The following is a 98,252-nucleotide window of genomic DNA, read 5'->3' on the forward strand; positions in this document are numbered from 1 at the left end:
GTCAACAGTCAACAGTCAACAGTCAACAGTCAACAGTCAACAGTCAACAGTCAACAGTCAACAGTCAACAGTCAACAGTCAACAGTCAACAGTCAACAGTCAACAGTCAACACATAACACATAAATTATGTTTTTTATATAAATTATCATCTTATCATAAGAATCACAAACTCGAAGAAAATAATTTCCTGGGGTATTGTGATGTTTTTTGATATTCTTTACAATATAACAATATATCCAATAGAATTTATTATAGAAATATTATTTTATTTATTTAATAACGTATTTAAATCAAATTATGGTGTAAGTTTATTTTTACTTAGTTTATGTATAAATTTTTTATCCTTACCTTTATATAATATAGCAGAATCTTGGCAAGCTAAAGAAAGAACTATTCAAGATAAAATGAAGCCAATGATAGATAATATCAAGGCAGTATATAAAGGAGATCAAAGATATTTATTAATAAGAGCTTGTCAAAGGATAAATGGATACAAAACAATATATGCTTTTAGAGGTACTTTAGGACTTTTAATACAAATACCATTTTTTATGGCAGCTTATAATTTTGTGCATAGTTTATCTGGTTTGAATGGAGTTCCTTTCTTATTTATAAAAGATTTATCTAAACCAGATGCTTTAATTCATGTCGGAAATATTAGTATAAATTTACTTCCATTTGTAATGACTTTATTTAGTTTATTGGCTGGTTTTGTTTATTCTAAAAAGTTAAAGTTTAAAGAAAGTTTGCCTTTATATATTGTATCATTGATATTTTTAGTATTGCTATATAATTCACCTTCAGGGCTTTTATTTTATTGGACTATTAACTGTTTATTTTCTTTAATTAAGAATATTATAATGGAGTATAAATTATATAATATATTTGTGATTAATAGGTATAAGATACTAAAAGGTTATAATATATTTTTTATAATAATTACAGTATTATTTATATTACTTATTTCATTGGCTGGAATAGAAAGGAAAGCATATTTATCAGATTTTAATTTTCTTTTTATAAAAGATAATAATTATTTATATTCAGCTAAAGTTAAATATTACAGCAAAATTTTTAAAAGCAGCGATATATTTGAATTTAATGGTAATGTTAAGAAACTTACAAAACATATAAAAAGAATAGAATTTAATGGACCTAATACAAAAAATGCTATTTTAGAATTAGATTCTGATATAAATAATATAAAAGAAAATGTGGATATATATTATAATTTAAAACCTAAATCATATTCTATTAACATATATACATTTTTATTAATATTGACTTTTATAATAAATATAGGATATATCTATAAATATATTTTTAATGATAAAAATATTAATGATTTTTTTATTATTTATAGAGATAAATTGTTATTTTTATCTTGTTTATTAATATTTTTGCTTTCAGGATTATTTATTCCTACATCTTTGATAGGAGCTTCTCCTCAGGAATTTTCTAATCCGTTTTATTTGATATTAAATAACTTATCTATGAGTTTTGGATTATTTTTATTTTATCCTTTATTTATATATTTATTGTTTTCAGAAAAAATTAAAAATTATCTGACATTATTATCGGTGTTTGCAGTTTTTACTGTGTTAATAAATGTATTTATATTAACGGGAAATTATTTGAATATCAATGCAGATTTAATATTTGATGATAGTATGTTGCTTATATCATCTTTTAAAGATATATTATTGATGATAATATTAATACTATTATCTAGTATGCTAGTTATTTTTATCTTAAAAAAGAAAAAAAACTTTATACTTATAAATATTTATTCTATAATATTAATAGTATTTATATTTATATCAGTATTTAACGTTTATACAATTATTAAATCTCATAAAAATATTGTAAAAAATAATGCTTTATATAACAATAATGAAGATATAAAAATATTTAATTTATCTAAAACAGGTGAAAATATATTTGTTTTTATATTAGATAGAGCAATAAACTCTTATTGGACAGATGCTTTAGAAAGATATCCTAAATATAAAGAAAAATTAGACGGATTTATTATTTATCCAAATACAGTATCATTTTCTGATTTTACAACAACTATAGCTTCTTTACTTGGAGGATATGATTATTTACCTTATGAATTAAGTACAAACGCTAATTACAGTATTAAAGATAAGCATAATGAAGCTCTTTTGATGCTGCCTTTATCATTAGAAAAATATGGATATAAAACATCTATATTAGAACCAGTATATGCTAATTTTAAAAATATTCCTGATTTAAGTATTTTTCAAAATTACACAAATATAAACGCTTATAATAATATTATTATTGATAATTATAGCATTTCTAATTATTTAAATAATAATAATCTTGATATTAGTTATTCGGATATTAATGAACATAATAAAGTAAATCAAAAATATAGATTTATAAGGTTTTCCATATTTAAAATGCTACCTATAAATTTGAGATATGATTTTTATAGAAATGGAAGTTGGTTTAATTTTGATGATTTTATTGTTAATTCTAGTATATATACTTATGCTATTTTATCAAATACTAAAAATTTTATTAATATAAAAGAAGAAGGAAATTATTATAATATACTTCATAATATGCTGACACATGAACCTATGTTTGTTTCTTCAGACTATTTACCTTATTCAAAAGTGAAAAACATTAAAGATGAAGATTTATTATTTTATAAAAATGAAGTTAGTGTAAGACATTTTTATGCTAATGTAGCATCTATGAATATCTTAATTGAATTTATACAATATCTAAAGGAAAATAATGTATATGATAATACCAAAATTATACTTGTTTCAGATCATGGAAGAGATGTTAATACAACAGTATTTGAAGATAAATTGAAATTTGTTTCTTGGTATAATGCTTTATTAATTTATAAAGATTTTAATAGCAGAGGAAACATACAAATAGATACAAACTTTATGACTATAGCTGATGTGCCATATATTGCTGTAAAGCATATACCAAATATAAAAAACATATTTAACAATAATATTATAACTAATAGCTATAAAACAAATGGTATTGATATAATACAATTAAATAGCTTTGACATTACCAAACAATTTTACAATCGTTATAATTTTAATGTATTTTATAATGTTAGAGATAATATATTTGATATAAATAATTGGAAAAAATTTGAAATAGATTGGGAAACTAAAGAATCCAAAGAAATAGAATTAAAATAAATAAAGTAAGTATATAAACTGTCGATAATATTTCAGAATAAGTGTAACTAAACATAACTATTGAAATTTATCGTTAATTATATATAATACTTATTCAAATTAATTGAAATTTTACAAATAATGGATTTTTACTAAATGTCAAATAAGAAATTTAATTTAAAAATAGCTACATTAGCATCTTGGGTATTATTATTTTTTGCTTGGATTTTCTTTTATGCAGTAACCCAAACTCCTACTCCAGTTTTTTGGGCAGTATTAGCATTGACTTCTATAATAACTATTACTACATTAATAGTAGATAGAAAACAGATAGTATCTTTTTTAAAGATGCGATTCGTACATAAAGCTTTTTTTGGAATATTATCATTAATAATAATTCTTGCTATACTTGTAGGATTATATATTATAAGTATAAATTTCCCTATAAGATTTGACTTGACACAAAATAAATCATACACAGTATCTCAGCAAACTATGGATGTTTTATCAAGAATAGATAGTCCTCTTTCTATAGTGGTATTGAGATCGCCTAGTACAGATCCAACTTCAGCAGATTGGAGAGCTGATTTATTATTAGAACAATATAAAAGAATAAATAAACATATAAGTGTTGAATATATTAACCCTATAGAAAAACCTTCCGCTAAAAGTAAATATCAAATGACTCAAGTTGGAGAAATAGTATTTACTTATGGGCAAGGAAAACAAGTAAGAGTATACAGAAAAGATTTAACAACTCAGTCAAAAGTAACTTCTGATCCTTTATTTGTTGGAGAGGAAAAATTTACACAATCTATATATACTTTGCTTGATACAGAATCTTATACTGTATATTTCACAGTAGGACATGGTGAAAGACAAATACAAGACAGAGGCGGTGAAGGTTTATCTTATGTTAAAACTTATTTAGAAAATGAAAATTATAAAGTAAAAGAATTGAATATAATACTTGAAAATATTCCAACAGATGCATCATTAATAGTAATAGCTGCACCTGTGGAAACATTCAGCGATTTTGAAATAGACAAATTAAATAATTATGTAAAAACAGGCGGAAAACTTCTTGTTTTATATGATAGCTTTATGGATAGAAGTAAATTTAACAGCAATTTAGGAAACTTCTTATCTGATTGGGGATTTAAAACTAAAAATGACTATATAATAGATACTGCTTCAAGCGTAGTTATACCTGTTAATATAGTACCTCAATATACTTCTCACCCAATAACTCAAACATTAAAAGAAGGAAATGTGTTTGCTTGTTTGGTTGTTGCAAGAAGTATATTAAGCGGTGAAAATAAATACAATGGAAGTTTTGAAAATATAATTACAACTACACCTCAAGGTTACGGAAAAGAAGAAGCTACTTTCGATTTATCAAGAGCTAGATTCAATCCTAGAACAGATGTACCAGGACCTGTTCCTTTGGCTATAAGCGGTACTTATGAAATAGAAGGAAGAAAAGACCCTGCAAGAATTGTAGTATTTGGAGATGCTACATTTGCTTTGAATGCATACATCAATCCTGAACAAGGTCAGTCTGTAGATATTGCTTTTGCTGGAAATAAAGACTTATTTATGAATACTGTTGCTTATCTATTAGAAGCAAGACAGAAAATCACAATAAGACCTAAAGAAGCAAGCATTAAAAACCTTACTCTTACAACAACTCAAACTAATTTTATTAGATATGTTGCTCAAATAGGTTTACCTTGTTTATTCGGTATACTTGGTATATTAATATGGTTCTTAAGAAGAAGATAATTATTACAATAAGAGATTGCATAAGTTAATATAATATGAATAATATCAAAAATCTATACAAAAAATATTCATATTATATCAACTATGCTTTATTAGTTTTTATAAATGGCATTGCCAGCGTATTAAATTATGTATCTTCTATATATGTAAATAGAAGTTTATCAATATCTGATTTTGCCCACTATAATGGTATAATCAATATATATTCAATAATAGTTTTAACAGTTTCAAGTTTCAGTTATTATATTATGCATCATTATAAAGATGATGAAGATGCTAAAAGTTATTGGGCTTATGGCTACATTATAGCTTTTATAATATCTTTATTGTATATATTATCAATACCATTAATAGATATACTCTTTAATATAAAAAGCTACTCTTCACTTTTTATAATATCTATTGGAATATTCGCAACAATTTTAGGTATAGTTTCTCAATCCATATTAAAAATAAATAATTATATAGCCTATGATTATACAGCGAGTTTAATAGCAATATTTATAGCTAAAATTTTATTATTAGCTTATTTCATTATCACAGGATTAACATTATTCAAATCTATAATAACAGTTACTTTATTCTGCGTTCTTTATTTAATAATAAATTTAATAGAATTAAAAAAAGTAAATCTCCCCTACTTTATACCATTAAATAAAATAAAATTATATTTATCTAAACAAAATTTATCAGTATTTTTAAATTATATAATACATATTGTAATAATAAATTTTATATTCAATTGGATATCATTAAGCGATGTATTAATGGCAAACAGATATTTGGATAAAACAAGTGCAGGCTACTACTCTACTATATCATTAATAATAAAAATGTTTTTCTATATAGGTACTCCTGTTGCATCAGTTATGTTTTCTTATATTTTAATAGCTAAAAAGGATAATAATAAAAATAAAGAAAGAAAGATAGTTTATTATTCTATTGCTCTTTTTGTATTCGCATCTATTTGTCTGTCAGCATTTTTGATTATATTTGCAAAACAAATAGTATTAATACAATTTACAAATAGATATGAAGCCATTATTCCATTGATTCCACAGGCTGTAATATTTGGATTTTCCTTAGGCTTTACAGTTATTGCCTTCAATTACGGACTTGCTTATAAACTATTTGCACCATTTTATGGATACTTGATTATATTTGCTTATGTATATTTCTCATTAAGAAACGGACTTAGAACATTTGAAAATTTTATGTTCATAATGAAAATATTTTTTATAGCATTACTTATATATAATATATTAATCATATTAATACATAGAATAATATTAAGAACTAATGAAAAACTAAAATAAAAATAGTAATTTAAAAATATTATAAAGCTAGTTATAAAAATTATTTTTAGAATCTGCCGCCTTTGTCAGAAATCAACTTCGTTATTTTACTATTATTTTTAGTTATTGCATAATATAATGCTGTGTTTCCATCTTTATCTTTAGCATTAAGATCAGCTCCAGCTTCTATAAATAACTCAGCTACTTCTGTATCTACATTAAATGTCAAAGGAGTAAAATCTTTTAAATATAATCCATCTGTCTTGAATGATACTTTTGTATTTACATCAGATTTTTTTTCTATAAGCATTTTTGATAAATCTGTTTTCTCACGTTGTATAGCATGTATTAAAGCTGTAAATCCAGAATTGTCTTTTATATTAACATTAGCACCTTTTTCTATTAGTATTTCTGATATTTCATATCGCTTATAAAGAATAGATAAGATTAAAGGTGTAGCACCGCTTTCTTTCTCTTTTCTATTGAGATCAGCACCTTTTTCTATTAACAGCTTTGCAATTTCATCTTGCTCATAAATAATAGATAAAATCAAAGGTGTAGCACCATCTACAATATCTAAATTTACATTAGCTTTTTTATTATTTAAAAAAGCTAAAACTTTTTCTTTATTACCATTCACTATATATGATACAAATTCTTTTTCATCTTTACTAAGCTCTGGATACAAAGTATTAAAACTAAATAAAGTACACAATACTGCCATTAATACAATTTTTCTCATATAAACCTCTTTTAAAATATTTTACAAAAAAGATATGTTAATTATATTATTTTGTCAAGTATATACTTCATTAGGGTATATAATTTCACGATGCTAACATTTAATTATTTAGTTTATTTTATGTATATTAGAAATATTTATATATTTAACTTTTTAATGATTTACAAATAAAAAATCTCTATCAGCTTTAACTAATAAATATTTTAACACTACATATTCTTTATTATTTAGCACCTTTGGTTATAAGTAACTCTTCTATTTTAGTATTGTTTTTTTCTTTCGCATAATATAATGCAGTTTTTCCGCTTTTATCTTTAGCATTGATATCAGCTCCGGATTCTATCAATAACTTAACTATTTCAGAATTATCAGTAAAAATAAACCATATTAAAGGTGTAATATTTTCTAATTTTATATTTTCTCCAGCATCTTGAAAAGAGAATTTAATATTAATGTCTGCACTAGAATTTATTAATGATTGAGCTACTTCTTTATTTTCATTAAGTATTAAAGGAGTAACATTTTTCATATATACTCCATTTTCATTTAATGATACTTTTGTATTTACATCAGCTTTTTTTTCTATAAGTATTTTTGATACTTTTGTTCTATTATAAATTATAGAATATATTAAAGCTGTGAATCCTGAATTGTCTTTGATATTAAGATTTGCACCTTTTTCTATAAGCATTTTTGCTATTTCATCTTGCTTAAAAATAATAGAAAATATTAATGGTGTCGCACTATTTTTTATTATAGCATTTATATTAATTTTTTTATTATCTATAAAATTTGAAACTTCTTCAATATCACCAGATGCTATATACGATAAAAATAGGGCTTCATTTTCAGAGTTTGCCGGATACAGAGCATTAAAACTAAATAAAGTATACAATACTGCCATTAATACAATTTTTTTCATATAAACCTCTTTTTTTAAAATATTTTAATATATATATTATTATTTTCTCAATTTTATATTTATTAGTTATTATTTAGGCAATACAGAATTTATATTTAATTACTATATTGCCTACACTATTGAATTATATAACAACTAATAAAAATTATTTATGAACTTTTTAAAGTGATAAATAAGTAGTTGTCAGCTAGCTATCTTTCAGCAAGTTTATCGCTATAAATAATAATAGATTATTAATTAGCATTTTTTGCTATAAGTAACTCTTCTATTTTAGTATTGTTTTTTTCTTTTGCATAATCTAATGCTGTTTTTCCGCTTTTATCTTTAGCATTGATATCAGCTCCGGATTCTATCAATAACTCAGCTATTTCAGTATTATCATTCAAAATAAACCACATTAAAGGTGTAGCATTTTCTAATTTTATATCTTGTCCAGGATATTTTGCAGTCAATTTTATATTAATATCAGCACCAGCACTTATTAATGATTGAGCTACTTCTTTATCTTCATTAAGTATTAAAGGAGTAAAATTTTTCATATATATTCCATTTTCATTTAATGAAAGCTTTATATTTACATCAGCTTTTTTTTCTATAAGCATTTTTGATACTTCTGTTCTATTTTTCATTATAGAATGTATTAAAGCTGTAAATCCTGACTTATCTTTGATATTAAGATTTGCACCTTTTTCTATAAGCATTTTTGCTATTTTATCTTGCTTATAAACAATAGATAATATTAATGGTGTCATACCATCATCTAATTTGGCATTTATATTGATTTTTTTATCATCTATATAATTTGAAACTTCTTCAATATTACCAGATCCTATATACAAGAAGAACTGTGCTTCTGTTTCTTCGTTTGCCGGATACAAAGCATTAAAACTAAATAAAGTATACAATACTGCCATTAATACAATTTTTTTCATATAAACCTCTTTTGTAAAAATATTTTATAATAAAAAATATATATATTAATTATATTATTTTGTCAATATGAATATTTTAAAATAAAGAATAAAGAGAATCATCATATATTTTAACTTCATAATATTGTGAATTATTACACTATTAATATGCCTTTTTAGATGAATATAGTTGAATAATTAATGAAAAATAAATATTTTTTACATGATTATAATGTTATTGATAAAATAAAAGCTGATAACCAAAATAATCAGTCATCAGCTAATTTATTCAATCATATAGTAAAATTATTTACTATTATGATTTCTTTCTCTTTAAATCGATTTGTCTTTGAATTTCTTTTAAGTTTTTAACATATATGGTATTAGTTCTTATATCTATTTTACCTGTTTTTACCAATGTATTTAAAACTTTTTGTACATCAACTACTTTTACACCGCACCAATTTGCTATATCATTTATAGTGGCATTTAGTTCCTGAGGTTCATAATAATGATCTCTAGGTATATTTTGAAGCTCTGCCAAAAGTAAAAGACAGTCATATACTCTCAAGTCAGTTTCATTTAATTGAAGTATTAAAAGTCTTCTTTTAGCATCAAATATTCTTTTAGCAAAAGTTTTTGAAAGTTTCAAAGCCATAACTGTATTATTAGCCAATATGCTTTGGAAGTTTTCTTTTCTCAACTCTAAAAGCACAGTAGGTTCATTTGCTATAGCCGATGCACTTCTTGTAGTATCTTCTAATATAGCCATTTCACCGAAAAACTCACCAGCATAAACTATGTCTAATAATTTTTCAACATCTTTTATAACTTTTGTAATTTTTACTGAACCGCTTTGAACTAAATAGAATTTATCACCTTTTTCATATTCCAGAAATATAACATCATCAGTATTATATTTTTTTGTATGAGAACTTAAATTATTATCCATATTTGTTCCTTAATTTCTTTTTATATTACAGTCTTGAAATACTTGCATTTGCTTCCTTTGAAAAATTATCCATAGGAGGCATTGAAATAACTTTTTGATAATATGCTTTTGCTTTAGTTTTATTTCCGCTGCCCTCACAGCTTTTAGCTAAAAATAGTATAGCCTCTTTAACATTTTGAGATTTAGGATATTTTTTTATTGCTGACAACAATACAGTAGAAGCATTATCATATTTGTTTATATTATAATAACATTTGCCCATATAAAATATAGAATTCTCAGCAATAGCAGTATCAGGACTTTTAATTAAATTATTGAATGCTTTTAATGAGTTAACATAATCATTATTATTATATAACTCAACAGCCTTATTGTATGCAGGGTCATTAATTGCTGCTTTAGCCTGAGTTTTTGAAGCTGAAGCAGGAGCATTTGAAACAGGAGGTGCTATATCACTATCATCTGTGATATCTAATTCTTCTTTACATTCTTCGATTTTCTCTTTTACAGTATTATAAAATGCGGAATCTTCATCTGCATATTGTATATATCTTTTATAAGCATATAGAGCATTTCTATACTTTTTATTCTTGAAGTAGAATTCCCCTATTCCATATAATCCCTCTAAAGGATCCTGTCCTTCTTCGCTTATATCATTTTCAACAAGTTCTCTTACTCTTTTATTTATTCTTCTAAGCTGATTTGAAAATACCTTAAGCATTTTTATGATTATAGGTTTATTTTTTTCAATCAAACTTTCAAATTCTTCATAAGTAATGATAATAACAACACAATCTGTTAAGCACTGAACCGTATCTTCCTGCGGATAAGTACCAAGTATACTTTTTACCCCAAAAAACTCGCCTATATTAATAAGTTCCCTAGTTTCATAACCTGTTTCTTCTGATAAAAAGATACTTTGAGCCTGACCTTGTTTCAAGATATAAACTCTGTCTGAGGTGTCGCCTGTAAAATATACTATAGAACCTGCTTTATATACTCTTGTTTGCATTAACTTTTTTCCTCAACTAATAATTTAATTATATCTAAAGTTTTTTAGAATAAAAAAAGATTATTTTATTTTTTTATTCTATCACTTATAATACTTTTTTCAAGTTATTTTTTTCATTTTCTTAGTTTATTTATCATATCTACAGTTTCAATATCAATATCTTCAGACCTTGTATTTAGATCATCTATTATAATTGTAATTTCTTCATCTTGCATATTCTGACCGAATTTGGCTTTTGCTGTGAGATTTTCAATTTTTATAACGCCTATAAGCATATTATTTTGTGCATAATCAAACATCTTATTGTCTATAGACAGATTATAATTATTAGGTTCGTATTTTTTTACTATTTCATATAAAATTTCTTTTCTTCTTGATATATCATCTATAGTTTCAAATTTACCTTCTATAAAAACAGAAAAGAAAAACTGTGTCGGTATCATTTTACCATTTAAAAATTCAGACGGTATATATGAATATGGTTTTGAAGCACTAAAAGAAACTTTAGGATTATTCTTTAGAATTTCATATTTCCTACCTGCCATAGCTCCATGAAAATATATTTCGTTATTTTTATAGCAGAAACTTATAGGAACAGCATAAGGTATATCATCAGGCAAAGCCATAACACCAAATTCTATACTATTAAGCATACTGTATATTTCTTCTTTATCTTCAAATATAAAATCTTTTCTTCTCATATACCAATGTATAACCTTTCTAATTATAAATTATAACTGTAGACTAAATCAATAAATTTTATTATAATATATATAACGGTTTATTATATTTTTTCTTTATAATTTAATTAATATAAATACATTTGGAGTTCGTTTAATATGAAAATAGCTGTTTCTCAATTAGAGATAATACCATCTATGCCTTGCGATAATACTGTAAGAATAATAAGTTTTATAAGCAAAGCTAAAAAAGAAAATGCTGATATAGTAATATTTCCGGAATTATGCGTTTCAGGTTATATGATTGGGGATATGTTTGAAAGCGAAGGATTCATAAAAGAATGTGAGGAACTTGGAGAAGAAATAATAAAATCTTCAAATGGAATATATGTTATTTTTGGAAATATTGCATCTGATAAGAATAAAAAGAATTTCGATGGAAGAATAAGAAAATATAATGCTATGTTTGTAGCTAAAGACGGTAAATTAATACATAATAATACAACTGAATACCCTTTTATAATAAAATCATTACTACCCAATTATAAAGAATTTGAAGATCCAAGACATTTTTTCAGCTTAAAAGACTTGGCTTTTGAGAATAATGCTGATATAAAAGATTATTTAAAACCTTTAGAAATAGAATGTAATGGAGAAAAGATAAAATTAGGACTTACTATATGTGAGGATGCATGGAGTAAGAATTATACATTTTCTCCTATGGATATTATAAATTCTAACAAAGATGTAGATTTATTTATCAATATATCAAGTTCACCATATACTTTAGTTAAAGATGCTAAAAGACATAGTATGTATGGAGAAATTGCAAGTAAACATAATACTCCACTTGTATATATTAATAATGTAGGAATACAAAATAATGGAAAAACAGTGTATACATTTGACGGCAGAAGTTCTGTTTATGATAATAAAGGTAATTTACTATTAACAGGAAAAAGATATGAAGAAGATTTGTATTTTATTGATATAGATGTAAAAAATAAAGAATTTGGAAAAACTATAGAGATAAAAGAAGAAAATGAATATAAATTGATATATGAAACTGTTATTTATGGAATAAGAAAATTTATGAAATCTATAGGAATAAACAAGGTTGTTATAGGCGTATCTGGAGGTATTGATTCTGCATTATCATCTGCAATGTATGTAAATGCCATTGGAAAAGATAATGTTTTACTTGTTAATATGCCTAGTAAGTTCAATTCTGATACAACTAAAAACCTTGCAAAGACTTTATCTGATAATTTAGGCTGTGCTTATATGGTAGTACCTATACAGGAATCTGTAGATTATACTGTAAAACAATTAGAAACCTCCCCTATTATAAAAGACGGTAAGGAAGATCACCTAAAATTATCATCATTTGTTATAGAGAATATACAGGCAAGAGATAGGTCATCAAGAGTATTATCCGCTATAGCTGCTAGTTTCGGCGGTGTATTTACATGCAATGCCAATAAAACAGAAACTATGGTTGGATATTCAACTATGTATGGAGATGGTGCAGGATTTTTTGCTTGTTTGGCTGATTTATGGAAATATCAGATATACGGACTTGCTAATTATGTTAACAGAGAAGTATTTAAAAAGGAAATTATTCCTGAAGGCACTATAAACATTGTACCTAGTGCTGAACTTTCAACTGCTCAGGCTGTAGATGAAGGTAAAGGCGATCCTATAAAATATGATTATCATGATTATTTATTCAAATTTTTAATGGAATCTTGGAACAGAGCTATATTAGAAGATATACTAGAACTCTATATAGAAGGAAATTTGGAAGAAAAAATAGGATGTCAAAAAGGAACATTAAAAAAATATTTTAAAAGCGGTGCTGAATTTGTAGATGATTTAGAAAGATGGTGGAAACAGTACATGGGAATGGGTATATCTAAAAGAATACAAGCTCCTCCAATACTTGCAGTAAGCAGAAGAAGTTTTGGATTCGGAAATAGAGAGTCGCAAAATAGAATATATTATACTGCAAAATACTTGAATTTGAAAAATAAAATTTTTGAAATTAATTAAAAAAACTTTAATTAAATATATTTTTACTGTAAAATTATAGTGTAATAAAAATTTTACTTGCAAAAAGCAATAATAAATGTTATATTTATAACGTGATATATAATTTTTTTAGAATGTTGGGAAATTATAAAAAGTGGCAGCAACTATTATAGACAATAATATAAGGCAGGATATCCTTGACTATTCTGCAATATTGGAAACAACTGTAAAGGATATTAACTCTTTCCTTGAAGAAGTTGGAAGAGTATATAGCTTTATAGGTGAAAAATTTCCTATGATTGAACAGGAAATGAAAAATGAAAACGAAAAAGCTAATAAGCTGCTTTCATATTTTACCAATAAAGAAAAAGGAGAAAAAAACTTCTCTAATGATTTAGATGAAAACCAAGAAGATTTTTTTAGATCCTTTGATAGAATGCAAAGTTTTATATCACAAGACAATGAACTTTCTGATTCCTTAGTAGAAGACGTTGGCAGAACAAGTAATATTATGGATTCCATAGAGCAAATTAGGATGCTTGCTGACCAAATTAAAGTTTATTCATTGAATGCCATTATCATATCTTCTAAATATGGTGCCGGCGGTAAAGCTTTTGGAGAAATATCCAAAAATATAATCAAAATGTCTGAAACATCAAATGAACAGGCAGATCAAATGAATAGAATCGGTAAGGAATTATTTGTAAGGTTCGAGTCATTTAAAACTGAAATATTAAAAACAAATGAATTGCAAAGACAGAATTTTACAATTATGAGAGAGCAGCTCGATAAAGAGCATAATAACATGGTTAATTCCTTTGCAGTATTCTCTAATATAATATCAGATATAATATCAAGAGTTGATAATACTTATGATTTTATATTTGAAGTAATGATGGTTCTTCCTCGTGAGGATATAGTAAGACAGCAGACAGAACATATAATAGAGTCTATGAATTCGATAGTTTATGAAAATAGAAATTTCATTGAATTTTATGGAAAAGAAGTAGAAACTATGGATGCTGCCGATCTTGAAAAAGAAGAAAATCAAAGTTTGGAGCATAAACTTCTTGACTTACTTACTTTTGATGATGTTGTTTTAACTTTAATAATAGAAAACTTTAAATCAATACATGAGGAAATTGACCTTACAAACTCAGATATTTATAAAAGTTTGAAAGGTTTAAAAGATGCTTTAACAGATATTACATTAGATAGAACTACTATAGTTGAATATATGATTGGAGGCGAAAGCGGTAAATCAGAGTTTCCTTTCACAGTTTCAGAGTCTTTGTTTAATGAGTATATGGGTTTCATTAAACTTTATTTGGAAAACTTCAAATTGTTTTTAACTAATAAATATAGAATATCCGACAGCAATATAGCTATCATAGACTCAATAGAAGAATTGGAAAGTATGTTCTTAGAAACAAAAAATATTGCTAAAACATTTAACTCTATTAACTTTTTAGCTAAAATAGAACTTGAAAAGAATAGTGATATATTTAATAATTCACAAACTTTCTCTATAGAAAGTGTTGAATCAATAGCTACTAACATTACAGAAACAGTAGATGGATGTTTAGAGCAGTTCCATAATATTAAATCAGCTATTTTCAGTTCAATTAATAAATTTAAATCTAATATTAATCAGCAGTCAAGCGAGCATTCTTTTATAGAATCTATGACAGACAGTGTAAGTAAACGTTTAGATGAATCAAAATATATCATTAATAATAACATAAAAAGATTAGATAGTTATGCTGATGAATTATTTGGACTTATAGACAAAACCCTAATAGATTTAAGTTCATTAAGTACATTGCTTACAAAGATTAATGAAATAATAGAAATCTTTAACAGTATGAGAAATGTTATAAGAGATAAGAAAAATGAATATTATAATTTATTAGGTATAGAAAATTGGAAAATAGAAAGTGATAAATATTTGGATATAGTTAATTCTTATACAATAAAGAAAGAAAGAGCTATTGCTAATAGTATTTTATCTGGAGAAGATGCGCCTAATGTCGATATAAGTATAGATGTAGGTGCTGACAGCGGCGATTTTACTATGTTTTAATAAAAGTAATGGAGGTATTTATTTATGTCAGTTATAGAGATAAATGATAATCTTAATATAAGAACTATGAGTAAATATTTTAAGAATGTCATAAAAAGTGCTAATTATAACGAAGATATGACTGTAAAATTTAATTGTGAGGGTGATGCCCATGTAGATTTAGCAGGACTTCAAATACTGTATGCTATGAAAAAAGAACTTGCTAAAAATCAAAAAAACCTTATAGTAGAAGGTATGGATAATTTGTTTGTAGAATATTTAAATATAATTAATGATAAAAATAATTAATGATTAAGAGGTTAAATCTATGGCTAAAACAATACTAATTGTAGACGATTCTAATACAGCTAGAGCATCTGTTGAATATACTTTGAAGAAAGGCAGCTATACTGTAGTGTCTGCAGATGATGGTACTACAGGATTAGAGGTTCTTGGTAAAACACCAAATGTTGATATGATAATAACAGACCTTAACATGCCAAAAATGGACGGTATAGAGTTTATTAAGCATGTAAGAAAAGTAGATCAGCATAAATATACCCCTATTCTAATGCTTACAACAGAATCTCAAGATGAGAAAAAAATGGAGGGTAAAGCTGCAGGTGCTAGTGGTTGGCTAGTAAAGCCATTTAACCCGACTCAGCTTTTAGATGTAGTAAAACGTTTTTTAAATTGATTTCTAACCATCTTATTTTATATAATAAGGATTTTATAAAGGTAGAGGTGCTATATGTTTGATAGTGATGAATTTATTTCGATATTCCTAAGTGAAGCCAATGAAATTGTAGAAGGTCTTGAAAACGATCTTGTTTTGTTGGAAGATAATAAAAGTGATGAAGATCTTTTAAATAAAATATTTAGAAGTGCTCACACTCTTAAATCTTCAGCAGGTACAGTTGGCTTTACAACTATGAGTGAGTTAAACCACGTTGCTGAAAACTTATTAGAAAAAGTTAGAAGCGGTAAGTTGGATGTTACTCCTCAAATGATTACAGTATTATTAGAGTTCTTAGATACTGTAAAATTAATGCTGCAAAATATTGTAGATGGTAAAAGTGAAACTGAAGGTGTTACTAATATAGATTCACTAAAAGCTAAAATAAAAGCTATAGCTGACGGTAATGATGTAAGTACTGCAGCAGCTGCACCAAAAGCATCTCCTGAACCCAAAAAAGAAGAGCCTAAGAAAGAAGAGGCTAAAGCAACAGAAACTAAACCTGAAGAGAAAAAGGAAGATACAAAAGCTGAATCATCTTCTGCTTCAGGAGGAGAAAATTCATTCCATATCGAAATGGGATTTAAAGCTACTATTTTTGATAATGGTATAGACCCTCTTATGTTCTTGAACGACCTTAGAGCTATAGGTACTATTAGCAACTTGAAAATAGAATGTAATAGCTTACCTACTATCTTAAATCTTGAAGATCCTTATGTTTGTTATACTCAGTTCTCTTTAGATTTTGAAACTAATGCTCCTGAAGAACAAGTTCAGAATATTTTCTTATTTGTAATAGATGATAATGATATTAATATTATAAATACTAAAGCTGAAATAAAAGATGATGAGGAAGCAAATAAAGCTCCTGAAGCTAAAGAAGAACAGCCAGCAAAAGAAGAAGCTAAAGAAGAAACTGCTTCTAAACCTGAAGAAAAGCCTGCAGAAACAGCTGCAGCTGCTAGTAAACCTGCTGCTGCTCCTAAAACTGGCACAAAAGTTCAGGCGCCTTCAACAGTAAGGGTTGATACAAGAAAATTAGACAGCTTAATGAACTTAATCGGAGAGCTTGTTATAGCACAGTCAAGAATAATGCAGCTTACTCAAAGTTTGGATATAGATAATGGACTTAAAGAAGCTGTAAGTTCAATGGATAGAACTTCCAGACAAATACAAGAAGAAGTTATGAATATCCGAATGATGCCTATTGGTCCTATATTTACTCAGTTCCATAGATATGTTAGGGACTTGAATTTAGAATTAAACAAAGAAGTAAAACTAGTTCTTAAAGGTGAAACTACAGAAATAGATAAAAATATGTTAGAGCAGTTATCTGACCCTCTTAAACATATTATAAGAAACTCTATGGACCATGGTATAGAGAAAACAAAAGAAGAAAGAATAGCAAGAGGTAAGCCTGAATATGGTACAATAACAATGTCTGCTGCTCACCAAGAAGGACATGTTGTTATAGAAGTATCAGATGATGGTAATGGATTGAATAAAGAAAAAATCTTTAATAAAGCCGTTGAAAAAGGACTCCTTTCAAAAGATGGCAAATATTCTGATATAGAAATATACAGAACTATTTTCTCTCCTGGTCTTTCTACTGCTGAAAAAATAACTGACATATCAGGAAGAGGTGTTGGTATGGATGTTGTTAGAGCTAACGTAGAAAAGATGAAAGGTAAAATAGAAATTAAATCTGCTGAAGGTCAAGGCAGTACATTTATAATTAAATTACCTTTAACATTGGCTATTATTGAAGGTATTACTTTTGCTTTAGGTAAGCAAATATACATAATGCCTTTGATTTCAATTATAGAGCAAATAAAAGTAAAAAATGAACAGGTAAAACCTTTTGAAGGCAAAGGTGAAATGATAAAAATCAGAGATGAGTATTTACCTTTGATTAGATTGCATAAAGTATTTGAAATAGATACGCAAGTTGAAAATATAGACGATGGTATAGTTGTAGTTGTTGAAGCTGGATATAGAAAATGTGCTATATTTGTTGATGAGCTTTTGGATCAGCAGCAAGTAGTTATTAAATCTTTAGATTCAGCATTCAGTAAACATGCAGGAATAGCCGGAGGTACTATACTTGGAGACGGAAGAATAGCCCTTATTATAGATATACAAGGACTAGTTAATATGTCTTTACAAGGAAAAATCAATAACGGCGTTAAATAAAGGATTGTAATATGTTAGATAATCAAAAAATAAATGCAGCTAATATACCTCAGGTTGGAGGTACATCTTTAGAACATGATGAAAACATTTCTATTGAACCTAGTCAGCAATTTTTAGTGTTTAAAATCGATAATGAAGAATATGCTCTTGATGTATTGAGTATTGAAGGTATTGTAGGTGTAACTAATATAACTCCTGTTCCTGGAAGCCCTAAATTTATGAGAGGTCTTATGAATTTAAGAGGCAATATTCTTCATATCGTTGATATAAGAATAAGATTCGGTTTAGATAGAAGAGATGATCATTCTATTGAAGATGATGTTATTATAGTTATATCTACTACTAATAGAAAATTTGGTATATTGGCAGATATGGTAAGTGATGTTATTACAGTTTATGAAAGCCAGATGACAGAAACTCCTATTGATAATATGAGAGGACTTCAAATTTCTAATGTTATTAGATTGGAAAATAAGATTATTATGGTTCTTCCTATAGAAGAAATCATAAAATCTAATGAAACTACCAATCAAACAGTATAATATCATTGAGGTATAAAAATGGAAGATATGAATGAGCATATGCCGGCTCTGAGTGATGCTGAGTTTAATGAATTAGTTAAAATTATTTATGACAAAACTAGAATACAAATGACTAGCCATAAAAGGGCTCTAGTAACCTCTAGATTAAGTAAGAGATTAAGGGCCTTAAAAATGGACTCTTTTAGGGAGTATATAGATTTTGTTAAGAATGCTAAAGATGAAGAATTAACTAATTTTGTTAATGCTGTTACCACAAACAAAACTGACTTTTTCAGGGAAAATAAGCATTTTGAGTATATGAAGAGCACATTTCTTCCAGATTGGGAAAAGAATTTTAAAGCCGGCAAAGTAAAAAATCTTAGAATATGGTCTGCAGCATGTTCAACTGGAGAAGAACCCTACACTATTCAAATGACTTTGCATGAATATTTTGGTGCTAATTATGATAAATATGATATAAAGGTTTTAGCCAGCGATATAGATACAAATGTATTGGCACATGGCAGAGCTGGTATTTATAAAGAAGAATCTGTTGAACCAATACAAGAAAATATATTAAGAAAATATTTTTTGAAAGGTACAGGTGATAAAGAAGGATTATACAAAGTTAAAGATATTTTGAAAAAGAATCTATTTTTTAGACAATTAAATTTCAAAGATGAAGATTTTGATATTCATACACAATTCGATTTGATATTTTGCAGGAATGTTATTATTTATTTTGATAAAGAATTCCAAAAGGAATTATTTAATAAATTTCATAGATATTTGAAAGAAGACAGTTTAGTATTTATAGGACATTCAGAAACATTGTTTGGAGTGTCAGATAAATTTAAATATGTAGCAAGCAATATTTATAAAAAGATTTAACTAGGGGTGTATAATAATGATTGATTTTCCAGCAGCGGCCAATAGCAATTTTAAGAGAATCACAATATATATAGGTGGTTATTATGCTTCAAAAGAACCTGCTGTAATAAAAACAGTTCTAGGCAGTTGTATATCTGTATGCCTGTTTGAGAATAAATTAAAATTCGGAGGTATGAATCACTTTATGCTTCCTGAAATGAGAGAATGGGAAAATCCGGCTGAAGATTATAATAATACTAGATACGGTGTTTTTGCAATGGAGGTTCTTATAAACGAAATCATTAAATTAGGCGGTAAAAAAGAAAACCTCACAGCCAAAATATTCGGAGGCGGACATGTACTCTCAGGTATGACTAGCAATATTCTTCAAGTACCTGATAAGAACATACAATTTGCTAAAAAATTTTTGGCAGATGAAAAAATACCTATAGTAAGTGAGGATATAGGAGGTTCTTGGCCTAGAAAAGTATTCTTCTTCAATACCGAAAATAGAGTGCTTATGAAAAAACTAGAAGGTAAAACTAAAGAGTTCTCAGCTGAACAGGAAATTAAATATTCTAAAAATTTACAGCATAAACTTGAAGAAAAATCAGACATTACTTTGTTTTAATATATTAATAATTAAGGATTTTATATGGCTACAAAAATTAAAGTATTAGCTATTGATGATAGCGCATTAATAAGACAGTTGCTTACTAAAATTGTAAACTCAGACCCTGCATTAGAAATGGTAGGAACTGCAGCAAATCCAATTTTAGCTGAAAATAAGGTCAAAAATCTTAAACCTGACATTATTACGTTAGATATTGAAATGCCGGAAATGGATGGTATTACATATCTCAAAAAGCTTATGCTTAACAACCCTATTCCTGTAATAATGTTTAGTTCTCTTTTGGATAAACATAGAGAATTAGCTTTAGATGCTTTAAATATTGGAGCTTTTGATTATGTTATAAAACCTTCTGCAAATGTTAGAGATGGTGTAGAAGAATTAGCTACAGATTTAGTTGAAAAAATTAAAAATGCTTATGCAAACAGAGCTAAGTTTTATAGAAAACATGGTGTTACAGTTCCAACAGAACCTGTTGCAGCTACAGAAAGAAGTTCTATTAGCTTAGAAGCACCAAAAACAGCTGGATTCAAAGTTTATCAAAAAAATACTGCAGATATCATACTTCCTCTTACTCCTTCAAGAGAAACTCCTATGGATAAAATCATTCTTATAGGTTCTTCAACAGGAGGTACAGAGGCTTTAATAGAATGTCTTAAAAATGTTACTCCTTCTGCTCCTCCTATAGTTATTGCTCAGCATATGCCTGAACACTTTACTACTTCATTTGCTAAAAGATTAAATAGTATTCTTAAAATAGATGTATTTGAATCTGAAGACGGTATGAGTGTTGGAAGAGGACAAGCTGTATTAGCAAGAGGTGCTAAGCATACTATGATTAAAGTTAGAGGCGGTAAATATTACATAGAAGTAAGAGATGGTGAGCCTGTTACAAGACATAAACCTTCTGTAGATGTACTTTTCAGAAGCGGTGCCGTTTATGCTAAAAACAAAGCTATCGGAATAATACTTACAGGTATGGGTGATGACGGTGCTAATGGTATGAAAGAAATGAAAGATGCAGGTGCTTACAATATCGCTCAAAATGAAGAAACTTGTACAGTTTTCGGAATGCCTAGAGAAGCAATCGCAAGAGGCGGTGTTGATGAGGTTTTACCATTAGATAAAATACTTGCTGCTGCTCTAAAAAGAGTATAAAATGGATAATAATATAGATTTATATGAATATATAAATAGATGGGTAAGCGGATTTAAAGCTTACCCATATTATAAAATAGAAAAAAAATTGGATTTCATATCCAAATTAATATCTTCTCATAAGCAGTTCAATAATATTTCTATTATTCCTACTGGTTCAAAAAGAAATAGAACAGATATAAACTATATGGAATATTTAAATGTATTTTTAATATTAGATGATACAACTAATACAGCTGATACTAGAAAATTTAAATCTTCTATTTTAGAATTAATTAAAAATAATGATTTATATTCAAATAAGGTTAATGTTACATCGTCATCTTTAATTTTAGAATACGAAAGTGAAAAAATTGTATTAATACCTTCATTCAAAAATTTAGATAATAATGTAGAGGGTGCTTTAGTTACAAATAATAATGAAAAAAATGAAATTTTCTATCCTAAACTAGATAATAGGAATTTTGATAAAAAAGAACATGATTGTGGGGCTAATTTTATCAATTTAATAAAATTATTTAAGAATTTATTCTTGGCTTTTTCTGCCGAAATTAAATACATTAATGAATTAACTCCTGCTATAACAGAAGCACTTATTTGGAATTTACCAAATGAATATTTTCAATTCAAAGATTATACTGATGCTATATTAAAAGCTCTTGACTATATTTATCAAAGAATAGCTAGTGATGATTATATGTCTCTTTCTGAAATCAATGATATAAAAGTACTATTTTCATCTAGAAATAATATGGACAGGAAAGAATTATTAAAAGCATTGTACAAATTAAAACAATTTATACATGAAAATATATAAAATTCTAATTTTTTTCTCATAACTTCTAATAGTAATATTGAATTAATTTAAAGTAATGATATAATAGTTCTAATTTTTTATAATAAATTTCTTAGGGAGAAATATATAAAATGAAAAAAATACCAGAAATTTTTGGTAGTATGGTTTTTAATGATAATGTAATGAAGGATAAACTTCCTAAAGACATTTATAAAAAACTCATAAAAACCATAAAAAATGGAGAGCGTTTAAATTTAGAAGTTGCCAATGTAGTAGCTCATGCTATGAAAGAATGGGCTATAGAAAAAGGTGCTACTCATTTTACCCATTGGTTTCAGCCTATGACAGGAATAACAGCTGAGAAACATACAAGCTTTATTACTCAAACCGATGACGGTTCCATCCGTATGGAATTCACAGGTAAAGAATTAGTTCAGGGTGAGCCTGATGCTTCTAGTTTCCCTTCAGGAGGGCTTAGAGCTACATTTGAAGCTAGAGGATACACCGCTTGGGATCCTACATCTTATGCTTTCATAAAAGATGATACATTATGCATTCCTAGTGCCTTTTGTTCGTATAGCGGAGAATCTTTAGACAAGAAGACTCCCCTACTTCGTTCTATGGAAGTTATAGAAAAAGAAGCAAAAAGAATATTGAAATTATTCGGCTATAATGATGTCAATAGAGTATTTACTACTGTAGGTGCTGAACAAGAATATTTCTTAATAGACAGAGATCTATATTTACAAAGACCTGATTTAAGATATTGTAAAAGAACATTGTTTGGTGCTTGTCCTCCTAAAGGTCAGGAATTAGAGGATCATTATTTCGGGGCTATTAAACCTAGAGTTCTTGCTTTTATGAAAGAACTTGATCATGAGCTTTGGAAACTTGGAATAGTTGCTAAAACAGAACATAATGAAGCTGCTCCAGGACAATATGAATTGGCTCCTGAATTTACAGTTACAAATATGGCTACAGATCAGAACCAGATCACTATGGAGCTTATGAAAGTAATAGCTGAAAAACATAATTTGGCATGCATACTTCATGAAAAACCTTTTACAGGAGTAAATGGAAGCGGTAAACATAATAACTGGTCTATCGCTACAGATACAGGATTAAACTTGCTAGATCCGGGAGATAATCCTTCTAAAAATAAAAGATTTTTATTGTTTTTAGTTGCTATACTAAAAGCAGTTGATGAATATCAGGATCTTTTAAGAATAACTACTGCTAGTGCTAGTAATGATCATAGACTCGGTGCTGCTGAGGCTCCTCCTGCTATTATATCTATATTTCTTGGAGATGATATTACAGAGATACTTGAATCTTTGGAAAGCTCTAAAAAATATAAAGGAAAAGAAAAAGTTGAAATGGAAATGGGGGTTAATTCTTTAGCAAGATTAACTAAAGATACAACTGATAGAAATAGAACTTCTCCTTTGGCATTTACTGGAAATAAATTTGAATTTAGAATGGTTGGATCAAGTCTTTCTGTATCAGGTCCTAATATTATTTTAAATACTATAGTAGCTGAAGCATTATCACAGTTTGCTGATATTTTAGAAAAATCTGATAACTTAGAAAAAGATATCGATGAGTTAATAAGAGAAACTTTCAAAAAACATAAAAGAATAGTATATAATGGAAACAACTATTCTAATGAATGGGTTAAAGAAGCAGAAAAGAGAGGTTTATTTAATTTAAAAACTACTCCTGAAGCATTGCCTCATTTCATATCTAAAAAGAATATTGAAGTATTAACTAAACATAAAGTTTTAACAGAAGCAGAAATACATTCAAGATATGAAATAAGTATGGAAGAGTATGTTAAAGAAATTAATATAGAGACCTTAACATTAATAGATATGGTGCATAAACAAATACTTCCATACTCAATAGAATATGTTGGCGAGCTTGCAAATACAGCTGATAAAAAAAGAAATTTAAAATTAAAATTTGATGTTGAAAAAAAGTTAATTAATAAACTCAATGATTTAATCAAAGATCTTGATTCTAAATTAGAAAAATTAGAAGGATATACTGCAGAAGCTAAGAAAATTAATGATATAGCTAAATCAGCAAAATTCTCAAGAGATAAAATATTTGCTTGTTTAGAAGATATGAGAGTTACAATAGATGAGTTAGAAAGAACAGTATCAAAAAAATATTGGAAACTTCCAACTTACGGTGATATGCTATACAGTTTATCATAAAGTAAAATATAACAAAGGGCATAGATTATATAATTTATGCCCTTTTATTTTTTTACTTATTTTATTTATTTTCTTCATTTTTTTCATTCATAATATATAAAGAATAGTTTAAATGCTCTATAAGTTCATCATTAAATTTTTTGGGTGATATTATCTTGAAAGAACTAAGCCAAGGACTTACAAATATTCTAAACTCTGTAAATGATGAAAAATCAAAATTAACTATTATAGAACCGTCTTCTAATTCTTTTTTTATTTTTTGATTGAATCCATAATCTCTATTCTTAAAATAGTGAGAGACATCTGAATTAAAATGAATAGTAGTTTTTATTAATTCATTATCACTCCAATATATACTTCTTTTCTTCTCTATTAATTTTATTAATTTTTCTCTGTATTCAATTCTATTTTTATGTTCCTTGTCATATTCTTCTTTTTCTTTATTACTATTGAACTTTAATTTTTGTATTATTTCTATGTTAGATATATTGCTTATAGAATAAGTTTTTATCTTTTGATGTTTATGATCATAAGCAACTAAATACCATATACCCTGAAAATAATAAATGAGGTACGCTATGGCTTTAACTTTATAATTTATATTGCTGCTTTGAATATAATAATCAAACCTAATATCATTCAAATCTTTAACACATGAAAGTAATTTTTCTATATTTTCACTATCACCGGATATATTATTTATATCATTATTTGAAATTACAATAACATCATAATACTCATTGTCCACATTTTGAGGTAATAATTTTGATATTGTTGAATGAGGTATAAGAGATAAATTTGAACTTATCTTTTTCATAAATACAGAAAATAGTATATCCACATTATTTTTTAGATTATCATTATCAAAAATAAGTCCCTTTTTTAATTTTTTTAAATCTTCTTTTTTTGTGGTATATCTGTCATTTTCTAAAATCAAATCTATTTGTAAATATTTCTCTATCTCTTCTATATCTCTTTGGAATGTTCTTAAAGACATATGATTAGAATTCATAAGTTTATTTTTATCTATAAATCCGTCTAATATCAATGAAGTATACAATCCAAACAATCTCTCAAATTTCTTTTTATCTGACATACTATATCCTTTTATTAAAATACACTATGAACAAATTCTTTAACAGCATTACCATTAATATTAAACTGCTCATTATTTATAGTGAAATATCCGTCTAATATGCCTTTGGTAGTTTCCATATCTATTTTACTAAATCCGCCAAAAGACTCATATAGATAATTTCCTGTAACTGTAAATACAAAACTAAAGCCTTCTTCTTTAGAATAATAATCTATAACATCTTTATATTCATGCGATTCAAAGTTTTTATATACATACCATTTATTTTTAAATAAGAATTTAATAATTCTTGAATTCTGTGATTCAGGCTTAGAGTCATAAATAAATACTGGAATTGGCTCTGTAGTATAAGAAGTATAAACTAAAGCAGCTGTTATATTATGAGCATATCTTGAAGGATTTCTTCCTACTGTATTAACCGCTATGACTGAACTTGTATCAGTTATAGCATTTTCACTTCCAGGAACAACTAAATATCCGCTTGGAAGTCCATAATAAAATGCTGTATATAATGCCCTATTATATTTCCAATTTACCATAGAAGCTGTGAAATTAGTAAATTTAAATGAAAACTCTGCATCAATCAAATTCTCTATAGAGGATTTGATATTTATTTTAGTATTATAAAAGTTTGGAATTTCTATGCTAAATTCACCAACATTTTTTCTAAATTGAGCCCTTACAAAATTATCATAAAAATCTAAAAAATCTTTTTCATTTTCTTTTATGATAAAAGATTGAGAATCACCATCAAATATATTAAAAGCATAATATGAGAAATACCTTTTTAATCCATATTTATAAAGTTTCCAAAATATTATATGATTATCATGAAACAAGTATAAATATAAATTTTCTACCATATCATCATTTATATGAATAGATTTTGGAATACTAGTAAAATCTCCAGTGTAGTAAATACCATTATTATTAGTAATAGAAACAGCATTGGCATCAAGTACAGGAGTATCACTTCTCATATATGCTTTTGAAGGTATTACTCTATAATTAATATGTGTAAATATAAGTATGAATAATAAAATAAATAAAGCTGCAGCTATAAGAACAATGTATTTTCTTATATAGCTTGAAGAATATTCATAATAATTATCATTTGCTATAAGCTTCTTTTTTATACGCATAATGTTTCTTCTGTTGCATTATCCTTTATATTATCATTATTTTCCAAACTCTTTTTAATATCAGCCTGCACTTCTTCTTCAGTTCTTTTTTCTATAGATGTATCTAATAATTTACTCAAAGCAAATAATGCTACTTCTATTTCATCATCTTGCGGTCTTCTAGTAGTTATTTTTTGAAGAGCTAAACCCGGAAGTATAGCAAGTCTCATAAGAGGGAAATTATAAAATTTAAATCCTAATTTCAATATTTCATAAGATATCCCTGAAACTATAGGAAGTAAAATTATATTAATAGCCAATACAGTTAAATTTCCAACTATTTTAGGCGGAGTATAAGAAGCATATATATATGTATATACAAAATAACTTGTAAACATATAAAGCAATATAGAAACTGTTAATACTAAAAACATAAATGTAGTACCGCATCTAGGGTGTATAGTTGTATAATCTCTAATGTTTCCTGTATCAGGATCAAGCCCATGTTCATAAGCATTAACAACCATATGCTCTGCTCCATGATATTCAAATACTCTTTTTATATCTTTAAAGAATGATATTATAAGAAGATATAAAACAAATATAGATAATTTTATGCAGCCTCTTACTAAATTAAATACAACAAAATTACTTTTCTCATCTATGCCAATAAGTGTAGTTATAAAATAAGGTAAAGCTATGAAAAGTCCCACAGCAAATGCCAAAGACACTAACATACTTAAAGTCATAGCTATATTTTCACTTTTTTCGGATTTAGGTTTATTGTCCTTTTTATTGTTTTCTTCTTCAAGGCCTGCAGTATTAGCAGAAAACACCAAAGTTTTATAGCCTAATCTCATCATATCTACAAAATTTACAACACCTCTGATAAAAGGCATTTTACTTAATTTGTTTTTATTTTCAGGAATGGCAGCCTTAATAAAATCTATTTGCTTATCAGGCTTTCTAACAGCTACAACATAATGACTTTTATTTCTAAGCATTATACCTTCTATAACAGCCTGACCGCCTACTCCTTCTTTGATTCTATTTTCATCTAATTGTTTACTCAAATTATACACCTCATCTATTTTAAAGTTAAAGTAAGATATATAATATACTAAATACAATATTCTTTCAAGCATAAAAAAAACTTGAATTTGTAAAAAAAATTTATATATTATATGATATGAAGTCCTTACCGATATTAATTATTAATTTTATAATTCTTGCTTTTATTTCATGCAAAAGCACAACTCCTCAAATGAAAGAAGTACAAGAAAAAGCACCAGTAAAAAAAGAAGAACAAGTACCAAAAGCAATAACTTTAAAAGATAGAGCCGGATATTATAAAAGTAAAAGTCCATATTTCACATTTGATGCTGATTTAAAAGAAAATGGATATGCTTATGTAGTATTGAAAGGCTGGATGGTTTATAGGGGCTATGTAAAAGTTGGAGACCCAGCATCTGAAGCTACAAAGTTTAGATTAGATATTGATAATATTACTTATGTCATATTAGAGTTTAAAGATTTAAACAATGCAAAAGCATCAGTAGTATTAAAAGAAGTAGTACAGCAAGTGCTGCCAATGAGTAAAGTACAAAAATAAATGCTATTAAAAGAATCCTTCGCTTTTAGCATCTTTGCTCATAAGTTCAGTTAAAGTATCTTGTATATTCGCATTATTAAAAAGTATATTGTATATAGCTTCTGTTATTGGCATATAAATATTATTCTTTTGAGCATATTCATAAGCTGCAGTAGTAGCATATACTCCTTCAGCAACCTGACCATGACTTTCAGCTATTACATCTTGATATTTTTTGCCCTTAGCGAGTTCTCTGCCTAGTCTATTATTTCTGCTTAGTCCGCTTGAACATGTAACTATTAAATCACCTATTCCAGAAAGTCCGTACATAGTGTCTATTCTAGCACCTTTACTCAATGCAAATCTCACTATCTCATGCAATCCTCTTGTTATAAGAGCCGCTTTTGTATTGTCTCCAAGTTTAAGCCCATCAACTATACCGCCTGCAATGGCTATTATATTTTTTAAAGCCCCGCCTATCTCAACACCTTTTTGATCAGTAGAGTTATATATTCTAAATTTAGGAGGTACTGTCAATGTATCTCTTACATATTCAGAAACACCTTTCTCCCCTCCCACAACAACTGCAGTAGGTACTCCTTTTGCAGCCTCTTCAGCATGAGAAGGTCCTGAAAGTGTTAATATAGATAAATCTCCTGATATTATGCTTCTTGCAACTTCGCTCATAGTTTTTCCTGTTTTTCTATCAAGCCCCTTAGTTGCAGATACTAATATTTGATCATTACTTATATAAGGCTCTATATTTGTGCATGCTTCAGCAAATGCAAATGATGGAGTTACTATTATTACTATCTCACTATCATTTACTGCATCACCTATATCCATAGTAAATTGTATGTTTCTATTTAATTCTATGTTTTCCAAATAATTATCATTTCTATATGAAGTGCTTAATAATTTATAACTGTCTTCACTATGTACCCATACTTTAACATTATGTTTTTCTGAAAATATATTTGCAAGGGCAAGTCCCCATCCGCCAGCACCTATGACTCCAACATTTATCATAATATACCCCATAATCCATTGTTTTTTAATATAGTATACACAAAAAATAACTATTATCAATACAAAATTGTAAAAATATTATGTAAACTCTTTATTTAAATGACTTTTCAAGTAAAATACATATATTATTAAGTAAATCTTCTTTATTTATCTTATTATTATCCTTAACCCAGCAGAATATTACAGAAACTAAAGCACCTGAAAAGAATTGAGAAGTTATTTTTGTATTTTCAATATTATCTTCTTTCATAGTTTCACCTAAATAGTCTATAAATATTTTGTGCAATGATGAAACGAATAAAATAGTATTATTATGATCTATTAATGATACATCGAAATATTGTTTATTATCATCAAAGTAATTAATAACCTTTTCTAATATTTTTCTATAATTTTTTTTGAAATCATATATTGAATTATCTTTCTTTAATTCTTTTATAATATCTTGTTTAATATCTTCTATAATTGCATTTAGTAATTCTTCTTTATTATTGAAATGATCATAAAATGTAACTCTATTTATCATAGCATGCTCGCATATTTCTGTTACACTTATGTCTTTTAATGAATTAGTTTTTAAAAGTTCTAGGAGTGATTCTTTTAATAATTTTTCAGTTTTTAATATTCTTAAATCTTTTTTGTTATTTTTCATAAATAATTCAAAATATTAGAAAATATATTTTATTTAAACAATATTACAATAAAAATAAAGTTTGTCAAAGAAAAATTATTTTTTAATCTTGATATATTGTGTATTACACAGTATAATATACTAAACAATATATAAAGGATTTAATATTGAACTATGATGATATAGTATCAAATTTGATGCAGGAACTAAGACGCGGAACTTTAATAATAGCAGTTCTAAGTCAATTAAAAAAAGAAGAATACGGATACAATTTGATTACTAAATTAAAAAAAAACGGCATCACTGTTGAAGCTAATACTTTATACCCTCTTTTGAGAAGATTAGAAAATCAGGGTCTTTTAAAAAGTGAATGGAATACCAAAGAGGATAAACCAAGAAAATATTATTCTATAACAAAAGACGGAAAAGAAGTTTTAAAAAAAGCTGTTCATCATTGGAAGGAATTTTCATCTAATGTTAATAAAATAATAGATGAATAAATTTTTTAATATATAGGAGTTTATATGATTGAAAATAAAGAAAATAAAAAGGCAGAAGATATTATTGAAAGATATATTTATACCGTTACAAAATCAATGCCCGATAAAATAAAAGAAGATGTTTCAAATGAAATAAGAACTCTTATTGATGATATAATAAAAGAAAGATTTTCAAACTCAGAGTATAAACTAAACGATATAAAAAATATTTTAATGGAAATTGGAAATCCTTATGAACTTGCATACAAATATGATACTGATTACAATAAATGTTTGATAGGATATCCATATTATATATATTATAAACTTGTATTAAAAATTGTATTATCTTCAACATTGCTTGGAATAGTAGTTTCATCAATAATTAATATATTTATAAATAATGAGGCTTTAAATTTTATTAATATAGCAAGTAATATTTTTACAGCATTGTTATTAGCATTTTCATTTGTAACATTAATATTCATATTTATTTCAAATAAGAATATAGATATTTCCAATATTACAATAGATTTTGATAATCTTCCAAAGCCTTCAAATAAAAAAAGGAATTTATATAATTCAATTATTAAAATATCAGCAGCAATTATATTTTTATTGCTTTTATTTTTATCTCCAAGTATTTTTTCAATAAAAATAAATAATGAATATTTTGCATTCTTTAATATAGACATTATAAAAGATACTTTTTTATTTCCTTTAATATTCATTTTAATGCTCATATCAAGAGAAATTATCAAAATGTTTTCAAATACATACAATAAAAAAACAGTTACTTTGTTTATTATTATTGATATAGTATCAGCTATTGCATCATCATTATGGCTATTATCATACAATGTAATTAATATTAATTTTATAAATGCATTAACAAAATTAGAATCAGCAAATTCTCTAGCTTTTAATATATTTAATAATTTTCAGTTGTTTTGTTTAATCTGTATATTATTTGCTTTAATTCTTGATAGCATATATGTTTTATTAAAATTAAAAAATAACCTTGCATATAAAGTCTAATATATGCAAGGTGTGATAATAAAAATTTATATGAAGGACAAATCTGCAATTATTTATTATTATATAACACTATAGATTCATAAGGTCTCAACTTTAAAGTATTATCAAGTACTGCCTCATCATAATTTGAAAGAAGGAATTTTGAACTCTTTATATCAAAATCAATATTACTTAAATTTATAGTACATTCATTACCGTAAAAATTATTTATTACTAAAAGTTTTTCATTATTATATTCTCTTATAAAAGCGAATACATTTTGATCGTCTTTTAATATAGGTATAGTTTTACCTTCTGAAATAACTTTATAATCTTTTCTTAATTTGATTAATTTTTTATAATGATTAAATATAGAGTTTTCATCATTAATATTATTTTCTGAATTAATCTCTTTATAATTAGAAATCACTTCTATCCATGGCTTAGCATTTGAAAATCCTGCATTCTCTTTGTCATTCCATTGCATAGGAGTTCTTGAATTATCTCTTGATCTACTTTGAAGTATTTTATATATTTCTTTTTCTTCTATACCATTATTTTTAAGTATATTGAAATAGTTTATTGACTCAACATCTTTGTACTGATTAATATTATTAAAATAAGCATTAGTCATACCTATTTCTTCGCCTTGATAAATATAAGGAGTACCTCTCAAACAATGCATAACTGTAGCAAGCATTTTAGCAGATTCTTTATGGTATTTTTTGTCATCTCCAAATCTTGATACTATTCTAGGCTGATCATGATTGCACCAAAATAAAGCTGACCATGCATTATTATCCTGCATTCCTTCCTGCCAAGAGAATAAAATATTTTTTAACTCTTGAAAATCAAAATCCATTAACTGCCATTTATCATTATTTTTATAATCAACTTTCAAATGATGAAAGCTAAATACCATACTAAGTTCATTTTCTTTTTCACCGGAATATTTAATGCAGTTTTCTATGCTTGTTGATGACATCTCGCCTACTGTGATAGCATTATCATATTTTCCAAAAGTATTTTTATTTAACTCTTTTAAATATTTATGTATATTGTGTCCATCAGTATAGAAACGTCTTCCGTCGCCTTCAAAATCATCTTCAAAAACTTCAGGCTTTGATATAAGATTTATAACATCAAATCTGAATCCATAAACTCCTTTTTTTATCCAGAAGTTAACTATATCAAAAATTTCTTTTCTTACTTCTTCATTATCCCAATTCAAATCGGCCTGACTAACATCGAACAGATGCAAATAATACTCATCAAATTTTTCTACATACTGCCAAGCGTTGCCTCCGAATTTAGATACCCAATTTGTAGGAGGTTCTTTTTTTCCGTTAACTACTCTGCCCTTTTTGAATATATAATAATTTTTATATTTTTCTTCTCCATTCATAGCCTTCTTAAACCATTCATGCTCTGTGGAAGTATGATTGAATACCATATCAAACATTATATCTATATTTCTTTTTTTGGCTTCTTTTATAAGTTCTTCAACATCTTCCATAGTTCCATAAGAAGGATCAACATTATAATAGTCAGCAACATCGTATCCATTATCTTTTTGAGGAGAAACGAAGAAAGGTGTACTCCAAATAATATCTACTCCTAAATTTTGTAGATAGTCTAATTTTGATATTATTCCTTTTATATCTCCAAATCCATCATTGTTGCTGTCCATAAAAGATTTTGGATATATTTGATAAACAACTTTATTTTTAAAATTCATAATTCATTCCTGTTTTAATTAGATTTATAATAAATTCTTGAGTTATACCTAAACAACTACATTTTGTCAATTTTGACATTTTTGCAGATGTATTATCAACTTTTTTGTTGTTCTTTTTTTATTGTTCTTTTTCCCGCCGCAAAAAGAACAATACGAAGTACGCCTGTGGCGAAAGTGCATGTATAAAATTAGTACTAAATAATACTAATCTTGTTTTACATGTAAGATAAAACATTAAATTTAGGCTAAAATATAGCCTTTTTGCTTCTTTGTGGCAACAAAAGAAGTGGGGGTTCGGGGGCTAGTCCCCGAAAATAATAAAAACATAAAAACTATTTTTTGACAAACTATAGTTATTTATGTATATAGTAAAAATTTTTAAGTTATAACGGCAGCTAATTAACATAATATTTAACTGCCGTGTATATAATAAAATCCTATAAATATTTACCCCGCTTTGTTATTTTATTTCTATAATTTTTCCTTCGCCGTTTTTTATTATAGTATTTTCCTTTAATAAATTAATTTTAGTTCCATCTGTAAATACAACAGGAGATACTAGAGATTTTCCATGATTTTTTACGTATTCTAAATCAACCTTAGCTATTTTGTCTCCTTTTTTTATTTTATCTCCCACTTTTACAAAAGATTCAAAACCTTCTCCATTAAGCTCTACAGTATCCATACCTATATGAATAAGTATTTCATTTCCGTTTGCAGTTTCTATACCATAGGCATGTTTTGTAGGGAAAACAGCTATTACTTCACCATCGCAAGGAGAAGTTACCATACCATCAGCTAATTCTATTGCAAAACCTTCACCCATAGCACCGCTTGAAAATGCCTCGTCTGCTATATCTGATAATTTATAAAGTTTTCCATTCATAGGTGAAACAAAATTATCATCATCTAAAGTTATCGCTTCTGCAGTTGATGTATTATCTGAAACAGTTTCTGTATTATCAGTTAAATCTTCTGGTTTTAATTTTTTCTTTCCTACTATGAGAGTTAATACTAATGGTATAGCTATAGCAAAAATCATAGCAACAGCAAACATTAACATATGCTTTGGCTGTATTGAAAGTATTCCCGGTATTCCGCCAATACCAATAGATGTAGCCATAACCTTAGAACCAACTGATATAATTGCAGCCACAGAAGAACCTATCAAACCGCATATAAATGGAAAACCATATTTTAAATTTACACCGAATAATGCAGGCTCTGTAACTCCTAAATAACATGATATAAATGCCGGTATATTTATTTGTTTAGCTTTATTATTTCTTTTCTGAAGTATAGACATAGCAACTACTGCAGAACCTTGAGCTATATTTGATAAAGCTATCATAGGCCATAGCATAGTACCGCCAAACTGACTCATAAGCTGCAAGTCAATAGCATTAGACATGTGATGAAGTCCTGTTATTACTAAAGGAGCATAGAAGAATCCAAATACACCAGCAAATAAAACTCCAAATTTTGATGTTAAGCCAGTATATACAACATAAGAAACAGCCTCACCTATTTTCCAACCTATAGGACCGACAACTGCATGTGCTATTATAACTGTTGGTATTAATGAAGCAAAAGGTATTATAACCATAGAAACATATTCAGGTACAATCTTCCTCCAAAACTTCTCTAAATAAACTAAAATAAATCCTGCCATTATAGCCGGTATAACTTGTGCCTGATAACCAACCATAGGCATTTTAAATATTCCGAAATCATAAAATTTAGAATCAACAGTACCAACCAAATAAGCATTAACAAGCTGAGGAGAAACCAATGTTATACCTAAAACAATACCTAATATTTGAGTAGTGCCCATTTTTCTAGTAATAGACCATGTGATACCTACAGGAAGGAAATGGAAAATTGCTTCACCTATTAACCATAAAAAATCATTTGTTCCAGCCCAGAACTGAGATATTTGAGTTAAGCTCTTTGTACCCTCTTCAAAAAATTTTATATCCGATATTACGCTTCTAAAACCTAATATAAAACCTCCGCATATAATTGCAGGAATAAGTGGTGAAAATATTTCGGCTATGTTAGACATTAAACGCTGCAAGAATGTTTGATTGCCTTTTGCTGATTCTTTTACAGCATCTTTACTTACTCCCTCTATTCCTGAAATCTTAACAAATTCATTATAATATTCTGAAACTTCATTACCTATTATAACTTGAAATTGTCCTGATTGAGTAAAAGTACCTTTAGTAGATTTTAAATTTTCAATAGCTTTAATATCTGCTTTTTTAGTATCTACCAAAACAAAACGCATTCTTGTAACACAATGAGTTATTGCTTTAACATTTTCTTTACCGCCAACATATTTTAATAATAAGGTGGCGTCTTCAGTGAATTTTCCCATAATATGCCTCCATAGCTTTTATATATTTCTATTATCATTAACTTGTACGTACATATTAACATATACGTACAAGTTTGTCAATTATCTTTTTATGATTTTTTATTAATTTTAATTATTGATAAATACTTATAGTAAGATTATAATTACATTATAGCGAGGTATTATAATTATGGGATTATTTAATTATTTGGCTTATAAAATTCTTGGAAATATATTCTACAGTGATTCACTTAAAGGAAAAATTGGAGAATTGGAAGTAGATAATGCTTTAAATCCATTATTTTTTGGTAAAGCAGAACATAGACAAATAAATAATTTAGTAATAATTGATGATAATGGAAAAAGCCATCAAATAGATCATATAGAAATAAGATCAAATGGTATATTTTGTATAGAAACTAAAAATTACAGCGGGCTTATATTTGGAAGTGAAAAAGATCAAAAATGGACTCAATGTTTAAGACATGGTAAAAAGAACTATTTTTATAACCCAATAAAGCAAAATAAATCTCATATATTTCATTTAAAAAGATTATTGGATAACAAATATAATGTTTATTCATTAATTGTATTTACTCAAAATAATGCTGATAAAATAAATATAAATAATGTAATTAATTTATACGATTTAAAAAATTATTTAAATAATTTTAATGAAGGAAATAATTATACTATTGATGAAATGAATTATATTTATGATAAACTAATATCAAATCACAATAATATTTCAAATTCACAACATATAAAAAATATAAATGATACTAAAGAAGAAATAAGCAATGGTATATGTCCGAGATGCAAAGGAAAATTAATTTTAAGAGAAGGTAAATACGGACAATTTTATGGATGCAGTAATTATCCAAATTGTAAATTTACGATAAAAAAATAATAGCAGTAAATTAATTATCTTCTTGCAAAATCTCTGAATTTAAATTTATCCGGTCTATGTCTTGCTGAAGTTATTTGAAAAACTCTGGTATCTGATAAAAAAGTCCTAGATTCTACATTTATTATCATATCATAATCTTTTAAATCTAAAAGTTTCTTATCATTATTATTTATTTTTTCACATGATATTTCTCTTTCAGCATATGATATTTTTAACTGAAGATTTTTTTCTATATGCTCGTATAAAGAGTCTTTTAAAATATTTTCATCTATAAACGGTATAATAGATGCATTGATAAAGTCTATATCAAGTATAATATTTTCTCCGTCTATATTTCTTATTCTCTCTATGGCCCATACTTTATCATCATCATTTAATTTCAATGCTTTTTTTACTAATGCATCAGGTTTTATGCATTCACATCTATGCACTATAGTTTCTACTTTTTTACCATACATTTTTGAAGCAACTTCTTTAAAACTGAATATTCCTCCAAATTCAAAATTATATATATTGGAATTAATAACTATAGAACCTTTGCCTTTATGTTTTTGAATGCATCCATTATTAGATAATAGCTGCAATGACTTTCTTATAGTATCCCTTGAGGCATCATATTCTTTCATCAAATCATATTCGCTTGGAAGTATATCTCCCTTCTTATAGTATCCAAATCTTATTTTATCCAGCAAACTATTATAAATTTCTTCGTATTTCGATGCCATATTAACCTCTTAATTGATTTAAAGATTATAATATAAAAAATTATGTTTGTAAATATATCTTTTTCATAGTCTTAATTTACAAAAAAATAAAAATGTAGTTTATCATACAATAGTAATTTTTTTGTACTTGATAAAAAAGTCAAAAATAATAGAATAGATACAATATTTATTTTAGGTGAATAAAAGTGTTGAGGAAATTGATATATATTATTTTTTTACATTCAGTTTTTTTTAATTTTTTTATTTTTGCACAAACTAACAATACAAATACTATAATACTTCCTTATACTCAGTATATGGAAAGAATAAAATTATTAATACCAGAAATGAAATTGACAGCTTCTCAAGAAAGTAATGCGGCAAACAATTTAACAAAGGCAAAAAGCTCCGGAGATGTTAAATTTGATTTGCAGGCTGGTGCTATAGGAAAGCAAAGCCATTTTGATGAATATAGTTTTTTACCAACATCAGATTTTAATTATAATGGTTTTAGAATAGGTGCAGGTTTCAGCGGACTTATACCCTACTCTGGAACTAGATGGTCTGTAGAAATTAAGCATGACAGTTTTTTCGGCGATTTTAATACTGGAGATATTTCATTACCGGTTGATACGCCTCTAGGTACAATAAATGGAAAACTTCCAAATTTAAGTACTAATAATTTTAAATATTATTATCCAAGTATTAAAATACAAATTGCACAGCCTATACTAAGAGATTTTTTTGGTAAATTAGACAGATACCCTATAAAGGATGCAGAATATCAGCTTACTATAGCAAAATTAAAAAGAATAATAGATGATAACAGCGTATTAACATCCTATCAGAAAATTTATTATCAATGGATAATGGCTAGAAAATTAATAGCTTTATATAATGAAATGATAAGAGAAGCAAGAAGTTTTGAAAATCAAGTATACAGAAGATATACAAGCGGTGTTATAGATAATGATTCATATCAAAATGCAAAAAGACAAACATTAAAATATATAGAAGCAAGAGATAAATCAGAATTAATGCTGAAAAAAGTTATGAGAAATATTCAATTCTTTATACCTGAAGAAAATATACAGCCTAATGAAGATGATTGGAATCAAACATTAGAAACTTCTATAAATTCCAAAATAGATATAGTACCATTTTTAGAAAGTGCTCAAGGACAAATGGCCTATCAATTAAAATTAAGAAGTGAATATGCTATTTCAGTAATGAAGAATAATGCATTGCCTGATTTATCTATAGTAGGAAGTGTATCATTATCAAGTTTAGACGACAGCGGATATTTTAAGTCTTTTTCTACTATGACAAATGTTGATTATTTTGTAGGTCTTATGTTCTCCTACCCTATAGGCGGAAGAGATGCTAAAGCAAAAATGGAAGATGCTTATGCAGCTTTGAATGCTGTTACTGCTGATTTTGATAGAGTTAATAGAGATTTCGATGTGCAGATAGGTACTTATTATGATGAGTTTGAAACATACAAAAAAATGCTAGAAAATAAAAAATTAGAAGTTAATACAATAGTATCAAGAATAAATACACAAAATGCCAAATTCAGACAAGGACGACTCCCTATAGATGAAATAATAAATGCAAGGCTTGATTTAGCACAGGCAAGAGCAGAACTTCTTAATTTGCAGTATTTAATAATAACTACTGTTATGGATTATAATTCTCTAGTACTGCTTAATAATTAATATTTTTTATTGGAATTGAATATGGATAAAATAATAGAACTATTTGCAAAAAACAGATTATTAGTTAATGTTATTATTTTGGTTACTTTAGCTGTCGGAATATACTCTTATCTTAATATAAAGAAAGAAGCTTTTCCATCAACTAACTTCGATGTTATGATAGTTCAGGTTATATATCCGGGTGCTTCTCCGGAAGACGTTGAGCAATATGCAATGATTCCATTAGAAGATGAACTGCAAACTATAGCAGGTATTGATGAGTTTTATTCTATAATAATAGAAAACGCCGGAATACTTACTATAAGAATAGATATGAATCTTAAAGACTCAAGACCTGTAAAAGATGAAATATTTAGACGTCTTCAAAATGCTCCTAATGTATCGAAAGATGTTTCAGAAATAAAGATTTTTGAAGCTAATGCAAACAGACTTCCTATATACAATTTAGGTATAAGATTCAAAAAAGGAATGGAAGGAAGTGAAAAAGAACTTTATGATATATCCAAAAAATTTGAAAAAGAATTAAAATATGTAGATGGAGTTGCAAATATTGAAGTATATGGAAGAACAGATCCTGAAATTCAAATACTAGCAGATCCTAATAAATTAAATGAGTACTATACTTCATTAACAGAAATAGTACAGGCATTGTCTTTAAGAAATATACGGTCTACAAGCGGAAGTATGAAGCCTGATGAAAATGCTGATTTAGAAGAAAAAAATAAACTTCTTGTAACTACAGGACAATTTCAAGATCCATTGTCTATTACAAATGTTATTATACGTTCTATATTCAATGGTCAGCCAATAAGAATCGGAGATGTGGCAAGAGTTGAAGAATTATTTGTTGATAAAAGCGTATATATGAGAGTTAATAGTCAGCATGGATATTCAATAAACATTATAAAAAAAGAAGATGCTGATATATTAAAAACTATAGACAATGTTAATAAATATTTTGATAATAACAAAGCATCTATACCTAATAATATAGAAATAGTACCTATGGCTGATAACTCAAGAACAATTAATGATTTGCTTAATGCCGTTTCTTCAAATATTATAACAGGATTCATAATCATATTTGTAATACTTATAATATTTTTAGATTTCAAAAGTGCAATATTTACTTCGCTTGGAATGCTTATAGTTATTTCCGTTTCTCTTATTTATATGACATACTCTGGAATAACTTTCAATATAATTTCTTTAGGCGGTATTATAACGGTTTTAGGTATGATAGTTGATAACTCAATAGTAGTTTCAGAAAACATTTTTAATTATCATCAAAGGGGAATAAAAGGACTTGATGCCACAAAAAGTGCTGTAGGCGAAGTGTTTATGCCTATGCTTGTTTCTACTCTCACAACCGTTGCATCTTTTGCACCTATAATATTTGTTACTGGAACTATGGGAAGATTAATCAATCAATATCCTAGAGTTGTAATAGTAGCTTTGATTGTAAGTATATTTCAGGCAGTACTTCTTTTGCCTAATAACTTAATTACTAAAGAAGAACTTACAGGAGAGCATAAAAGAAAAAGATTTAATTTCAAAAATCCTCTTGATTTCGACAAAGATAAATTATTCGATAAATTAAAAATACCTTTTATTAAATTTTTAAGATTTACATTAAAATTTAGATATATTGTATTAATATTTTTTGTAGTTACGTTACTCATCACTTTAGCAATAGCAAAAGTAATATTTGCAAAATTTACTTTAGTTTATGATACTAGTGCTGATGTTATAGTTGTTAATATGGATACAGGAGTTGGAAGTTCTTTATATAAAACAGAAAAATATCTTCAGCAGGTAGAAAATATTATTTATGAAACTGTAAACACTAATGATATAATAGCAGTATACAGCCTATTAGGAAAGCAATTAGATAAAAACACTGTGGAAGTGTCCGAAGAAATGGATAATCTTGCCGGTATTATGATATATTTAGTTCCTGCCAATAACAGGAAAAAAATAGCTTATGATATAGCAGATGATTTAAATCTAGCTATAGAAAAAAGCGGCATAAAAAAAGAATTGGCATTAATCACAGTAAATACTAAACTTCCAATAAACCCTGGTAAAGCAGTTGATATAAAAATAATAGGCAATGATACTGCTATAGTTAAAGAAGTAAAAGATAAAATGAAAGAGCATCTTTTAAGTTTAAATGGAATAATAAACTACGATGATGATGATAAAATCGGACAGGAAGAATTAAGAATAATATTTGATTATGACAGAATGGGAGAACTAGGTGTTAATGTTGCTTATGCTGCAAGAGAATTGAGAGCGGCTTATGCTGGAATAGTCGCTACTTCAATTCAGCAGTTTGAAAATAAATTAGACTTCAGAGTAAGATTAGATAAAAAATATACTTATGATACAAATGTACTTAATAATCTTTACATACCAAATACATATAACAGACTTATACAATTAAAAGATATAGCACATATATATATTACAAACAATCAATCAAGCATAAGACATTATAACGGTAAAAAATCTATAACGATGACAGCGGATATTGAACAGGGAAAAAATACTGCCATACAAGTAACTTATGCAATGCAGGATTATTTTAATTCTATATCAAAAGAATACCCTAATATAAGTGTAGAGTTTGCAGGAGAGGTAAAAGAAACTAGAGGCTCTATAATAGGTATTGCTTGGGGATATGTTGTTGCTATAATTGCAATATATGTAATACTTCTTCTTCAATTTAATAAATTTGTTCAGCCTTTCATGATTTTGGGTATAATACCATTTGGAATAATAGGAGTTATACTTGGATTTGCAGCACATAGAATGCCTATGTCATTTGTTGGTGCTGTTGGTATAGTTGGGCTTGCAGGTGTAGTTGTAAATAATGGTATTATAATGGTGGACTTGATAAACAGAATACTTGAACAAGGAAACATACATGCAAAAGAAGATGTACTTAATGCGGTAGTAGAAGGTGCAGGCGACAGATTCAGAGCAATATTTCTAACAACAGTTACTACAATATTCGGACTTCTTCCAACTGTTTATGGTATAGGCGGAAGTGCTGATTTGATAGTACCTATGGTTATGGCTATGGCTTATGGGCTTTTATTCGCTGCCCTTTTGACATTGATACTGTTGCCTTCTCTATTCATGATATCAGCGGATTTGAAACTTATTAAAATAAATTATAAAAACTGATTGAATATTTATAGTTTTATAGTATATACCTAAACAATTATATTTTGTCAAAATAATTTTTTCTAATTTAAAATATTTGCATGGCTTTGCCCTTACGAAGTACACAGAGTGCAGCCACCCACTTCTTTTGTTGACACAAAGAAGCTTATATCCTCGACAAGCTCGGATACGCTTCACGAAAGGCTATATTGAGCTTAAATTTAATAAATTATTTTACATGTAATACAATTTTAGTATGATTTAACACTAATTTTATACTTGCACTTTTTGCAACTTTTTGCGGCGGGAAAAAGTTGAATAAAAAAATTGATAAAATATAGTTGTTTAGGCATATACAATTAAAAAATGAGTTCGCTCACATTAATACAAAATGTAATTAAAAAATTATTAATATTATTTAATACTCTAGTAAATTGCTATTAAGTATTGCACCGAGTTCATATCTGTTATTATCGCTGTTGTAATTATATATATAAAATGTTAAATAATCATATTTATAATCAGCCATTTTTTGTCCTACATATAAAAGTCCATTAGCAGGTATTGAACTTAATATATGAACTTCTTCTAAATTTCTATATTTTACTATATCATCAAAAATCTCATCTATCTTTTTAGTAAATAAATAATAACATCTTTTATTTACCAAACTTTTATGAGAATACTCTTCTAATATAACTTGATGTGTTATTGTGATGATATTGCTGTATGAATAATCGAATCCTTTATTAAGAATAAGATTTTTATCATCTTTATAAACTTGTTCTATATCATTAATATTTGATTGTCCTGATAATATTATCCCTATTGGGTGATTAATATTATCTATTCTCATAACATTTGATTTGCTTTCTACAAAACTCTTTAATTCAGGCTCATCTATCTCTATATCTTTAATGAATCTTTTGGCTTTGGGAGAAAAACAAAATTATATCCGTATTTCTCTAATATATAAGCAATAGAAACAAGTATGCTGTTAGGAGCTATTGCATAAAGCACTATTGGATAATCTTTAGTTATATTTTTTTCTTTAAACTTTGATAATATAATATTTTTTAATTTCTTTATAACATTATCTATTTTATTTTCTTTTTCATTTTTGTATTCTTTATATTCTTTATCTAAATCTATTTCCAAATCAATAGGAGGCATTTCTCCAAAGTTCTGAGCATTTCCTCTTATAGAATGAAATATTTTTACTCTTTTAATATTATCATCTTCAGTCATATAATCAAAAATTTTATTATTATCTTTCATGCTTTACTCTCTATACATGTTTTATAAATTAATCAAAATAAACTATTTACAAATAATATAAAAAAATATATATTATAGAAACATTTTCGTAATAATTTTAACATAAAATAGAATAAATTGATATTGGAGATAAAATGAAAATATTAGGTATAGACACTTCATGCGACGATACTTCTGCTGCTATAGTTGAGGACGGAAAAAATGTACTTTCTTCAGTATTAAGCTCATCAATAGATGCACATAAAGAATTTCAAGGAGTAGTTCCTGAAATTGCTGCAAGAAAACATTTGGAAGCAATACTCTATGTAATAGATAAAGCATTAAAAGATGCAAATACCACTTTAGATGATATAGATTTATTTGCAGTTACCAACAGACCAGGACTCTTAGGCTCTTTGCTTGTTGGAGTGGCAAGTGCAAAATCATTGGCATTTTCTTTAAACAAGCCGTTATTAGCTTTGGATCATATAGCCGCACATATTTATTCGCCTCATCTTACAAATGATATAGAGTTTCCTTATATAGCATTGGTTGTATCTGGAGGACATACTATAATAACAGAAGTGCATGATTACGGTGAGTATAAAGTTGTAGGCACTACTTTAGATGATGCTGTGGGCGAAGCTTATGATAAAGTTTCAAAGTTTTTAAATCTAGGATATCCTGGCGGTCCTATAATAGATAGATTAGCTAAAGAAGGAAACAAAGAAGCAATAAAGTATCCTATTGTATTATTAAACGGCATAGATGAATTTAACTTCTCATACAGCGGACTTAAAACTGCATGCGTTTATTCTACAAAAAAATATCTTAAAGAAGGATATGAAGCAACTAATGAAAATATAGCTGCTGCATTTCAAATAAGTGCAATAGAGCCTTTATATATTAAAACTTTGAAATATGCTGAAAAAAGCGGTATTAAAAGAGTTACATTATCCGGAGGAGTGGCATGCAATAGTTATTTGAGAGAGAGATTTGGAAACTCTAAAGACTTTGAATGTTATCTGCCTGCTTTAAAATACACAACAGATAATGCTGCTATGGTTGCAGGGCTTGCTTATCATATGAAAGATAAACAGGATTTTGCTGATTATAATTTAGATTGTTTCTCAAGAGTTTTGAATAAAAAATATAATAAAAACAAAAGTGCAAAATAAAATTATAATTAACTAGAATTTATTTACTAGCTTTATTATAAAATAGACTTGTTTCAAAACTTATTTATAAATAATTTTTTAAGTTTGTCAACTGATTCACTTTATGTAGAATTATCAACTTTTTTGCTGCACATTCTCTGCAAGCTTCGCCAAAGTTGCTGCCGACACCACAGGTTGACTTTGTCGTCATGCTTTGGAAAACGCAATTACTAGAACTTTATATTTTAATGATGTTTATTAAATGTATGATATATACTAAAAATTTTTAACTTTGTCAAAATTAGTTTTTATATTGCTATTATTTTCGGGGGCTAGCCCCCGACCCCCAGTTCTTTTGTTGACACAAAGAACCTATATCCTCGACAGGCTCGGATACGCTTCGCGAAAGACTGCATTTTTAACCTAAATTTTAGGTATTACCATACATTTAATATATATTGTAATAATATAAGGTTTTAGCACTTGCGTTTTTTGCAACTTTTTTGTGCGACAAAAAAGTTGATAATACATTTACAAAATATAAAAATTGACAAAATATAGTTGTTTAGTTATACACTGATTATACTAATAATTATATAACTAATTTTATAAATAAGTTTTGAAACAAGTCTAATAATTAAAATTTATGCAATAAAAAAGAATGATAACTAATTATTCTATAATCAATTATCATTCTTTTATTTTATTTAATTAAATTATATTCCAAATCTTTTCATTATAACATCAATATTTCTTAGATAGTATGCATAGTCAAAGCAGTCATCAATTTCCTGAGAGCTTAAATATTTTGTAATATCCTCATCTTTGTGAACATTCTCTCTAAAGTCTTCGTTATTGAGCCATCTTTTCATTGCATTTCTTTGTACCCATCTGTAAGCATTATCTCTGTCAATGCCTTTATTAACTAAGCTTATCAAAATTCTTTGGCTGAAAATTAAACCGCCTGTCTTTTCAATATTAGCTTTCATAGCTTCAGGATAAATTAAAAGCTTATCTACTATATCAATGAATTTGTTAATAGCATAATCAACTGCAATTGTAGAATCTGGAAGTATAACTCTCTCTACTGATGAATGGCTTATATCTCTTTCATGCCAAAGCGTAATGTCTTCCATAGAAGCTAATGCATTACCTCTTACTATTCTTGCTAAACCTGATATTCTTTCGCAAGTGATAGGGTTTCTTTTATGAGGCATAGCAGATGAACCTTTTTGCTTTTCACTGAAATATTCTTCTGCTTCTCTTATATCTGTTCTTTGAAGGTTTCTAATCTCTGTAGCAAATTTCTCTAATGAACTAGCAACTATTGCTAAAGTAGTAAGATACTGTGCATGTCTGTCTCTTTGTATTATTTGAGTAGAAACTTTATCAGCTTCTATACCTAATTTTTTACAAACTATTTCTTCTATTCTAGGATCAATATTACTGTAAGTACCAACGGCACCGGAAAGCTTACCAACCGAAACCTGTTTTTTAGCCTCCTCTACCCTTTTAATATTTCTTTCGTTCTCATCATACCATAAAATAAATTTAAGTCCTAATGTCATAGGCTCTGCATGTATACCATGAGTACGTCCTATACAAGGAGTATATTTATGTTCTTTAGCTCTTCTTAATAATACTTCTGATAATCTTTTTAAATCATCCAATATAATTTCAGCAGATCTTTTCATCATAACAGCTAATGCAGTATCTTTTACATCGCTTGAAGTTAAGCCTTTATGTATATATTGTCCGCCCTCGCCTACATTTTCCTGAACAGCAGTTACAAATGATATAATATCATGATTAGTTTCTTTTTCTATTTCAGCAATTCTCTCTACTGTGAAAGTTGCTTTTTCTTTAATATTCTTTACTGCCTCTGCAGGAATCTCTCCTATTTCAGCCATAGCCTCACAAGCAGCAATCTCAACATCAAGCATAACCTGAAACTCATTTTGCAAGCTCCAAAGTTCGCCCATCTCTTTTCTAGTATATCTCTTTATCATAGATTATTATCCTTAATATAAAATATTGAATTATTATAGACAGAATTATAAATTATTTCAATTATTTTTTAATAGTTGTAATTTATAAAAAAAGAATTAAAATTATTGCATTAAAAATATATTTTTAATATACGGAGCAATTAAAAATGAAAATTTATGATTTAAGAAGTGATACCATTACAAAACCAAGCGATGAAATGCGTAAGGCAATATATAATGCTGAATGCGGTGATGATGTATACATGGAAGATACAACCGCAAATAAATTACAAGAAATGGCAGCTGAAATTACTGGAAAAGAAAAAGCGATATTCGTTTCAAGCGGTACTATGGGTAATTTAATACCTATGATGATATTAGGAAAAAAAACTAGACAAGTTCTTTTAGAAGAAGAATCCCATATAATACATTATGAACTTGGAGGAGTTTCATCTTTGGCAGGAATAATACCATTTCCTGTAAAAGCTGAAAGAGGAATATTAACTAAAGATATTATAAAAAATTATTTAAATGAACAGCCTTATTATATGTCATCTGTTAATATAGTGGAAGTAGAAAATACTCATAACAGACATGGCGGTTCTGTTTATCCTATAGAAGTATTGAAAGAATTACATGACTTCACTAAATCAAAAAATGTTCATCTTCATATGGATGGTGCAAGAGTTTTTAATGCATCTATAGCTAGTAAAGTATCTGTTAAAGAAATAGCTTCAAATACTGATTCAATAACTTTCTGTTTATCTAAAGGCTTGGGTGCTCCGATGGGTGCTATGATATGTTCTAATAAAGATTTCATTGACGAAGCATTTAGAATAAGAAAATTAATAGGCGGAGGAATGAGACAAATAGGACTTATGGCTGCTGCCGGAATATATGCTTTAGAAAATAATATACCTTCATTAGAAGAAGATCATCAAAAAGCAAAAAAAATAGCAAATGCAATACTTGAATCAGGAATAGGAACTCTTAATTTAGAAAATGTAGAAACTAATATAGTTATAGCCGATACTAAAAAATTATCAACAGAAATATTATCAAAACTTTCAGAAAAAGGTATTAAAGCAAGTTCTTTCGGAGATTATAAAATAAGATTTGTAACTCATAGAGATATAAGTATGGATAAAGTAGATAAAGTTTGCGAAATAATAAAAGGTTTAAAAATATAATTAATCAATAAATTATAGGCTCATCACTAATTAATTAAATTGTTATATTTTTAATTGAGTTTATATAAAAAAGAGTATGCTGAATGTAAAAGCATACTCTTTTTTATTTTATTTATTTAAAATTTTTATCCAATTTGAAATACTCTAATTCAGATGTCAAATTAGTTGTTCCATTAACAACATCTTTTCCAAGTAATGAACTATCATTAACTAATTCAGCATTTTCCTGAGTAATTTTATTTAACTCATTCATAGCAGTATTGATTTGTTTAACACTTTCCTCTTCTTCAGATGTAGCCTCATATATATGAATCAATATATCAGCAACTTCTTTAGCAGAATTTTCTATTTCTACAAGTATATCCAAAGATTTTCTTACAGACTCATCTCCAATCTCTATTTTAGAAACAGTATTTTCTATAATGCTTGTAATATTTCCAGCAGCTTCATTAACATTTTGTGCTAAACTTCTTATTTCTGAAGCAACAACAGCAAATCCTCTTCCTTGATCACCAGCACGTGCAGCTTCAACTGCCGCATTTAATGCTAATATATTAGTTTGAAAAGCTATTGATTGTATTAATTTTGTAATATTTGATATTTCTTTACTAGACTCTGAAATTTCAATCATATTATGGGATATTTCATTAACAGCAGCTACTCCATTCTGTGTAGATTCTGTAACCCTAGAACTCATATTCTTAGCATCATAAGAATTTTTAGAAGTACTTGAAATAGCTGTGAGTAAATTTTCTATAGAACTTGTTATCTCTTCAACAGCTGCCGCCTGAGAAGATGTTCTATCTGATAAATTATCTATACCTCTTGATATCTTTTCAGAAGAATCATTAATTAATGATATATTTTGTTTTAATTCGGAAACAATAGTATACATTATATGCTGCATATCATTAATAGAATTAGCCAAAGTACCTGAAACATCTTTTCTTTTTAAATCTCTTTCTTCAAATTGACTGTCGAATCTTCCGTCCTGCATTAATGTCATTATTGTAATGGCATGATATAAATTATTTGATAACGGTATTACTATTCTAGCAACTAAAAGAAATTCTAACACTATAAGTAAGAATATGCATAAAAAGAAACTTAACATTAAAAATCTGAATTGAGAATAAAATATATCGGCACTTCCTTTGAACACCAGTATCCAAGGAGCATTATCTGTCTTTTTAATAGAATACCATTCATTACCTATTATATCTAAATCCCCTATATGAGATGATAAATTATTTTTAAAATCAGCAAATATAGGATATGTAAATAAATTATTAGTTTCATTTAGTATATAATCTTTATTATCATGTGTCATGAAAATACCATTATCAGAAACTATATAAATTTCATCTTCAAAATTTTTCTTTAAACTTTCAGTTATGGTACTTATATTAGCAAAATCTATTGCACATACACCTTTTAAACTGCCATTAGTATAAACTGCCTTTCCAAATGTAATAGTAAGTTTATTAACAGCAAAATCTATATAAGGATCACTAATCATTATATTATTAGTAGCTACAGAATCTTTATACCAATCTCTAGAAGTTTGATCATAAGTACGCGGATAAACTTCCAAAGTATTCATAAAAACCCCGCCTTGAGGATATGGAGTGCTATTTCCAAAATATACATTCAAATAACCTTCATTAAGTTTCTGAACATTAGTAATAAAATTACCAAATTCCTCCCAATTAGGATTAGATGATAAATATGCATCCATAACATAAATAGTATTTTTTAATTCTTCAACATATCCTTCTGTTCTAGTTTTTGCCTCTAATGCTTGAAGATTCTTTTCTCTTAAAAATCTAGATTTATATAAAGGCTTATAAAAAATATATATAACAACGAATAACAACAGAAGAAATATTATGAAAGGAGCTAAAAATTTGATCATTAATTTATTTTTCATAATGACAACCTTTATAGAAATTTAGTATATATTTTAAATATACTAAATTATGTGCCTAAAGTCAAAAATAATGATAATTTTTTGTACAAAATTCTACAATTTTAAAGATTTGATATTACTCTTATATTTTCTCCATAAGACCATATGTTATTATTATCACTATAATCGATAAATATTGATTTTGGAGAAATGAGCATTTTTAATGCGAAAATAGAAAAAGAACATATATTATTTATATTGGGTAAACTACCCTCTAATATATTTGCTCTAAGCATTTCATTATTTACAGGAACTTTATAATTACTGTAATTAGATTCTATTATATTTAATCCTGATTTTTCTATAAATTTTATGAGATTATCCTTATTAAAATTTACAATATGCTCAGTAGATAAATATCTCATAAGCATTTCATAACTGCATTGATCTTTCATAGGAGAATTAGGCACTTCAATATATAAATATCCATTAGGTTTAAGCATATTTTTAATTTTTAATAATATTTCAGATGGATTTTTAAAATGCTCTATAACATGCGAAAGCATTATTATATCATATTTATCTTCACTTTCTAAAAAATTAGGTTTTAAATCAATATTATATTTATTTTTTGCATAAAGTCTGGCATTATCATTGAGTTCATAACCGTAAACATCACATCCATATTTTTTAAATATGCTCAATAATAAACCATCAAAAGCACCTATTTCACATACTTTTTTATTTTTACAGTCAATATACTTATTTACAAAATTAAACTGTGATAAGCTTCTAGCATAACGCATTTTGCTTTTAGCTTTTTCAAATAATTTATTTTTTATATTATTATGATATTCATTCTTATACAGAAGATATATTTCTTCATCAGTGGGCTGATCTATAAAATAAAGCCCGCAATTACTGCATTGATAAACCTTTTTGTGATTCTTCCATATATTTTTTATAATACCGATTTCAGTATAATTATTACTTCCGCAAACCTCACATATCATAAAAATATACTCTATTATTACTATTATTCAAAAGAAAGCTCAATTCCGCATTTAGGACATTTAGTCATATCTTCTGTAATGCTAGATCCGCAGTTAGGACATTCATAAACTTCTATCTCTTCAACAACCTCTTCGGAAGTAGTTTCATATTCATCATCAGAAGCCTCCACAACCTCAACAACATCTTTCATCACAAGCATTAAATTATCAACAACATCTTTTTCAAGATTAGTTTTTTCCATAACCTCTTCTACAGACATATTGTATAATTCTTCTATAGAGTTAATATTATTATCTATGAGAGTTTTTATAATTGCTTCATCAATACCCTGTAAAGAATATAAGTTACTTTCAAATACTTCTGCTGTTTCTAATTCTTCATCAGCAGCTTGAACTTCTTCTGCAGTATCTGAGAATATTTGATTCAAAGGAACTATATCTTTTAATAATTCAGGATTTTCTTTAATATCTGTTTCTGTTTTTATATCAAAATAATATCCTGTAAGCTGAGAAGCCAATTTTACATTATAACCGCTTTTACCCAAAGCAAGAGAAAGCTGTTCATCAGGTATAATAATCATAGCTTCTTTCTTTTCAGGGTCTGTAATGATAATTCTTATAGGCTTAGCTGGAGTTATAGCTTCTGCAATATACTCTCTTATATCTTTGGACCATTTTACAACATCTATCTTTTCACCTTCTATTTCTTTAATTATAGACTGTATACGAATACCTTTTTGACCTATACAAGCACCTATAGGATCAACTTCAGGCTTATTAGATGCAACTGCAACTTTTATTTTTAATCCTGGCTGTCTTACTACATTTTTAATTTCTATAGTACCGTCAGCAATTTCAGGTATTTCTAATTCAAAAAGTTTCTTTATGAAATCAGGTTTTGTTCTAGTAAGCAATATTTTTGTATGAACATCTTTACCTTTTTCATCTTTACCGCCCTGAACTTTATATATATAAGCTCTTATTCTATCTCCAACAGTATAATGTTCTCTAGGAGATTGGTCTTTCTTCTGTAATTCTCCTTCTGTCTTTCCTAAATTTATATAGATAGTTCCTCTATGTTCTCTTTGGAAATATCCGTTTACAAGCTGATTTTCTCTTCTTTTGAATTCATTATATATAAGATTTTTTTCTAATTCAGAAATTTTTTGTAAAAATGCAGTTCTTGCTACTGTACTTTCTATTCTTCCGAATGCTTCTACCTGATCAACAAGTATTAAAACTTCATCACCCAAATTAATATCCTGATCTAATTTCTTAGCCTCTTCTAAAGATATTTCTTTATTCTTATTTCTAACTTCTTCTACAACACTAGCACCCTTGTATACAGTAGGATTATTTTTATTGTCAAAATGAATATGAAATTTTATATCATCACCATATTTCTTCTTTAAAGCTAATTCCATAGTGGATGCTATTACTTCTTTTAAAAGCTCCACACTAATATCTTTTTCATCAGAAAGCTGCTGTAAATAAGTTCCAACATTTTCAAACATTTTGACTTCTCCATTTTTTATTTTTTATTAAACATGTTTATAGTATATAAATATTAACAATTTAATCTTGCTTTTATGATATCTTTTTTTAATATTTTTATATTTTTTTCATTAATAACATTATCTTCATCGGTTACAGTTATTATAATGTAATCATCTTCAGACTTTTTAAGCATTGCATAAGCAGTAATAAATTCTTCACCGCTTCTATATTTTATTTTTATAGGCATATCTTCAAATAATTCATATCTGTCATTGAATTTCCACCTAAATCCGGCAGAAGAAACAGTTATAGTATAATCTCCCTCATCATAACCATTAGCCTTTATACAATCCTGAATCTTTCTAGTAGTTTCTATACAATGAGTATGAGATACACTTTCTTTTTTCTTAAAAATAACAGCATATACTTTTTTATTATCAGAAATAGCTCTTACTTTCAAATCAAGCAAATATATATTATTTTTCTCTAAAACATCTTTTATACCATTAAACAATAAAGCTTCATCTATTATATTATTATCTATTTTTTTATTTGATTTTTCTTTATTTTTTAATTTCTTTTTCTTAGGCTCTCTGCCATATTCTTTTTGTTTTTGAGGTTTAGTTTTATTATTATTCATACAAATGCTGTTTTTTATTATTTTCCTAAATATAAAAAAAGAGTGTCAGTTTTTGCTGCCAAAAACCAACGCCCTTCATTACAAATATTTTCGGAAGTAATTATATTTTACCCTACTAATGATTTTTGTCAAGTATTTTAATAAAATTTATTATTATGTTAATATTAATTAATTGACTTTTATTATTTTCTATTTTATTATAAAGAAAATAAACTATGAATAGAATTATTAAATAATTGGTAGAAGATGGTATTTTATATATTAACAATTATATTCTTCTTGTATGTAGTATCTATAGCTATAAAAATGCTGCTTGAAAACAGACCTCCATATTCATTTATAGCTTGGCTTACAGTTTTAGTATTTTTGCCTTATATTGGTGTAATATTTTATATATTTCTTGGAATGGATTGGAAGAAATCAAAAAAGAAAATTTCTGCTAAACTTCCAGAGGATATGATAAAAAATTATTTTTCTTCATTGCTTAAAGAACAAATAAAAATACTTGATAATATGCAGGGTAATTATGGGAAGCATATAAATTTGGTTAAGCTTGCAATAAAAAGCGGATACTCCCCTATTACAGTTCAAAATGAAGTTTATGTATTTGATGAAGGCGACAAACTGTTTGATGCTATAATTCAGGATTTAAAATTAGCAGAAAAAACTATACATATGGAATATTTTATATGGAGAAGCGATAAGCTTGGTAATAGAATAAAAGATGTACTTATAAATAAAGCAAAACAAGGCGTTGAAATAAGGCTTATTTTTGACGGTGTAGGATCATTAAAAAGAATAAGCAGAAAATACAGAAAAGAACTAAAAGCAAATGGAATAAAATTTTTATATTATCATGACCCTTTTTCTATATTATGGACTAGATTTGTAAATTATAGAAATCACAGAAAAATAGTTGTAGTTGATGGTGTTGTAGCATATATGGGCGGAATGAATATGGGGCAGGAATATATAGATGGAGGAAAACGATTTAATTCTTGGAAAGATGTTCATATGAGAATAGTTGGGGATTCATGCAATCTTATACAGAATGTTTTCGTATGCGATTGGTATAATGCCGGAGGAAGAGATTTAGAAATTTTTAATATTGAAGAAAATAAACATAAACATTTCAAAAAAATAAAATATGCTGATAAAAATTTAAACGAAGAAAAAGTGTCAATTATAAGAAAAGATTTATTTCCGCAGTCTTTCACAGATAAATTTCTGCCTGTTCAGATAATAACTTCAGGTGCCGACTCTAAATGGGATAGCATACAAAAAGTATATTCTAAAATGATAGAAGAAGCTAAAGAAAGTATTTATATAGAAAGTCCTTACTTTGTACCTGATGACGGATTTTTAAGAACTTTAGAAAATGCTGCATTATCCGAAGTAAATGTAAACCTTATGATAACAGGAAATCCTGATAAATTGGTCGCATGGTGGGTAGCTCAAACATATTTTGAAACTTTGCTCAATGCTGGCGTAAACATATATTTATATGAAAAAGGTTTCTTGCACAGTAAATTCTGCGTAATGGACGGAAGAATAGTATCATGCGGTACTTGCAACATGGATATAAGAAGCTTTTATTTACATTACGAAATGAATGCTGTTATATATGATATTGATATAGCTAAAAAATTTGAAGATATATTTAAAAAAGATATGCTCGATTCTCATAAAATAACTATAGAGGAATATTCTAAACAGCCTATGCTTGTAAGACTTAGAAATTCGGCTTGCAGAATTATAGCTCCTGTTTTATAATATGGCATATTTTTTATACGGTAAATAATTATGATGAAGAAAATAAAAATATCTGAATTAGATAATCAAGCCCTTTTAGATTTGGGGCTTTCAAAGGAAAGACATATTCTTTTTGTGGATGATATAGGTATAAAGAAAGATAATATACCAGCTTTGAATGAACTTCTAAAAACTAGACAAGATTTCTTTATTAATTTATCATCAGAAAAGAATGAAAGTAATAAAAATTATATAAGCGGTAATGATCTGCTTACAGCTTTGCCTGAAATGAGAAATCTTATATATCATGCATCGCTAAAGTATCCTTTAAAAAATATTTCTATATTTGCCAAACTTATCAATTTGAGAAGTTTACATTTATACGGCGACTTACCTAAAGATATGGAATTAAAGCCTCTTGATAATATAGAAAATTTGGAAAGTGTTTATATAGAAAATGGACTTACATTAAGACAAGATGTTTATTTATCTATGAAAAGCACAATAAGAGAAATAGGTGCCGGAACATTTAGAATGGAATCTTTTGATAAGAATCCTAATCTAAAAAAAATAGCTGTTCTCACAGGAGTTTCTCATGAAGAAGAAATTCCTAAAAAACTTCCTGAACTAGAAGAACTTTATATTGAAAAAGGAAAAAATATAAGATCATTTAATTTTCTATCAGAAATGAAAACACTTAAAACTTTGGAATTAAATAATATACCTTCTCTAAAAGAAATTCCTGATTTAAGTAATTTAGAAAATTTAACAAAAGTTATTTTAACTAATCTAAGAAATCTTGAGAATATGGATGCAATATTAAATCACCCTAGAATAAGAACTTTAATATTAGAAAATATAAAATGCTTTAATATAGATATGCTTTCAAAAGAAACAGCTCCAAGATTAAAATATATATCAGTTGTCAGCGATGATAAAAATTGGGATAAAAGAACAAAAAAGTTACTAGAAGAAAAAGGATACAAGGACTATAATGAAGATTAGTATCTTGGAATTCGATATACAAAAAGACAAGTATAAAAACCTAGAAATAATAAATAATCATTTAAAAAATATAAGTACTAAAGAAAAATCTGATTTGATAATACTTCCTGAATTATCTTCTAATGGTTATTTATTTGAAAATAGAGATGAATTAAGTAAAACAGCTGAAAATATAAAAGACGGTATATTTATAAATGGTATATCTGAAATTTCAAAAGAATATAATACTTCTATAATAGCAGGATTTGCTGAAAAGTTTGAAGATAAAATTTATAATTCTGCTGTGATAATAGATAAAGGAAATATTAAAGGCATATACAGAAAAATACATTTATCCGATTTTTAAAAGAAATTCTTTGACTCTGGAGATATAAATAATGCTGATTTAATATTCAATATAAACGGCATTAATATATCAGTACAAATATGTTTTGATTTATGGTTCAATGAAATATCAAGAAAACAAATATTAAATGGAAGCAATTTGATATGCGTACTTGCTAATTTCGGTTCTAATACTACTTTTGAAATAGCTAGAATAAGAGCAATAGAAAATTTAACTCCTCTAGTATTATGCAATCGCATAGGTATAGAAAAAAATTCAATTATGGAAGCATCTTTCATAGGCAAAAGTTTTATATGCGATGAAACAGGAAAATTACTCACAAATATAAACGAAAATCAAAACAATAAGATAATAAAAGCTGAAATAGAAATAAAAAACAAAAGACAAAATATAATATGTTCTGATTTTATGGAAGAAATAAAAAGGCATTATACAATTTAAATAATGAGCCTGATTTACATAACCAAGCCCATTATTTATATACAATATATTATACCAAAACCCTTCTTACTAATTTATTATCATCGTTTTTGCCGCCTATAGGTATATTTGAAGCAGGTACGGCTCTTTCCCTTCCCCAATCTCTTATATACTCTATTTTTTCAGGGCTAGTCTTTGAAAGCGGAATAACATTTTTAAGTGCATTTATAATAAGCTCACTTGTAAACTTAAGATCATCATTTGCAATAACCCTATACGCTACATCTCTAATTGATGATTCTAAATCTGCACCGGTAAAGCCGTCAGTTATTTCAATAAGTTCTTTTAATGTATTTTCATCTACAGAAGAATTCAAATATTTTTTTAAATACAAATTAATAATATCTTTTCTCTCCTCTTCTGAAGGCAAATCTATAAAGAATAATTCATCAAATCTTCCTCTTCTTAAAAGCTCTGAAGGAAGTTCGGATACATCATTTGCAGTTGCAACAACGAATACCATCTTTTTGCATTCCTGCATCCAAAATAAAAACTGACCTATCATTCTAGTTGTAACGCCTGAAGAATCAGAACCGCCGCCTGAAAGTCCCTTCTCTATTTCATCTATCCATAAAACACATGGGGAAACTCTTTCAGCAGTTTGAAAAGCTTCTTTAAGCTGCTGCTCACTCTGACCAACATACTGTCCCTGAACAGTGGCAAAATCTAATCTATAAAGAGGTAAATTCCAATACGAAGCAACCGCCTTAGCAGAAAGAGATTTTCCGCATCCAGGTACTCCTACTAATAATATTCCTCTAGGCGGATTTAATCCTCTTTTTGTTAATTCATCTCTCTTTTCTGATACCTGAAGCTTCTTCTTATCATTAAGCCAATTCTTTAATCCTCCAAGTCCTCCTACATCTGCTATATCAGATGATACTTCTATTTTTTCAAGACCGTTTATATCTGAAAATAATTTATCTTTTGCAAATTTTAATTCAAGCAAATCAGCTTTCTTTATATGTCTGCTTGCTATCAAAGAAACTATTACATTCTGTATTTCTACTTTAGTAATACCTGTAAGAGTTAAAGCAGCTTCTCTATAATCATTTTCGTCCCAATCAACTTTTATGCTATTTTTATAAGGTTCTATATTTTCTGCTATAATATCATAAACCTCATCTTCTGAAGGCAAATCCAAATCTAAACTCATACCCAATCTCTGTAAATTAGACCATACAGTATCCTGAGTAATAACTATAATAGAAGCACCTTTTTCTTCTGCTAAATTTACTATATCAAAAATATATCTTGCAGTAGTTGTATCTGCATCCAATTCTGAAACATCTGTAAAAATAAAAGTTAAATTAGCCTTTAAATTTATTTGTTCAGCTATAAAATCTAAAGCTCCTATAACTGTTTTATCATCATTAACAGATTTTTCTGTAACTATATCATACATACCTTTTGATAATGTATGAACATAAAAAGGCAATGAAAGATCCTTAGCTGTTTCTCTCAAAATATCTAATGCTCTTTGTCTTTCTATTGTATAAAAAGGAATAAAAGGTATTCTAGCAAGGGAATATCTTTTTAATTTTTCTTTACATTCTTTATAATTCATATTATACTCCTAAATCATTTACTCTAGTACTCTTTATTATCTTCTTTAAAAATCCTGTTCTATCTGAAGCAGCGGAATCTTCTAAACTCTGCTGTACTGTATCAGCTGAACTTTTTATAAACTCTACAAATTTATCAGAATACTCCTTAGACACATTCAATATAGACTGTGCTTTAACTATCTTCAAAAGAAAAGTATATTCTCTTTTTAAATTGTTTAATGCAGGAGATAAAATATCAATATTTGTTGTTTTACCTGTAATAGAGTCAAATTTTTCATCTGCTTTTTTCATTCTATACTCTATAGTTTCTTGCAGCTTTGTGAATAATCTCTCATAATTTCCAGATTCTATAACACCATTATTTATTGCTTCAAGTATTTCAGTATCTGAAGGAGATGAACTTTTTAATGTATCTAAAATTTTAGTCCATTCAAAATATGTTTTTGGAGCTTTTATCATAATATATTCCTTAAATTATTTTCTTCTTACCCTTTTTATAGGTACAGCCGGAGGCATCAAATCCCATTTAGGAAAACTTTCAGACATATCATTATAAGAATTAAGAAGACTTGCCCTAGGCTGTATTATAATCTGATCATTTACAGAATTTTCTTCTTCTGTTTCTTCTTCCTCGTCATCTTCTTCGTCGTCATAGTCATCATCTTCGTCATAGTCATCATCATCGTCTTCGCTATCTTCCACATCTTCATCATCTGAATCATTATCATATTCTTCATCTTCTAAATTTTCAGCATCATTTACATCATCATAGTTATCAGTATTTTCAGACTCCTCTTGATTTTCATCTTTATCATCAATAGGTTCTAAACCATCAACTTTTTCATTGTCATCTAAAATAATCATAAACAATCCTTAATATAAATTACACATTTAAAAACTTTAATTTGTTAATGTTGCAGAAGATATACTATTCAAGAAATCTATAACCCTATTATAATCGCTGTCCTTCTCTGCATAAAAACTTCTGTAATCCACAACTTCAGCCAAAATACCTCTTAAAACCGTAAGAGATTTTTCTAAATATTCATCATATTCTCTATTGATCTTATTTATACTATCTTTATAATCCTTGTTTAATTTATATATCTTATATCCTGCCAATCCTAGTACAACAACAGATGCTATTATATGTAAATTGCTTAGTAAGAATGCAGCTATAACAGCTATAACACCTACTGTAATAGAAGCTGGAATCCATTTTTTCTTGCTGAGTTCGTATGTTCTCTCTCTATTAATATGTTCTGTTAAAGACTGAACGAGTTCTTCTTCATTTGATCCGTCCTGAGTAACACCATGCCAATCTTTTATTCTTATATCTATATTTGTTGGCACTTCTGCTCTGCTTTTAGCTGTTAAATCTGTATATGCATCTATAATCCAATCTTTAGATAAAGACACAGCAAGTTTCTGTGTGGCTACGAGAGCCCCTGTAGCCTCAGGAAACAATGCTATATTTGTAAGATGTTCTGAAAAATCACTGTATTCTTCATAAGCCTGAAACTCAGAATCAAATCTTTCTTCTGCAGTTTCTGTATCTCCCTCTTCTTCTACAATAAGTTCATTTTTTCTTAATAGTGCTCTTTTAGGTAATTCTTCATTATCATAATTATTTACTAAATTATCTAATATCTCATCTATTTTATCTGATATCATAGCTACATTTTTTACTTCGGCATTAAAGATATCATAAAAATAATCATATATATCCTCATGACTATATGCCCAATTAATTACTTCTTTAAGTTTAGGCCAAGTTTCGCTATACTCCTGCAAAAGAGGATATTCTTTATCATCTAAATCAACTATTTGATCATATAAAGCATTGCTCCATTGTTCTCTTTGATTCTCTATAAATCCGCTTTTACTTGAAAGTTCATCTATCCAAAAAGCAATTTTCTCAGAGCATAAACCTTTAGCATCAGGACCAAATAAACCGCTCGCAAATGCATCTAAAACAACAACTATTCTTCTCTCCATCTTTGACGGATCCTGCATAGAAAAATATCTGTCAAGCCAAGTTAAAGCACCATTGAATTTTCCTGCCCTTCTGCTAATCAAACAGAAAAGCAAACTTGTTTTTTCATCATCTCTTCTAATTGCTTCTTTCAGAGCTTTTTCAGCCAATTCTCTATCATCAGATATCCAAGCAGAAAGAGCTATCAATGCAGGAGCAAGCCAATACCTAGGAGCTTTCATCATAAGTTCCTCAGTAGCATTTGCCATAGTTTCTTTTCTTACAATACCCACATCATTAGCATTTAATATTCCAACAGTATGCCTTCTCACTTCATCATAATATCCGAAATTTTCTTCTATTTCCTGCTTCAATATCATTATGCTTTGTTTAGCATCTGCCAAAGCAGCTATTCTTCTTGACTCTCCTACAAATTCTTCAAACTCATCTCTTAAATTTATAAATTCAGAATAAAAATTATCAACTTTTCCATCAACCTGAATAACTCTATCATCAACATTATTAACAATAGAAGAGATATGATATACCCTCTCAGATATAGCCGCCAAATTAGCTTCTATAGCGGAAAGATTAGCTCTTGAGACTAAACGATCATTAGACATGAATAAACACCTCCCATAATAATTATTTTGATATTACTGCTGTTGAACCATCACTCATAACAGCAATCATGAACTTTTCATAAACTTCTATAAATTCGTATTGAGGATGCTGACATAAAGACCTTGCAGATTCAAAACCATTAGGTAATTTTTGATTGCTTTTATAATGTTCTATTATCATGATACCTGAAATATCTAAAGTATGAACATCATAAGTATCCCCTAAATAACATTTACCTAATACACCGATTAAATTAGATGCTACAAAAATAGAAGAAACATCAGCAAATTCTTCCTTTATTGTACTGAGCAATTCCTCTTTTTGTTTTTGAGACATCATTACATCTCCAGCATCCAAAGCTTTTATAGCTTCCATATACTTATCAGATCTCTTTTTTCTAAGTTTCTCTCTCAATACTTTCTCATCAACTTTTAATCCATTCTTTTTTGAGGTGCTTACATTAGTTTCAATTTTTTGGGATTGTGTTGTATTAAAAATCGGTTTAGGCATAAAAATACTCAACTTTTTTTTATTATAATATAATATCATGATATATAATTATGTCAATAATATTTTAAAAAAAATAATTATAATTAATTTAAAAATACGGTTTTTAAATTAATTATAATTTAAAAAACATACTTATCATGTTAAAATAAATATAAGCGTTACAAAAAAAATATTTTTTAAAAAAACAGTACATTATACATGATTTTAGGTATATAATAATAAAAAAAACAACATTTTCAAATATTAGAATTTTGATACATTTCAATCATTTATAGTATATTCAACGCTTTTCGAGAGAATTTAACTAGAGATTATTTTTCATATACTACATAATCAACTTTTTTTTATTGTATTATAATAACATAATATGTAATTATGTCAATAATATTTTAAAAAAATAAAGTATTATCAATTATTTGATAATACTTTATTAACTTCAACAAATTATTATAATTTGAAATAACTTACAACATCTATCAATTTCTGAGCTTCACTGCTTAAAGTTATGCTGGCTTCTTTTGACTGTTCAACCAAGCTAGCATTTTCCTGCGTGCTTGCATCCATTCTCAATACTGCCTGATTAACCTGATCAACACCGCTTTGCTGTTCAACTGCTGTTGTAGAAATATCCTGCATTATATTAGCTGTATTTTCTATTTTATCTTTAATATCAATAAATATCTCCTGAGATTTTCTTGCTGCTTCTGTTGCCACTCTTATTTTCTCATCTGAATCGGCTATTAAAGAAGTAATATCTTTAACAGATGTTTGAGTATTCTGTGCCAAAGTTCTAACTTCAGAAGCTACAACAGAGAAACCTCTGCCCTGCTCTCCTGCACGTGCTGCTTCAACTGATGCATTTAATGCTAATATATTAGTTTGAAAAGCAATATCTTCTATTAATTTTGTTATATTAGTTATTTTTCTGCTTGCTTCATAAACATCTTCCATACTTCTTGTTGTACTGTCTATTATGAGTCCTGCTTCTTCTACAGACTTTTTAGAATCATTCATCATATTATTTCCTATAACAGATTTTTCTGCAGAATTTTTTATTGTAGAAGCCATTTGCTCCATAGAACTAGCAGTTTGCTCTAATGATGATGATTGAGATTGAGTTCTTAAAGCTAAATCGTTATTTCCGCTTGCTAATTCTTTTGATGTCAATTCTATATTATTAGAAGAATCAATTATATTGCTTACTATATTTTTTAATTTTTCTATAGTATTATTAAATCCATTAGCTATTATTCCAAATTCATGATTTTGATATTTGTTAGTCAAAAATTTAGTTGGTGCTGATACAGTTAAATCGCCGTTTCCAAGTCTATTCAAATCGCTTGCTATTCTTGATAATACTCTTGATATATTTTTATTAACATAAACTATAACTATAAATGATGTAATAATAAGAAGTAATAAACTCAAAACTATAGTTATTTTTATTAAAGTATTTTTATTAGCAAAAAATTCACTGTCAAGCATAGTAACACACATTATCCAATCTATATTTTCAAGTCTTGAAAAAGCCATTATTTTTTTACCTTCATCTTCATAATGTAAAGCACCTTTTCTTTGTGAGGCTGCAGCAGATAATGCATTTTTAGAGCCTATAGATATAGTATTAACTTTTTTAACTTCTTTATGTGCCACTCTTCTTCCTTCTTCATTAACAATATATATATTACCTGTTTTTCCTATAGTAATTTCAGAAAAATATTTTTGAACAAAAGAATCCCATCTTAATTCAGCATATAAAACTCCGGCAGGTCTTGCATTAGTATCAAATACTCCAGCCAAAACCCCTATAACATAGTTTCCTGTAACTGATGATAAATAAATCTCATCTTCAATAGCATATTTATAATTATTGTTTTGAAGCTCTTTCCATATAGTTTTTTGACTTATAGTATTCAAATGTTCATTAGAAGCAGTATCTAAAACAACTTTTCCATTTAAATCTATTAAAGCAAAAGCTGAGAAATGAGATTCTAATTCTTTTAGAAGTTCTTTAAATTCACCGTTTGCTATAGATAATGTATATTGATTAGGATTTTCAAAATAATCTAAAAATTCAGATTCTTTTGATATAACAGAAGTCAAATCTGCCTGATCTTCAATCCATATAGAAACTAAATCTCTATATCCGTCAGCGGTTTCCATAAATCCGCTTATAGCAGTTCTCTCCATAAATATTGCCGAAGCAGATATTATTACTATCATAAGAACTAAAAGCATTATAGCTACAGAGGATATAATAGTAAAAGGCATTTTAAATTTCAAAGTTTGCATAAATTTCATAAATAATAACCCCCATATATAACTCAATTATTATAATAATAGTATATGATATTTTTTTGAAAAAGTCTATATTTTTGTAAATAATTTTTACTAAAATCTTTAAAAATCCTCTATTTTTTTACATATTAAGTAAATATTTAGTAAATTTATAATATTATTGTAAATATTTTTTGTTTTTTATTTTTTGTATTTTTCTTTGACAAAATTAATATAATTGTATATCATAAGAGTATTATTAAAATTAAGGATTTAATATGTATAATATCAGCCAATTAAAAGACTTTTTAAAAGAAAAAAAGATGGATGAAAAATTTTCTTCTATTTACGGAAATGATGCATATAGTATATCTGAAGCATATAACAGATTAAGCGATACTATAAAACATTTTGAAAGTATAGAAAAGACTCAGGAAATATATGTGTTCAGTGCTTCAGGAAGAACAGAACTTTCAGGTAATCATACAGACCATAATAATGGATGCGTATTAACAGCTTCTATAAATTTAGATAAGTTGGCAGTGGTGTCAAAAAGAGATGATAATAAAATAGTTGTTTATACTGATTATTCTAATACTCCTGACATTATAGATATTAATGACTTGAATATAAATAAAGATGAGTACGGAAAATCTAATGCCTTAACAAGAGGTGTTTGCGCAGGAATAAAAAACAAAGGATACAATATAGGCGGATGTACAGTAACTTTAAATAATAAAGTACTTATAGGAAGCGGATTAAGCAGTTCAGCTAGCTTTGAATCTTTGATTGGCGAAATACAGGATGCCCTATACAATGAAGATAAAATAAGCAAAGTTGATATAGCAAAAATTGGGCAGTATGCTGAAAATATTTATTTTGGAAAGCCTTGCGGACTTATGGATCAAATGGGATGCTCTGTAGGCGGTATTATGTCTATAGACTTCAAAGATAATGATAACCCTATAATAGAAAAAGTTGAATATGATTTTGAAAGCAAAGGCTATGCTCTTATGATAGTTGATGCTAAAGGAGATCATAGCGGACTTACAAATGAATATGCTGCTATAAGAGAAGAAATGAATGCTGTTGCAAATTATTTCGGGAAAAAAGTATGCAGAGAGATAACTAAAAAAGAATTGATTGATAATGCTTCTAAATTAAGATCTGAAATTGGAGACAGAGCTATAATGAGAGCTTATCACTTTTTAGAGGAAAATGAAAGAGTTATTAATCAAATAAATGCACTTAAAAAAGATGATATAAATACATATATAAAACTTATGAATGAATCAGGACTTTCAAGCTTTATGTATTTACAAAACTGCTATTCTGTTACAAGTTCAAAAAATATGGGAGTAGCTTTAGGACTTACTCTAACAAAAGACTTCTTAAAAGATGAAGGTGCTTGCCGTGTACATGGAGGCGGATTTGCTGGAACTATACAGGCTTTAATACCTGTAAATAAAGTTGAAGAATACAAAAAATATATGAATTCAATATTCGGTGAAGGAAGTGCAGTAAAAATAAGAGTAAGACAATCTCCTGTTTGTGAAATCTAAAAAATCATAATTGATAATTATAACTAAAAATGAAAGACAAGGCTAATTTTCTAGTCTTGTCTTTTTATATTATTAGACTTATTTCAAAACTTATTTATAAAATTAGTTATATAATTATTAGTATAATCAGTGTATAAGTAAACAACTATATTTTGTCAATTTTTATATTTTGTAAATGTATTATCAACTTTTTTGTAGCACAAAAAAGTTGCAAAAAACGCAAGTGCTACAACCTTATATTATTACAATATATATTAAATGTATGGTAATACCTAAAATTTAGGTTAAAAATGCAGTCTTTCGCGAAGCGTATCCGAGCCTGTCGAGGATATAGGTTCTTTGTGTCAACAAAAGAACTGGGGGTTTGGGGTCTAGCCCCCGAAAATAATAGCAATACAAAAACTAATTTTGATAAAGTTAAAAATTTTTTAGTATATTATGATATATTTAATAAACATAATTAAAATATAAAGTTCTATTAATTGCGTTTTCCAAAGCGTGCCTGCGACCGGAGGAAGTACCTTTAGGTAGGCAGCAACTTTGGCGAAGCCCGAAAAAAAGTTGATAATTCTACATAAAGTGAATCAGTTGACAAACTTAAAAAATTATTTATAAATAGTTTTGAAACAAGTCCATTAATTCAAAATTAATTTTTCCAAGGAACTGTATTGTTTAGCCAACCTCTCTCATTCCAATAATTAAAATCATTCTCAGTAAAATTTTTCTTTTTATGCAATGACTTTATTATCTTAAAAAATATCTTTGTTTTTATAGAAGGCTTAACTTTACCATATTCTCTTTTTATTTTTTCTGCAGCTAAATCCATTTTTCTTGCAATAGAATCTTTTATTTCGTCTTTAACATTATTCCAAGTAACTTCTCTTACTGCAAATCCATAACTATATGTTTTTGCTACACCCCAAAAGAAAGTACTGTCCGCCATATCTTTACAAGTGTTTTTCATTCCTCCGCCTGCAGCAATAGAAATACATACAGCCTGTTTTTTGAACATAGATTCATTTGGTCTGTGAACTATCCATCTGTAACCATAATGATCCAAAAAAGCCTTCATAGCACCTGTTACATGGTACACATACACTGGACTTGCCAATATTATTATATCAGCATTATCCATAGCATCTGTAATAGGTTTTAATTTCTCATAATGAGGACATAAAGTTTCAGATTTTATAAAACAATTATTACAGCCTACACAAAAAGAACTAAAATCTCTAGGAAGAAAAAATTCTGTAACTTCTCAGCCTAATCTATCATAAAGCATTTTTGCTGCATTGTATGTTGAGCATTTATGATTCTGTCCATGTATGACTGTTATTTTCATTTTTTATATTTACCTTAAAAGATTAATCTCTTTTTACTTCTCTAGGAAAATCATATTCTTCCAAAGGTAATAATTTAGGAGCTTTCTCTGATATATCTCTAAGTTCTTTTGAATAGAAATACTCTGTTCCTGAAATCTTTTTAGATATATATTTTCTCATACTTGAAATATATATTGTAACTCCAGGGAAAAATCCTTCCATAGAAGTTATGCTGCTATGAGATAATTTTTCAAATTCAGCACTCATTTCATCTCTTCTAGCCTCTAATTGAGCTGTTTCTCTTACAAGATTTGTGATTCTTCTAAGTATATCTTTTATTCCCTCTCTTTTATTAGGCGGTATTATTTGAATAAATGCTTTTGGATTTTTGAAATACTCTGTACCTAGAAGGGATTTAATCTTACTCATCTCTTCTTTATTTGTTTTAACTGTTGCAACAATATTTTTAAACTCTGCATCAGTTTCAGCATCTCTTCCAACTGTAATTGTAGTTTTTGATTCACTCATAGAGCCTATACTTTTAGCCCAAACACCATTCAAGGCCTTTACATTACCGCCTATGATAACGCCCTTACCTTCTAATATTATAACTCTATCATTTCCAGCTATTTCAGCATTAACAAGCTGCTGAGATAATACGTCGCCTTTACATATTATGTTGGCATTCCTAATGAATTGAGAATACATCTTTCCATTAACATGTATTGTACTGTTAGGGCCTCCTATTATACCGCCGGAAACTATTAAATTACCAGCACATTCTATATATGCATCCTCAATATTACCATGTACATATATATCACCCTCTGTTTTTATAGAGAATCCCGGAGCAACATTATCTCTAATGATAAGAGAACCATTAACTTCTATATTACCTGTTGATAAATCTACCTTATCTATTTCAGCTACAGTACTTACTGATAAAGTATTATTATGATTGCTTAATATTCCCCTGATACCGCTTCTAATAGTAATACCATCAGGATCAACAACAACATTTTTTCCTAATTTATAGCAAGGATCATCATCATGATGAGCTTCCATTAAAACATCATATATATCAAGTCCATCAATAGAAGGTTTTTCTTCCATAAAGTGGGCTATTTGAACTCCTGCTTCTATATTATGAATGAAACCTCTCTCTTTAAAGTCTATAGCACCTGTTTCTGATTCTTTTCCGCTATCTAAAGTAAAATCATAATCAAGTATTACTTTCTGAACGTTACCATCTATAGGTTTTCTGCCTTCAACAAAGACACACATAACGCCTTCATCATATTTCAAATTATACTCTACAAGTTCAGTTATTTTATCATAATTAACCATTAATTTTATAGGTATTTGAGATATAATAGTTTGTATTTCCTCTAGTACAAGCTGTTTTTTCTGACGCTTTTGAGGAGGAAGAACCATTACACCTCTCCATTTATCAGCTACATTGATAACTGGAATAATAGAAACAGACTTAAGCTCATCATAAAATACATATCCATAAACAGTACTTTTGTAAAGTCCTGTCATTTTATCAAATTTTACATTTTTACTAGCTTTTACACCTTCTCGTTTTGAAATTGATTTTAATACGGCATCTCCAGGACGAACATAATTTTTTAAAAGTTCCTCATATAAATTTTGATCATTGCTATCAACATCAACAATTTGATCGTAAATTTCTCTTGTATTTACAAGATTATCATAATAAAATTCATAATTATTAGGATCAATTGATAATGTTTGTGTTGTAACTTCTTTAGCCATATATTCTCCTTACAAAACGAATCAGTATATTCAAACTTTTTTACATAAGAAGAGCATAACATCTCCTCTATTAAATAATTTAACATATTTATCAAAAAAAGTTTTAATAAATTTATTGGGCTTCTTCTCTACAGGTATAGAACCCCAAGAAAAATCACTGATTATATTAAAACCTATACTTTTCATATATTTAGACAATGTAGTCTTTGAAAATAGCCATAGATGCTGCGGCATTACAGCTCTCCAAGCTCCTCCATATTTTTTAGCAAACATACCATCAGCATTTGGTGTTGTGATTGCTAAATATCCGCCTTTTGCAAGTATTCTGTAAATTTCTTTAAGAGTGTCTGCAGGATTAGGAACATGCTCTATGACATGTGAAAAATGTATGAAAGAAAAATAATCACTTTCAAATCCTACATCAAGCAAAGGTTTTTCATGCACTGTTATACCATAATTTTTTCTAGCATACTCAGCAGATGATGAGCATATTTCAATACCCTGTGCATTATAACCTTTAGTCTTCAAATAATTTAACATCATACCTGTAGCACAGCCTATATCAAGAACATTTTTATTAGGAAGTTCGCTTTCTATTTTATCAAAGCCTATATCTTTCATAGCGAGCTTCATAAGACCAAAAAAATTTTCCTGATTGGCAACCTCATATTCAAAATAATTATCACTATATATATCATTTATTTCTTCCTGACTCAAAACAGGATATTGATATATAAGTCCGCAATTTAAACATTTATTGTAGCTTACCAAATCTGTTTTTATATAAACTTCAGATTTAGTGCTGCCGCAAAATTCACATTCTTTGTTTTCCACTGTATAACTCTCCAATATTATATTCGGAAAAAAAGATTGTTTCTTTACATATTACACAAAATATTATTGCATTTAAGATTATCTGTTATTAACTGTTAAAATTATTTCAGTATTAACACCAACCACTTCATCTGCAGCTGGAATTTGTGATAATACCACATCATTTTCGTACATATCATCAGATATACTTACTTTAGGCAGAATATTAACATTTGTCATAGTATTTAAAACTTCATTACTAATTACACTAAGTGCTTTATCATACTTCATACCTGTAACATCCGGCATTTTTACAATAGCTTGCTCAGCAACATTAACTACCAAATATACAGTTCTTCCTCTTTTAACCTTTACTCCGCCTTTAGGCTCCTGACTTACAATAGTACCTAGCGGGTAATTATTAAAATAATGTGTCTGCACATTAAGATTCATACCCTCTTTTTCTAATAAATTAAATGCTTCAAATATTTCTTTTCCCTGAACATCTGGAAGTTCAAAAGACTCTCCTCCAGATTTAACAACTATAAATACTATTAAAGTTACAACGATACCTTGTAAAATAAAAAGCAAAACAGCAAAAAGTATCAATCTTCTAAATACTAAAAATGACTTAGGATCAGAGATTATTCCATCAGGTAAAATTTTATAGATAATTTTTTTTATAAAGGATATTATTTTATTAAGAAATTCTTTTATTTTAGCCATAATTTACAATCATACTCCACTTTTAATTAAAATATTCTCCAACAACTAGTTTATTTCCGCATAAAAACTCTTTAACAGTTTGTCTTTTTTTTCCTTCTCTTTGAAGTTCCTTTATAACATATATTCCATTAAGAGCATTTATATAAATACCATTATTATTAACATCAACTATCTTACCAAAATCAGTATTATTGTCTAATTTACATATATATTCACTACTAAAAACTTTTATAGAAACATCTTTGTAAAAACAGTAAGCTGTAGGCCATCTAACAAAAGCCCTTGTCATATTATGCAAACTAAGTGCATACTTCGAAAAATCAAGCTTTCCATCTTCTTTTTTAATTTTACTGCAATATGTAGCTAATGCATCATCTTGCTTTATCATATTAGATATATGCTTATCAGTATCTTTGAAAAATTCTTTAAGCAAATATACACCGCTTTCTTTTATTTTATCATATAAATCATTAAACTTCCAATCTTTATCTATATTAACCTCATGCTGAAGTATAATATCGCCTTCATCTAATTTCATATCCATTTTCTGTAAAGTAGTTCCGCTTTTTTCAAATCCATAAAGCAAAGCATGCTCAACAGGGCTAGCACCTCTAAGTACAGGCAAAAGAGAACCATGAATATTAAGAGGCATAATTTTAGGCAATGATAATGTTCTTTTATTTAGAATTTTACCATAAGCTACCACTATTAAAAAATCAGGAGATAAATCTAATAAAATATTATAGAAATCATCTTTATTTATGCTTTCAGGCTGAAAAAGATTAAGATGCTTCTCTAATGCAATTTCTACTACAGGAGAATTGATAATATTACCCTTTCTATCTTTTTTAGTATCTATAGGAGCTATTACTCCATTAAGATTAACATTATCTAATTCCATTAATTGTAAGATACAATCTCTTGTAAAATCTGTTGAACCAGCTACTATAACATTATACATAATAGATTGATTATATATTTTTATTGTTAAAAGTCAAATATAATTATGAAATAAATTATAATGTTATTCCTCTATAATATCAACACCCTTTACATTTGATAAGAATTGTATAAACAAATCTAATACTATAGGATCTACAGCTATTTTATTTTCTGTAAACATCTTTTTCATAAAAAATACTACTTCTTCAGGATTTTTATTTCTGCTTCCTTCCATAAATGTTAATGTATCATATATATCCACTACTTCTAACATTTTAGCTGGAAAATAAGCAAAACATTCAGCATTTATTATATCTTCAGGCTCAAAAGACATTAGAAAATCAACTTTATGTTTAGGATCATTTATCTTTTTATCAAAGAAATTCTTCAATATTCCGCTTCCATAACCATAACATTCATGATGAAGTCCAACTGATAAGCAGGATTCTTCTCTTTGATTTAGAACATATTTTAAAAAATAGTACGCTTTAGCAGTATGGAAATCTTTAAAATCTCCGTCTTTAATAAAATCATCTGTAGGAACAAAATCTATCATATTAAGCATAGCAACATCATGATAAAAAGCACCTATAGCATAACTTACTATTTCAGAACCTGTAAATTTTCTTATTCCAAGTCTATATACATTTTCTAGCTTCTCTATGCTTTTTACAAGATTAAATCTGCTTAAAATAGTTTTATATTTTTCAAAATAAAGATTCTTATAATCCTGTCTTAATTTACTGCTTAATCCCTTATTAAATATATTATTATAATAGTATAAGAATTCTATCATAAGTATACAAACTCTATTACTATGACTTAATATATTAGAATCATCAAGCATATCTAAATTATCAAATATATCTCTATAAAAATATTCTTTTTCCAAATATGTTACTATACTATTCATTATACTAGAAATCATAATTTCAGTTTCTGTATTAACAGTATCATTACGGTTTTTACTGGAACTTTTTATATATTTTAGATGTCTTATAAAATCTAATCTTCCAACAATACCCATTCCAGTCAATAAACGCTCTATATTTGGTGCTATTTCAGGAGTTACTTTAGGTGTTTTAGCTTCTAACTTTAATTGATCTAAATATGGCTTTAATAAATAAAGTCTATTATTTGGTTTCTCTTTTACCATTCTGTTTAAAAGATTATCATTAGCTGTTTTTAATTTCTCATTTTTTGATATACAATTTTTATATATATGATAAAAATATTCATATTCATTGAATTTACTATCATCTGATCCTTCAACTACATTATTTTTATTTGTTTGAGGGTTATTCAAATTAAAAAATTTATTAGAAAATGATGATATGTAATATTTAGAATCTTTTAATAAAACATTATCTTTCTCTTGTAAAAGAATATCTAAACAATTACCAGGCACAATAATACTTATACCTTTAGGATTAACACATGTTAATTCTATATTTTCTTTAGATATCATTTCTTTTAGTTCTATGAGTTTATCAAGATTAATCTCATAGTATTTATTCATTGCCTTAAACATAATTTACTTCCCATTTTTTATTTTTTATGATTAATCAATTTTCCATTTCTTGTAAAATTTCATCTATATGTTTAAGCTGCCTATCTGCTGTTTTATTATAGTCTATTTCTCCAAGTGCTATTTTATATGCTTTATCAATCAAATTATCCATTTCTAATTTAGCTTTATTTTTCATAACTTTTTCTGCTAATTCTTTAGTAACTGCCCATCTTTCCTTAGCTAAATTATAGAAAAATACAGCATATTCAAAACTTTTCTTTATATCCTCATCAAATTGAGAATTATAGAAATAATAATTTTTTTTATCATAAAGTCCGGCAAGATAAATATAATTTTGAGTTATAAGATAATTAAACTGCATGTGCATGAGATCTTTATATCTTGTATATGCTTCCTCTGTCTCTATAATAGTTAAAGCTCTATTAACAAAATCGAAAGGGGCATCTAATGCTCTTTCAAGATAATCTACGTTTCTAAGCAAGTCATATTCAGCATAATAGGATGGTAATGCATAAAGCCTATAATAATCCTCAGCATAAACTATATAACCATAGTCTTTTTTCTCTACTATAGTTGATTCTTTCATGCCTATTTTAGGATATAGGCTTATACTAAATATAAAAACAAATAATAATATTATTTTCTTCATGATTCGCAGCTTATAATTTAAATTATCACTGCTTTCATTAACGGTATAAATAGTATAATACTTTATTAATTATTATTCTGTTTTTCTTCGGCTTCTTTTAATATCTCGAATATAGCACTGTTATTATTATCTCTAGCTATATCAATAGGATAGTTTCCTCTGTTATTTCTAACCATAACATCAGCACCAGATAATACTAATTCACTTACTATATCAACACTTCCAGAATTAACAGCTTTATGTAAAGGAGTATCTCCATTTTGATCTTGTATATTAAGATTAGGCTTTTTTTCTAATAACATTCTTACAATAGGAAGTTTTGAATATTCAGAAGCTATATGTAAAGCTGTATCACCATATTTATCAACAGCATTAATATCTACTTTCTGAGTTAATAATATTCTAGCTATATTTTCAGCTCCGCTTTTAGCAGCTATCATTAAAGGAGTATAACTTGATATACCAGCATAGTTTATATCAGCACCTGCCTCTACTAATATCTGAAGCAAATCAACATTATCATTATTGATAGCATATTCAATTAAACTCTCTCCGTCTTTAGTTACAACTGAAAGATTAGCTTTATTAGCTATTAATAACTTTGTAAGCTCAACATCATTATTCATAACAGCAACAGTTAAAGGACTAAGCCCATTACTGTCTTCTACATTGATGTTTGCTTTGTTTTCTATTAAAAGATTTATCATATCATTTCTGCTTGATTCTATAGGACTATTCATAGCATATAAAAGAGGTGTTTTCTCTTCATAGCTTTTAGCATTAACATTGGCTTTATTTTCTATTAAAACTTTAGCAAGTTCAATATCACCGTTATTAGCAGCATACATTAAAGAAGTCCATCCGTCATTATCAGCTGAATTTACATCAGCCCCATTTGTAAGAAGCACTTTTACAGTATCTATATATGAATTTCCAGCAGCTATTATTAATGCATTTTTTCCATTGATAAGTCTATTTAATGTATTTTTATTTATATTTGTGATTATTTTACTCATAACTTTAGCACTGTCTGCAGATTTCTGCTGAACTAATACTAAATCAACAGGAGATGAACTTGTATTATTGAATTTAGAGCCGGCTGCAGCCATTATTATATTACCATACATATCGCTTTCACCAGCATCTTCTATTTTAGCACCTTTAGATACGAAATAATCTACTAATGCAGGATTAAGCGATAAAACTGCATTATAAAGTACTGTAGTTCCATCGGCATTTTTATAATTGATATCTGCCCCATTATCTATTAAATAACGAACTATACTTTCATCACTATTAGCAATAGCATAACTTAAAAGTGAAGGTTCTCTTTTTAAATCAAATGAATTTTTTAATAGAAGTTCTATCATAGTTTTATTAGTTTGAGCAACAGCATAATACATTGGATATTTTACTATATCATTACCTGTATAAGAACCGTATACATTAGCTTTTCCTTCTTTTATAAGAAGTTCAGCAATTTTTGTATTATTATTGCTTATAGCTAGTATTAAAGGAGTAATTCCTGAATCATTAGCTATTTCTGTGTCTGCTTTATTTTCTATTAGAAATTCTACAGCTTTTATATTATTATTTTGTACAGCATAAAATAATGGGCTTTGATTATTATCACCTGTTTCATTAACATCAGCACCATTATTATTAACCATTTCTTTTACAATACTATCTCCGTACTTTTTCTTATATATTTCCTCACTGTATATTTCATAGTTTATAACCATTTTCTCCATATCAGATTTGCTCTTTACAAATAAGAACAAACCTACAAGTATACCAGCACCTACAAGAAGTACGAATACAATAGCACAAGCTACTACAGCTACTTTAAATATATATTTTTTATTTTCTTCAGCTTCTTTAGCTTTATCTACTTTTTGAATAGTAGAATTTACATTATTATTTGAATTGTTTTGATTATTATTAATCAAATTATTATTTTCATTATTATTGTTATTATCCAAATTATTGTTATCCAAATTTTCCATAAACAAACTATTCCCCGCAAGTTATTTTCTAAATATGATAACATATTTTAAATAAATTAAAAGAGATTAATATAAAAAATATATATACTACCCTATTGTAATACAAAATTCCTAGTTTCTATATAAGGTGTCTCATCTGCAATATATGATTCTATAACAACAATATAATTTCCTCTAGGAAGTGATGATAATTCTTCTTTTGGTATAGTAAGTTTGAATACATCATTTTCTAAAACAGCATTATATTCCTTTTCGCCTCCATTTGGCAACTGAAGCAATATTTTTACTGTTGTATTAGGGTCAGGCATCTCTAATGCATTATCTGGATAATTATATGAAGAAACATAAATATCTATATTCATATCATTGTTTCTATTTGCTATAGCAGGCATATCAATATCTTCTATTCTGCTCATTTTTGTAGATAATTTTTCAATCCAATATTCAGCAGTGTAGCCATAATCTTTGAAAGCAGTTAATTCTATATAATTAGCTTTAGAATCTATTCTTGAAATAAAGAAAGGTCCATTTGATATATAAGCATGTCCGTATTTATCTATAAAATCAATAGCAGCCTGGTATCTTTTAACAGCTTCTTCTTTTGTTATAAAATCTTCTATTCCAGCAGGTATATACTCGGAATCACTCATTTCTATCAATTTTTCTTTTATATCAGATACGCATGTAGGATTTTTTACATCTATAGAGGTTAAAGACTGATCCTGTGAAATAGTATAAACATTTCCAGATTTAGAACCCTCAAGAACAATTTTCATTATAGCTTCATTTATCTCGAAAGGAATAACAGTATTTCTATTAGGATTACCTATTTTAGGTCCTACTGAAGCAATAGCAATTTGTCTGTTCATATCCATAGGCCAATAATAATTTCCATAAACAGTAAAACTTCCATCCTCATTTATAACACTTCCAACTGCTCCGTCCATAGCAGAAAGATATCTTCCAGCCATAGCAGAATCATAATATTTATCGTTTTCATTAGTTTTTGTTATTATATTAGCAATGAATACACTTCCATACATTAAATCAACTAAAGATGAATCTATGCCATGATGCCATTTAAAACTTTTAGGCTTGAAATCACATTTTACATAGGCAGTAAGATTATCTGATTTTGTATAAACTAACTCTCCTTTATCATCAACTTTAACAGTTAAACCCTCTTCCCATTTCTGAGTATAAGGATTGTACATTTTAGCATTTTGCGGAACTTTCACAGTACCAACAGGTATACCATTATTTCCTGCTCTAACTCCTATTTCTAAACTATTAGTATCGGGATCTCCAAGTATGAATTCTGTTTTTGCTGTAGAAGGCGATTCAAATGAAGCACCTGCATCAGAACAAGGACCTATCATTATAGCAGAATAAGCATCGGAAAATCCTCCAACTCCAACAGGATCCCAAGGACTTATAAATAATGAACCTTGTGCAGAATGCTGAAGAACTCTCAATACTTTTTCACCATTTCTATTCGGTTTTATATCAGCACTTCTTATAGACCAATCATTTATACCGTCGCCTACACCATAAAGCATTCTTCTATTGAATCTTTCTTTATTTGCCACAAAAAACTGAGTCTGAGAGCTTAAATATATTCTAACTGCATCTTGAAGTCCTATTTCCTGCAAACGCATGTTGCCATTCCAATATTCATCAGCAGTCAAGAACCATCCATTTGAATTTTTATCGCTTATTCTTGAAGCCTCTTTATTATCATAATTCCAAAACTCAGCGACATTAGCTCCCGGCATATAATTACCTTCTCTTACATACATCTGTCTTAATGTAACGTCCCACCAAGCACGAGTAGCACCTGCCCCCCAAGCCTCTGTTATAATATTCCATTCATAATCTTTTGGATCAGATCCATATACTACCTGTGTAGACTTATTTCTATCATATAATAATTTTTCAACTTTTATTCCTGTTTTCTCTATTAAATCGGATATTGCATTACCTGCCGGAAGTCTTCCTGTAGGATCATCAACCCTTATAACAAATTTAATAGTTACTACTTCTCCGTTATATTTCCACCAGCCATTTTCTTTTACTAGTTTACCCCTATTCTCTGGAAGATTAGCTGCTTTCTCCATAGCTTTATTTATATCATTAATAGCTTTTTCCTGATTGCCGTTTTCTGTAATACCCATTTTTGAAGGGATAAGATTATATCTGTATGTACCCGGCTGTCCCGGTGTAGCTTGTGTAAATGAAGGCTGTCCTGCTCCTCTTAAAATTTCATCAACAAGTTTTTTTCTGTCAATCAAAAAATTCATAGCAAATCTTACTTCCTTTATAGCCAAAGGATTAAAATGAGTTTTTCCGTCTCTTGTTGTAACTGTATATGGGGCTTTATTCGGTACCGGATTAAATAGTAAAGACCAAGAACCTGAAGGTACTGCATAAGTATCAAGTTTCTCTAAATCAGTTTCGCCTAATGATAAATATGTACTTCCGTCTATTCCGCTTGCCATTAAATCAGCTCTGCCGTCTGCCACATCTTTAATAGCTATTGTCATATCTGTTCTCACTTCATATATTATTTTATCTATTAATGCTCCGCCTCTGTCTATTTCTTTTTGTTCAATTTCTTCCTGACTATTGGAACATGACAATAATATTATAAATAGTATTAATATTGGAAATTTATATAAAATTTTATTATTCAATTTCATTATTTAGCCTCATTACTATATACAGATTAACATAATATATAATAATAGTATAAACAATAAAAGTCAATAAAATAATATCTATAAATTATATTCAAAATATTTTCATAATCTCAAATAATATAAAAATTATATTATTATTAATAAAATATTTTTTATTAGTAGTATATGTATAATAAAATACCTATAAAATAAATAAAATATATCCTTGACAAATATAAAAAAGAAAATTAGAATACCTAATTAAACTCAAAATTATTTTGAAATAAAAGATCTCGGAGAAAATATGAAAGTAATAGATATAGACAAAAAACCTGAAAATGAAAAAATATTTTTTGGAGATTTTGGGCATTATTTAAGAATAGATTCTGTAAGTCATGAAGTGGCTAGAAAATTGAAAGAAGCTAGTGAAGGAAACACTTGGTTTTCAAAAGAAGTTGATTATAAATCTGATAAAACAAGATTCTCTTCATTACCTCAAGATGCACAAAGAGCATTTAAACTCAATATAGCATATCAAACTTTGATGGACAGCGGTGTTACATCAGGATTTTCATCAATATTAAACAGAATAGTTACAAGCTCAATATGGTCTATTTTATATGCAAGAATAGCTATAGAGGAAAATATACATGCTGAAAGTTATTCCTACGGACTTTCTGAAGTATTCGGACATGAGGCAACAGACACATTAGATTTAGTATATAATGATGAATTTGTCAAGCATAGAATGGAAAAAGAGGTAGAATTATTCGGAAATGTTGATGAACTATGTAATTTAGAAAATTCTCCAGCAACATTAGATGAAAAAAAACAAGCAGTATTAAAATTACTTATGGGAATATATTTGCTTGAAAGTGTGAAGTTTCCATTCTCTTTTCTTGTAACTTTCACAATTAACAATAACTACGACAATGCAATAGCAGGATTCACAAAGACTATTAAATTGATAGCACATGATGAATTAAATACTCATGTACCTACTGGTAAAAATGTAATGAATATACTTAGAAAAGAAAATGATCAGGGTTTTACACATTTATTTAAAAGCGGTTGGTTTAATGATATGGCTAAAGCTATGACAGAATTTACTGTTAACGAAGAAATAAAATGGGCTAAATACCTTTTTGATGGATATGAGGTAGCAGGTATTAATTCTTCAGTAAGCGAACACTTTATAAAATATTGGGCAGGGGTTAGATTAAGAGATTTAGGAGTTGAATCTCAATATAATGAGAAAAAATCAGATATCATAGACTGGTTTAACAGCTATAGAGATATAAACAAACAGAATGCTGCGTTACAGGAAACAACCAACACCTCTTATCAAAAAGGTGCTTTGAAAAACGATTTATAATTTATGCTTAATTTTCAAAATAAAAAAATAATTATCAGGGTTAAATTATGATAGAACTTACAAAAGATAAAAAACATATAATCATTAAAAGAGACGGCAGAGAAGAGCCTTTTAATGAAGAAAAATTAAGAAAAGTTATAGATTGGGCTACAGAAGGTAAAGAGGCTTTCACTAATCAGCTTCTTGAAGGGCTTAATATTAAAATAAATGATAAAATGAAAATAGAAGTATTATATGATGAACTCATAAATACTGCTGTTAACATGATAAGTCCGCTATACCCTATGTATGATACAATAGCAGAAAAACTTTATTTAATGAAAATATATAAAGAAACATGCGGATTAAAAAAAATAGGTTCATATCCTCATATAAAAAATTTCTTAAAAAAAGGTATAAAATATAAAATATATGATAAGGATATAATTCAGCTTTTTACAGATAAAGAACTAGATAAAATAAATTCTATGATAGATCCTAACAGAGATTTATTATTCACATATAAAGGACTTGCAATATTCTATAAAAAATATTGTAAAAATATAGGAAACAAAAAATTAGAGCTTCCCCAAATAACATATATGGTAGCTGCTATGTTTTCATTCTATGATGATTATTATAAAGGGGAAAACAAAGATAAATTAGAAATAAGCAAATCTGAAAGACTTAAATATATTAAGAGAACTTATGATATGCTTTCAAGACATGAAATTACTTTTGCAACACCTAGAATAGCAAACAGTATGACAATAAAAGCACAATTAGCTAGCTGTATATTAAACACCCCTGCTGATGATACTTGGAGCTTGAATCAAACAGACGGAAATATGGCATTATACTCAAAATTTTCAGGCGGTATAGCTTATGATGCTTCATATATAAGGGCAGCTGGTTCTACAATACAAACTAATAGAGGACGTTCTGACGGCCCTATACCTTTTATAAAAAGAGTTGAGCAAACTATATCATCATTCAATCAAGGCGGAGTTCGTAAAGGTGCATGCGTTATTACTTTTCCTTGGTGGCATTTAGATGTACTTGATTTGATTATGCTTAAAGATGCCGGCGGTACTGAAGATACCAGAGCTAGGAAATTAGTTTATTCTATTAGAATAAGTAATATATTCAGAGAAAGAGTTAATAAAGACGGATATGTAACTTTATTCGATCCTAAAGAAACTCCTCTTTTAAACGAAGAATACGGAAAAAATTTTGATGTTGCTTATATGTATTATGAAAGTAAATCTTCTATAAGAAAAAAGAAAATAAAAGCTAAGGATTTATTATTTCAAATATTAAAAGTAAGACAGGAAACAGGAAATTTATATTTAACCTTTGTAGACAATATTAATGAACAGAATATGGTTAATAGATTCGTAGGAGCTTCAAACCTCTGTCAGGAAATAGTAATACCTTCCTACCCTTCTAAACTTATAAAAGAAAAATATGTCATTAATGAAGACGGAGAATATGAAATCATACAGAGAAAGAAAAGCGGTGAGATAGGTATATGTAATTTGGTGTCTGTAAATTTAATGTCTTGGGTAAATTTCTCACCTGAAAAGAAAAAATCATTCTGCTACACTCTTTTAAGAGGATGCGACAATATTATAGATACTCAATTCTATCCTGTTAAAGAAGGTGAAATTGCTAATAAAAAGAACAGACCTATAGGAATAGGCGTTATAAATTATGCTAACTTACTTGCTTCAAATAAATTAAAATATACTGATAAAGAAGCTTTGGAATTTACAAATAAAGTTTTCGATGATTTATATTATCATATATATGAAGCATCTAATATATTAGCAAGAGAGAGAGGACCTTATAAAACTTTCAATGAATCCAAATGGAAAGAGGGATTAACTCCATTTCATATATCATTATTAAATAACAACAAAAAGAATAATCTTAATGTAAGTGTAGATAAAGAAAAATGGGATAAGCTTGCAGAAAATATAAAAAATAATGGTGTGAGATTTTCATTCCATGGAGCAATAGCCCCTACTGCTACATCAGGAAAAAGCGTATCTGCAACAGAAAGTATAGAACCTATAGTAGATTTATTCTTTATAGAAGAAGGAATACAAACACTCCCTAGCTTAGTACCTAATATCAAAAAAAATAGAGAGTACTATGAAAGATGTTGGAATATTCCTGCAAAAACTATAATAGAGCTTGCCGCTGTAAGACAAAGATATATAGATCAATCTCAGTCATTGAATTTATATTATGTAAAACCTGATTCTGCTAAAGAGCTTTGGGACGATATTCAATATGCTATGGATTTGGGATTAAAGACTCTTTATTATATGAAAACTCCTAAGTCTAATTTTGAGTTAGATGAAGTTTGTGAATCTTGTACATAATAAAAATCAATATAAATATACCCTATTAGGCATTATAACTTTTGTTATAGTGCCTATTTATTTTTTAAAAATTTTTTATAACCTATTGCTATTTTTTATAATATAATATAGAATCCTTGTTTATATAAAAAATATTGATTTGCTTTCTTGTTGTTTTTGTTAAAAAATAATTTTTTTAAATATTATAAAGCTATTCATAAAAATTGTGAGCCTCTAGTAAATTTATTTAACAGAGCTTTAGAGCAAACAATTTTTATTAGCAATAAATATAATATTTTATTCTGCTGAAAAAAATTCTCATAAAAGTAAATTTTTTTATATGTAATTTTAGACTTAATTAAGGATTTAATTAATATGTTATTAACATAATTCAGTTAACATATTTTAATATTATGTTAACTTTTACTAAATTATTATGATTTCTTTCATATATATAGCTAGGTATAGTTTCTTTAAAAAATTCAAAATTTAAAATTAAATTTCAAATTCCATATTGACATATTTATTTTTATAGTATATAAGGTTCACGTTAAATTTAACAAACACAAAAAAATTATATGGGAGCGAATCAATATTATGAAAAAGATTTTGATTTTCTTAACTCTTGTAAGTCTATTCGGACTTATCTCTTGCGGCGGTGGTGCTTCAAGCCCTACTGACATTGTGATAACAGGCTCTTCTTCTGTTTCACCTTTAATGTTCAAATTAGCTGAAAAATTTGAAGAAGTAAATTCTAATTACACTGTAACAGTAGAAACTTCTGATTCAACTATTGGAGTTCAAGACACTATAAACGGCAACAACAATATAGGCATGGCTTCAAGAAATTTGAAAGAAGATGAATTACCTAATTTAGACACTTATTTATTATGCCAAGACGGTATAGTTATTATCGCTAACAAAGATGCTGAAATTACTCAAATAAGCGAAGAAGAATTATACAATCTTTATATGAATAATACTGCAATAGGCAATATAACTAAATCTATTTCAAGAGAAGATGGTTCTGGTACTAGAAGTGCTTTTACAGATTTAACTGCTATAGGAAAAGAATCTCCATTACCTGCAACAGTTGAAATATTAGATGGTACTGGAAAAGTAAAAACTTCTGTAAGCAGTGATGCTTCAAAAATAGGATATATTTCTTTGGGTTCTATTGATGATACTATCAAACCTTTAGCTTACAAAGCAAAAGGACAAAATGAATATGTTCCTGCATCAGTAGAAAATATAAAGAGCGATACATATAAACTTTATCGTCCTTTCTACATATTCACAAAAAAAGGTGCTGAATTAGATGAAGGTACTAAGGCTTTCTTAGATTTTATTAATAGTGAAGCTGGGAAAGCGGTTATAAATGAAAACGGGTATGTAGCTAATTGATAAAATAATGAAGGTCGGTATACAAATTAATTTTTGTATATCGACTTTTTTATTTCAATGTCATAAAAATAATTTAATTTAGGATATGTATTTTGGATAACAATATTAATAAACATATAGTTAATGAAATACTAGATAATGTTATGAGATATGTATTTTTTATATGTTCTATATTTTCTGTTATAGTTGTATTTTCAATATGTATTTTTATATTTATCTATAGTATTCCAGTATTTAAAGAAGTTGGATTTTTCAAATTCGTTTTTGGTATGAATTGGTCTCCATCATCAAAAGATTTTGGAATATTACCAATGATAATTGGTTCTATATATGTAACAATTCTTGCCACATTATTAGGCGGAGGATTTGGTTTTTTCACTGCAGTTTATATATCAATGTTCTGCCCAAAAAAATTAAAGATAGTATTATCACAAGTTATAGACTTACTTGCTGGAATACCTTCAATAGTTTACGGTTTTTTTGGTATGGTAGTATTAGTACCTTTTTTAAAAAACATTTCTCCAAATGATGTGGGCGAAGGAGTATTGGCTAGTTCTATAATACTTGCAGTGATGATACTTCCTACAATAACATCTATTACAAAATATAATTTAGAAGCTGTGTATAAATATTATTATGATGGGGCAATAGCTTTAGGAAATACTCATTCACAGGCTATTTTTGGAGTTATTGTTAAAGCTGCAAAATCAGGCATATTTTCTGCTATAGTACTTGGTATGGGAAGGGCTATTGGTGAAACTATGGCGGTTATGATGGTTGCTGGAAATGCACCTTTTGTACCTAAAGATTTATTCTCATATTTTAGAACTATGACTATTAATATAGCCTTAGAAATGGGATATGCAACAGGAATTCATAGATCTGCATTAATAGCTACAGCTTTTGTATTATTATTATTCATACTCATTATTAATATAGTACTTTCACTATTAAAAAGAAATAATTTATATTTTTCATTTTCTTTCTCTAGTCTTTTCGGCAAGAATAAAGAATTAAAAGCCAATGTAAATGACTTTTCTTTCAAAAATATAAAAATGAAAGTATCAACTATAAAAGCTGATGCATTAAAATATATTTCAGTATTTGCTGCTGCAGTATCAACATTGCTTCTAGTATTTATAGTATTATTTATCTTAATAAGGGGAATACCTCATATCAATTTCAATTTATTATTTGGAAAAAGTAATAACTCTCAAATGACATTATTGCCTGCAATAGTTTCAACAGGTATGATGCTTTTTATGTCGCTTATAATAGCAATACCTTTAGGAGTGTTTGCAGCTATTTACTTAACTGAATATTCAAAAGCTAAAAGTAAATTAATATCTGTAATTAGAATATTTACCGACAGCTTATCAGGAATTCCATCAATAGTATTCGGTCTTTTCGGTATGTTAGTATTCGCTAATCTATTTGGTATAGGAAGAAGTATATTAGCAGGTTCATTAACTTTAGTTTTAATAATACTGCCATCTATAATAAGACAAACAGAAGAAACATTATTATCAATACCTACAAGTTTGCGTGAAGGAAGTTTGGCTTTGGGAGCTTCAAAAGTAAGAACAATATTTAAAATTGTATTGCCTTGTGGTTTTTCTGGTATTATGACCTCTGTCATTTTAAGTATAGGAAGAATAGTAGGTGAAAGTGCTGCTTTGATATATACAGCTGGTGCAGTAAGATATATGCCTAAAGGTTATTTAAGTCCTGGAAGTTCATTTTCAGTTATGATGTGGATGTTCTCAAGTGAAGGCTTATATATTAATCAGACTTTTGCAACTGCCAGTATTTTGCTTATTATGGTTATACTTCTTAATGCTTCACTATTTATTGTTAATACGAAGTTAAAGAAAGATTATTAATAATATTATTGAAAGGATAAAAAATGGGTAATGATATAAATAATACAACAAACAATAATGTAAATTTTGACTTTAATACTGATACAGCTATAAAAGTAAAAGATTTAGATTTATATTATGAAAGTTTTCAAGCTTTAAAAAAAATTAATATTGATATAACTAAAAATAGTGTAACAGCTTTTATAGGGCCTTCAGGATGCGGAAAGTCTACCCTATTAAAAACATTTAATAGAATGAATGATTTAGTTCCAAACTGCAGAATAGAAGGCGACATTGAAATAGCTGGGGTTAATATATATAATAAAAATGTAAATGTATCATATTTAAGAAAGAATGTGGGAATGGTATTTCAAAAATCTAACCTTTTTGCTATGAGTGTTTATGATAATATAGCTTACGGCCCTAGAACTTTTGGAATAAAAAAGAAATCTAAATTAGATGAAATAGTTGAATATAGTTTAACTAAAGCGGCTCTTTGGGACGATATAAAAGACAGACTTAATAAAAATGCTTTAGGTTTGTCTGGAGGTCAGCAGCAAAGATTATGCATAGCAAGAGCATTATCCGTTAATCCTAAAATACTGCTTATGGACGAACCTACAAGTGCATTAGATCCAATAAGTACAGGAAAAATAGAAGAATTAATAGATGAATTAAAAAATGAATACACTATAGTAATAGTTACTCATAATATGCAGCAAGCTATGAGAGTATCTGATAAAACTGCTTTCTTCTTGTTTGGTGAAATTGTAGAATACAGCAACACAGAAGAAATATTCTCAAAACCTAAAGATGAAAGAACAGAAAGATATATTACAGGAAGATTCGGTTAATTAATAATTTATTATTATTGATGAATATAAACTTTTATTTATAAATTTGTAAAGCATAACAAAATAAGAAACGGAGATAAAAATGAAAAAATTTGAAGAATTAAATAAATTGATAGAACATGTTACTGAAGCAGGCGACATGATATTAGAGGCTTTAAGAAATTCTACCAAAGCATTAACTAATGGAGATATTGAAATTGCAAATCAAGTAATAGAAAATGACAGAAACATAAATAGAATATCATATAAAATAGAAAGCTCATCTTTAAAAATGCTTTTATTAGAACAGCCTGTTGCTACAGATTTAAGAATAGTATCATCAGCATTAAAGATAGCTACAGATTTAGAGAGAATCGGAGATCAGGCAAAGGATATATGCGACTTGCTTAGATTCTTATTAGAAGGAAATATATATAAGAAGAATCTTGATATTATAATAGAGATGTCAAACATAATAGAATATATGATAACTAATTGTCTAAATGCTTTCAAAGAAAAAAATGCTGAACTTTCAAAAAATGTTATAGCAAAAGATGATGAGGTTGATAAGCTATTCTACAAAATGCGTGATTCTATGGTTGAGCTTATTAAAAGCGGTGCTGAAAATGCCGATCAGGCTATATATTTAATGATGATAGCTAAATATTTTGAGAAGATGGGAGATCATGCAGAAAATATAGCTAAATGGGTTTACTATTATAGTACAGGCGAAAGATTTAAATAATAATTATTTATATAAAAAACTCCTAACTTCATATAGTCGTTAGGAGTTATTTTTTATATTTTAATTTAATTATATTTTAATTATGATAATAATAATTTATCGCTTAAAGAACCGTCAGCAGTTTCAAATTTCTTGAGCAAGTCAGCTATCTCTAAAGATTTTTTCTCTTCACCTGAAACATCATATATGATATTACCATCATTCATCATTATAAGTCTGTTTCCGTAATGAATAGCATCTTTAATATTGTGAGTAACCATAAATGCTGTTAGCTTATCTTCTCTGATGATTTCTTCTGTTAAATCTAATACTCTTTTAGCTGTTTTTGGGTCAAGTGCCGCAGTATGTTCATCTAATAATAAAAGTCTGGGTTTTTTTAAAGTAGCCATAAGCAAAGTTAATGCCTGTCTTTGTCCGCCTGATAAAAGCCCTACTTTTGACTGAAGCCTTGTTTCAAGTCCTAAATCAAGTCTTTTTAATTTTTCCACATACTCTTCTCTTTCGGCTCTTGTTATACCCCATCTTAAAGTTCTTCTTTTACCTTTTCTTTTAGCAAGTGCCAAATTCTCTTCTATACCCATATTAGAAGCGGTACCAACCATAGGATCTTGGAAAACTCTGCCGAAAAGTCCTGCCCTTGCATACTCTTTCTTATCTGTGATATCTACTCCGTCAACCGATATTGTACCATAATCAACTTCATAAACTCCGGCAATCAAATTGAGAAGAGTGGATTTTCCTGCTCCGTTTCCGCCTATAACTGTTACAAAATCTCCGTCATTTAATTTAAGATTAACACCTTTAATGGCTTTTTTCTCTGTGATAGTGCCTCTATTAAATGTTTTATAAACTTCTTTTAATTCTAACATAAACGCCCCCAAATATTATTTTCTTTTTCCGCCTACTACTCTTGTAACTTTTCTATTAATTACAGGCACTGAAAGAGCAATAGCAACTATTATAGCGGTAAGAAGTTTTAAATCTGTAGCCTTTAATCCCAACTGAAGAACTATAGCTATTATTATTCTGTATATTATAGAACCCATTACAACAGAAGCCAATTTGTACCAGAATGAGAATCTATTACCAAATACAACCTCCCCTATTATAACAGAGGCAAGCCCTATAACTATAGTACCAGTTCCCATACCTACATCAGCATATCCCTGACTCTGAGTAACCAAAGCACCGGATAAAGCAACCAAAGCATTTGATATCATAAGTCCTATTATTTTCATAACATTAGTATCAACACCTAATGCCCTAATCATTCTTTCATTATTACCTGTAGCCCTTATAGCACAGCCCATTTCTGTACCGAAAAACCAATACATCAAAGCTATTATTATTACAGAGAATATAAATCCTACAAGCAAATCTGATAAAACTTTACTCAATGAAAGCATATTTTGAATAATAGTTAAAGAAGTATCTATTCCCAAAAGCGGTATATTAGGTCTGTTTCCCATAACTCTAATATTAATAGAATATAATGCAATCATTGTAAGAATTCCTGCTAATATTCCGGGTATTTGCAATTTAGTATTTAAAAAACCTGTTACAAATCCAGCCAAAGAACCTGCCAAAAAAGCAAAAAACAAAGTTATAAAAGGATTCATACCATTAGATATAAGTATAGCACTTACTGCACCGCCTAAAGCAAAACTTCCATCAACAGTCAAATCCGGAAAATCCAAAACCTTAAATGTAATATAAACCCCAAGAGTCATTATTCCCCAAATGATACCCTGAGATGCTGCACCTTCTATTGCTAAAAAAATCCCTTCCATACTATCCTCTTACTATTTCTTATAAAATTGTAATTTATTATTACCAATTATAATAAATTACAGATATAAACTAGCTTTTAATTATATGACAACTAAATTATCATCTAATAATCTATAGCTTTTAATATTTCCAACTATCAACTAGCTTTTTATTAATTTATACTAAAAAGTTTTTGTTGTTCTTTTTCCCGCCGCAAAAAGAACCAAAAAGTGCAAGTATAAAGTTAGTACTAAATCATGCTAAAATTATCTTACATATAAAAAATATAGCCATTCGCCTGTCATAGACACACTTCTCACTGTAAACTAGCTTCGCATATGGCATGCCAAAGGCGGATATTGTCCACCGAGTATGGACTATTAGCAAAAGAAGCCAGGTTCAGCACCAAAGTGAGTAAAGCCACAAATATAAAAAGAAAAATACAACTTTATTTTCTGACAAACTATATTTGTATTCCTATATTAGTTAATTTATTAATTTTACTTATTATATAATGATTCTGGTATTGTTATGCCAATGCTATTAACCATATTAGTATTAACTACCAAATCAAAAGTTTTTAATGTTTCTATAGGCATAGTTGCAGGCTTTTTTTCTCCTTTTAATATAGCAACTGCCTGAGTAGCTGTCAATTTTCCAAGTTCATAATAGCTTATAGCATAAGTAGCAGTACCGCCTAACATAGTCATACCGCCCTCGCCGCAAACTACAGGAAGTTTAGCAGGTTCAGCAACTAAAGCAACTGTAGCCATACCAGCTGCAATCATATTATCAGTTGGTGTATAAATAGCTTCAACTTTTCCAACTACGCTTTGAACAACCTGCTGTATTTCATTAGCAGATGTTACTGTTGCATCTATATATTTTATTCCCATAGAATCTAATTTCTTTTTTGCTATATCCATTTGGAATACTGAATTCTGTTCGCTTGAACAATATAAAAGTCCTACTGTTTTTAAGTTAGGAGTAATTTCATTTAATAATTCTATTTGAGCTTCTACAGGTGTTAAATCAGAAGTACCTGAAACATTTCCTCCAGGTGCATTATTATCAGCAACGAGCTTTGCTGCTGCAGGATCTGTAACTGCTGTAACAAGTATAGGTATATCTTTTGTCATATTTGCAACTGCCTGAGCTGCTGGTGTTGCTATTGCCAAAATCAAATCACTTTTATCATTAACGAACTTTTGTCCTATAGTTACACAGTTAGCCTGTTCGCCTTGAGCATTTTGATAATCTATAATAATATTTTTACCATCTTCATATCCTGCTTCTTTAAGTCCATCAACAAAACCTCTGTATGAAGCATCTAATGCATCATGTTCTATTAATTGAAGTATTCCGATTTTAAATACTTTATCTCCTGCTGCATTAGAATTAGAACCTCCTGAAGAACAGGAAATAAATATCATTGATGCTATGATAAATAAAGAATATAGATATTTTTTCATAATCAAACTCCTATTTTTAATAGAAAAAAAATTTTAAGAAACTATATACAGTAATTATACTACATATAATAATAATGTCAATTAATAATTATCATATTATTAATATATCAAAATAGTTTTTGAAAAATAAAATATAGTTATTATATAGGATTTTATTGAAGTATATAAGATAATTTTTATAACATAAATATGTAGTCTATATTAAATATATTAATAATATTTTTAATCTTTACATATAAAGCTACTTGATATAATATAGTTTAAACATATAAAAAGGAAATCTTTATTAAATAGCTTTTAATTAAAAATTTAAATATATGAAAATATCTTGCGACTATATATTGGGATAATCAAACAGAAACAGGAATGACAGCCCATTACATACTTGTAATAATAGATGAAAACAGTACCGAACAAGCTTGGTACAGCGGCGGCAGTGATGAAACCGTTAAGCGGTTATATAAAGCCGCTCATTTTTTATTGAAACTAAATCATTTTTTTACATACAAAAAGATAATTTATACATTTTATTAAACAATATGAATTTTTTATATATAAAATAATAATAGCATCATTTTTTGAAAATTATACAATATTTTTAATCTTTACATATAAAATGACTTGATATAAAAAGTCTTATTTTATATAATATAGTTAAAATATATGGGAATGAGGGTGAAAATCCTTCGCTGGCACGCAACCGTAAAGCTTAATTCAATAGAAATTAACAAAGTCGGATACCATTTTATACAGGCGAGTGCACTATCAAAAATCCTGCACTCCTTTATTAAATAGCTTTTAATTAAAAATTTAAATAAAGGAGCATTATTTATGCAAAAACAAATCAAAATTTTATTAACAATTTTAATGGCTTTAGCCTTAGCAGTATCATGTGCTAAAAACAACCCAAACAATCCAACAGAAGACCCAAATATACCACCAGATAATGAATGGGTAAATAATCCTAATTTTACTAAATTACAGAAAACATGGCAAGATAAGGATTACAATACTTCTAAATATGTTATTACTGATAACAAATTCGATAGTTTATATAATGATTCAGTAAGTTATTCTTTTGATATAAAATATATTAACTGGAGTAGTGATACTGCAGGTATAATATACGGACAATATACAGCTAATTCATATTCACAAGAAGTAGTAGGAAAATATTATGCTGTTTCATTTAAAGATTTGACAGATACAACTGTAAAAATTTCTGGTGCTTATAAAAGCGGAGGAGTTTCTGCAACTGATACATTAGCAGAAGCAAAAACTACATTCACTGAAGCTGGCGGTTATTTTGGTGTTTATTCAGATTGTACTGCTGTTACTAAATAATTTAGAGGTATACCATGAAAACTAAAAAATCATATTTATTAATTATAATATTTTCATTAATTATATCATGTTCTAATCCTTCTACAAATCCTGATAATAATAATCAAAATACTTCATCATCTGTAAAGGCTGTAACTTCTGGAGTGCATACTATACAATACGGAACTAAAACTTCTGAAATTGATGTAACAGATGAAGCTCAGTTAAAAACTTTATGGATTACTCTAGTATCTGGAAAAAATGTTTATAAATCAAGTGATTATTCAGCTGTAAGCGGAAACTTTGATAATAATGCTAATTATTATGACAGTACCGATACAGTAAATATAAGAACAAAATTTATAAAATGTGCAGTATATGAATATAATAATAAAAAATATCTTGCTGCTGTATATTGGGATAATAAAAATACAGGCATGCCTAGCAGTTACCGTTTGATAATTGCAGACGAAAACGGCATTGAGCAGGCTTGGTACGGCGGCGGAAGCGATGAAAGTGTTATACCAGATGAAAATACTCAGTGGACTAAATATGATTTTGTTTTCGGATATTTAAAAGAATATTAATTTAATAAAAATATAAGGGGCGGCGATATAAAGCCGTTCCTTTTTATTTTTTAATAATAGTAATTTTTATATAAAAAATATAATTGTTACATTTTATTAAACAGTACATTTTTTTATATACATAAATATAAAAAATATCATTTTGTGAAAATTATATCATCTTTTTGAACTTTATTTGTAAAAACAGCTTGATAAAAAAACATTAGAATATATAATACAATGCGTATAAATAATAATTTATATATGGGAATGAGGGTGAAAATCCTTCGCTGGCACGCAACCGTAAAGCTTAATTCAATAGAAATTAACGAAGTCGGATACCATTTTATACAGGCGAGTGCACTATCAAAAATTATGCACTCCTTTATTAAAATTGCTATCAATTAAAAATTTAAATAAAGGAGCATTATTTATGCAAAAACAAATCAAAATTTTATTAACAATTTTAATGGCTTTAGCCTTAGCAGTATCATGTACTAAAACTCCAACTAACCCAACTAATGATGGTTCAGGAAACGGATCAGATGGAAATAGAACATATACTTTCATAGCTTCAGAAGAAATGTTGGCAAAACCTTGGACTGACCAAACAAAAAAAGATTATTTTTTAAATAGTTGGAAAGGTAATTTCGCAAATCAAACTATATATAAAGACAGCACACTTTCTACTATAAATGGTACAACAGATGCAGATTGTAATTATTACAATGATGGAGATACTACTATTACAGCAAAATTCAAATATGCTACTAATGTAGTTAATAATGAAAAAAAATTATATAGGCGGTTTATATTATAATGCTAGTGGTTTTACTGGTTATAAATGGTATATTATGTACATTAATGAAGAAGGTGCTGAAATATGTGTTAATGCTAAAAAAACTTTAAGTGATGATGAAAATACTTATCCAGATGCTAGTACGGAATGGTGGGATACTCCAAGTGCAACTTATGGATATGTTAAATTAAATTAATTTAATAATTGAATAATAATCAAGGGAGAATTATTTTATTTCTCCCTTTTTATACGAATATGAAAAAACTAAATATTTACTTCACAGCATTATTTATTATAACAGCAATATTTTTTAAGGCTCAAAACATCAATGCCCAGACTTACCTTATAAGAGAACTTAAAGGCGGTATTTGGGTTACTTCTCAAGTTGAAATTACTAATGCAGTTCAGACGAATCAAACAAACAACATTGCAGCTGCTCCAAATATTCCTAAAAATCCTATCAAGATAAACAGCAATGTAATAACCTCTGAAGAAATTGAAAGAAGAGGTTATAAAAATGCTCAGGAAGTATTAGCTAATCAGCCGGGATTCGTTAATAAAGGTTCTTATATGGGTAATGAATCAGTTGAGCCTGCAGGAGGAAGTGCCGACAACATGAAAATATATGTTAATGGTGTTCTTATGAATACAGCTAAAGGAAATGCCGATGCCGGAGTTGATTTAAGGAGAATACCCTCAAACTTGATAGAAAAAATTGAAATTATAGGAAACTCTATTTATATAACTACTAAAACACCAGTAGAAGATATTTTATTAATATCATTGGGTTATGGTGCATATAACACTGTTACACCATCAATACTCTTCTCTAAAAATTTTGACAACAAACATATTGTTACTTTTACAGCCGATTCTTATTATACTGACGGCAATTATTATTATGATTTTTCAAATCAAGCAGGAAAACCTATAATAGGATATCTTAATGATAATAAACAGCTTATTATAAACTCATCATTAGATTATAGATATAATTTTGAAAATAAAGATTATTTAAGGGCTTTTGTTAATATATCATATTCGGATGCGGTATCAAAATATAAATTACCTCCGGACAACACAACCGATTCATGGTTTAAATTTACTACACTAACTTCATCTATATCATACAATGGATTTTCTGATATACTTGATTATAATGTAAATTTATCTTATGTATTTGATTCTTTTGTAGACAGACCATATTATAAAAATGGAAAACCTATTTCTGATTATAAATCGCATGGAATAGCTTTAAATGCTAATCTTTCAAGAATGGATGAACTTTTGCCAAATACAATAACATTATATAATAAATTAACTCCTGAATATAGATATGACTTTTTAATGGAAGATAAAAACGCAGTAGAAACAAATTATAATTTTATACCTCAAAGACATTCTTTATCATTATTGTATGAACCTCAATTATCATTTGGTTATTGGGATGATAATACGCCAATATTTTCATTGCTTCCAAGTATAAGATATGAATTTCAGCATGAAGATTTTGACAATAGCAGGAATAATAATTATTTAGCATATACTGTTGGATTTAACTTAAACTTTTATAAAGGATACAGTTTATATTTTTCATATTCTCATGATTATTCTGTACCTACTTTCAATGATTTATTTTATAATAATTTTGGAAACCCTTATTTAAAGCCTGAAGAATACAATCAAATATATACTAAACTTACTTTAGAGCCAATCACAAATTTAAAAATAGAAACTTCCTACACATACACAGTATATACAAATAAAATAGTTTGGTATTCAACAATTCCTCAAAATGTAGACTCGGCAATCTCTCATATAGTTACGCCAAGTGTAGAATATAGTATACCTTTTGCCCAGTATCATAAAATAAAAACAAAAATAGGTTATTCTTATCAGCTTGCATATATGGGGAAAGATAAACTGCCAAAAATAGGCTTGCCGGAGCATGTAGTTACTGCATTATTAGGTTATGACTTTGTACCAAAAAATAAAATATTAAGTTCATTATCTTTAAATATTTACTACACCTACTCTGCCCCAAGACCTTTATCTGAATATAAGCCTATATATTATTCAGAAGTTTTTCATGATTTTAATATATCATTCTATTCTATATGGTTTGAGCATTTAATATTTTCTATGCATTTTAAAAATATTTTAAATAGAACACCTATTCTATCTACCTATTCTGTTGCTAAACCATTTACTTGGGAATTTGAGATTGGATATAATTTTTAATAAAAAAATAAAAGAATAAATAAAATATTTGTTTTTCATAAAATGAAACATTCATATTTTTTGTTTTATATTGAACATATCACTCAAAAATATGAAACAAATTTAGTATTTTAATAATATTCTATTGACTTTTATGTACATACCTATATACTTAATATTAGTAGAGCTCCAATAAATGTTCTGCCTATATGCTGTAATAGGAGTTGTCAATGATAGAATTCATATTAAATACAAAAATAATATCTGGTCATAACGCTTTATTAGAATTAGACTTTTCAAAATTTAAAAGAGTTTCTATTTTTACAGACAATAATATGCTTAAAATCGGTGCCTGTGATTCGACAATAGAATTAATGAAAAAAAATAATATAGATTATGAAATTTTTTCGGATATAGAACCTGATCCTAGTTTTGAAATAGTTATAAAATGTTTAAGTAAAATTTTAACATTTGAATCAGATACCATAATAGCCATAGGAGGCGGTTCGGTAATAGACACTGCTAAATCTGTCATATATTTTGCTTTAGAAATAAATAAAAGAATGCCAAGCGGTTTAAAAAAGCCTTTCTTCATAGCAGTCCCTACTACAAGCGGTACAGGTTCTGAAGTTACTTCATATGCTGTAATCACTGATAAAGAAAATCATCAAAAAGTTCCTTTGCTTTCAAATAAAATGCTTCCTGATATAGCTTTACTAGACTCTCAATTTACTTTGACCGTACCTCCTAGAATAACTGCTGAAACAGGAATGGATGTTATGACTCATGCCTTTGAGTCTTATGTATCTGTTAATTCAAGCCCATTTACTATGCCTTATAGCGAATATGCTATAATAGGAGTTTTTAATAATATTTCAAAAGCTGTTCATAATGGAAAGGATGTTAAGGCAAGAATAGCTATGCATGAATTATCCTGTACTGCTGGAATAGCTTTTAATAATGCAGGCTTAGGTTTAATACATGCTATGGCTCATGCTTTAGGAGGAAGATTCCGTCAGCCTCATGGAAGAGCTAATGCAATATTAATGCCTTATGTTATAGAATATAATGCTATGCACTGTAAAAAATCTGCTGCTAAATATGCAAAAATTATCACTCTATTAAATGTTAAAAATATAGATGATATCACTGCAAGTAAAATATTAAAATCTCTTATTTTAGAATTAAATAAAACAATAGGAATAAATCAGAAAATAACAGATTATGGCGTAGATAAAGCAGAATTTGAAAATGCAATAGATGAAATGGCTTCACATGCTCTTAAAGATGTATGTATATTAACTAATCCTGTTAAGCCTAGTTTGGAAGATGTAAAAAATATATATAGAAATCTAATTTAAAAAATAATTATAGTTTATTTATTTGATAATGTTTTATATATACCTAAACAACTATAGTTTATCAAAAAAATAGTTTTTATGTTTTTATTATTTTCGGGGACTAGCCCCCGCCCCCCCACTTCTTTTGGTGACCCAAAGAAGCAAAAGGACTGCATTTTTAACTTAAATTTTAGGTATCACCATACATTTAATACATATTCTTGAAATATTAAGTCGTAGTATATGCGTTTTTTGCAACTTTTTTGAGCGACAAAAAAGTTGATAATACATTTACAAAATATAAAAATTGATAAAATATAGTTGTTTAAATATATTAGATGTATACAAATTATTTATTTTAATTTTCACAAAAAATATTTTGCAATTTTAATTTACTTTAGTATAATCTTTTATATATATAAAAAATATAATGAGTTTCTTATGTTAAAAGATATATCTAATTATATAAAATATAGAATTGACAGAATGCTTAATAAAGGGCTTTTCTATCAATTAATGCTTTTAGTATTTGCAATTATAATTCTGCTTTTAATAGTATCAATATTTATAATAGTTTTTTTTCAGTATCCGCCTAAAGATGCATTTTGGGATAGTTTGATGCAGTTTATAGATACTGGAAATATATCATCTGTTGAAGGAAATACTGGTATTGTTATAACTTTTTTAATGGTAACTTTTGTAGGGGTATGCGGCTGGGGTTCTCTTATAGCTATGATTAATAAAGCTTTGCAGGATAGAATAAATAATCTAAGTAAAGGCAATGCATTTATAATGGAAAAAAATCATGCCATTATTTTAGGATACGGTGAAGAAGCTCTCACTATAATAGAAGAATTCATTAAAGCCAAAGTAAAAACTATTGTAATATTATCTGAACATAATGTCGATGTTATAAGAAAAAGAGTTTCATTTATAAAAGGATATAAAAAAACAAATATAATAATAAGAGAAGGAACTACAAGCAGAATAGAAAATATAAAGCTATTAAATATATCAAAATCATCAAGCATATCAATAATAAATAATGATGATACAGAATCACTAAATATATTATTAGCTTTAAAAAAGATTATAGAAGAAATTGACGAAAATAAAATTGAAAACAAAATTAATATATGTGCATTAGTTCATGAAGAAGATACTATTGAAATAATCAAATCTATTGAAAATAAAAATTTTGTTATTCATGTAATTTATAAATATGAAATTCTTTATAAACTTATAGCACAAAGTATAATTTATACCGGACTAAGCAATGTTTATGAAGATCTATTTTCTAATGACGGAAATGTATTTTATATAGAAAATGATCATGATTTTGATAATTGGAAATTTGAAGATGCAGCTTCAAAATATTTTGATAAGGGCATGATATTACTTGGAATAACAAAAGAAGATAGAAGTCAAATTTTAATACCTAATTATGATTATATAATAAAAAAAGAAAACAGACTAATAATATTATCAAAAAACAATTATGATAATACTATAAAAGAATATCCTGATATAAAACCTAATATCATTAAATATAAAAACAATATTCTATTAATATGTGAAGAAAAAAGATATAATGAAATAATAAAAGAAATTTCAGAATATATAGAAAATAATAATATCACTATGTTAAGTTATGATTTGATAAAATCCCAAAAGAACAAATATAAATTCATGCTAGAAAAACTAAAAAAAGAAAATACAACAAAAATAGTATTAATATCAGAGGATAATATCACAGATGTAAAAAGTATTAATATACTTTTAATAATAAGAGAAATAATCAAAAAAGAAAAATTAAATATAGCAATATTATCATTATTAAACTCAATACAAAAAAGGAATTTAATATATTCAGATGATGTAAGAGACTTTATAGTAAGCGGTAAACTTATAGGTATGCTTATGGCTCAGGCTTCTATAAGCTCAAATATATTATATATTTTCTACGGACTTCTAAGCAGAAATGGAAAAGATATTATAATGTCTCCATATTCTGATTATTTCAATGAATCTAGAACTTTTAAAGATGTATATTTTACTCTATTAAAGAAAAAAACAATCTTAATTGGAATTAAAAGATACAATGATATTATTTTAAATCCTAATTCTGAATGCATGCTTGACAATAAAGATGAAATTGTAATTATAACAAATTATATATTAGAAGAAGAAAATGAAGAATTAATTTTTTAATATAATATCATTCTAAGAGTTTTACTATATTATTATAATTGTTCATCTTAGCATAATATAAAGCATCATTTCCATGTTTATTTACTATAGATTTATCAGCATTTGCTTTTATTAACAACTCTACAACTTTAACATGTCCTTCCATACATGCTAATATAAGAGCGGTATTTCCTACATCATCCTGTATATTAACATTAATATTTTTAGCAATGATTTTTTCTATAACATCTTCATCCCCAAATATTGCAGCATCTAAAAATGTTTCTTCATCTTGATTTAATGGATAAAGTTTATCAAATGATATAAAAGTTAAAGCTATGATCATTAATGGTATGAGTATAATATTTTTCATTATGAATATCCTCCTCTTTTATTATCGGAGAAAAATTATTTATAGTTAAAAAATAAAACCATTCTCAAATAATAATTCAAGAATGGTTTTATGACCGATGTGGAGGTTATGGGGATCGAACCCACGACCTACTGCGTGCAAGGCAGTCGCTCTCCCAAACTGAGCTAAACCCC

Annotated in this window: 78 protein-coding genes, 1 tRNA gene, 1 pseudogene and 1 riboswitch; of the genes and pseudogenes, 39 read left to right on the forward strand and 41 right to left on the reverse strand. The window is 27.5% G+C overall.

Annotated elements, in window-relative coordinates; all coding sequences use genetic code 11:
- Positions 1-201 precede the first annotated feature (201 nt).
- From Q0K19_RS04420 to Q0K19_RS04430, 3 genes are all read left to right on the forward strand, one after another.
- On the forward strand, positions 202-3,204 hold the full coding sequence (locus tag Q0K19_RS04420) for a YidC/Oxa1 family membrane protein insertase (protein WP_297245734.1): 3,003 nt from the start codon (positions 202-204) through the stop codon (positions 3,202-3,204).
- Between the two features lie 135 nt (positions 3,205-3,339).
- A complete protein-coding gene (locus tag Q0K19_RS04425; protein WP_297245736.1) occupies positions 3,340-4,968 on the forward strand; it encodes a GldG family protein in 1,629 nt (542 codons plus the stop codon).
- 35 nt (positions 4,969-5,003) lie between these two features.
- On the forward strand, positions 5,004-6,284 hold the full coding sequence (locus Q0K19_RS04430) for a lipopolysaccharide biosynthesis protein (protein WP_297245738.1): 1,281 nt from the start codon (positions 5,004-5,006) through the stop codon (positions 6,282-6,284).
- 46 nt (positions 6,285-6,330) lie between these two features.
- On the opposite strand, the gene Q0K19_RS04435 is transcribed toward Q0K19_RS04430, so the two are convergent.
- The 6 genes from Q0K19_RS04435 to Q0K19_RS04460 all read right to left on the reverse strand — a co-directional run bounded on the left by Q0K19_RS04435 (position 6,331) and on the right by Q0K19_RS04460 (position 11,503).
- On the reverse strand, positions 6,331-7,005 hold the full coding sequence (locus Q0K19_RS04435) for an ankyrin repeat domain-containing protein (RefSeq protein WP_297245739.1): 675 nt from the start codon (positions 7,003-7,005) through the stop codon (positions 6,331-6,333).
- A 223-nt stretch (positions 7,006-7,228) separates the two neighbouring features.
- A complete protein-coding gene (locus Q0K19_RS04440; RefSeq protein ID WP_297245741.1) occupies positions 7,229-7,927 on the reverse strand; it encodes an ankyrin repeat domain-containing protein in 699 nt (232 codons plus the stop codon).
- Positions 7,928-8,160: 233 nt separating this feature from the next.
- On the reverse strand, positions 8,161-8,859 hold the full coding sequence (locus Q0K19_RS04445; protein WP_297245743.1) for an ankyrin repeat domain-containing protein: 699 nt from the start codon (positions 8,857-8,859) through the stop codon (positions 8,161-8,163).
- A gap of 295 nt (positions 8,860-9,154) precedes the next feature.
- Positions 9,155-9,790, reverse strand: a complete 636-nt coding sequence (locus Q0K19_RS04450) for a Crp/Fnr family transcriptional regulator (protein WP_014487929.1) — start codon at positions 9,788-9,790, stop codon at positions 9,155-9,157.
- A 25-nt stretch (positions 9,791-9,815) separates the two neighbouring features.
- Positions 9,816-10,802, reverse strand: a complete 987-nt coding sequence (locus tag Q0K19_RS04455; RefSeq protein WP_297245746.1) for a tetratricopeptide repeat protein — start codon at positions 10,800-10,802, stop codon at positions 9,816-9,818.
- Positions 10,803-10,915: 113 nt separating this feature from the next.
- Positions 10,916-11,503: a pyridoxamine 5'-phosphate oxidase family protein gene (locus tag Q0K19_RS04460; RefSeq protein WP_297245748.1), complete on the reverse strand. Its 588-nt coding sequence runs from the start codon at positions 11,501-11,503 to the stop codon at positions 10,916-10,918.
- Positions 11,504-11,641: 138 nt separating this feature from the next.
- Between Q0K19_RS04460 and nadE the strand changes: the two genes are divergently transcribed.
- From nadE to Q0K19_RS04515, 11 genes are all read left to right on the forward strand, one after another.
- The gene (gene nadE, locus Q0K19_RS04465; protein WP_297245750.1) at positions 11,642-13,534 is read left to right on the forward strand and encodes an NAD(+) synthase; all 1,893 of its coding nucleotides are present in this window, start codon (positions 11,642-11,644) and stop codon (positions 13,532-13,534) included.
- A gap of 133 nt (positions 13,535-13,667) precedes the next feature.
- Positions 13,668-15,596, forward strand: a complete 1,929-nt coding sequence (locus Q0K19_RS04470; RefSeq protein WP_297245752.1) for a chemotaxis protein — start codon at positions 13,668-13,670, stop codon at positions 15,594-15,596.
- 24 nt (positions 15,597-15,620) lie between these two features.
- Complete coding sequence (locus tag Q0K19_RS04475) at positions 15,621-15,884, forward strand: anti-anti-sigma factor (protein ID WP_297245754.1); 264 nt, start codon at positions 15,621-15,623, stop codon at positions 15,882-15,884.
- Positions 15,885-15,903: 19 nt separating this feature from the next.
- Entirely contained in the window at positions 15,904-16,272 is a 369-nt protein-coding gene (locus tag Q0K19_RS04480; protein ID WP_008725288.1) for a response regulator, read from the forward strand.
- Between the two features lie 54 nt (positions 16,273-16,326).
- Positions 16,327-18,504, forward strand: a complete 2,178-nt coding sequence (locus Q0K19_RS04485; RefSeq protein WP_297245756.1) for a chemotaxis protein CheA — start codon at positions 16,327-16,329, stop codon at positions 18,502-18,504.
- Positions 18,505-18,515: 11 nt separating this feature from the next.
- Positions 18,516-19,046 carry a chemotaxis protein CheW gene (locus tag Q0K19_RS04490; RefSeq protein WP_014487936.1) on the forward strand — a complete coding sequence of 177 codons (531 nt, stop codon included), beginning with the start codon at positions 18,516-18,518 and terminating at the stop codon, positions 19,044-19,046.
- An 18-nt stretch (positions 19,047-19,064) separates the two neighbouring features.
- Positions 19,065-19,916, forward strand: a complete 852-nt coding sequence (locus Q0K19_RS04495) for a protein-glutamate O-methyltransferase CheR (RefSeq protein ID WP_014487937.1) — start codon at positions 19,065-19,067, stop codon at positions 19,914-19,916.
- 16 nt (positions 19,917-19,932) lie between these two features.
- A complete protein-coding gene (locus tag Q0K19_RS04500; protein ID WP_012670039.1) occupies positions 19,933-20,526 on the forward strand; it encodes a chemotaxis protein CheD in 594 nt (197 codons plus the stop codon).
- Between the two features lie 24 nt (positions 20,527-20,550).
- A complete protein-coding gene (locus tag Q0K19_RS04505) occupies positions 20,551-21,684 on the forward strand; it encodes a chemotaxis response regulator protein-glutamate methylesterase (RefSeq protein ID WP_297245760.1) in 1,134 nt (377 codons plus the stop codon).
- Between the two features lies 1 nt (position 21,685).
- Positions 21,686-22,501 carry a hypothetical protein gene (locus Q0K19_RS04510; protein WP_297245763.1) on the forward strand — a complete coding sequence of 272 codons (816 nt, stop codon included), beginning with the start codon at positions 21,686-21,688 and terminating at the stop codon, positions 22,499-22,501.
- Positions 22,502-22,611: 110 nt separating this feature from the next.
- Positions 22,612-24,699, forward strand: coding sequence for a glutamine synthetase III (locus Q0K19_RS04515; RefSeq protein WP_297245765.1), 2,088 nt, complete (start codon positions 22,612-22,614; stop codon positions 24,697-24,699).
- Between the two features lie 61 nt (positions 24,700-24,760).
- Here Q0K19_RS04515 and Q0K19_RS04520 read toward each other — a convergent pair whose 3' ends face one another.
- Genes Q0K19_RS04520 through Q0K19_RS04530 form a run of 3 tightly spaced genes read right to left on the reverse strand, consistent with a single transcriptional unit; the run spans position 24,761 to position 27,989 of the window.
- A complete protein-coding gene (locus Q0K19_RS04520; protein WP_297245767.1) occupies positions 24,761-25,795 on the reverse strand; it encodes a WYL domain-containing protein in 1,035 nt (344 codons plus the stop codon).
- Between the two features lie 14 nt (positions 25,796-25,809).
- Positions 25,810-26,937 carry a hypothetical protein gene (locus Q0K19_RS04525; protein ID WP_297245769.1) on the reverse strand — a complete coding sequence of 376 codons (1,128 nt, stop codon included), beginning with the start codon at positions 26,935-26,937 and terminating at the stop codon, positions 25,810-25,812.
- Positions 26,928-27,989, reverse strand: coding sequence for a DUF1385 domain-containing protein (locus Q0K19_RS04530; RefSeq protein ID WP_297245771.1), 1,062 nt, complete (start codon positions 27,987-27,989; stop codon positions 26,928-26,930). The genes Q0K19_RS04525 and Q0K19_RS04530 overlap by 10 nt, the downstream gene beginning before the upstream one ends.
- Before the next feature lie 116 nt (positions 27,990-28,105).
- Between Q0K19_RS04530 and Q0K19_RS04535 the strand changes: the two genes are divergently transcribed.
- Complete coding sequence (locus tag Q0K19_RS04535) at positions 28,106-28,528, forward strand: hypothetical protein (RefSeq protein ID WP_297245773.1); 423 nt, start codon at positions 28,106-28,108, stop codon at positions 28,526-28,528.
- A gap of 6 nt (positions 28,529-28,534) precedes the next feature.
- Here Q0K19_RS04535 and Q0K19_RS04540 read toward each other — a convergent pair whose 3' ends face one another.
- Together Q0K19_RS04540 and Q0K19_RS04545 are read right to left on the reverse strand one after the other, a co-directional pair.
- Entirely contained in the window at positions 28,535-29,536 is a 1,002-nt protein-coding gene (locus Q0K19_RS04540) for an NAD(P)H-dependent glycerol-3-phosphate dehydrogenase (protein WP_297245775.1), read from the reverse strand.
- A 91-nt stretch (positions 29,537-29,627) separates the two neighbouring features.
- Entirely contained in the window at positions 29,628-30,188 is a 561-nt protein-coding gene (locus Q0K19_RS04545) for a TetR/AcrR family transcriptional regulator (RefSeq protein ID WP_297245777.1), read from the reverse strand.
- Between the two features lie 146 nt (positions 30,189-30,334).
- Here Q0K19_RS04545 and Q0K19_RS04550 point away from each other — a divergent pair, with 146 nt between their 5' ends.
- Both Q0K19_RS04550 and Q0K19_RS04555 read left to right on the forward strand, forming a co-directional pair.
- On the forward strand, positions 30,335-30,667 hold the full coding sequence (locus tag Q0K19_RS04550; protein ID WP_297245779.1) for a PadR family transcriptional regulator: 333 nt from the start codon (positions 30,335-30,337) through the stop codon (positions 30,665-30,667).
- Positions 30,668-30,691: 24 nt separating this feature from the next.
- The gene (locus Q0K19_RS04555; RefSeq protein WP_297245780.1) at positions 30,692-31,684 is read left to right on the forward strand and encodes a hypothetical protein; all 993 of its coding nucleotides are present in this window, start codon (positions 30,692-30,694) and stop codon (positions 31,682-31,684) included.
- 49 nt (positions 31,685-31,733) lie between these two features.
- On the opposite strand, the gene treC is transcribed toward Q0K19_RS04555, so the two are convergent.
- Positions 31,734-33,401 carry an alpha,alpha-phosphotrehalase gene (treC, locus tag Q0K19_RS04560; protein ID WP_297245781.1) on the reverse strand — a complete coding sequence of 556 codons (1,668 nt, stop codon included), beginning with the start codon at positions 33,399-33,401 and terminating at the stop codon, positions 31,734-31,736.
- Between the two features lie 460 nt (positions 33,402-33,861).
- A complete protein-coding gene (treP, locus tag Q0K19_RS04565; protein ID WP_297245784.1) occupies positions 33,862-35,781 on the reverse strand; it encodes a PTS system trehalose-specific EIIBC component in 1,920 nt (639 codons plus the stop codon).
- Positions 35,782-35,950: 169 nt separating this feature from the next.
- Here treP and Q0K19_RS04570 point away from each other — a divergent pair, with 169 nt between their 5' ends.
- Positions 35,951-36,670, forward strand: coding sequence for a nuclease-related domain-containing protein (locus Q0K19_RS04570; RefSeq protein WP_297245785.1), 720 nt, complete (start codon positions 35,951-35,953; stop codon positions 36,668-36,670).
- Between the two features lie 14 nt (positions 36,671-36,684).
- Here the strand turns inward: Q0K19_RS04570 and treR are convergent, their stop codons facing one another.
- Entirely contained in the window at positions 36,685-37,395 is a 711-nt protein-coding gene (gene treR / locus Q0K19_RS04575) for a trehalose operon repressor (protein ID WP_297245787.1), read from the reverse strand.
- Between the two features lie 185 nt (positions 37,396-37,580).
- Here treR and Q0K19_RS04580 point away from each other — a divergent pair, with 185 nt between their 5' ends.
- Together Q0K19_RS04580 and Q0K19_RS04585 are read left to right on the forward strand one after the other, a co-directional pair.
- Complete coding sequence (locus Q0K19_RS04580) at positions 37,581-39,092, forward strand: TolC family protein (protein ID WP_297245789.1); 1,512 nt, start codon at positions 37,581-37,583, stop codon at positions 39,090-39,092.
- 21 nt (positions 39,093-39,113) lie between these two features.
- Positions 39,114-42,284 (forward strand): efflux RND transporter permease subunit, encoded by a 3,171-nt coding sequence (locus Q0K19_RS04585; protein WP_297245791.1) that lies wholly within the window; start codon positions 39,114-39,116, stop codon positions 42,282-42,284.
- Positions 42,285-42,681: 397 nt separating this feature from the next.
- On the opposite strand, the gene Q0K19_RS04590 is transcribed toward Q0K19_RS04585, so the two are convergent.
- Together Q0K19_RS04590 and Q0K19_RS04595 are read right to left on the reverse strand one after the other, a co-directional pair.
- The gene (locus Q0K19_RS04590; RefSeq protein WP_297245793.1) at positions 42,682-43,119 is read right to left on the reverse strand and encodes an SAVED domain-containing protein; all 438 of its coding nucleotides are present in this window, start codon (positions 43,117-43,119) and stop codon (positions 42,682-42,684) included.
- A 50-nt stretch (positions 43,120-43,169) separates the two neighbouring features.
- The gene (locus Q0K19_RS04595; RefSeq protein WP_297245795.1) at positions 43,170-43,541 is read right to left on the reverse strand and encodes an SAVED domain-containing protein; all 372 of its coding nucleotides are present in this window, start codon (positions 43,539-43,541) and stop codon (positions 43,170-43,172) included.
- Between the two features lie 134 nt (positions 43,542-43,675).
- Between Q0K19_RS04595 and tsaD the strand changes: the two genes are divergently transcribed.
- Positions 43,676-44,698 carry a tRNA (adenosine(37)-N6)-threonylcarbamoyltransferase complex transferase subunit TsaD gene (tsaD, locus tag Q0K19_RS04600; RefSeq protein ID WP_297245797.1) on the forward strand — a complete coding sequence of 341 codons (1,023 nt, stop codon included), beginning with the start codon at positions 43,676-43,678 and terminating at the stop codon, positions 44,696-44,698.
- A gap of 695 nt (positions 44,699-45,393) precedes the next feature.
- On the opposite strand, the gene purB is transcribed toward tsaD, so the two are convergent.
- Positions 45,394-46,686 carry an adenylosuccinate lyase gene (gene purB, locus Q0K19_RS04605; protein ID WP_014488005.1) on the reverse strand — a complete coding sequence of 431 codons (1,293 nt, stop codon included), beginning with the start codon at positions 46,684-46,686 and terminating at the stop codon, positions 45,394-45,396.
- Positions 46,687-46,832: 146 nt separating this feature from the next.
- On the opposite strand from purB, the gene Q0K19_RS04610 reads away from it, so the two are divergent.
- The gene (locus tag Q0K19_RS04610; RefSeq protein WP_297245799.1) at positions 46,833-47,855 is read left to right on the forward strand and encodes a low specificity L-threonine aldolase; all 1,023 of its coding nucleotides are present in this window, start codon (positions 46,833-46,835) and stop codon (positions 47,853-47,855) included.
- 112 nt (positions 47,856-47,967) lie between these two features.
- Here Q0K19_RS04610 and Q0K19_RS04615 read toward each other — a convergent pair whose 3' ends face one another.
- From Q0K19_RS04615 to Q0K19_RS04630, 4 genes are all read right to left on the reverse strand, one after another.
- The gene (locus Q0K19_RS04615; RefSeq protein ID WP_297245801.1) at positions 47,968-49,785 is read right to left on the reverse strand and encodes a methyl-accepting chemotaxis protein; all 1,818 of its coding nucleotides are present in this window, start codon (positions 49,783-49,785) and stop codon (positions 47,968-47,970) included.
- A gap of 101 nt (positions 49,786-49,886) precedes the next feature.
- Entirely contained in the window at positions 49,887-50,777 is an 891-nt protein-coding gene (locus Q0K19_RS04620) for a class I SAM-dependent methyltransferase (protein WP_297245802.1), read from the reverse strand.
- Between the two features lie 23 nt (positions 50,778-50,800).
- The gene (nusA, locus tag Q0K19_RS04625) at positions 50,801-52,291 is read right to left on the reverse strand and encodes a transcription termination factor NusA (protein ID WP_297245804.1); all 1,491 of its coding nucleotides are present in this window, start codon (positions 52,289-52,291) and stop codon (positions 50,801-50,803) included.
- Positions 52,292-52,344: 53 nt separating this feature from the next.
- Complete coding sequence (locus Q0K19_RS04630; protein WP_297245806.1) at positions 52,345-52,914, reverse strand: ribosome assembly cofactor RimP; 570 nt, start codon at positions 52,912-52,914, stop codon at positions 52,345-52,347.
- A 246-nt stretch (positions 52,915-53,160) separates the two neighbouring features.
- On the opposite strand from Q0K19_RS04630, the gene Q0K19_RS04635 reads away from it, so the two are divergent.
- The 3 genes and pseudogenes from Q0K19_RS04635 to Q0K19_RS04645 all read left to right on the forward strand — a co-directional run bounded on the left by Q0K19_RS04635 (position 53,161) and on the right by Q0K19_RS04645 (position 56,458).
- On the forward strand, positions 53,161-54,687 hold the full coding sequence (locus tag Q0K19_RS04635) for a phospholipase D-like domain-containing protein (RefSeq protein ID WP_297245808.1): 1,527 nt from the start codon (positions 53,161-53,163) through the stop codon (positions 54,685-54,687).
- 30 nt (positions 54,688-54,717) lie between these two features.
- Entirely contained in the window at positions 54,718-55,671 is a 954-nt protein-coding gene (locus tag Q0K19_RS04640) for a hypothetical protein (protein WP_297245809.1), read from the forward strand.
- A pseudogene (locus tag Q0K19_RS04645) lies at positions 55,661-56,458 on the forward strand (carbon-nitrogen hydrolase family protein). Before Q0K19_RS04640 ends, Q0K19_RS04645 begins: the two are co-directional and overlap by 11 nt.
- 49 nt (positions 56,459-56,507) lie before the next feature.
- Here the strand turns inward: Q0K19_RS04645 and Q0K19_RS04650 are convergent.
- From Q0K19_RS04650 to Q0K19_RS04675, 6 genes are all read right to left on the reverse strand, one after another.
- On the reverse strand, positions 56,508-58,064 hold the full coding sequence (locus tag Q0K19_RS04650; RefSeq protein ID WP_297245811.1) for an AAA family ATPase: 1,557 nt from the start codon (positions 58,062-58,064) through the stop codon (positions 56,508-56,510).
- Position 58,065: 1 nt separating this feature from the next.
- Positions 58,066-58,524, reverse strand: coding sequence for a hypothetical protein (locus Q0K19_RS04655; RefSeq protein WP_297245813.1), 459 nt, complete (start codon positions 58,522-58,524; stop codon positions 58,066-58,068).
- Between the two features lie 15 nt (positions 58,525-58,539).
- The gene (locus Q0K19_RS04660; RefSeq protein ID WP_297245815.1) at positions 58,540-58,929 is read right to left on the reverse strand and encodes a hypothetical protein; all 390 of its coding nucleotides are present in this window, start codon (positions 58,927-58,929) and stop codon (positions 58,540-58,542) included.
- A 36-nt stretch (positions 58,930-58,965) separates the two neighbouring features.
- A complete protein-coding gene (locus tag Q0K19_RS04665) occupies positions 58,966-60,663 on the reverse strand; it encodes a hypothetical protein (protein WP_297245817.1) in 1,698 nt (565 codons plus the stop codon).
- Between the two features lie 22 nt (positions 60,664-60,685).
- Positions 60,686-61,174 (reverse strand): hypothetical protein, encoded by a 489-nt coding sequence (locus Q0K19_RS04670; protein ID WP_297245818.1) that lies wholly within the window; start codon positions 61,172-61,174, stop codon positions 60,686-60,688.
- Between the two features lie 447 nt (positions 61,175-61,621).
- Positions 61,622-63,475: a methyl-accepting chemotaxis protein gene (locus Q0K19_RS04675; protein ID WP_297245820.1), complete on the reverse strand. Its 1,854-nt coding sequence runs from the start codon at positions 63,473-63,475 to the stop codon at positions 61,622-61,624.
- Positions 63,476-63,729: 254 nt separating this feature from the next.
- Between Q0K19_RS04675 and Q0K19_RS04680 the strand changes: the two genes are divergently transcribed.
- Positions 63,730-65,013, forward strand: a complete 1,284-nt coding sequence (locus Q0K19_RS04680) for a galactokinase family protein (protein ID WP_297245822.1) — start codon at positions 63,730-63,732, stop codon at positions 65,011-65,013.
- 646 nt (positions 65,014-65,659) lie between these two features.
- Here the strand turns inward: Q0K19_RS04680 and Q0K19_RS04685 are convergent.
- The 9 genes from Q0K19_RS04685 to Q0K19_RS04725 form a co-directional block, all read right to left on the reverse strand.
- Entirely contained in the window at positions 65,660-66,205 is a 546-nt protein-coding gene (locus Q0K19_RS04685; protein WP_367172133.1) for a flavodoxin family protein, read from the reverse strand.
- A gap of 172 nt (positions 66,206-66,377) precedes the next feature.
- Positions 66,378-68,114, reverse strand: a complete 1,737-nt coding sequence (locus tag Q0K19_RS04690; RefSeq protein ID WP_297245824.1) for a DUF342 domain-containing protein — start codon at positions 68,112-68,114, stop codon at positions 66,378-66,380.
- Positions 68,115-68,144: 30 nt separating this feature from the next.
- A complete protein-coding gene (locus Q0K19_RS04695) occupies positions 68,145-68,948 on the reverse strand; it encodes a class I SAM-dependent methyltransferase (RefSeq protein ID WP_297245825.1) in 804 nt (267 codons plus the stop codon).
- Positions 68,949-69,026: 78 nt separating this feature from the next.
- Entirely contained in the window at positions 69,027-69,653 is a 627-nt protein-coding gene (locus Q0K19_RS04700; RefSeq protein ID WP_297245827.1) for a PASTA domain-containing protein, read from the reverse strand.
- Positions 69,654-69,675: 22 nt separating this feature from the next.
- Entirely contained in the window at positions 69,676-70,614 is a 939-nt protein-coding gene (gene fmt / locus Q0K19_RS04705; protein ID WP_297245829.1) for a methionyl-tRNA formyltransferase, read from the reverse strand.
- A gap of 63 nt (positions 70,615-70,677) precedes the next feature.
- On the reverse strand, positions 70,678-72,126 hold the full coding sequence (locus Q0K19_RS04710; protein ID WP_297245831.1) for a hypothetical protein: 1,449 nt from the start codon (positions 72,124-72,126) through the stop codon (positions 70,678-70,680).
- Between the two features lie 34 nt (positions 72,127-72,160).
- Positions 72,161-72,775, reverse strand: a complete 615-nt coding sequence (locus tag Q0K19_RS04715) for a hypothetical protein (RefSeq protein WP_014488022.1) — start codon at positions 72,773-72,775, stop codon at positions 72,161-72,163.
- A 65-nt stretch (positions 72,776-72,840) separates the two neighbouring features.
- The gene (locus tag Q0K19_RS04720) at positions 72,841-74,781 is read right to left on the reverse strand and encodes an ankyrin repeat domain-containing protein (protein ID WP_297245834.1); all 1,941 of its coding nucleotides are present in this window, start codon (positions 74,779-74,781) and stop codon (positions 72,841-72,843) included.
- 92 nt (positions 74,782-74,873) lie between these two features.
- Positions 74,874-77,480, reverse strand: coding sequence for an ABC transporter substrate-binding protein (locus Q0K19_RS04725; RefSeq protein ID WP_297245836.1), 2,607 nt, complete (start codon positions 77,478-77,480; stop codon positions 74,874-74,876).
- A gap of 283 nt (positions 77,481-77,763) precedes the next feature.
- On the opposite strand from Q0K19_RS04725, the gene Q0K19_RS04730 reads away from it, so the two are divergent.
- The 6 genes from Q0K19_RS04730 (at position 77,764) to phoU (ending at position 86,026) form a co-directional block, all read left to right on the forward strand.
- Positions 77,764-78,834 carry a ribonucleotide-diphosphate reductase subunit beta gene (locus Q0K19_RS04730; RefSeq protein WP_048594394.1) on the forward strand — a complete coding sequence of 357 codons (1,071 nt, stop codon included), beginning with the start codon at positions 77,764-77,766 and terminating at the stop codon, positions 78,832-78,834.
- 47 nt (positions 78,835-78,881) lie between these two features.
- The gene (locus Q0K19_RS04735; protein WP_297245838.1) at positions 78,882-81,203 is read left to right on the forward strand and encodes a ribonucleoside-diphosphate reductase subunit alpha; all 2,322 of its coding nucleotides are present in this window, start codon (positions 78,882-78,884) and stop codon (positions 81,201-81,203) included.
- Between the two features lie 576 nt (positions 81,204-81,779).
- Positions 81,780-82,586 carry a substrate-binding domain-containing protein gene (locus Q0K19_RS04740; RefSeq protein WP_297245840.1) on the forward strand — a complete coding sequence of 269 codons (807 nt, stop codon included), beginning with the start codon at positions 81,780-81,782 and terminating at the stop codon, positions 82,584-82,586.
- A gap of 92 nt (positions 82,587-82,678) precedes the next feature.
- The gene (pstC, locus tag Q0K19_RS04745; protein ID WP_297245841.1) at positions 82,679-84,469 is read left to right on the forward strand and encodes a phosphate ABC transporter permease subunit PstC; all 1,791 of its coding nucleotides are present in this window, start codon (positions 82,679-82,681) and stop codon (positions 84,467-84,469) included.
- Between the two features lie 23 nt (positions 84,470-84,492).
- Positions 84,493-85,302 (forward strand): phosphate ABC transporter ATP-binding protein PstB, encoded by an 810-nt coding sequence (gene pstB / locus Q0K19_RS04750; RefSeq protein WP_297245843.1) that lies wholly within the window; start codon positions 84,493-84,495, stop codon positions 85,300-85,302.
- Between the two features lie 82 nt (positions 85,303-85,384).
- A complete protein-coding gene (phoU, locus tag Q0K19_RS04755; protein ID WP_297245845.1) occupies positions 85,385-86,026 on the forward strand; it encodes a phosphate signaling complex protein PhoU in 642 nt (213 codons plus the stop codon).
- A gap of 80 nt (positions 86,027-86,106) precedes the next feature.
- Here phoU and Q0K19_RS04760 read toward each other — a convergent pair whose 3' ends face one another.
- The 3 genes from Q0K19_RS04760 to Q0K19_RS04770 form a co-directional block, all read right to left on the reverse strand.
- The gene (locus tag Q0K19_RS04760) at positions 86,107-86,895 is read right to left on the reverse strand and encodes an ABC transporter ATP-binding protein (protein WP_297245847.1); all 789 of its coding nucleotides are present in this window, start codon (positions 86,893-86,895) and stop codon (positions 86,107-86,109) included.
- A gap of 15 nt (positions 86,896-86,910) precedes the next feature.
- A complete protein-coding gene (locus Q0K19_RS04765) occupies positions 86,911-87,816 on the reverse strand; it encodes an ABC transporter permease (protein ID WP_297245849.1) in 906 nt (301 codons plus the stop codon).
- 480 nt (positions 87,817-88,296) lie between these two features.
- Positions 88,297-89,268 (reverse strand): ABC transporter substrate-binding protein, encoded by a 972-nt coding sequence (locus Q0K19_RS04770; protein ID WP_297245851.1) that lies wholly within the window; start codon positions 89,266-89,268, stop codon positions 88,297-88,299.
- 831 nt (positions 89,269-90,099) lie between these two features.
- Between Q0K19_RS04770 and Q0K19_RS04775 the strand changes: the two genes are divergently transcribed.
- From Q0K19_RS04775 to Q0K19_RS04805, 7 genes are all read left to right on the forward strand, one after another.
- On the forward strand, positions 90,100-90,612 hold the full coding sequence (locus Q0K19_RS04775) for a hypothetical protein (RefSeq protein ID WP_297245853.1): 513 nt from the start codon (positions 90,100-90,102) through the stop codon (positions 90,610-90,612).
- 14 nt (positions 90,613-90,626) lie between these two features.
- Entirely contained in the window at positions 90,627-91,178 is a 552-nt protein-coding gene (locus tag Q0K19_RS04780; RefSeq protein ID WP_297245856.1) for a hypothetical protein, read from the forward strand.
- A gap of 210 nt (positions 91,179-91,388) precedes the next feature.
- A riboswitch (cobalamin riboswitch) is annotated at positions 91,389-91,522 on the forward strand.
- A 68-nt stretch (positions 91,523-91,590) separates the two neighbouring features.
- Positions 91,591-91,977: a hypothetical protein gene (locus Q0K19_RS04785; RefSeq protein WP_297245858.1), complete on the forward strand. Its 387-nt coding sequence runs from the start codon at positions 91,591-91,593 to the stop codon at positions 91,975-91,977.
- A complete protein-coding gene (locus Q0K19_RS04790; RefSeq protein WP_297245860.1) occupies positions 91,943-92,152 on the forward strand; it encodes a hypothetical protein in 210 nt (69 codons plus the stop codon). The genes Q0K19_RS04785 and Q0K19_RS04790 overlap by 35 nt, the downstream gene beginning before the upstream one ends.
- 59 nt (positions 92,153-92,211) lie before the next feature.
- Positions 92,212-94,197 (forward strand): TonB-dependent siderophore receptor, encoded by a 1,986-nt coding sequence (locus Q0K19_RS04795; protein ID WP_297245861.1) that lies wholly within the window; start codon positions 92,212-92,214, stop codon positions 94,195-94,197.
- A 209-nt stretch (positions 94,198-94,406) separates the two neighbouring features.
- Positions 94,407-95,537: a 1-propanol dehydrogenase PduQ gene (locus Q0K19_RS04800; protein ID WP_297245862.1), complete on the forward strand. Its 1,131-nt coding sequence runs from the start codon at positions 94,407-94,409 to the stop codon at positions 95,535-95,537.
- A gap of 420 nt (positions 95,538-95,957) precedes the next feature.
- Positions 95,958-97,727: a hypothetical protein gene (locus Q0K19_RS04805; RefSeq protein WP_297245865.1), complete on the forward strand. Its 1,770-nt coding sequence runs from the start codon at positions 95,958-95,960 to the stop codon at positions 97,725-97,727.
- 7 nt (positions 97,728-97,734) lie between these two features.
- Here Q0K19_RS04805 and Q0K19_RS04810 read toward each other — a convergent pair whose 3' ends face one another.
- Positions 97,735-98,079 carry an ankyrin repeat domain-containing protein gene (locus Q0K19_RS04810; RefSeq protein ID WP_297245868.1) on the reverse strand — a complete coding sequence of 115 codons (345 nt, stop codon included), beginning with the start codon at positions 98,077-98,079 and terminating at the stop codon, positions 97,735-97,737.
- A gap of 100 nt (positions 98,080-98,179) precedes the next feature.
- A tRNA-Ala gene (locus Q0K19_RS04815) sits at positions 98,180-98,252 on the reverse strand.

The organism is uncultured Brachyspira sp. (assembly GCF_944393015.1).
In the GTDB taxonomy this organism is placed as follows: domain Bacteria; phylum Spirochaetota; class Brachyspiria; order Brachyspirales; family Brachyspiraceae; genus Brachyspira.

Coding starts and splice junctions, on each gene's coding strand:
- nusA (WP_297245804.1), bottom strand. CDS start 52,291: ATGTTTGAAAATGTTGGAACTTATTTACAGCAGCTTTCTGATGAAAAA.
- Q0K19_RS04770 (WP_297245851.1), bottom strand. CDS start 89,268: ATGAAAAAATATCTATATTCTTTATTTATCATAGCATCAATGATATTT.
- Q0K19_RS04725 (WP_297245836.1), bottom strand. CDS start 77,480: ATGAAATTGAATAATAAAATTTTATATAAATTTCCAATATTAATACTA.
- Q0K19_RS04590 (WP_297245793.1), bottom strand. CDS start 43,119: ATGAGAATAGATAATATTAATCACCCAATAGGGATAATATTATCAGGA.
- Q0K19_RS04730 (WP_048594394.1), top strand. CDS start 77,764: ATGAAAGTAATAGATATAGACAAAAAACCTGAAAATGAAAAAATATTT.
- Q0K19_RS04440 (WP_297245741.1), bottom strand. CDS start 7,927: ATGAAAAAAATTGTATTAATGGCAGTATTGTATACTTTATTTAGTTTT.
- Q0K19_RS04715 (WP_014488022.1), bottom strand. CDS start 72,775: ATGAAGAAAATAATATTATTATTTGTTTTTATATTTAGTATAAGCCTA.
- Q0K19_RS04450 (WP_014487929.1), bottom strand. CDS start 9,790: ATGGATAATAATTTAAGTTCTCATACAAAAAAATATAATACTGATGAT.
- Q0K19_RS04655 (WP_297245813.1), bottom strand. CDS start 58,524: ATGATAAAAGCTCCAAAAACATATTTTGAATGGACTAAAATTTTAGAT.
- treC (WP_297245781.1), bottom strand. CDS start 33,401: ATGAATTTTAAAAATAAAGTTGTTTATCAAATATATCCAAAATCTTTT.
- Q0K19_RS04740 (WP_297245840.1), top strand. CDS start 81,780: ATGAAAAAGATTTTGATTTTCTTAACTCTTGTAAGTCTATTCGGACTT.
- Q0K19_RS04670 (WP_297245818.1), bottom strand. CDS start 61,174: ATGCCTAAACCGATTTTTAATACAACACAATCCCAAAAAATTGAAACT.
- Q0K19_RS04735 (WP_297245838.1), top strand. CDS start 78,882: ATGATAGAACTTACAAAAGATAAAAAACATATAATCATTAAAAGAGAC.
- Q0K19_RS04690 (WP_297245824.1), bottom strand. CDS start 68,114: ATGGCTAAAGAAGTTACAACACAAACATTATCAATTGATCCTAATAAT.
- Q0K19_RS04475 (WP_297245754.1), top strand. CDS start 15,621: ATGTCAGTTATAGAGATAAATGATAATCTTAATATAAGAACTATGAGT.
- Q0K19_RS04630 (WP_297245806.1), bottom strand. CDS start 52,914: ATGAATAATAATAAAACTAAACCTCAAAAACAAAAAGAATATGGCAGA.
- Q0K19_RS04525 (WP_297245769.1), bottom strand. CDS start 26,937: ATGCGTATAAAAAAGAAGCTTATAGCAAATGATAATTATTATGAATAT.
- Q0K19_RS04640 (WP_297245809.1), top strand. CDS start 54,718: ATGATGAAGAAAATAAAAATATCTGAATTAGATAATCAAGCCCTTTTA.
- tsaD (WP_297245797.1), top strand. CDS start 43,676: ATGAAAATATTAGGTATAGACACTTCATGCGACGATACTTCTGCTGCT.
- Q0K19_RS04805 (WP_297245865.1), top strand. CDS start 95,958: ATGTTAAAAGATATATCTAATTATATAAAATATAGAATTGACAGAATG.
- Q0K19_RS04500 (WP_012670039.1), top strand. CDS start 19,933: ATGATTGATTTTCCAGCAGCGGCCAATAGCAATTTTAAGAGAATCACA.
- Q0K19_RS04775 (WP_297245853.1), top strand. CDS start 90,100: ATGCAAAAACAAATCAAAATTTTATTAACAATTTTAATGGCTTTAGCC.
- Q0K19_RS04595 (WP_297245795.1), bottom strand. CDS start 43,541: ATGAAAGATAATAATAAAATTTTTGATTATATGACTGAAGATGATAAT.
- Q0K19_RS04675 (WP_297245820.1), bottom strand. CDS start 63,475: ATGAAATTTATGCAAACTTTGAAATTTAAAATGCCTTTTACTATTATA.
- purB (WP_014488005.1), bottom strand. CDS start 46,686: ATGATAAAGAGATATACTAGAAAAGAGATGGGCGAACTTTGGAGCTTG.
- Q0K19_RS04720 (WP_297245834.1), bottom strand. CDS start 74,781: ATGGAAAATTTGGATAACAATAATTTGGATAATAACAATAATAATGAA.
- Q0K19_RS04515 (WP_297245765.1), top strand. CDS start 22,612: ATGAAAAAAATACCAGAAATTTTTGGTAGTATGGTTTTTAATGATAAT.
- Q0K19_RS04710 (WP_297245831.1), bottom strand. CDS start 72,126: ATGTTTAAGGCAATGAATAAATACTATGAGATTAATCTTGATAAACTC.
- phoU (WP_297245845.1), top strand. CDS start 85,385: ATGAAAAAATTTGAAGAATTAAATAAATTGATAGAACATGTTACTGAA.
- Q0K19_RS04535 (WP_297245773.1), top strand. CDS start 28,106: ATGAAGTCCTTACCGATATTAATTATTAATTTTATAATTCTTGCTTTT.
- Q0K19_RS04700 (WP_297245827.1), bottom strand. CDS start 69,653: ATGGCTAAAATAAAAGAATTTCTTAATAAAATAATATCCTTTATAAAA.
- Q0K19_RS04505 (WP_297245760.1), top strand. CDS start 20,551: ATGGCTACAAAAATTAAAGTATTAGCTATTGATGATAGCGCATTAATA.
- Q0K19_RS04540 (WP_297245775.1), bottom strand. CDS start 29,536: ATGATAAATGTTGGAGTCATAGGTGCTGGCGGATGGGGACTTGCCCTT.
- Q0K19_RS04520 (WP_297245767.1), bottom strand. CDS start 25,795: ATGTCAGATAAAAAGAAATTTGAGAGATTGTTTGGATTGTATACTTCA.
- Q0K19_RS04480 (WP_008725288.1), top strand. CDS start 15,904: ATGGCTAAAACAATACTAATTGTAGACGATTCTAATACAGCTAGAGCA.
- Q0K19_RS04490 (WP_014487936.1), top strand. CDS start 18,516: ATGTTAGATAATCAAAAAATAAATGCAGCTAATATACCTCAGGTTGGA.
- Q0K19_RS04485 (WP_297245756.1), top strand. CDS start 16,327: ATGTTTGATAGTGATGAATTTATTTCGATATTCCTAAGTGAAGCCAAT.
- Q0K19_RS04430 (WP_297245738.1), top strand. CDS start 5,004: ATGAATAATATCAAAAATCTATACAAAAAATATTCATATTATATCAAC.
- Q0K19_RS04660 (WP_297245815.1), bottom strand. CDS start 58,929: ATGATTATTTTAGATGACAATGAAAAAGTTGATGGTTTAGAACCTATT.
- pstB (WP_297245843.1), top strand. CDS start 84,493: ATGGGTAATGATATAAATAATACAACAAACAATAATGTAAATTTTGAC.
- Q0K19_RS04435 (WP_297245739.1), bottom strand. CDS start 7,005: ATGAGAAAAATTGTATTAATGGCAGTATTGTGTACTTTATTTAGTTTT.
- Q0K19_RS04620 (WP_297245802.1), bottom strand. CDS start 50,777: ATGATATGTGAGGTTTGCGGAAGTAATAATTATACTGAAATCGGTATT.
- Q0K19_RS04650 (WP_297245811.1), bottom strand. CDS start 58,064: ATGAATTATAAAGAATGTAAAGAAAAATTAAAAAGATATTCCCTTGCT.
- Q0K19_RS04785 (WP_297245858.1), top strand. CDS start 91,591: ATGCAAAAACAAATCAAAATTTTATTAACAATTTTAATGGCTTTAGCC.
- Q0K19_RS04665 (WP_297245817.1), bottom strand. CDS start 60,663: ATGTCTAATGATCGTTTAGTCTCAAGAGCTAATCTTTCCGCTATAGAA.
- Q0K19_RS04800 (WP_297245862.1), top strand. CDS start 94,407: ATGATAGAATTCATATTAAATACAAAAATAATATCTGGTCATAACGCT.
- Q0K19_RS04420 (WP_297245734.1), top strand. CDS start 202: ATGTTTTTTGATATTCTTTACAATATAACAATATATCCAATAGAATTT.
- Q0K19_RS04760 (WP_297245847.1), bottom strand. CDS start 86,895: ATGTTAGAATTAAAAGAAGTTTATAAAACATTTAATAGAGGCACTATC.
- Q0K19_RS04635 (WP_297245808.1), top strand. CDS start 53,161: ATGGTATTTTATATATTAACAATTATATTCTTCTTGTATGTAGTATCT.
- nadE (WP_297245750.1), top strand. CDS start 11,642: ATGAAAATAGCTGTTTCTCAATTAGAGATAATACCATCTATGCCTTGC.
- Q0K19_RS04810 (WP_297245868.1), bottom strand. CDS start 98,079: ATGAAAAATATTATACTCATACCATTAATGATCATAGCTTTAACTTTT.
- Q0K19_RS04765 (WP_297245849.1), bottom strand. CDS start 87,816: ATGGAAGGGATTTTTTTAGCAATAGAAGGTGCAGCATCTCAGGGTATC.
- Q0K19_RS04445 (WP_297245743.1), bottom strand. CDS start 8,859: ATGAAAAAAATTGTATTAATGGCAGTATTGTATACTTTATTTAGTTTT.
- Q0K19_RS04570 (WP_297245785.1), top strand. CDS start 35,951: ATGGGATTATTTAATTATTTGGCTTATAAAATTCTTGGAAATATATTC.
- Q0K19_RS04615 (WP_297245801.1), bottom strand. CDS start 49,785: ATGAAAAATAAATTAATGATCAAATTTTTAGCTCCTTTCATAATATTT.
- Q0K19_RS04455 (WP_297245746.1), bottom strand. CDS start 10,802: ATGCAAACAAGAGTATATAAAGCAGGTTCTATAGTATATTTTACAGGC.
- Q0K19_RS04460 (WP_297245748.1), bottom strand. CDS start 11,503: ATGAGAAGAAAAGATTTTATATTTGAAGATAAAGAAGAAATATACAGT.
- Q0K19_RS04510 (WP_297245763.1), top strand. CDS start 21,686: ATGGATAATAATATAGATTTATATGAATATATAAATAGATGGGTAAGC.
- Q0K19_RS04545 (WP_297245777.1), bottom strand. CDS start 30,188: ATGAAAAATAACAAAAAAGATTTAAGAATATTAAAAACTGAAAAATTA.
- Q0K19_RS04495 (WP_014487937.1), top strand. CDS start 19,065: ATGGAAGATATGAATGAGCATATGCCGGCTCTGAGTGATGCTGAGTTT.
- Q0K19_RS04425 (WP_297245736.1), top strand. CDS start 3,340: ATGTCAAATAAGAAATTTAATTTAAAAATAGCTACATTAGCATCTTGG.
- treP (WP_297245784.1), bottom strand. CDS start 35,781: ATGGGAAAATTCACTGAAGACGCCACCTTATTATTAAAATATGTTGGC.
- Q0K19_RS04610 (WP_297245799.1), top strand. CDS start 46,833: ATGAAAATTTATGATTTAAGAAGTGATACCATTACAAAACCAAGCGAT.
- Q0K19_RS04585 (WP_297245791.1), top strand. CDS start 39,114: ATGGATAAAATAATAGAACTATTTGCAAAAAACAGATTATTAGTTAAT.
- Q0K19_RS04790 (WP_297245860.1), top strand. CDS start 91,943: ATGAAAAAAAATTATATAGGCGGTTTATATTATAATGCTAGTGGTTTT.
- treR (WP_297245787.1), bottom strand. CDS start 37,395: ATGGCATCGAAATACGAAGAAATTTATAATAGTTTGCTGGATAAAATA.
- Q0K19_RS04795 (WP_297245861.1), top strand. CDS start 92,212: ATGAAAAAACTAAATATTTACTTCACAGCATTATTTATTATAACAGCA.
- Q0K19_RS04780 (WP_297245856.1), top strand. CDS start 90,627: ATGAAAACTAAAAAATCATATTTATTAATTATAATATTTTCATTAATT.
- fmt (WP_297245829.1), bottom strand. CDS start 70,614: ATGTATAATGTTATAGTAGCTGGTTCAACAGATTTTACAAGAGATTGT.
- Q0K19_RS04555 (WP_297245780.1), top strand. CDS start 30,692: ATGATTGAAAATAAAGAAAATAAAAAGGCAGAAGATATTATTGAAAGA.
- Q0K19_RS04680 (WP_297245822.1), top strand. CDS start 63,730: ATGTATAATATCAGCCAATTAAAAGACTTTTTAAAAGAAAAAAAGATG.